Below are 115,343 nucleotides of genomic sequence, written 5' to 3'. Positions count from 1 at the left end.
GACGAGGTCGTCGCGCCAATGCGACATCAGGTCGGTCGGCTCCTCCACCATCTCGCCGTCGCGCCAGACGCGGTAGCGCGGCACGTCGGTGCGGATGTCGAGATCGGCCCCGAGTGCCGGAATATGAGGATTGCCCGGATCGGACATGCCGATGATCGGGCACGGCTTCGGATTGAGCTGGCAGAACCGGTGGAAGGCGCCGGCGTACTGCTCGGGCAGGATCGCCAGATTGCCCTGCACGAAGCCATTGGCGACGCCGGCGGTGCTCCAGCCCTTGCCGGTGCGATAGTCCAGGCGGGCCTGATGGCTCGGGAGAAGGTCTGTCTCGCCCGCTGATTGCTGCAATGCCGCAGAAACAGTCATTTGTGCCACTTGCCTAATATCTCGACAAACTCACTGAACATCAGCCATGCTATAAAGTCTAATCTTCGTTTTTAATCAGGATCGATAAAACAAATTGATCCGAGCGGGGCGCGATGTTGGATTTCCGTTCCATCGAGACCTTTCTCTGGGTGGTGAAGCTCGGCAGCTTCCGCGGCGCGGCGCAGCGCCTGAACACCACCCAGCCGGCCATCTCCCAGCGCATCGCCCAGCTCGAGCGCGAGCTCGGCGTCAAGCTGCTCAACCGCGATCATCGCGTGGCGTCGCCGACGGCCAGCGGACGGCAGATGCTGGTCTATGCCGAGAAGCTGATCGGCCTGCGCGCGGAAATGCTGGCCGAGGTCGGCGACCGCTCGGCGATGCGCGGCGTGCTCCGGCTCGGCGTGGCCGAGACCATCGTGCACGACTGGCTGCCGCGGCTGATCAAGAGCGTCAACGAGAGCTATCCGAACCTGTCGCTGGAGATCGAGGTCGACGTCACGCCGAACCTGCACGCGCGCCTGCTCGCGCAGGAGATCGAGCTCGCCTTTGCGCTGGGCGCGCCGTCCGAGTCCGGCATCCGCAGCCGCGTGCTGTGCGACTATCCGATCAGCTTCCTGGCGAGCCCTGCCCTCGGCTTCGGCACGGGCGTGGTCACCGCCGAGCAGATGGCACGCTTTCCGATCATCACCTTCCCGCGCAACACCCAGCCCTATGACAATGTGCGCTCGCTGTTCAATCGCCCGCATCTGCCGCCGATGCGGCTGCACGCCAGCGCGTCGCTGGCGACGGTGATCCACATGGCGGTCGAGGGTCTCGGCGTCGCCGTCATTCCCGCGGCGATCGTGGCGCATGAGATCGAGCGCGGCCGGCTGCAGGAGCTGAAGACGGACTTGCGGATTCCGCCGCTGACCTTCACCGCGAGCTGGCTGTCATCTCCCGAGATGGTCGCGATCGAGCGCGTCGCAGAGCTCGCAGCCCGGACGGCGCAGACGGCCAGCCATCCCTCCGCATCGGTTGACGCGCTCGCCGCGGCGGGCGATGGACAGGATGCCGGAGTACAGGGAATTCAAGCATGAGCCGCGCCGTCACCAATCTGCAGATCGATTCCGCCCGCCTCTGGGACAGCATCCACGAGACCGCCAGGTTCGGCGCGACGCCGAAGGGCGGCGTGCGCCGGCTGACCCTGAGCCAGGAGGACAAGCAGGTCCGCGACTGGTTCCGCAAGGCCTGCGAGGACGCCGGGCTCGAGGTGCATGTCGACACGCTCGGCTCGATGTTCGCCCTTCGCAAGGGGCGCGACATGTCGAAGGCCCCGATCGGGCTCGGCTCGCATCTCGACACCCAGCCGACCGGCGGCAAGTTCGACGGCATTCTGGGCACGCTTGGCGCGCTGGAAGTGATCCGCACGCTCAACGATGCCGGCATCGAGACCGACGCGCCGCTGTGCATCGTCAACTGGACCAACGAGGAGGGATCGCGGTTCGCGCCAGCGATGATGGCATCCGCTGCCTATGTCGGCGACTTCACCGTCGAGGACATCCTGTCGCGCAGGGATGCCGAGGGCACGACGGTCGGCGCGGCGCTGGACGGCATCGGCTATCGCGGTGAGACCAAGGTCGGTACGCAGAAATTCTCCGGGTTCGTCGAGCTGCATATCGAGCAGGGCCCGATTCTCGAAGCCGAGAACAAGACCATCGGCGTGGTCGATCACGGCCAGGGCGTGTTCTGGTACGACGGCAAGGTCACGGGCTTCGAGAGCCACGCCGGCTCGACCCCGATGCCGCTGCGCCGCGACGCACTGCTGGCGCTGTCGGAGTTCGCGCTGACCCTGGAGCAGATCGCGATCAGGCTCGGGCCGAACGCGGTCGCCACCATCGGCGAGGCCGTCATCGCCAATCCCTCGCGCAACGTCATCCCCGGCGAGATCGCCTTCACCATCGATTGCCGCAGCGCCAATGCCGACACCTTGGAGGCACTCGATGCCAGCCTGCGCGCGGCTGCGGGCGAGATTTCGAAGAAGCGCAAGGTCGAGATCGCGATCGACCAGGTCTGGCGCAAGCCGCCGACCCATTTCGATCCCAAGCTGGTCGACGCCGTCGAGCGCGCCGCCGGCACGCTCGGCTACGCGCACCGCCGCATCACCTCCGGCGCCGGCCACGACGCCTGCAACCTCAACACCATCATGCCGGCCGCCATGGTGTTCGTCCCCTGCAAGGACGGCATCAGCCACAACGAGCTCGAGGACGCCACCCAATCCGACTGCGCCGCTGGCGCGAATGTGCTGCTGCACACGGTGCTGTCGCTGGCCGGCGTGGCGTCGTGACGGGCTGACGCTCGCGGGCTTGTCTAGGGCCTCATCCTTCGAGACGCCGCTGCGCGGCTCCTCAGGATGAGGGGAGAGTCTTCGATGTCGCTGCTTCCCCTCATGGTGAGGAGCGCCGAAGGCGCGTCTCGAACCATGAGGCCCGAGATGCTTCAAGTTGAACCACATTGAGTTGCCCTGCCCCATCTTGTCTCATCGGGGCTCGTCAGGAGGTATCCGTGCGCGGAGTTTTCATCGACGCCAACGACTCGCTTGCCGAGATCTTCGAGCGGCAGCGCCAGCCAGGCGATCCCGGGATGCGCGTGCATCTCGACCCCGACATCAAGCCGGAGGACTGGCCGGCGATCCTCGACGGCGCCGAGATCGGCGTGGTCGATCACACCGCGCTCCCGACCGCCGTCGCGAGGCAATGCAAGGGGCTCAAGCACGTCGTCTTCCTGGGCACCGGCGCACGTAGCTACATGAACCCGGAGGAGCTCGCCGAGCTCGGCATCACCGTGCATCTGATCAAGGGCTACGGCGACACCGCGGTTGCCGAAGCCGCCATCGCGCTGATGTGGGCCTCTGCCCGCGGCATCGCACAGATGGACCGCGAGATGCGCGCCGGCAACTGGCTGCGTGACGACGGCATGCAGCTCACCGGCAAGACGCTCGGCCTGATCGGCTTCGGCGGCATCGCCGCGGAAGTCGCGCGCATCGCTTCGGGCAGCGGCATGAAGGTGATCGCCTGGAACCGCTCGCCGAAGAGCCATCCCGGTGTGGAGTTCGTCGAACTCGAGACGCTGCTCCAGAACAGCCACGTCGTCTCGCTACATCTCCTGCTCAACGACGAGACCCGCGGCTTCCTGTCGCGCGAGCGCATCGCGCAGATGCGCCCCGGCGTGATCTTCGTCAACACCGCCCGCGCGGCAATCGTCGACGAGACCGCGATGATCGACGCCCTCCGCTCCGGCCACATCCGCCACGCCGGCCTCGACGTCTTCAACACCGAGCCGCTGCCCGCCGGTCACGTGCTGACCACGATCCCCAACGTGACGCTGTCCGCGCACTCGGCGTTCCGCACGCCGGAAGCGAGCGAGAATCTGATCCACGCCGCGTGGGAGCACTGCCGCCGCGTGGCGAAGTCGTAGTTGTGAACGCATAGGGTAGGCAAAGCAGCAGCCGCCAGGCGGCAGCGTGCCCACCGTCGATCAGCGCGGCCGCGGCAAGACGGTGGGCACGGCGCCACCGCGACTTCGTATGGAGATGCAGGCCGCGCCTTTGCCCACCCTACGGCTCTCTCCGTCATTGCGCGCGAAGCGACGCAATCCAGAGTCCCGCGACGGCCCTGGATTGCTTCGTCGCTGCGCTCCTCGCAATGGCGGCTTGTTGCACGAGCTATCACTCCAACCACCGCTGTCGTCCCGGCGAAAGCCGGGACCCATACCGCGTGATCTATCAGTAGCGAACGGTGGCAGACGCCTTGCTCAATAACAACGGCCGGTGGTTATGGGCCCCGGCCTTCGCCGGGGCGACAATAATCAGCGGCGCCTAACTAATCCACCATCTCCGCAACGGCCTTGCCGCACGCCTCGGTATCAGCATTCCCGCCCAGATCCCGCGTGCGCAACGTCCGTTCCGCCAGCGTCCGCTCGATGGCGCCGACGATCGCCTGTGCGGCCTGCTTCTCGCCGAGATGCTCCAGCATCATCGCGCCCGACCAGATCATGCCGATCGGGTTGGCGATCCCCTGCCCCGCGATATCAGGCGCCGAGCCGTGCACCGGCTCGAACACCGACGGGAAGTTGCGCTCCGGATTGATGTTGCCCGACGGCGCGATGCCGATGGTGCCGGTGCAGGCAGGTCCCAGATCGGACAGGATGTCGCCGAACAGATTGGAGCCGACGACGACGTCGAACCAGTCCGGATGCAGCACGAAATTCGCGGTGAGGATGTCGATGTGGTACTTGTCCCACTTCACGCCCGGATAGTTCCTGGCCATCGCCTCGACGCGCTCGTCCCAATACGGCATCGTGATCGAGATGCCGTTCGACTTGGTGGCCGAGGTCAGGTGCTTCTTCGGCCGCGACTGCGCCAGCTCGAAAGCGAATTTGAGGATGCGGTCGACGCCGGTGCGGGTCATCACCGTCTGCTGCGTGACGAACTCGCGGTCGGTGTCAGGAAACATGCGGCCGCCGACCGACGAATACTCGCCCTCGGTGTTCTCGCGGACCACCCAGAAATCGATGTCGCCCGGCTTGCGGTTCGCCAGCGGGCACGGCACGCCGGGCATCAAGCGCACGGGGCGCAGGTTGACGTACTGATCGAACTCACGGCGGAACTTGATCAGCGAACCCCACAGCGAGACGTGGTCGGCGATCTTGGCCGGCCAGCCGACGGCACCGAAATAGATCGCGTCATGGCTGCCGATCTGCGTCTTCCAGTCGTCCGGCATCATCTGGCCGTGCTTCTCGTAATAGTCGTAGCTCGAGAAGTCGAAATGATCGAACTGCACCGCGACGCCGTGCTTCTTGGCGGCCGCCTCGATCACGCGAATGCCCTCGGGCATGACCTCCTTGCCGATGCCGTCGCCGGGAATGACTGCGATGCGATAGGGCTTCTTGCTCATCGAGCGGATCCTTGCGTGTTGCGCCGTGTTCCGGCTGAAATCGTCGATCGCCTGAATGGACCAAACGACCGGGAAGCGCAACGCTGCGGTGCGGGATTGACCGCATGGCTGACGCGCAAGACAATCGCACAAGACAATCCGGTCTCCTCCCCTTCAGCGAGAGTGTCCATGGATCTTCACCTGCGCGGCAAGCGCGTTCTCATCACCGGCGCCTCCAAGGGCATCGGCGCCGCGGCGGCCGAAGCGTTCGCCGAGGAAGGCTGCCACGTCCGGCTCGCGGCGCGCAGCGCCGACCGGCTGTCGGCGCTGGCCGAGCAGCTCCGCTCGAAGCACCAGATCGATGCGGCCGCGCATGTGGTCGACCTGCGCAAATCCGAGGATGTCACGCGGCTCGCTCAGGAGGCCGCGGACATCGACATCCTCGTCAACAATGCCGGCGACATTCCGGGCGGGCCGATCGACAAGCTCGACGAGGCGACGTGGCGGCACGCCTGGGACCTCAAGGTGTTCGGCTTCATCAACCTGACGCGCCTTGTCTATGCTGACATGAAGGCGCGCGGCGCGGGCGTCATCATCAACGACATCGGCGCGGCCGGCGAGAAGTTCGACTTCAACTACATCTGCGGCAGCGCCGGCAACGCCGCGCTGATGGCCTTCACCCGCGCGCTCGGCTCCAAGAGCCTCGCCGACAATATCCGCGTGGTCGGCATCAATCCGGGCCCGGTCGGCACCGACCGCCACGTCACTTTGCTGAAGACCCGCGCCAAGCAGCAGTTCGGCGACGAGAGCCGCTACACGGAATTCCAGAAAGGCCTGCCGCTCGGGCGTCCCGCGCATCCACGAGAGATCGCCGACCTGATGGCGTTCCTGGCCTCCGACCGCGCCGGCTATACGTCGGGCGTGATCTATACCGTCGATGGCGGCATCAGTGCAGGGTGGGGTTGATCGCGGCGACCTTTCCACGTCCGGCGAAACATGGTCTACGACACAGCGCCGGGATGCTTCCAATCAGGAGAACCAAGCTTTGGCCGACCAGGGATTGATCCGCGAGACCGCCTGCGCCGTCGTCGACAAGTTGAAGGCCGGCGAGGTCACCCCGCTCGATTGCCTCGATGCATTGGAAGCGCGCATCACGGCCGTCGACGGCAAGGTGAATGCGCTGCCGACGCTGTGCTTCGATCGCGCGCGCGATCACGCCAAGGCGCTGATGCAGAAGAAGGCCTCTGAACGCGGCCTGCTCGCCGGCATGCCCGTGCCGATCAAGGATCTCACCGACGTCCAGGGCGTACTGACCACGCAGGGCTCGCCGATCTTCAAGGACCGGATTCCGGAACACTCCGATCTCCTGGTCGAGCATCTCGAAGCCAATGGCGGCGTGATCTACGCCAAGTCGAACACGCCGGAGTTCGGCGCCGGCGCCAACACCTTCAACGAGGTGTTCGGTGCGACGCGCAATCCCTGGGATACGTCGCGCTCGGCCGCCGGCTCGTCGGGCGGCGCAGCGGTTGCGCTTGCGACCGGCATGGCGTGGCTGGCGCACGGCTCGGACATGGGCGGCTCGCTGCGCAACCCCGCGAGCTTCTGCGGCATCGTCGGCCTGCGCCCGAGCTTCGGCCGCGTCGCGCATACGCCGGCCGTCGCCATCGACCGCAATCTCGGCGTCCAGGGCCCGATGGCCCGCAATGTCGAGGACCTCGCGCTGCTGCTCGACGCGATGAGCGGCGAGCACGCCGCCGACCCGATCTCGCTGCCCTCGCCTGCGACCTCCTTCCTCACCGCGGCCCGCTCCGGCAAGAAGCCGATCCGCGTCGCCTATTCGCCCGATCTCGGCATCACGCCAGTCGACCCCGAAGTGATCGCGGTCACCCGCAAGGCGGCGCAGCGTTTCTCCGAGCTCGGCGTCATCGTCGAGGAGGCGCATCCGGATTTCAGCGAGGCGCATGAATGCTTCCATGTGCTGCGCGCGCTCGACTTCGCGATGAGCAAGCAGGAGCTGCTGCGCACCAAGCGCGACCTGCTCAAGCCCGAAGTGATCTGGAACATCGAGGAAGGGCTGAAGCTCACCGTCGCGCAGATCACCCGCGCCGAAGCGCAGCGCGTGGCGATGACCGCTCGCGCCGTCAAGTTCTTCGAGACCTATGACCTGCTGCTGGCGCCGGCGACCATCGTGCCGCCCTTCCCTGTCGAGAACCGCTACGTCGCCGAATGCGCCGGACAGAAGTTCGACAACTACGTGCAGTGGCTCGGCATCGTCTACGCGATCACGCTCGCCTGCTGCCCGGCGCTGTCGCTGCCATGCGGCTTCACCGCGTCGGGCCTGCCGGTGGGGTTGCAGGTGATCGCGCGGCCGCGCAACGACGCCGGTTTGCTGGCGAGTGCCAAGCTGCTCGAGGACGTGCTGGGAGTCGCCAGCTCCACGCCGATCGATCCGCGCGCGCCGAGGTGAAATGCTCCCCCTCGCCCTGAGGAGCCGCGCAGCGGCGTCTCGAAGGGTGAGGCCCGGGCGCTGGCCTCATGGTTCGAGACGCCCGCCTTCGGCGGGCTCCTCACCATGAGGGTTGAGATTCTCGCTGGCCTGCACAGTTCGCTCTTCCCGGCATGACCTTCCCCCTCACCCTGAGGAGCTCGCCGAAGGCGAGCGTCTCGAAGGGCGAGGCCCCGAACCTTGGCCTGATGGTTCTCCCAGCGAGGCGGAGCAGCGCCCCTCACCATGAGGGCGGCAGTTCTGCTTTGATCGGCCCAGAGTTCCATGCGCTGAACATGGGACCCATGTCCGTTATCGTCTGTTGGCAATCCCTGCGGCTGCCGTAGAAGGGCCGCAAATCACGCTTGCCGGAGACCGGATATGACAGACCAGGCGATCGAGCCTGCCACCGAGACCACGTCGCTCGCCGACGTCGAGCGCCGCATCAAGGCGATCCTGATCGGCTCGGCCGGCAACCTGGTCGAATGGTACGATTTCTATGCCTATACGGCGTTCGCATTGTATTTCGCGCCGGCCTTCTTTCCATCGAAGGACCCGGTGGTCGAGCAGCTCAACGCCGCTGTCGTGTTCGCCGCGACCTTCCTGATGCGCCCGCTCGGCGGCTGGCTGTTCGGCTATCTCGCCGATCACCACGGCCGGCGGCTGTCGCTGACGGTCTCGGTGCTCTGCATGTGCTTCGGCTCGCTGATCATCGCGGTGACGCCGACCTATGCCACCATCGGCATCGCCGCGCCGATCATCCTGGCGCTCGCCCGCGTCATCGAGGGCCTCAGCCTCGGCGGCGAATATGGTGCCAGCGCCACCTATCTGTCCGAGGTCGCCGACGCCAGGCATCGCGGCTTCTATTCGAGCTTCCAATACGTCACGCTGATCGGCGGCCAGCTCACCGCGATCATCGTGCTCCTGCTGTTGCAGAAGGTGTTCCTGACCCCGGACGAATTGCGGGCCTGGGGCTGGCGCATTCCGTTCGCAATCGGTGCCGGCCTCGCGATCTTCGTGGCGGTGATGCGGCGGAACCTGCACGAGACCGAGGCCTTCGTCGAGGCCAAGAAGTCCGTCGGCCCTTCCGGCTCGATCACCGCGCTGTTCAAATATCCGCGGGAGCTCCTGCTGGTGGTCGGCCTGACCGCGGGCGGCACCGCCGCATTCTACACCTTCACCACCTACATGCAGACCTTCGTGAAACTCTCGGTCGGCCTGACAGCGGACCAGACCACGATGGTGATCTTCGGCTCGCTGCTGTTCGCCTGCGTGCTGCAGCCCCTCTATGGGGCGATCTCCGATCGCATCGGCCGCAAGCCGCTGCTGATCTTCTTCGGCGTCGCCGGCACGCTGGCGACGATCCCGATTCTGACCGTGCTGAAGGGCACCAAGGAGCCGTTCACGGCCTTCCTGCTGATCTGCGGCGCCTGGATCTTCACGGCGGGCTACACCTCGATCAACGCGGTGGTGAAGGCCGAGCTGTTTCCGACCAATGTCCGTGCGCTCGGTGTCGGCCTGCCCTACGCGATCACCGTCTCGCTGTTCGGTGGCACCGCGCCGGCGATCGCGCTCTACTTCAAGAGCATTGGGCACGAGACCTGGTTCTATTATTATCTCACCAGCGTGATCTTCCTGTCGCTGCTCATCTATGCGACCATGCGTGACACCAAGCATGCGTCGGCGATGCATCGGCACGAATGAGCAGGACGAACTGACGAGGGGTGCCGATGGCTGACGAGTCCGGGTTGCCGCCAGAGAGCAAGCTGAGCCGAGCCAAGGAGCGCTGGGCGCGCGAAGGCAAGTTCCTGACCGGCCGCATCGTGCGGCCCGACGACCAGCGCCTGCCGCCGGGCCAGCACCTGACCCGCGACTGGCCGGTGCTCGATCTCGGCCTGACGCCGTCGGTCACATCAGAGCGCTGGCGGCTCGACGTCTACGGCGCGGTGGAAAATCCCCTGTTCTGGGACTGGACTGCCTTCCGCGCCCAGGAGCAGCGCCAGTTCACATCCGACATTCACTGCGTGACGACCTGGTCGCGTTACGACAATCGATGGGAAGGGCTTGCGACGCGCGACCTGCTTGCCGCCTGCCGGCCGCGCGACGGCGCTGATTTCGTCGTGCTGCATTCCTACGACGGCTACACGACCAATCTCACGCTGGAGGATTTCGCCGCCGAGGATACGCTGCTCGCGCACAGCTGGTCCGGCGCGCCGCTCACCAGGGAGCACGGCGGCCCGGTGCGGGTCGTGGTGCCGCATCTGTATTTCTGGAAGAGCGCAAAGTGGCTGAAGGCGATCGAGTTTCTCGACTCCGACAAACCCGGCTATTGGGAGGTGCGCGGCTATCACAACCGCGGTGATCCCTGGGCCGAGCAGCGCTATTCGGAGTGATCGGGCTCCGCTCAAGCCAGGCCAAGGGAGCCGTAGGGTGGGCAAAGACGCGAAGCGTCGTGCCCACCCTCGCCCCGCAAAAAAGAAAAGAATGGTGGGCATGCTTCACCATGCGCGACCGAGTTCGTTGCAAATATCCGGGCGCGGCTGCGCGATACAGCGCCCTCTCCCCTTGCGGGAGAGGGCATCTCCGGCCTATCCAATCACTCGATTGGGTGAGGGGTCTCTCTCCGTCGATGCCGTGCTCGCGGACACATACCCCTCGCCCAACCAAGCCTGCCGCTCTTTCCTGCATGCCCTCTCCCACGAGGCGAGAGGACGCGGTCACGACCAGCGGGCTGATGATGTGATCGTCATATCCGAACGTGCCAGAGACACAACATGGAGTTCACCTCAGAAACCGGCAAGATCCCCAAGGGCTATGGCTACCTTCTCAAGCCGAGCGTCATCCTGGCCGCGCTGACCGCAAGAGATCTCGGCGGCATCCGTATCCACCTCGTTCGCAGCCACGGCCGGCGTCTGTTCGACGCGCGATATCGGCCGCCGGACGGCGACATTCCTTATGAGCGTCTCAACATCAAGGTCGGCACCGCGCACGAGCGCGACCTGCCCCCGCTTCGCCGTCGCGCCAAGGACGAGGGCCTTCCCACCCTGGTCCAATGGATTTCCGATCTCGTCGCCCAGGACCTGCCGACGGCAATCCGGCGCGGCGAACAGGAGATCGAGCTGATACCTCAGCGGGAGTGACTGCGGCCTGGCTGGTGAGATCGACCGCGGCCGTTTTCCAATCGCGAACAGACCACCGTCGCAACGAGCCAGCTTGCCAATTAGTTACTCCGTCGTACCCGGGCTTGCCCCGGCCATGACGATGAGGAGACAGGTGAGCGCAAAACTCCGCTCGCGGATAGCCTTGGCACCCGGGCGGTATTGCCGCTATTGCCAAAGCTCGCATCCCAAAACATTCCCCTTGCCAATTTCTGAAAATCGTGATTTACTCCCACCGTCCCGCCTCGTTGCAGAGGGGCGTATCGCGATCGTCACGGACGTGGAGCGCGGGATGCGGTGGGCGCAACGGGTCGCAGCATGGTTGTCCATGCGGACGAACGATCCGGTGCGCACGGCGAAATCGTGTGGTCTCGGCGCCGCGGTGCTGGCGTCAAGTCGTGGTGCGGTTGACGCGCATCGCGATGACGGGGGCAAGACAGCCGTTCCCCGGAGAGAGCGCGTATAAGCCGTTCCAACCATTGCGCAGGGAAGGCCGGGATGTCCTCAGCCGAACCTGTGGTTCTGCCGCCTGCATTTTTTCCGCAGGCGGGCCATGGGGGCGGCAGGCTCCCGACCTTCCCTGCGCCCTCTCGTTCAAGAGGGCGAATAGCCGCAAAGCTCGGGCCATGCAGGTCGCGAGAATGCGCCATCATGTCTGCACGTGTGGCCGTATCTGTTGTATGACGATGTGAGACGATGCGGTGTCGTCGCCTCGAGCGGCCGTGAAGACGCAACGAATGGGACCCACATATGCCGACCGAACGTTTCCAGTTTGAAGGCGCAGGCGGCGAGCAGCTTGCCGCTGCGCTCGACCTGCCCGGCGGCGCGCCGCGCGCTTATGCGCTGTTCGCGCATTGCTTCTCCTGCGGCAAGGACACCCACGCCGCGCGGCGCATCGCCATGGCGCTGACGGCGCATGGCATCGCCGTGCTGCGGTTCGACTTCACCGGCCTCGGCTCCAGCGAAGGCGACTTCGCCAACACGACGTTCTCCTCCAACGTCGCCGACCTCGTCCGCGCCGCCAATCATCTGCGTGAAACGCGGCAGGCGCCGGCCATCCTGATCGGCCACAGCCTCGGCGGCGCCGCCGTGCTGGCCGCGGCCGGCGACATCCCCGATGCGAAGGCGGTGGTGACGATCGCGGCGCCGTCGGATCCGGCCCATGTGACGGCGCTGTTCAAGGACCGACTCGAGGCGATCCGCCGCGACGGCTCGGCCGAGGTCTCGCTCGCGGGGCGCCCGTTCCGGATCAGCAGCTCCTTCCTCGACGACATCGCCGAGCAGCGCCTGCTCGACAAGATCAAGCATCTGCACAAGGCGCTGCTGGTGATGCACTCGCCCCTCGACGACACCGTCGGCATCGACAACGCAACGAAGATCTTCGTCGCCGCCAGGCATCCCAAGAGCTTCATCTCGCTCGATCACGCCGATCATCTCATCAGCGGGAAGGAGGACGCCGCCTACATCGCCGAGGTGATCGCGAGCTGGGCCGGCCGCTACGTCGCGCCGGAGGCCGCCGAGCCGGCGCCCGCGGATGGCCCGCGCGACGTGGTCGTGCGCGAGACCAGGTCGAGCAAGCTGCAGCAGAGCATCTTGCTCGGCCCGCATCATCTCACCGCTGACGAGCCGCTCTCCGTCGGCGGCCAGGATACCGGCCCGGGCCCCTACGACCTGCTGCTCGCGGCGCTCGGCGCCTGCACCTCGATGACGATGCGGCTCTATGCCGACCGCAAATCCCTGCCGCTCGACCGCATCACGGTCACCCTGCGCCACAGCAAGATCCATGCGGAAGATTGCGCGGAATGCGAGACCAAGGTCGGGCTGATCGATCAGCTCGACCGCGAGATCCACCTCGACGGCGCGCTCGATGAGGAGCAGCGCAGGAAGCTGATGGAGATCGCCGACAAATGCCCGGTGCACCGGACGCTGACGTCGGAGATCCGCATCGTCACGCGCGCGGCGGAGTGATCAACGCGCCGCCTGCGGCTCGATCTTCAGCGGCCTGACGCGCAACGCTCCGCGCAGGCCGGCCGCCGTGCCGATGAAGATGCCGGCGATGGCGACGAACGAGGGCAGCGCCAGGGTCGACAGTCCCGTGAGCCCCTGCCCGACCGAGCAGCCCAGCGCCATCACGCCGCCGATGCCCATCAGCGCGGCGCCGCCCGCCGAGCGCAGCATATGCTGCGGCGAATGAAAGCCCTCGAGCTTGAAGCGGCGCGTCGCCACGGCGGTAACGAGGCTGCCGGCGAGCACCCCGGCCACGGTGGCGATGCCGAAATTCGCGGTCGAGCCGGTCGACAGCATGATGTATTGCAGGGCATCGGCGATCGGAGCCACGAACGTCAGCGACGCCACCGGCACGGGGTTGAAATCGTCCGCGCCGAGATAGCCGGTCGCGAACCAGCCGGCTGCGATCAGCAGGCCGACGATGAGGCCCGCGAGCATCTGGCCGGGCGCGCGCCGGAAGGGCGCATGCGCAAAGGCGAAGACGATCAGCGCGCCGCCGAGCGCGAGCGCCGACAGCAGCCGCGCCGCTGCACCATGCAGGCCACCGACCGAGAGCACGGCCGGCAGCGACGTCGCGGTCGCCGTGGTCTGCGAGCCCTGCATCAGCGCGATGCGCAGCGGCGCGATCAGGCCCTTCAAGGTCATCTCGGCGGCGATCGCCAGCACCGTCACGACAACGAAGGAGCGCAGATTGCCGCGGCCGAGCAGCACCAGCGCGCGCGAGCCGCAGCCATTGGCGAGCACCATGCCGTAGCCGAACAGGACACCGCCGGCGAACATCAGCGGCACCGAGAAGGTCGGCTGCAGATAGATCGACTTGCCGAGATCGACGGCGCCGTTGGCCGCGAGCAGCTGTGTGGCGATGATGGCGATGCCCATCGCCAGGGCGTAGGTTCGCACCAGCCGACCGTCGCCGTCGGCCCACCAGCCGCGCAGGCTGCTCATCATGCAGAAGCCGCTGAGCAGCCCCACCACGCCATAGACCAGGCCGATCCCGAGACCGGTCACGACGGCGACATCAGCAGCTTCCGGCACGCGCAGGAGTCCTTCTGGTTGCGGAAAAGAGGCGGCGGCACGCGGGCTGCGCAAGCATCGCTTTCGCTTGACGCGCGCGGATTATTCGCCACGATATCGAGCTTAACTAGTTCAGAATGCTTGTTCCAACAAGCATCAACGGGAGAGAATGCCGTGGTGTCAGCAGCGCATCCTCATGCGCCGATCTTGGCCTGTTCGCCGCCGGGGGTTTGCCGGTGAGTGGCGCGGCCCCGCTCTCCCCCGATGCGCTCGCCCGCGCTTGCGCCGACGCCATGTGGCAGGACGATCGCGCCAGCCAGGGCCTGGGCATGCAGATCATCGAAATCGGCCCGGGCCGCGCGACGCTGCGCATGACCATCCAGCCGCACATGGTCAACGGCCACGGCATCGCCCATGGCGGCTTCATCTTCACGCTGGCCGATTCCGCGTTCGCGTTCGCCTGCAACTCCCACAACGACCGCACCGTGGCGGCCCAGGGCAGCATCAGCTTCATCCGGCCGGGCAAGCTCGGGGATGTGCTGACCGCCCGCGCCAGCGAGGTGTCGCGCAGCGGCCGCTCCGGCATCTACGACGTTCGCGTCAGCGCTGAAGACACCGTGATCGCGGAGTTTCGCGGCCATTCCCGCAGCATCGGCGGCACGCTGGTGCCGACCCCCACGGCTCCGCCGGAGGACTGACACGATGACATCGAGCAAACCTCAACCGGCCGGCAGCTACGTACCCGAGATGGACGACACCGAGCGCGCCTCGCGCGACCAAATCATGGCGCTGCAGACCAAGCGCCTCGCCTGGTCGCTGACGCACGCCTATGACAACGTCGCCCATTACCGTCGCGCCTTCGACAAGGCTGGCGTGCATCCCTCCGACTTCCGCGAGCTCGCCGACCTCGCCAAGTTTCCGTTCACGGTCAAGACGGACCTGCGCGACAATTACCCGTTCAACATGTTCGCCGTGCCGCGCGAGCAACTGGTGCGGGTGCATGCCTCGTCGGGCACGACGGGCAAGCCGATCGTGGTCGGCTATACCCGCAACGATATCGCGACCTGGTCCACCGTCATGGCGCGCTCGATCCGCGCTGCCGGCGGCCGCAGCGGCATGATCATCCACAATGCCTATGGTTACGGCCTGTTCACCGGCGGTCTCGGCGTCCATTACGGCGCCGAGCAGCTCGGCTGCACGGTGGTGCCGATCTCCGGCGGCATGACCGAGCGGCAGGTGCAGTTGATCAATGATTTCAGGCCCGACATCATCACGGTGACGCCGAGCTACATGCTGGCCATCCTCGACGAGTTCAAGCGCCAGGGGCTCGACCCGCGGCAGAGCTCGCTCAAGATCGGCATCTTCGGCGCCGAGCCATGGACCAATGCGATGCGCGCCGAGATCGAGGATGCGTTCGCGATGGACGCCACCGACATCTACGGCCTGTCCGAGGTGATCGGTCCGGGTGTGGCGCAGGAATGCCTGGAGACCAAGGACGGGCTGCACATCTGGGAGGATCATTTCTATCCGGAGATCGTCGATCCCGACACCGGCAAGGTGCTGCCCGACGGCGAGATCGGCGAGTTGGTGTTCACCTCGTTGACCAAGGAGGCCTTTCCCGTCATCCGCTATCGCACCCGCGATCTGACGCGGCTGCTGCCGGGCACCGCGCGGCCGGGCATGCGCCGCATGGAGAAGGTCACGGGCCGTTCCGACGACATGATCATCCTGCGCGGCGTGAATCTGTTTCCGTCGCAGATCGAGGAGATCCTGCTGTCGACCGAATGGTGCGGCGGCCATTTCATGCTGGAGCTGACCCGCGAAGGCCGCATGGACGAGCTGACGATCTACGCGGAGTCGCGCCCGGAGCACTGGGACGAGACCGGCCTCGGCGCGCACGCCGAGCGGATCTCGATCCACATCAAGAACACCATCGGCCTGACCGCCAAGGTGAAGGTGGTGGCACCAGACACGCTGGAGCGCTCGGCCGGCAAGGCGAAACGGATCAAGGACAAGCGGCCGGTGGGGTAGTTGGGGAGTGCGCCGCGCTGTCACCCCTCATGGTGAGGAGCGCCGAAGGCGCATCTCGAACGACGAGTCCCGCTCCATACATCGCCATCTCACATATGATCGTAATCCACCACCACCCGCTCCGTCACCGGCTTGGCCTGGCACGTCAGCACGAATCCGGCCTTGAGCTCCCACGGCTCCAGCGAGTAGTTCAGCTCCATCTCGGCCTTGCCTTCGACCAGCTTGGCGCGGCAGGTGGAGCACATGCCGCCCTTGCAGGCGAATGGCAGGTCGACGCCGGCGCGGAGTGCGGCGTCGAGGATGGCCTCGCCGTCGGCGACCGGGACCTCGCGGCGCTTGCCGTCGATGATCAGGGCGGCGACCGCCTTGGGCGGCGCCGTATCGGGCACGACAGCTCTCGGCCGCGGCTTGCCGCCCGCACCGGAGACGAAGCGCTCGACATGGATGCGCTCGTCGGCAATGCCGAGGATGTGGCAGGCAGCCTCGATGTCCTCGCTCATCCCGGTCGGACCGCAGATGAAAACGTGGTCGACCGTCTCCGCCGGCACCAGCGAGCGCAAGAGCATACGCACCTTTTCGCCGTCGAGACGACCGTGCAGGATCGGAAGATCCTGCTCCTCGCCGGAGATGACGTGGAACACCGAGAAGCGGTCGAGGAAGCGATCCTTCAGCTCCTCCAGTTGCTCGCGGAACAGCATGCCGGCGGTCGTGCGGTTGCCGTAGAACAGGAAGAAGCGGCTGTCCGGCTCGCGCGCCAGCACGGCCTTCACGATCGACAGGATCGGCGTGATGCCCGAGCCAGCGGCAAATCCGACATGGGTGCGCGCCGCCGCAGGATCCAGCGCCACGCCAAAACGTCCGGTCGGCGTCATCACGTCGATCTCGTCGCCGCGCCTCAATTCGTCGGTGACGAAGCTCGAGAACGCGCCGCCATCGACGCGCTTCACGGCGATGCGGATCTCGTTGTCATCGGGGCCGGAGCAGATCGAATAAGAGCGCCGTACTTCCTCGCCGCCGAGCGTCGTCTTCAGCGTGAGATACTGTCCGGGCGCGAAGCGATAGTCGTCCGCGAGTTCGTTTGGAATGGCAAACGTCAGCGACACCGCATCCGGTGCCTCCCGGCGCAGGTCACGGATGGCGAGACGGTGAAAGCGCGGCGTTGTCGACATCGAACCCATCCTCACGTCATTGCGAGGAGCGAAGCGACGAAGCAATCCAGGGCTCCGGGCGTGGCCCTGGATCGCGTCGCTGCGCTCGCGATGACGGCTTTAGCATCAGTGACACTTGAAGTAATCGAACGGCTCGCGGCACGATCTGCAGCGCCACAACGCCTTGCACGAGGTCGAGCCGAACTCGGCGAGTTGCTCGGTGTCATCAGACCCGCATTGCGGACACGCCACCTCGGCCACACCAAACAGCGCGCGCCGGCCACTCGACGGCGGCGGCGGCGCGATGCCGTACTCCCGCAGCTTGCGTCGCCCTTCCTCGCTCATCCAGTCCGTGGTCCAGGCCGGCGACAGCACAATGCGCACGCTGGCCTCGCGGAAGCCGGCGCGCTCCAGCGCCAGCTCGATCTCCAGCGCGATCATGTTCATCGCCGGGCAGCCGGAATAGGTCGGCGTGATCGCGACCTCCACCCGTTCCCCGACCACCTCGACCTCGCGCAGCACGCCGAGATCGTCGATCGTCAGCACCGGGATCTCCGGATCGGCCACCGACGCCGCCGCCTCCCAGGCGCGCTGGCGGAGTTCGGCAGGACTGGTGTCGGCGACTACCACGTCGCACCGGGGAAGCTGCGCTGCATGTATTGCAGCTCGCTCAGGAGATGGCCGAGATGCTCGCTGTGGCGGCCGTCGCGGCCGCCCTGCTGCATCCAGTCGTTCTCAGGCAGCACGAGGGTCGCCTCGCGCGCGACATGCGAGACGATCGACAGCCATTCCGGCAGCAGCATCGTCGGGTCGATCGCGATGCCGGCATCGATCAGTCCGCGCTCGGAGTCGTCGACGCTGAACATCTCGCCGGTGTACGCCCAGAGATCGTCGATCGCGGCCTGCGCGCGGGCGTGGCTCTCGTCGGTGCCGTCCCCGAGCCGGATCACCCACTCGCTGGCATGGCGCAGATGATAGGCGGATTCCTTCTCCGACTTGGCCGCGATGGCGGCGAGCGTCGCATCGGTCGAGCCCATCATGCCGCGCCAATACAGATCGGCGAAAGCCGCGTAGAACAGCTGCCGCACCATCGTGTGCGCGAAATCGCCATTCGGACGCTCGACCAGCAGCAGGTTGCGGTACTGCCTGACGTCCCGGAGATAAGCGAGCTTATCCTCGTCATTGTCGCGGCCCTCGACCTTTGCCGCGTAGCCATAGAGCTCGCGCGCCTGGCCGATCAGGTCGAGCGCCATGTTGGACAGCGCCATGTCCTCTTCGAGCATGGGCGCGTGGCCGCACCATTCGGAGAGGCGATGACCGAGGATCAGCGCATCATCGGCGCGGCGCAAGGTGTAGAGCACCAGCGGCGTTTCGGAGACAGTGATCGAGGGGGCGGTCATGACGTTTCGCCTCTGAAGCCACGCATTTGACCTCCTCCAGGAGCCCGCCGCAGGCGGGCGTCTCGAGGATGGGCCAGGAGCCGTATCGGGCCTCATGGTTCGAGACGGCGCTGCGCGCCTCCTCACCATGAGGAGTTGCACCTACATATGTCCGACTTCCTCGGGCACTTCATAAAAGGTCGGATGCCGATAGATCTTCGTTTCCGCCGGCTCGAACATCATGCCCTTGTCGGCGGGATCGGACGCGGTGATGGCGCTCGACGGCACCACCCAGATCGACAGGCCCTCGCCGCGCCGGGTGTAGAGGTCGCGCGCGGCCTGCAGCGCCATGGTCGCGTCCGGCGCATGCAGCGAGCCGCAATGCTTGTGCGCGAGCCCGTTGCGGCTGCGGATGAAGACCTCCCACAACGGCGTGTTCGGCGTCGCCATCTCGCTCTCCCTTGTCTATTCGGCGGCCTGCGCCATCCGGCGCTGCGCGCGCTTCTCGGCGTAGGCGGCCGCGGCTTCGCGCACCCACGCGCCGTCGGCATGCGCCTTGCGGCGCGCCGCCATACGGTCGCGGTTGCACGGGCCGTTGCCGGCCAGCACCTGCTTGAACTCGTTCCAGTCGATCGGACCGTGCTGCCAGTGGCCCTGCTCGTCCTGCGTCATCGCTGGATCGGGAATCGTCAGGCCGAGATATTGCGCCTGCGGCACGGTGGCATCGATGAACTTCTGGCGCAGCTCGTCATTGGAGAAGCGCTTGATCTTCCACTTCGTCGAGGCGTCGCTGTGCTGGCTGGCCTGATCCGGCGGGCCGAACATCATCAGCACCGGCCACCACCATCTGTTCAACGCATCCTGCGCCATCGCCTTCTGCTCGGGCGTGCCGCGGCAGAGCGTCAGCATGATCTCGTAGCCCTGGCGCTGGTGGAACGATTCCTCCTTGCAGACGCGGATCATCGCGCGCGCATAGGGACCGTAGGAGCAGCGGCACAGCGGGATCTGGTTCATGATCGCGGCGCCATCGACCAGCCAGCCGATCACGCCGATATCCGCCCAGGTCAAGGTCGGGTAGTTGAAGATCGAGGAGTACTTGGCCTTGCCGGCCAGCATCGCGTCAACCAGTTCCTCGCGCGAGGCGCCAAGCGTCTCGGCCGCGGCGTAGAGATACAGCCCATGGCCGCATTCGTCCTGGACCTTGGCGAGCAACGCCGCCTTGCGGCGCAGGCTCGGCGCGCGCGTGATCCAGTTGCCCTCGGGCAGCATGCCGACGATCTCGGAATGGGCGTGCTGGGAAATCTGCCGGACCAGCGTCTTGCGATAGGCCGACGGCATCCAGTCGTTCGGCTCGATGCGCTCCTCGGCATCGATGCGCGCCTGAAAGCGCGAGGCGCGTCCGGCGTCCTCGGCGAAGCTGCCCTCCTCGGGCGAATTGAGCGCCTGCGTGTACATGCGGCGGCGTCCTCCCAGGACTTGGTTGCCGCCAATATATAACGAGATTTTATCCGTGCAATCGAATTCTGTAATATATCAGCCCACCTCATGAGCATCGGCGAACCGCCGCAGCAGCGTCGCGCCGGCCGCAGGCAAAGGCCCCTCTTCATTGGTCGCGTGAGCGTCGAGCCATCGCTCGGAACCCGGCAGCAGCAGCCGGTAGATGTCGCCGCAGAGCACACGCGCTTGTCGTCCCGGCCAGTTCCCAGGCAGCAGCTCGGCCGGCAGCAAGGGATCGCGCAGCACGATGCGGCGGTAGTGATGGATCAGCAGGATCCGGGCGGTGAAGGCCTGGCCGTCGGACAGCGGCTCGCCGCGTTCGATGCTGGCCTTGAGCGGCGCAAAGGAGGCGCTGAACTTGCGATAGGCTTCCGCAGTCCGCTCCAGCGCCCAGCTCTCGGCGACCAGCCGCCGCGCCATATCCGAGCCTGCGGAGGCCTGCAGGCGGACCGCCCCCTCCACCGCGTCCGGCACGGCGATGCTCGAGGGCGCCACGAACACGCCGGGCAGCGGGCTGCCGAAGCCGGCGTCGCGCAGCGCGATCCGCGCCTGCTCGCGGTCATCAGCGCTGCCGATGAGCAGCAGTTCGAAGCTGCCGTTCCATTCCGCCGGCGGCGAATCGTAGATGTGGCGGGTGGCGCCGGCAAAGGTCTGCTCGCCGCGCCGGGTCAGGCGATAGAAGCTGTTGCGGCCGCTCTTCGTCCGCTCGAACCAGCCTTCCGCCGTCAGCCGCGACATCGCGGTGCGCACCACGCTGCCGTCGATCGCGAGCCCTTCGAAGAAGGCCAGCAGACTGCCGAGCCAGACGCTGCCGCCGCGCGGCACGATGGCGTCGCCGAACACGGTGATGATCAGCGAGCCCGTGCGCGACGGCTCGCTCTTGAGCTCATGGACGATGCGGGACAGCGGCTGCGGCATGGTGCAGGCTTTAGCCGGTTTCGCCCGATCGCAAAAGAAAAGGCCCGCATGGAGCGGGCCTTGCAGATGGATCGACTGACGCGCGAGGCGATCAGGCGGTCTTGTTGTAGGCCTTGGCCATGTTCTCCTGGGCGAGCTTGGCACCCTCGGTGACGAGCTTGCCGACATACTCGCTGGTCGACTTGGCGCGGGCGACGAGCGCCTCGCCACGGGCGCGGGCCAGCTCACCCTGGATCTGAACGGCTTCGCTGATCGACTTCGCGGACGCCAGCTTGTCCAGGCCGTCGAAGAACGCTTCGGTGTCCTGATACAGCGCCTGCTGGATGTTGCGGCTGATCTTGCCGGCCTCGGTCACGCCGTCGAACACGGCGGTTTCGATCGCCGACGTCACCTTCTCGGAGCCAGCGAGGGCCTCCGCAGCGCGCTCCTTGGCGGTCGACGCGGTCTTCTTGACGAACTCCCGCGCGGACTCCGGCACTTCCATCGTCTGCAGGTTCTTGAACGCGTCGGTCACCGGCGCAAAGGCATCCTTGACGGTGTCGAACACGGTATTGGTCTCGGTGGTCATGGCTGTCTCCATCCTCAATGCTTCTGAGCTATGGCTCGCTCCGTCCCTTATGAAACCGGAGTGACTCAGCTATACCAGCACACATAGTGCATCGCAACAAAAATGTTGCAATGCACCATCTCGGGAGGATGGGGGAAAGGCCGTCCCCGCTCAAGTGCCCGACGGCGCATCATTGCCTTGGCGCGAGCCCCGATCAGGGCCGCCCCCATGCTTCTTGTTGCGAGACTTTCCGGGCCGGACCGGCTCGGCCGTTCCCGGCGCGGTCTCGACCGCCCCGGGTTCTGGTTCCGCCGGCGGCGACGGTTTCATCACCCTGTCGAGCACCTCCCGGATCTCGCGCAGCTGCGCCTCGATGGACGCCATCGGGGCAGGACCGGACGGCTGCGCCGCCTTCAGAATCCGGTCGAGCAGCGCCTTGATCTCGCTCAACTGGGGCGTGACATCGATGGCAGGCTTCGTTCCGGGGGGCGGCGCTTTGGATGTGGCAACAAGCTCGTTGAGCAAGGCCTTGATCTCGTTGAGCTCAGGCGTGACGTCGACCGGTGCCGGCGCAACCGGCTGCGCCTTGGATGCGGCGAGAAGCGCGTCGAGCAAGCTCTTGATCTCATTCAACTGGGGAGCGAGATCCACCGGCGGTTTCGATGCCGGCAGCGGCACCTTCGCGGCGCCCAGCAGCTCCTTCAACAGCGCCCGCGTCTCCGCCAGTTCGCCTTCGATCGACGCCAGCCGCTCGTTGAGCGCAGTCAGTTGACCGCGGCTCGGCACGTTCATGCCGGCGAAGTAGTTTTCCATCAGATCGGCCATGGGCTTCTGTCCGTTTCCAGAACCAGTTGCAGGATCGTCGGAGGATGAGCGGGCCGCGCCCAGCGGGCGCAATCGCGTGAAGGCCGTGAAGCTCTTCTGCATCTCACCGACCATCTGCTGCCAGAATGCGATCGGATCGCCGGACTTGTTCACCATCGGCACGCTCCTTCAGGCCACGCGGAGACTCAACACAACCTATCATAGCACGTCATCGCTGCGATGCGGGAGGATCATGGGGCCGCTTCTCTCTGTCGGCGGAACCATGCCATAGATGGCCTGTTGGCCTTGAACGAGGGATCACCGTGACCGCAACTGCTCATCAGCCGCCGCAGACCGCGCGCGCCAACGGTATCGACATCTGCTACGAGACCTTCGGCGACCCGGCGGCCCCTCCCCTCCTGCTGATCATGGGCCTCGGCGGGCAGATGATCATCTGGTACGACGAGTTCTGCGAACAGCTCGCAAGCCGCGGCTTCCGCGTGATCCGCTTCGACAACCGCGACATCGGCCAATCGAGCAAGCTCCACGGAGGCCGCCGGCTGACGCCGTTCGAGCTGATCAAGCTGCGCTTCTTCAACATTCCCGTCGCCGCGCCGTACAAGCTGCTCGACATGGCCAAGGACACGGTCGGCCTGATGGACGCGCTCGACATCAAGTCGGCGCATCTGGTCGGCGCTTCCATGGGCGGGATGATCGCGCAGGAGATCGCGATCTCCTTCCCGCACCGGGTGCGCTCGCTGACCTCGATCATGTCGACCACCGGCAACCCGCGCCTGCCTCCGCCATCGCGCGAGGTCGCGATGCTGCTGATGGCGCCGCCGCCGAAAACCAAGGACGAGTACATCAAGCGCTTCCAGAGGACCTGGAAGGCGCTGCGCGTCGGCTCCTTCCCCGAGGACGAGGCGAGTGACGTGGCGCTCGCCGAACGCTGCTTCGCGCGCGGCATCAATCCCGCCGGCGTCGGACGTCAGTTGCGCGCGATCCTGGCCTCCGGCAGCCGCAAGCCGCGGCTGCATCTGGTGACGGCGCCGACCCTCGTGATCCACGGCAAGGTCGACCCGCTGGTTCATCCCGCCGCCGGCAAGGACACCGCGGAGTCGATTCCGAATGCCAAGCTCCTGATGATCGACGGCATGGGTCACGCCACCCCGCGGCCGATGTGGCCGCAGATCATCGACGCCATCGCCGAGCACGCGCACGGCGCGAATGCGCAGGCGGCGTAGAATGGCAGTCGGTGGTCACCGCCGCCGCCCGGAAACGAGCTGTCGTCCCGGCGAACGCCGGGACCCATAACCACCGGCTTTGGTGATGGCGACGGGCTGTGGCTCCAGCCCGCTTCAGCCATCCGGGCCTGTGGTTATGGGTCCCGGATCGGCGCCTGCCGACGCGTTGCGTCGACAGGCTTGTCCGGGACGACACATGTTGCTGAGGGTCGCTATTGCCTCACGCGACGCGAGTCTGTGTCTCAGCCGTTCTTCAAACGAACCGCCGGAAGCCCCTAACCGAACCTTCTTCGCCGCCATTCGATCAGCTTGGCGCTCACCTCCTCCGGCTGCTCCTGCTGCGTCCAGTGGCCGCTGTCGCGGACGAGATATTTCTCCAGGTCCGGGACAAGCTTCTCCATGCCGTCCGTGGCCGAGGGCGGCAGCACGGCGTCGTTCTCCGCCATGATCATCAGCGACGGCACGCGCACCGTATGGTCGAGCCCTTCGGCGCGCTGCCAGTTGCGCGTCATGTTGCGATACCAGTTGATGCCGCCGGTGAAGCCGGTGCGCGTGAAGGTGTCGACGAACACCTGCTTCTCGGCCTCCGACAGGATCGGCTGCCGCGTGTCCTTGGCGGCGTCATAGGCCGCGATCATCTGCGGGAACGCCAGATTGAGCGACGGCGACGCTGCGATCCCGCCGGCCGGCGGCTCCGTCGGCGGCGCATCGCTGCGCGGCAGCGGCTTGCGCATGAACGCATCGAAGGTCTCCGCGACACGGCTGCCGAAGATGCGGTCCGGCTCGCGTGCGGGATCCTGGAACTGCACGATGTACATCATATCGCCGAACCGCTTGCGCATGATGGCGATGGGATCGGCAGGCGCGCGCGGCAGATGCGGCGTGTTGATGCCGACCACGCCCGCGACTCGATCGGGGTATCGCAGCGGCATCTGCCAGACGACGAAGCCGCCCCAATCGTGTCCGACGAAGATCGCCTTGTCGATGTTGAGATGATCGAGCAGGCCGACGAGGTCGGCGGTGAGATGCTCGAGGTCATAGGCCTCGACCGGCTCCGGCCGGTCGGTCGCGCCATAGCCGCGCTGGTCGGGTGCGATGACGCGGATGCCAGCCTCGGCCAGCGCCTTGATCTGGTGCCGCCAGGAGAAGGCCAGCTCCGGCCAGCCGTGACAGAGGATCATCGGCGGCCTGTCGCTGACGGGGCCCGCTTCGTAATAGCCCATGCGAATGCCGTTGGTCGTCGCGAACTGCAGCGCCGGCATCCAAGACGGATCGGTCATGCATCCTCCCCTGAAGCTGTTCAGCCGGCCTTTTTCGACCGGTCTTCGGCTCCGGCGTGGAGCCTGCTCCATGCCGTGACGTCACGCCGCTTCTCCTCGGAGTTCCGCGCGAGCGAAATCCGAGCAGCCGTTTGCCGCGTCAGGCCGACTTCTTGTCGCTCGAACGGCTGCCGCCGAGGCCTGTCATGGTCAGCATCAGGTCCTGAAACCGTTCGGCCAGGCGAGGATCGAACGTGAACCAGCTCTGCATGATGGCTTCGGGCGTGAGCTTGTCGATGTTGCTCGTCATCTGGTTCTGCAGACGGTCCATGACCGCGGCCTGCATCGGACCGACATCGGGAAGTCCGAAAAACTGCCGCGCTTCGAGCGGTGTGCAATCGATCTCGATATTGACTTTCATGTCCGCTCCGCTGTTCGAACCATCCCGACGCCAGCCCCGGGCCGGGCCCCCTTCACAAGGAACGCCCATCCCGGACTCTCGGCAGGGATGTCCAGTATCACCGCGCCGGCCCCCCTCTAGCAAGCGGCGCGTTGCTGCAGGTGCGCAATTCCCGGGACATGGTCAATCCGGCGGGCCCTCAGCCCGATCCCGGACGGCGCCGCGCGCGTGCGCTGCACAGCGGCCGCGGGGATAACCATATCGTTTAGGCTTAAACAAACTGCACTTGTGTGCCGCCGCTGAACTCTGGCAACATATTCGGATCGATCTGCCGCGGGTCGTACGGCGCACCGCCAGGCCAGAGCCAACGGGATCAGTTCATTCCGGCGCGGCATCAGACTTGCAAGCATATCGCCCGGCGTCTTGTTGCTTCTTGAAGTTCGTGCAAGAGGCGCTGCAGACAACACGAACTTCGAAGCAAAGCAGGCCGGACATAATCGCGCCTGCCGAAAAACCAAGCGTCAAACGCGGAGAATTTGGACATATGTCGGGACGCAAATCCCTGCTCATCGCGGCAGCGGTCGCATTCGGCCTCGCCGTCATGCCGGCCTCGGCCCAGACCCTGCGCTATGCCAACCAGGGCACCCTGAAATCGCTCGATCCCTACACCTTCAAGGAATCGACCACGATTGCGCACCATGCTCACGTCTATGAGGGGCTGACCGCGCGCGACAAGGATCTGAAGATCATCCCCGCGCTGGCCGAGAGCTGGGAAACGCCCGAGCCGACCCGCTGGCGCTTCCATCTGCGCAAGGGCGTCAAGTTCCACAATGGCGAACCCTTCACCGCCGACGACGTGATCTTCTCCGCCGATCGCGTCCGCGCCACCGGCTCCAACTTCCTCTCCAACGTTCCGCCGGACGCAAAATTCATCAAGGTCGACGACTACACCGTCGACGTGAAGCTCGATGCTCCCAATCCCATCCTGATCTCGCAATGGGATACGTGGTACATCATGAGCAAGAAGTGGTGCGAGGACAACAACTCGGTCGCGCCGACGCCGGTGTCGGCAACCACGCCGAGCTACGCCGCGCTGCATGAGAACGGCACCGGCCCCTTCATCATCGAGAGCCATCAGCCCGGTGTGAAGACCGTGTTCAAGGTCAATCCGAACTGGTGGGGCAAGCCCGAGCACAATCTGAAGGAGATCGTGTTCACCACCATCGCCTCCGACGCCACGCGCGTCGCCGCGCTGCTGTCGGGCGAGGTCGACATCATCGAGCCGGTCCCGGTGCAGGATATCGGCCGCGTCGATTCCAGCCCGAACGCCCAGGTCCTGAAGGGACCGGAGCTGCGCACGATCTTCCTCGGCATGGACGAGACGCGCGACGAGCTGTTGTACTCGAACGTCAAGGGCAAGAACCCGTTCAAGGACATCCGCGTGCGCGAGGCCTTCTACAAGGCGATCGACGTCGAGCTGATCAAGACCCGCGTCATGCGCGGCCTGTCGACGCCGTCGGCGCTGATGATCGCGCCGCAGCTCTATGCGCTCTCGAAGGACTTCACCCGGCCGAAATACGATCCGGACGCGGCCAAGAAGCTCCTGACCGAAGCCGGCTATCCCGACGGCTTCGAGGTCGGCATGGACTGCCCGAACGACCGCTACGTCAACGACGCCGCGATCTGCCAGGCCGTGGTCGGCATGCTCGCCCGCATCGGGGTCAAGGTGAACCTGAACGCGCAGCCCAAGGCGCAGTACTTCGCCAAGGTGCTGAAGCCCGGCGGCTACAACACCTCGTTCTTCCTGCTCGGCTGGACGCCCTCCTCGATGGACGCGCACAACGTGATGCACGACATCATGGGCTGCCGTGACGATGCCAAGGACCCGACCCGGGGCGAGGCCAATCTCGGCGATTACTGCAACAAGGAGTTCGACGCCCTGACCGACAAGGTCCTGGTCGAGACCGATACCGCCAAGCGCAATCAACTGATCAAGCAGGCGTTCGAGATCGGCATCAAGGATTACGGCTACATCCCGCTGCATCAGCAGGCGGTGGCCTGGGGCGTCTCGAAGAAGGTGAAGATTCCGCTGCGCGCCGACAACGCCGTGCTGCTGTTCCTCGCCACCAAGACCGAGTAGTCCTCACGCGACGACAAGTCCCGGAAAGCAGAACTGCTTTTCGGGACTTTTCATTTCCTGCGGCAGGTGCTACGCGCCGCCGCATCTCGAGGGACCTGAAAGGATCAGATGCTCGCCTTCGCGCTTCGCCGAGCAATTCAGGCCATCGGCGTCATGATCGCCGTCGGAATCATCGCGTTCGCCATGTTCCGATTCGCCGGAGATCCGGTGAGCCAGATCGTGCCGATCGATGCGTCGGCCGCGGAACGGGCCAGCATCCGCCAGTCGCTCGGGCTCGACGATCCCTTCATCGTGCAGTTCGGACGCTATCTGTTCGACGCGGCGCAGTTCAAGTTCGGCGTCTCCTATCAGTTCCGGCAGCCGGTCTCCGATCTGCTCAAGGAGCGCATGCCCGCCACACTGGAACTGGCGGTCTGCGCGACGATCCTGGCGCTGGTCTTCGGCATCCTGATGGGCGTGTTCTCGGCGCTGCACCGCGACTCCCTGCTCGCCAAGCTGTTCCAGATGCTGTCGCTGATCGGCATCTCCCTGCCGACCTTCCTGATCGGCATCCTGCTGATCTACCTGTTCTCGGTCACGCTGGGATGGCTGCCGTCGTTCGGCCGCGGCGATACCGTCAGGCTGGGCTGGTGGACATCGGGCCTGTTCACCGTCTCCGGCTGGAAGGCATTGATCATGCCCTCGATCACGCTCGGCCTGTTCCAGATGACCCTGATCATGCGGCTGGTCCGCGCCGAGATGCTCGAGGTGCTGCGCACCGACTACATCCGCTTCGCCCGCGCCCGCGGGCTGACCACGCGCGCGATCCATTTCGGCCACGCGCTGCGCAACACCCTGGTGCCGGTGATCACCGTGGTCGGTCTGCAATTCGGCTCGGTGATCGCGTTCTCGATCATCACCGAGCAGGTGTTCCAGTGGCCGGGCATGGGCCTGCTGTTCGTGCAGGCGGTGCAGAACGTCGATATCCCGATCATGGCGGCCTACCTGATGATGGTGTCGCTGATCTTCGTCACCATCAATCTCGTGGTTGATATCCTCTACACCGTGGTCGATCCGCGCCTGCGCGCGACCATCAGCCGTCCGGCCTGATCATGAGCGACGCAGCCCTTCCCCACCCCACGCCTGTCGAGACGCCGCGCGCTGCCGACCGCTGGCTGAAGCGTGCGCTTGCGAGCGACCTGTTCTATTCGTTCCGCCGCTCCAAGCTGACGGTCGCCGCGGCGGTGATCACGCTGCTGTTCTTCCTGCTTGCGATCTTCGCGCCGCTGCTGTCGCCGCAGAACCCGTTCGACCCGGCCCAGTTGCAGCTCCTGAACTCGCGCATCTCGCCGCTGTGGACCGCCGACGGGCAGAGCCCGTTCCTGCTCGGCACCGACGAGCAGGGCCGTGACGTGCTCTCCGCCATCCTCTACGGCCTGCGCATCTCGCTCCTGGTCGGCATTCTCGGCGTCGCCTTTTCCGGCGCGCTCGGCATCGGCCTCGGGCTGATCGCGGGCTATTTCGGCGGCCGGGTCGACACCGTGATCATGCGCATCGCCGACGTCCAGCTCACCTTTCCGCCGATCCTGATTGCGCTGCTGGTCAACGGCATCGCCAAGTCGGTGTCCGGCAACCGGCTGGACTGGCTCAGCATGCTGGTCGTGCTCGTGCTGGCGATCGGCCTCTCCTTCTGGGTGCAGTATGCGCGCACGGTGCGCAGCTCGGTCCTCGTCGAGAAGAACAAGGACTACGTCGCGGCGGCACAACTGATCGGCCTGCCCGCGCCCGTCATCATGCTGCGCCACGTGCTCCCCAACACCACCGGTCCCGTGCTGGTGATCGCCACCATCAACCTGGCGCTGGCGATCATCACCGAGGCGACCCTGTCGTTCCTCGGCTCGGGCATGCCGGAGACGATGCCCTCGCTCGGCACCCTGATCCGGATCGGCAACAACTATCTGTTCGCCGGCGAATGGTGGATCGTCGCCTTCCCTGGCATCGCGCTCGCCGGGCTGATCCTCGCCATCAACCTGCTCGGCGACTGGCTGCGCGACGCCCTCAACCCGAAACTGCGATGATCCGCGTGATTGCGTCCTTCCGAGGCTCGAGCTCATGACCGCCCCCGTTCTGTCCGTGCGCAACCTGCAGGTCGAGTTCGCCACGAGACGCGGCATCCTGCGCGCGATCGATGGCGTCTCCTACGACATCGCCAAGGGCGAGGTGCTCGGCGTCGTCGGCGAATCCGGCGCCGGCAAATCCGTCACCGGCCTTGCCGTGATCGGCCTGATCGATCCTCCGGGCCGCATCTCCGGCGGCGAGATTCAGCTCTCCGGGCTGCGCATCGACAACCTGCCGCCGGAGGAGATGCGCAAGGTGCGCGGCAAGCGCATCGGCATGATCTTCCAGGATCCGCTGACCTCGCTCAACCCGCTGTATCGTGTCGGCGACCAGATCATCGAGACCATCAAGACCCACACCAACCTCACCGACCAGCAGGCGCGCAAGCGCGCCATCGACCTGCTCGCCGAGGTGGGCATTCCCGCGCCCGAGAAGCGCATCGACGGCTATCCGCACGAATTCTCCGGCGGCATGCGCCAGCGCGTCGTGATCGCACTCGCGCTGTGCGCCGAGCCCGAGCTGATCATCGCCGACGAGCCGACCACCGCGCTCGACGTCTCCGTGCAGGCGCAGATCATCTCGCTGATCAAGCGGCTCGGCCGCGACCACGGCACCGCCGTGATGCTGGTGACCCACGACATGGGCGTCATCGCCGAGACCTGCGACCGCGTCGCGGTGATGTATGCCGGCCGCGTCGCCGAGATCGGCCCGGTGCAGGAGGTGATCCAGAACCCGCTGCACCCCTACGCCAAGGGCCTGATGGGCGCGATCCCCACGCTCGCAGGCGAGGAGAAGCGGCTGGTGCAGATCCCAGGCTCCATGCCGCGGCTGTCGGCGATCCCGCCAGGCTGCTCGTTCAATCCGCGCTGTAGCTTCGCTTTCGACCGCTGTCGCATCGATCGGCCCGAACCGCTGCGCCAGGGCACGCAGGCGGTCGCCTGCCATCTGTATGATCGCGCGACGGAGACTGCGGCATGAGCGACTTCGTCGAGGTCAGGGATCTGCGCCGGGTGTTCGACGTCTCGAAACCCTGGCTCAACCGCATGATCGAGCGCCAGCCGCAGGAGTTTCTCAAGGCGGTCGACGGCGTCAGCTTCGGCATCAGGAAGGGCGAGACCTTCGCGCTGGTGGGCGAATCCGGCTCGGGCAAGACCACGGTCGCGCGCATGGTGGTCGGGCTGCTGGCGCCGACGTCGGGCGAGGTCATCATCGACGGCGTGTCGATGAGCGAAGCGCGCCAGGCGCAGGTGCGGCGCAAGCTGCGCCGGCGCATCCAGATGGTGTTCCAGGATCCCTACGCCAGCCTCAACCCGCGCTTCCGGGTCGACAGCATCATCGCCGAGCCGATCCGCGCCTTCGACATCATCGAGGGCGAACGCCAGATCAGGGACCGTGTCGGCGAGCTCCTGACCCTGGTCGGCCTGCATCCCGACGACGGCCAGAAATTCCCGCACGAATTCTCCGGCGGCCAGCGCCAGCGCATCGCGATCGCGCGCGCGCTCGCCTCCGAGGCCGAGTTCATCGTCTGCGACGAGCCGACCTCGGCGCTCGACGTCTCCGTACAGGCGCAGATCCTCAACCTGATGCGCGACCTGCAGGACAAGTTCGGCCTGACCTATCTGTTCATCAGCCACAATCTCGCGGTCGTGCGCCACATGGCGAGCCGCATCGGCGTGATGTATCTCGGCCGCATCGTCGAGATCGCCGACGGCCGCACCCTCTTCAACGATCCGCGCATGCCCTACACCAAGATGCTGCTCGGCGCCGTCCCAGACCTGTCGATGTCCGGCCGCCAGCGCATTCCGGTCAAGGGCGAGATCCCGAACCCGATCAACCCGCCTGCGGGATGCACCTTCAACCCCCGCTGTCCCCTGGCGTTCGATCTCTGTCGGCAGCAGTCGCCCGAACTCATCGGCGGCGTGGCCTGCCATGCGGTGAACCAGCCGGCTGACAGGACCGTTGTGACGGCATCGGTTGCATGAAGCGGAATCTGAATGAAGTCGTCATTGCGAGGAGCGAAGCGACGAAGCGATCCAGAGTCACATCGGAACCCTGGATTGCTTCGCGGAGCCTGTCATCCGGCCGCGCTTCGCGCGGACCGGGTGGCTCGCAATGACGGCGAGTACTTAGGATAGGCAAAGCCGGCGATGAGCTTCATCAACCCCGATCCCTTCACGACCCGCCCCGAGATCGACGGCACCTTCGGCGTCGTCACCTCCACGCATTGGCTCGCCACCGCGGTGGGCATGGCGATGCTGGAGCGCGGCGGCAACGCCTTCGACGCCGGCGTCGCGGCGGCCTTCACCCTGCAGGTGGTCGAGCCGCATCTGAACGGCCCGGGCGGCGATGTGCCGATCATCCTGCACGACATCAGGCGCGGCCGCACCGAGGTGATCTGCGGCCAGGGCCCCGCGCCGGCAGGCGCCACCATCGCGCACTACAAGCGCGAGGGCCTGGACATGGTGCCCGGCACCGGACTCCTCGCGGCCTGCGTTCCCGGCACGTTCGAATCCTGGATGCTGCTCTTGCGCGACTACGGCACGATGCGGCTGCGCGACGTGCTCGAGCCAGCGATCTCCTACGCGCGCGACGGCTATCCGCTGGTCGAGCGCGTCTCGGCGACCATCCAGACCGTCGAGCAACTGTTCAAGACACATTGGCCGACCTCGGCCGCGCTCTATCTGCCCAATGGCGAGGTGCCGAGGCCGGGCACGCTGTTCACCAATCCACAGCTCGCGGAAACCTACGCGCGCATCCTGAGTGAGGGCGAAAGCGCTGGTGCTGATCGCGATGCCCAGATCGAGCGCGCGCGCAAGGCCTGGTCGCAGGGCTTCGTGGCCGAGGCGATCGACCGTTTCTGCCGGACGCAGGAGGTCATGGACGTCTCGGGCTCGCGCCACAAGGGCGTGCTGACGGCCGACGACATGGCGCGCTGGCAGCCGACGATCGAGGCGCCGCTGACCTATGAGTACGGCCGCTACACCGTCTGCAAGGCCGGCGTCTGGAGCCAGGGTCCGGTGCTGCTGCAGCAGCTTGCGCTGCTCAAGGGCTTTGCGCTCGACGGCCTCGATCCGACCGGACCGGACTTCATCCATTGGCAGATCGAAGCCGCCAAGCTGGCGTTCGCCGATCGCGAGGCGTTCTACGGCGATCCGAACTTCGCCGACATTCCGATCCAGACGCTGCTGTCCGATGCCTACAACGACGCGCGGCGCAAGCTGATCACCGACAAGGCCTCGCTCGAGCTGCGGCCCGGCACGCTCGACGGCTACGGCGCCAAGGTGACGCTGCGCGAGGCGCAAGGCCACCGCGAGGCCGTCGGCGCGATGGGCTCGGGCGAGCCGACCGTCGGCCGCTTCGGCGAGGTGCGCGGCGACACCGTACATTTCGACATCATCGACCGGGACGGCAACATGATCTCGGCCACGCCGTCCGGCGGCTGGCTGCAATCCTCGCCCGTCATTCCCGAACTCGGCTTCTGCCTGGGGACGCGCGCGCAGATGTTCTGGCTCGAGGAGGATCATCCGGCCGCGCTGGTGCCGGGCAAGCGGCCGCGCACGACGCTATCGCCGACCATGGCGCTGCGCGACGGCGAGCCTTACGTGGCCTGGGGTTCGCCCGGCGGCGACCAGCAGGACCAGTGGAACACACAGTTCTTCCTGCGCCACGTCCATGCCGGCATGAACCTGCAAGAGTCGATCGACGCCCCGGCGTGGCACTCCGAGCACTTCCCGATCTCGTTCTGGCCGCGCACCGCACGCCCCGGCGTGCTCGTGGTCGAAAACCGCGTGCCCAAGGCGACCGTCGAGGAGCTGCGCCGCCGCGGCCATGTCGTCGAGGTCGGCCCCGACTGGTCGGAGGGCCGGCTCACGGCCGCATCACGTGTCGGCCGCCGCCGCCGCGCCGCCGCCAATCCGCGGGGCATGCAGGGTTACGCCGCCGGACGATAAGAGAGCAACGCGACGATGACCTGGTCGATCATTGCCAAGGACGATCTCACCGGCCGGATCGGCATCGCCGTCGCCACCCGCTTCTTCGCCGTCGGCGCGCGCGTGCCCTTCATCGTCGCCGGCCACGGCGGCATCGCGACACAGGCGCTGGTCAATCCCTATTACGGCATCGACGGCGTGACGCTGCTCCGCGATGGCCGCCATCCGCGCGAGATCGTGCAACTGCTGACGTCGGCCGATCCCGGCCGCGAGAGCCGCCAGCTCCACATCCTCGATCACAACGGCCAGATTGCCGCCCACACCGGCCGCGACTGCATCGACTGGTGCGGCCATCTCGAAGGCCGAGGCTTTTCGATTGCCGGCAACATGCTGGCCGGCCCGCAGGTGCTGAACGAAACCGCGAACGCGTTTCTCGCTCATGGCGCCCTGCCCTTCGCGCAGCGTCTGATCGCGGCCATGAAGGCCGGCGAGGCGGCCGGCGGTGACAAGCGCGGGAAGCAGTCCGCCGCCCTCCTCATCCACGGCAAGGAGGAATGGTCCGAGCTCGATCTGCGGGTCGACGATCACGCCGATCCGCTCGCCGAGCTCGCACGCCTGGAAGGCGTCAGCCGCAGGCATTGGGCGGTGTTCCGGCAGTTCATGCCGACGCGCGACAATCCGGCGGGGATTACGGATCGCGCCACCATTGATGCCGGCATCGCCGCGGCGCACGCGAACCAGACATGACCGAGCCGGAAGGACGGCGCGTGACCGGGGTTGGTATGGATAGTGCAACAACGCAGGCTGCATTTTCGTAGGGGACATCGGATGATGAGGAACTGGTGCTTGGCCGCCGTCGCGGCCGTTGTCGTGGCCTCCTGGGGGCCGGCCGCGCAGGCGCAGACCACCTTGCGCATCGGCCTTGCCGAGGACCCCGACGTTCTCGATCCGACCATGGCCCGCACCTATGTCGGGCGCATCGTGTTCGCCGCCACCTGCGACAAGCTGTTCGACATCGACGAGAAGCTCAACATCGTGCCGCAGCTCGCGCTGTCGCAGCAGACATCCGCCGACGGCAAGGAGGTCACCATCAAGCTGCGGCCCGGCGTGAAGTTTCACGACGGCGAGCCGTTCGACGCCGAGGCCGCCAAATTCTCGCTCGACCGCCACCTGACCTTTCCCGGCTCGTTCCGCAAGCCTGAGCTGGCCTCGCTCGATCATGTCGACGTCGTCGATCCCCTGACGATCAAGCTGGTGTTGAAAGCGCCGTTCTCGCCGCTGATCGCCCAGCTCACCGACCGCGCCGGCATGATGGTGTCGCCGAAGGCCGCCAGGGAGGCCGGCGACAAGTTCGGCCTGCATCCGGTGTGCGCCGGTCCGTACAAGTTCGTCGAGCGCGTCCAGCAGGACAAGATCGTGTTCGAGAAGTTCGCCGACTACTGGAACAAGGACAACGTCTTCATCGACAGGATCGTCTACCAGCCCATCGTCGATGCCACGGTGCGGCTGGCGAACCTGAAGTCGGGTGCCCTCGACCTGATCGAGCGCGTGCTCGCGACCGATATCAAGGGTGTCCGCGCCGATTCCAGGCTTGCGCTGTCGACTGCGATCGAGCTCGGCTACCAGGGCATCACGCTCAACATCGGCAAGGACAAGGCCAAGGGCCCACTCAGCCAGTCAGCCAAGGTGCGCCAGGCGCTCGATCTCGCGATCGACCGCGAGGCGCTCAACCAGGTGGTCTTCAACGGCGAATTCATGCCGGGCAACCAATGGGTCAATCCCTCGCATCCGTATTATCAGAAGGCCTTCCCGGTGCGTGCCCGCGATGTCGAGAAGGCAAAGGCGCTGCTGAAAGAGGCCGGCGTGACGACGCCTGTCGCGGTCGACTTCATGGTACCGAAGGGTGCCGAGACCGAGGCGGCCGCCCAGGTGGTACAGTCGATGGCCGCCGAGGCCGGCTTCGACATGAAGATCCGTGTGACGGAGTTCGCGACCTCGCTGAAGCAGGCCGAGGCCGGCGACTATCAGGCGTTCATGCTGTCATGGAGCGGCCGGATCGATCCTGACGGCAACAGCTACGTGTTCTTGCACAGCAACGCGCCGCAGAACTACAGCGTCTGGGCCAATGCCGAGGCCGACAAGGCGCTCAGCGACGCGCGGCTGGTGACCGACATGGCCCAGCGCAAGGCGCTCTACGAGAAGCTGACCAAGCTCGAGATCGAGGACGAGCCGATCCTCTACCTCTATCACCGCCGCATCCTGATCGCGCACACCAAGAAGCTCGAGGGCTACAAGCAGATGCCGGACGGCCTGGTGAGGGTGGTCGGGCTGAAGCTGAAGTGAGCGGTCAGGTGGCACCTGGTCGTTGGGACGCGCAGCCGGCGCCCCGCACTCACTCCGCTCCCTCCCCCCTTGTGGGGGAGGGTTGGGGAGGGGGGTGCCACGCACTCCGATCTCGCTTGGGGCACCCCCCTCCCTGTCCCTCCCCCACAAGGGGGGAGGGAACGCAAGCGGCACGACCGGAGTCTGATTGCAAGCATCAGCGTCGGGAGAGGCACTGATCATGCTGACCTTCCTCGCCCGCCGCATCGCCCAGATCATTCCGACCTTGATCTTCGTCTCCATCCTCATCTTCTCGCTGCAACAGCTCCTGCCCGGCGATCCCGCGCTGGTGATGGCCGGCGAGGAGCGCGATCCCGCCGTGATCGAGCAGATCCGCAAGCAGTATCGCCTCGACCAGCCCCTGCCCGTTCAGTACGGCTACTGGATCAAGGGCGTGCTCTCGGGCGATTTCGGCGAGTCGCTGCGCATCAAGATGCCGGTGCGCGATCTCATCCTGCAGAAGCTGCCCGTGACCCTGCAGCTCGCCTCGATGGCGATCGTGATCGCGTTCCTGATCGGCATTCCCGCCGGCATCGTTTCCGCCGTGAAGCGCGGGACGGCCTGGGACTATGCCGCCAACCTGTTTGCACTGTGGGGCATCTCGACGCCGAACTTCTGGCTCGGCATCATGCTGATCTTCCTGTTCTCGATCCAGCTCGGCTGGCTCCCCGCCTCCGGCTACGTCTCGCCCGCCGAGGACTGGCGCGCCAGCCTCGCCGCCACCATCATGCCGGCCTTCGTGCTCGGCAACGCCATCGCCGCGATCCTGATGCGCCACACCCGCAGCGCGATGCTGCAGGTCCTGGGCAGCGACTACATCCGCACCGCGCGCGCCAAGGGCATCTCCGAGCGCCAGGTCATCCTGCGCCACGCGCTGCGCAACGCCCTGACGCCGGTCATCACGCTCGGCGCGCTCGAGCTCGGGACGCTGTTGTCCGGCGCCGTGCTGACCGAGCAGATCTTCTCGATCCCCGGCTTCGGCAAGCTGATCGTCGACGCCGTGTTCAACCGCGACTACGCCGTCGTGCAGGGCGTCGTGCTGGTCACCGCCACCGTCTACATCATGCTGAACCTGATCGCCGATCTCGCTTATGTCCTCGTCAATCCCAGGCTGAGGAGCTGAGATGGCCGAGACGACGCTGTCGGCTCCATCAGGAGCACGCGCCCTCGCTCCGCTCGAACGGCCGATGCAGCGCACCTGGCGCCGGCTGGTAAAGCGCAAAGGCGCAATGGTCGGGCTCGGCCTGATCACGGCCTTCATCCTGCTCGCCGTATCAGCGCCGCTGGTGGCGCCCTACGATCCCGTCAAGACGAGCTGGGCGCTCGTGCGCAAGGCGCCGTCCGCGGCGCATTGGTTCGGCACCGACGATCTCGGCCGCGACGTGCTGGCCCGCGTGATCTATGGCGCGCGCGCCTCGCTGCTGGCCGGCGCGATCTCGGTCGCCATCGCGCTGGCGATCGGCGTCCCCATCGGCATGACCGCAGGCTTTCGCGGCGGCTTCATCGATGCCCTGATCAGCCGCATCACCGACGCGATGCTGGCCTGCCCGTTCCTGATCCTGGCGATCGCGCTGGCGGCGTTTCTGGGCCCGAGCCTCGGCAATGCGATGATCGCGATCGGCATCTCGGCGACGCCGATCTTCGTCCGGCTGACCCGCGGCGAGGTGCTGAGCGTCAAGGTCGAGGAATATGTCGAGGCCGCCCGCAGCGTCGGCGATACCGACCTGCAGATCGCGGTCAGGCACATCCTGCCCAACATCATGCCGGCGCTGCTGGTGCAGGCGACGCTGTCGGTCGCCGCCGCCATCATCGCCGAAGCCGCGCTGTCATTCTTAGGTCTGGGCCAGCAGCCGCCGGCCCCGTCCTGGGGCAGCATGCTCAACGCCGCCCAGCGCTTCCTCACCAATGCCCCCTGGATGGCGATCTGGCCGGGGCTCGCGATCTTCCTGGTGGTGCTGTCCCTCAACCTCCTCGGCGACGGCCTGCGCGACGCGCTCGATCCGCAGCAGGAGGAGTAGGCCCTCGCTAGCGCAACACCCTCCAGTGTCGTCCCGGCGAACGCCGGGACCCATAGCCACCGTCGGTCGTTGTTGCGCGAGAAGGTCACTCCGCGCCTGCCTCAAACCACTGCCTGGGGTTATGGGTCCCGGCGTTCGCCGGGACGACAGCGAGGGGCGTCGAGAGACCGGTCAAAACAAAACGGCGGCTGCCAGGGCAGCCGCCGTCGATGTCGTGAGACCAGGCGCCCTCGTCACGTCGCCTTCAGCGCATGATCGGTCTCGGCGTCGAACTGGGCGATCTGACGGGCGCGCAGCGACTTGGCGGCGGCCTGGTGGTTGGTGGCGATGACGGTGTAGACGGCCGGCAGCACGAACAGCGTGAACAAGGTGCCGATCGACATGCCGGCGACGACGACGAGGCCGATCGAGAAGCGGCTGGCGGCTCCGGCGCCGGTCGCGGTCAACAGCGGGATCAGGCCGGTGACCATCGCCGCAGTGGTCATCAGGATCGGCCGCAGGCGGATGCGCGCGGACGTCTCGATGGCGGTGCGGCGGTCCATCCCCTCGTTGAGCTGCAGCTCGTTGGCGAACTCCACCATCAGGATGCCGTGCTTGGTGATCAGGCCGACCAGCGTCAGCAGGCCGACCTGGGTGTAGATGTTCATGGTCGCGAGGCCGAAGAACAGCGGAATCAGCGCGCCGACGATCGCCATGGGCACGCTGATCATGATGACCAGCGGATCCCTGAGGCTCTCGAACTGCGCCGCCAGCACCAGGAAGATGATGATCAGCGCGAAGCCGAAGGTGATGGCGAGCTGATTGCCCTCCTGGACGTATTGACGGGCGTCGGCGAGATAGTCGTGGCTGAAGCCGGACGGCAGGTTCTTGGCCTGCTTCTCCAGGAAGTCGACCGCCTGCCCCACGGTGACGCCCGGCATCGGCACGGCGGAGAAGGTCGCCGAGTTGAGCTGGTTGAAATGCGTCAGCGAGTTCGGGTCGGTCGCGGTCTCGATGTTGACGACGGTCGACAGCGGCACCTGCTGCCCGGCCGAGGTCGCGACATAGTAGCCGGACAGAGATTCGGGCGAGATCCGCTTGTCGCGCGGCACCTGCGGAATCACCTGATAGGATCGGCCCTCGAGGTTGAAGCGGTTGATGTAGTTGCCGCCGAGCAGCACGGCCAGGGTGTTGCCGATCGACTGCATGGTGATGCCGAGATCGCTCGCCTTGCTGCGATCGATCCAGACCTTGACCACCGGCTGGTTGAACTCGAGGTCGCTGTCGGAGACGATGAACATGCCGCTCTTGCGCGCGGCGTCCTTCAGCTTGGCCATCTGCTCATAGACCGCCTGGAAGCCGCTGGTCGAGCTGATCACCATCTGCACCGGCAGGCCGCCGGGGCCACCCGGCAGCGCCGGCAGGTTGAAGGCGAAGGCGTTGATGCCCTCGATCTTCGACAGCTCCGCCTGCACCAGCGGCTTCAGCTTGATCGAGGAGCGCGTGCGCTCGTCCCACGGCTTGAGCAGCATGCCGGCGAAGCCGCCCTGCGGGCCTTGGATGCCGTTCAGAACGAAGCGAAGATCGGTCTCGGGGAACTTCTGGAACGCCTTGTCGACCTTGTCGGTGTAGAAGTTGATGTAGTCGATATTGGCGTATTTCGGCGCCTTGGTGATCGAGAACACGATGCCCTGATCCTCCTCCGGCGCCAGCTCCTTGGCGGTGTGCATGTAGAGGAAGCCGACGAGGCCGAGGATCGTCAGCGCGAACAGCGCCGTCACCGGCCGGTAGTCGAGTGAGCGGTCGAGCTGGCGGCCGTACCAGCGCGTCATCGCGCCGAACACCCGGTTGACGAGCCGCGCGAAGCGGCCCTCCTCGGCGCTGCGCAGCAGCACCGAGCACATCATCGGCGACAGGGTCAGGGCGATCACGCCGGAGACGATGACCGAGCCGGCGAGCGTGAAGGCGAATTCGCGGAACAGCGAGCCGGTGAGACCGCCGAGGAAGCCGATCGGGGCATACACCGCAGCCAGGGTGATCGTCATCGAGATGACGGGGCCGACGATCTCGCGGGCGCCCTGCAGCGCAGCCTGCACGGGTGCCTTGCCCTCCTCCAGATGGCGATGGATGTTCTCCACCACGACGATGGCGTCGTCCACGACCAGTCCGATCGCCAGAACCATCGCCAGCAGGGTCAGCAGGTTGATGCTGAAGCCGAGCGCCAGCATCATCGTGCAGACGCCGATCAGGGACAGCGGGATCGTCACGACGGGGATGATGACCGAGCGCAGCGAGGCCAGGAACAGGAAGATGACCACGATGACGATCAGCACGGCCTCGCCGAGCGTGTGCTCGACCTCGTCGATCGAGGACTGGATGAACTTGGTGGAATCGTAGGCCACCTTCATCTTCATCGACGGCGGCAGGTTGCGCTCGAGGTCCGGGAACAGCGCGCGCACACCCCTGACGATGTTGAGCGGGTTGCCCTGTGGCGTCGCATCGACGCCGATGAAGATGGCGCGCTCGCCGTTGAAGGCGACGCTGGCGTCGGTGCTCTGCGCCGCGAGCTCGACGGTCGCGATATCCTCCATGCGAACGAAGCCGCCGTCCTTGGCCTTGACGATCATCCGCTTGAACTGGTTGACGTCGGTCAGGCCGGTATTGGTCGTGACGTTGGAGACGATGAAGTAGCCCTTGGCCTGTCCGGCCGCGGACTGGAAGTTGTTGGCCGCGATCGCTGCCGCGACGTCGGTCGGCGACACGTTGCGGCCGGCCATCTTCTCGGGGTTGAGCCAGATCCGCATCGCAAAGGTCTGGCCGCCGAGAATGTTCGCCGCGGCGACGCCGTCGACCGTCGACAGCACCGGCTGCACCACGCGCGTCAGGTAGTCGGAAATCGCCGATCCCGACAGCTCCTCGCTGGAGAAGCCGAGATACATCACCGAGGTCGTCTGGCCCGTCGTCTTGGTGACGATCGGGTCGTTGGATTCCTTCGGGATCAGGTAGCGGACCGAATTGACCTTGGCGAGCACCTCGGTGAGCGCCTGGTTCGGATCGAAATTCAGCTTGATGAACACCTGGATCGTGCTGGTGCCCTGCACCGAGGACGAGGTGATGTAGTCGACGCCCTCGGCGGAGGCGACCGCCTGCTCCAGCGGGGTGGTGATGAAGCCCTGCATCAGGTCGGCGGACGCGCCGGGATAGACCGTCGTGACGTTGACGACCGTGTTCGACAGCTTCGGATATTGCCGGATCGGCAGCACGAAGGCGGCGCGCAGGCCGAGCAGCAGAATGAGCAGGCTGACCACGACCGACAGCACCGGGCGCTTGATGAAGATATCGGTGAAACGCATCGCGGCAATCCCGTCAGCAGAGGTCAGATGAGGTCCGGACGGGCCGCCACGATCAGGCGGCCCGGCATTGGCTCAGAGGGCGCTCAGTAGCGCGGCGGCTTCGCCGGGACCGGCGGCAGCGGATCTGTGGAGATCGCGACCGCGGCGCCGGACTGGATCTTGAGCTGGCCGACGGCGACGACGCGATCGCCTTCCTTGAGACCCTTGAGGATCACCGCGCGGCCGTTGATGCGGTCGCCGGTCTGCACATAGATGCGGTCGGCCGTCAGCGCGGTCTTGCCGTCGTCGGTCTTCTTCTCGTTGATGACGAACACCGAGTCGCCATAGAGCGTGTAGTCGACAGCGGTCTCCGGCACCGTCAGCACCGGCGGCTTGTCCGGCAGCACGACCGTGGTGGTCGCGAACATGCCGGGCCTGAGGATGCGCTCCGGATTGGCGATCGTCGCCTGCACCCGGATGTTGCGTGTGTCGGTCGCGATCTGCGGCTCGATCGTGGTGATCTTGCCCTCGAACGTCTTGCCCGGATAGGCATCGACGCCGACGCGCACGGTCTGTCCGACCTTGAGCTGACCGCTGTCCTTTTCGGTCACGGTGAAGTTGACCCAGAGCTGCGACAGATCGGTCAGCGACACGATCTGCGATCCGGCGGACAGATACTGGCCGACTTCGACCTTGCGGACGCCGAGGTCGCCGTCGAACGGCGCGCGCACGAGCTTCTGCGCGATCAGCGCTTCGGTCTTGGCGACGCCGGCCTGGGCCTGGTCGTAGGCGGCCTGGGCCTGGTCGACGGTCGCCTGCGGGCCGAACTGGCGCGAGGCCAATTGCTTGGCTCGGTCGAGCGACAATTGCGCCACGGTGACCTGGGCCTTGTAGTTGGCGAGGTCGCCCTGCTCCGGCGCATCATAGAGCTGCACCAGCGGTGTGCCCTGCTTCACCGTCGTGCCCGGCGTGAACATGATGTCGGTGATGCGGCCAGAGGCGTCGGAGGTGACGTTGACCTGATGCACGGCGGCGAGATCGCCGACTGCGGTCAACAGGTTCGGCACCGTCTCCGAACTCGCCGTCGCGACGCTGACGTTGAGCGGCGGTGGCTTCATGTTGGCGAAGAACTGCGCGATCATCTTGTCGCGGAACATGTTGAACCACACGAAGCCGCCGACCAACGCCGCGAGCAGCGCGCCCACGACGATGAACCACAGCACCGGGCGGGTGCGCTTGCGCGGCTTGTCGTCGACCGGCTTTCCGGAGAGCTTGGGTTCCGTCGCAATGTTCATGTCATGCACTTTCTGCCGTCGCCGGCCGGGCCGGAGGTTGCGACAATTCGTGATCGAGGTGGCACGCAATGGCGGCATCGGTCAGGCCGATGCCGCGGAGAATGAATTCGCTGAGCTGGCGCTCCAGGCTCGCAGCAGTTCCATACGGCACACACGGAACGGATGGAAGCCGCGTCAAGGCCGCCATCAATACGGTGTGGTGCGCGAACCAGAACAGGTCACGGGGCGCAGCCACGAGACGCACGGCATCACCACACGCAATGGCGCTTTCCATGGAGTTAACGAACTTGGCGCCGATCAGATCATCGATCTTCGTATACAGCAGCCTTGCGAATTCGCCATCGTCGAGATGGCTCGACGCCATCAGCCGCAGCCGCTGCTCTTCTTCCTCATTGGGGCCGTCGGCGATCCCGAGGAAATGCCGGACCATCCCGGCCATCATCATGACCAGCGTCGCGGTCGAAGGTTCCTGACTGAGCAGCACCTCGAAATCCGGATCGGTCTCGCACTCCTCGGTGAGGATCTCCGCATAGAGCGCCGCCTTGGAGGGGAAATGTTTGAACAGCAGCGCTTCGGAGATCGCCGCCGCCGCGGCCACGCTCTTGGTCGTGGTGCCGGCATAGCCATGACGCGCGAAGCAGCGCTTGGCTGCACCGAGGATCAGCTGCCTCCGGAGATCGCTTGTCATGCGCAAAGTGGACATCGGCCGTGAGTAAATACTCACTTGATCTATGTCAAGAAAGATGCCGCGGCGCAGCAGGGTCGGCGGCCAAGTCCCTGAAATTACAGGTGGGATTTCACGGGCGCCAAAGGCAACTCTATACCTCTCAAAGCGGCGGATCTGCGGCACCGCTCCATCAATGGATGCAATGCCGCGCGGGGACCACCGCGGCGGGCGCATTTTCTTCCGCCGCGCGCCATGCGACGGTCACCGGGACAAAAACAAGAATCGGCCGGGAGGACCAGACATGACCGACGACGCAGCGCTCGCCAGCCAGTTCGATCTCGAGAGCCTGACGCCGGCGTTCTACGCCGATCCCTACCCGACCTATCGCGCGCTGCGCCGGCACGCCCCGGTCAAGCGCATGCGCAACGGCTCCTATTTCCTCACCCGCTACGACGATCTGGTCACCGCCTACAAGGCAACCAGGACGTTCTCGTCGGACAAGAAGCGCGAGTTCGCGCCGAAATACGGCAACTCGCTGCTGTACGAGCATCACACGACGAGCCTCGTCTTCAACGATCCTCCGGCGCACACACGGGTGCGCCGCCTGATCATGGGCGCGCTGTCGCCGCGCGCGATCGCCGAGATGGAGCCTGCGCTGATCGCGCTGGTCGACGGGCTGCTCGACCGGATCGCGACCAAGGACAGATTCGAGCTGATCGAGGATTTCGCCGCCGCAATTCCGATCGAGGTGATCGGCAACCTGCTCGGCGTGCCGCATGACGAGCGCGCGCCGCTGCGCGACTGGTCTCTCGCCATCCTCGGCGCGCTGGAGCCGGTGCTGACGCCGGAGCAGTTGTCACGCGGCAACCAGGCCGTCGGCGACATGCTGACCTATCTCGAAACCCTGGTCGCGCGCCGGCGCGCCGCCCCCGGCAATCCCGAGCGCGACGTGCTGACGCGGCTGATCCAGGGCGAGGCCGACGGCGAGCGGCTGAGCGAGACGGAGCTGCTGCACAACTGCATCTTCCTGCTCAATGCCGGCCACGAGACCACGACCAATCTGATCGGCAACGGCCTGGTGCTGCTGTGCCAGCATCCGGCCGAGCGGCAGAGGCTGATCGAGGCGCCCGGCCTGATACGCACCGCGGTCGAGGAGATCCTGCGCTACGAGAGCTCCAACCAGCTCGGCAACCGGATGACGACCGAGGCGGTCGAGCTCGGCGGCGTCGCCTTGGCGCCCGGAACATCGGTCACGTTGTGCATCGGCGCCGCCAACCGCGACCCCGCCCAGTTCGACGACCCCGAACGCTTCGACATCACCCGCCTCGCCAACCGCCACCTCGCCTTCGGCACCGGCGCCCACCAATGCGCCGGGATGGCGCTGGCAAGACTGGAGGGCGCCGTGGCGATCTCGCGGTTTCTGGCACGGTTTCCGAACTATCAGCTCGACGGCGAGCCGGTGCGCGGCGGGCGGGTGCGGTTTCGCGGCTTTGCGAGCGTGCCGTGTGTGGTCGAGGGCTGACGCGATCGTCGCTCTCGCGATAGCTCCTCCGTCTTGACTTCAGACGGCCCAGCCATGACGGCCTGGGTGGCAGTTCGTAGGGCGGATTAGCGAAGCGTAATCCGCCGCTGACACGGCCAACTGCTGTTGAAGGACACGCTCTGCTGCTGGCGCGGCGGATTACGCTTCGCTAATCCGCCCGACCGACTTTACGTAGCGCTCCTCACTTTGTTTTCGAATTGCAAGATTTTTGTTTCGCTTCATCAGAAATCATGTTATACGCGCGCCGTCCCGTCTCACAAGAGGGGCGCTTCGCGGTCGTCACGAACGTTGAGGCGGGATGCGGTGGGCGTGTTGGTGTCGCAGCGTGGTTTTCCGCGCCGACGAACGGCATCGATGCGCACGGTCAAGTCGCGTGGTCCTGACACCCCGACGCTGGTGTCACGCTTGCGTTGGCGCTCACGCGCGGCGCGGGCAACGGTGGCCAGAAAGCCCGGAGCACCGGGGAGAACGCGAAGCAGCCGTCAAAACCATCGCGCGGGGAATGCCGGGATGTCTCGGCTGAACCTGTGGTTCCTGCCGCCTGCATTTTTTTCCGCAGGCGGGCCATGGGTGCGGCCAGCGCCCGGCATTCCCCGTGCCCTCTTTTCGGAGAGGGCAGGACGAAGCGCAAAGCTCGGACGCGAACCGCGCCGCGAGGGGGTGACCGCATGTCTCACCGCCTTCAGCACAAGTCTCATCGTCCCAAACACAGCTCTCACCATCGTCATTGCGAGCGATGCGACGTGTCCGCCAAAGCCCGAAGGGCGACGGCGGAAGCAATCCAGGGCTGGGCATGCGACTCTGGATTGCTTCGTCGCTTGCGCTCCTCGCAATGACGCCGCGCATAAGGAGACCGCCGAGGGGCGAGCTATCGAGTTACTCGTCATGCCCGGGCTTGACGATGGAGAGGGTGGAATGCTCAACAGCGCGCTGGGGATTTCAGAACACCGCGTGGTCGCCGCGCTCGGCCGTGGCCTCGCCGCGGATCAGCCTGGCGTAGTAGTCGAACAGCGTCTCCGAACCCGTCGACGGCGTGGCGTCGGCGTCGTAGCGGCCGGTGGCGGGGTCGAGCACCAGCATGGATTCGGTGGCGTAGTAGCGGCCGATGCGGGCGAGCTCCGCCTTGTCGGCGAGCGACGGCACGACCCGACCGGCAAGATCGAGCCCGCGGATGACGACGTCGAGCAGCGCCACCGGGACGTGGCGGATGTGCGGCTTGCGTCCGAGCAGCGCGAACAGATGCTCGCCCTGCTCCAGCGGCGTGATGGCCGGTCCGGGGCCGCCGATTGGCAGCACGCGATTCCAGCAGCTCTCGTCATCGAGGCAGCCGGCCAAGTAGTCGCCGAGATCGGCGTCGCTGATCGGCTTGCACGCGGTGAGACGGCCATCGCCGAACACGAGATATGGCCGGCCCTGTCTGACACGCTCGACCTGCCCGGACAGCGACTTGAAGAACGCGGTGGGACGAACGATCGAATGGATCAGGCCCTGCTCCATCAGATGCGCTTCGAACGCCAGCTTGGCCTGCTGAAACGCCAGCAGCGGCTTCTGCACGCAGATGGCAGACAGCATCACGAAGTGCGTCACGCCTGCATTGCGGCCGGCCTTCAGCACGTTCACATGAGCCTGGTGGTCGACCGCCCAGGCATCGCGCGGCACGCCGGTGCGCGAGGCCATGCAGGACACCACGGCGTCGAAATGCTCACCGCGAAAGCCGTCCCGCGCCAGCGAGACGGGATCGGTGACGTCGCCCGTTCTGACGGTGGCACCCTGGACCCGCACGGCGTCCTGGCGCGGACGGACGAAGCAGACCACCTCATGCCCCCGCGCGACCAGCGCACGCACGGTGGCGCGGCCGATCGTTCCCGTCGCGCCGAGCATGAAGACACGGCGCGGACCAGACGAAGGGACGACGATAGGAGAGGTCATCGGCTGAGGCGAAACTCTGGAAACCGTCCCAATCTATATCACCGCCTGCCCTTGCGCGGCGTCGAGACTGCCACGGGAATTCTCGTCATGCCCGGGCCCGTCCCGGCCATCCACGTCGTCCGGCGTGTGCGGTGCTACGTGGATGGCCGGGACGAGCCCGGCCATGACGGGTCGAAAGAGCTGAGCGCATCCCGACGCACTAGCGTTGCTCGCGACCTGCCGTGCCGTTGTCCGAACGCCTCTCCACGCTCCGCGAATCCCTCACTCCGCCACGCGCGGGGTCTTCTCCAGGATCAGCGTGTGGATACCGCAGGTGCCGCTGTAGAGGCTCATCACCCGGGTGCCCGGCTTGCGGCCGGCCCGTGGCTCGGAGACCTGCAGGCCGGCGTCGAGCAGCCGCGCGCGCGTGGCCTCGATGTCGGCGACGCGCCAGCTCAGGCCCCACAGCTTGTCATGGGCCTTGTCGTTGCCGGCGACCGGCCGCTTCACCACCTCGACGATCAGGTCGCCGCAGCGGAAGAACATCAACTGGCCCCATTCCTGATGGCTGCGGTCGAGCGCCATGTCGAGGCCGAGCCGCGCGCCGTAGAGCGCGGCGGCGCGTTCGGGGTCCTCGGTCGAGATCACGATATGGTCGAGGCCGAGCACGGCCGAGCCGGCGGTCTTGGCGGACGGCGGGCGGGGCTCGGCAAGCTCGAGGAAGAACATGCGCACGCCACGCGTGAGATCGGTCATGGCGCGGGTGCGCTTCCAATGCAGCGTCTGGCCCGAGATGCGATCGGTGTTGTCGACCTCGGCGATCGGGTCCGGCTTCAGCGCGACCCGCTCCAGCCGCCGGTGCATCTTGCCGATATCGCCGGTGGCAAAGCAGATGCTGGCGAGCCCCTCTCCCCAGATCTTGATCACGTTGCGGATGCGGTCGGCGGCCACGCCCTGGCCTGCCGGCGCCATCAGCTCCAGGCTCATATTGTCGAGTGTGAACAGGACGCGGTCGGCGCCCTCGCCCGAATTCTGCCAGGACGGCTTGCGCGCCAGCAGCGTCTCGAACGCGGCGCTGCCCGCCTGGATGTCGTCGAGAAGGACGACGACGTGGTCGAGCCCGGTGATCACGGAAACAGCCCCCGCGAGTTCTTGGCGTTGCGCACCTTCTCGACGCCGATCGCCATCGCGGCTGTCCGGTGCGAGATGTCGTCGGCCTTGGCGCGCGCCAGCATGCGCTCGAAGGCGCGGTCGAGGATCTGGTACTCCCTGCGCATCACCTCCTCCTCCTCCCAGAACAGCTGCTGCAGATCCTGCACCCATTCGAAGTAGCTGACGATGACGCCACCGGAATTGCAGAGGATGTCGGGAATGACGAAGATCTCCTTGCGGCGCTGCTCCAGCACCAGATCAGCATCCGGCGTGGTCGGACCGTTGGCGGCCTCCGCGATCACCCGGCATTTCAGATGAGCCGCCACCTTGGCGTCGATCACGCGCTCGACGGCCGCCGGCACGAGGATGTCGCAGGCCAGGGTCAGGATCTGGTGTGGATCGAAGGCGAGTTCGGTCGAGAACCCGGCGATGCTGCCATGCTTCGCGGCGTGCGCCATCAAGGCCGGGACGTCGAGGCCGCGCGGATCATGGAGGGCGCCGGTGTGATCGCTGACCGCAATCACCTTCATACCCATCCGGTGGAAGCCGAGCGCGGCATAGGAGCCGACATTGCCGAAGCCCTGCACCACGGCCGTGGACGTGGTCGGGTCGATGCCCAGCTCATCCATCACCCGCCTCGACACATGGGCGACGCCGCGGCCGGTCGCCTCCCGGCGGCCGAGCGTGCCGCCGGAAAACACCGGCTTGCCGGTGACGATCTCGGTCACGGTCTGGCCCTGGTACATCGAATACGTGTCCATGAACCAGGCCATCACCTGCTCATTGGTGCCCATGTCGGGCGCCATCACGTCGGTATGCGGGCCAACGAAAGGGATCATCTCCTGCATGTAGCGGCGGGACAGCGATTCGAGCTCGCGCCGGGACAGTTTGGACAGATCGACGGTGATGCCGCCCTTGGCGCCGCCGTACGGCAACCCGACCAGCGCGCATTTCCAGCTCATCCAGATCGCGAGCGCGGCGACCTCGCCAATGTCGACCGTCGGGGCGAATCGCGTGCCGCCCTTCGTCGGCCCCATCGTCAGCAGATGCTGGACCCGGTAGCCTTCATAGACCGCGATCGTGCCGTCATCCTTGTGGATCGGACACGAGACGGTGATCGCCCGCTTCGGCAAAAGCAGCCGGTCCCGCTCGTCGGCTGGGATGCCAAGATGGTCGGCGATCACGTTGAACTGATTGGTGGCCATCTCGAAGACCGGACCCGCATAGACAGTCATATTCCACTCCCGAATCTGCGTTTCTGCAGGCCGGCAACCATAGCGCGACCCGCGCGCCGGCGGCAGGGGGCCACCGGTAGCAGACGGCCGATCTCAACCACCAAGGTGACGATTTGACGAAGAATTTCAGCGTTGATCCGCTTTGACCGCTTGCTAATCTGCGGCGCCGGGGCCGCGACCACCCCTTGAGTGAGACAAAAATGGCAATGCAGGCCCTCTTCATCGGACAGACCTACATCGACGTTACGTTCATTACCGACCACATGCCGACGGGGGACGAGAAGCACGTGGCGTCCGACTATGCCGTCTCGTTCGGCGGCAATGCGGTGACTGCGGCATTTTGCTGCGCCAAGCTCGGCATCGTGCCCGACCTGATCGCGACCGTCGCGAATGACTGGCTCGGGCGGATGTTTCAGGACATGACCGCGAAATACGGCATCTCCGTCCATCCCCGGAAGGTCAATGCCTCATCGCTGTCCTTCATCATGCCGAAGGACGGCAAGCGCGCGATCGTGCGCTGTCGCGACGATGCGCACATCCATCCGTTCCCGCTGCTCAATCTCGGCAATTGCCGGGCGCTGCATGTCGACGGCCACCAGCCCGACGCCGCGTTGCATTATGCCAAGCTGTGCCGCGAGGCCGGCATCCTGACCTCGCTCGACGGCGGCGGCCTGCGCACCAACACCCATGAGCTGCTCGAATATATCGACGTCGCGATCGTCGCCGAGCGGCTGTGCGAGCAGATGGATCTCACGCCGGAAAAGATGCTCGACTACCTGAAGAGCCGCGGCTGCCGCATCGGCGGCGTCACCCAGGGCGAGAAGGGCCTGCTCTGGTATGACGAGGTCGGCGCCGTGCATACGCTGCCGGCCTATCCGATCCCGCGCGAGCGCGTGATCGACACCAATGGCGCCGGCGACGTCTTCCACGGCGCGTATGTGTATTCGTACCTCGCCGATCCCGCCAAGGGCTGGAAGGAGCATTTCGAGTTCGCGCGCGCGGCCTCGACGTTCAAGATCCAGAAGCTCGGCAACGAGGCCGGCCTGCCGACGCTCGCCGATATCGAGCTGGTCCGGCAGGAATTCGAGGCGCGCGTCTAGCGGCTGTTTGGGAGAAAAGCGGATGGGACGGGTCGTCGTCGCCGGCAGCATCAACATGGATGTGGTGGCGGCGGCCGAGCGCCATCCGCGCATCGGCGAGACCGTCGCCGGCCGGTCGGTGATGTACTTTCCCGGCGGCAAGGGCGCGAACCAGGCGGTCTCAGCCGCCAAGCTCGGCGCGCCGACGGCGCTGATCGGCCGCCTCGGCCGCGACGCCTTCGGCGAGCAGCTGCGCGCATTTCTCACGGCTCAGGGCATCGACCTCGCCGCGGTCAAGGACAGCGCGGACGCGTCGACGGGCACCGCGATCATCACGCTGGCGAACGCCGACAACACGATCGTGGTGATCCCCGGCGCAAACGCCGAGGTCAGCGCCGATGACGTGGCGCAGATTGCCCTGACGGCGGGTGACGTGGCGGTCAGCCAATTCGAGATCCCGCAAGCGACCATCGCCGCCTTCTTCCAGCGAGCAAAAGCGGCCGGCGCCACCACGATCCTCAACCCCGCCCCCGCCAGCGCCTTTGGCCGCGAGCTGTTCGCGCTGGTCGACGTCCTCGTCCTCAACGAAACCGAGCTGGGTGTTCTGGCCGGCATCGAGGTCGGCGAAGCACCGACGCCGCAGAAGGTGAATGAGGCAGTTCGCGCGCTCAAGCCTCGCGACGATCAGACGGTCTGCGTCACGCTCGGCGCGCGCGGCGCGGTCGCGGTCTCTGGTGCCGAGGCAAGGCTGGTCGAAGGCCGCGCGGTCAAGGCTGTCGACACCACGGGCGCCGGCGACTGCTTCGTCGGCGCGCTGGCGGCGCGACTGTCGCAGGGCGCGGCGATCGCGGATGCGATCGCCTACGCCAACGCTGCGGCGTCGATCTCGGTGCAGCGGATGGGCGCCGGCCCGTCGATGCCCACTGCCGAGGAGGTGCGCGCGCTGCTCTAGGCGAGAGCGCTCTTCAGGTCGAAGCTGGGATCAGCGGCCTTGGCTGCATCCAAGGTGCCGCCCGCAGCAAGCAACTTGCGGCCGAACATATGGTCGCCGGCGCGGTTGACCGACTCGATGCCGACCAGCCGGCCCTCTTTGTAACAGAATGCGGAGAACGCCTTTTGCGCCGGATCCCCGCGCAGCACGACCTGGTCATAGCCCGTGGTGAGCCCCGCGATCTGCAGCTTGTCGTTGGCCTGATCGCTCCAGAACCACGGCTGCCCGTCATAGGGCTTGACGTCGCCCGTCAGCCGCGCCGCGACGCAGCGGGCATGATCGGTGGCGTTCTGCACCGACTCCAGCCGCAGCGTGCCGCCAAAGCGTTGGCTGGCAAACAGCGCGCAGTCGCCGATGGCCGAGATGTGCGGGTCGCTGGTGAGCAGATATTCGTCGACCACGATCCCCGAGGCGACCCGCAGTCCCGCCTCGGCCGCAAGCTCGACATTCGGCAGCACGCCGACGCCGACCACGACGAGATCGGCGGGGATGTGCCGACCATCGCTGAGGCTGACGCCGGTGACCTTGTTGCCGTCGGCCTCGATGCTGGTGGCCTGCACGCCGAGATGGATGCGCACGCCGGCTTCCGCATGCTGCTTCTGGAAGTAGTCCGAGATTTCGGCGGTCACGGCCCGCGCCATCACCCGCGCGCCGAGCTCGAGCACGTCGACCTCGAGGCCCTTGATCCGCGCGGTCGCCGCGAATTCGAGACCGATGAAGCCGGCGCCGATCACCACGGCCCGCTTGGCATCGGCGAGCAAGCCTCGCAGCGTTTCGCTGTCGTCGAGAATGCGCAGATAGCGCACGGCCGGGAGATTGGCGTTGGGAATGTCGAGCAGCCGGTTGCGCGCACCGGTCGCGAACACGAGGTGCCCATAGTCGAGCGTCCGACCGGAGGCGAGCTGCACCTTGCGCTGATCGCGCTGAACCGCGACGGCACGATCGTAGACGAGATCGATGGTCTGGTCCGCGTAGAACTTCTGCGGCCGAAACATCAGGGTCTCGGGACCGCCGGTGCCCTTGAGATAGGCCTTCGACAGCGGCGGGCGCTGATACGGCAGATGCGGTTCGTCGTTGATCAGGTGAATCGGATCGGCAAAGCCTGCCTGACGCAGCGAGGTCGCGAGCTGGAATCCCGCATGCCCCGCACCCACGATCACCACCGGTCCCTTCGTCACTGCGCCCTGCCCCATTCTGTCATTGTCCATGCCGACGGAACCGGGTTTTGGCAGACTTGCCCGGCATTGTCACCGGTTCCGCCGTGCGGTTTAAATGCGGCAACAAGAACCACGCCCGGGAGGTATGAATGTCGGACGCCGTAGCGGAACCTGCCCGCCTGAGCATCGAGGGTCCGATCGCGACCATCACGCTCGACCGCCCGGCGGCGTTCAACGCCATCAACCTTGCGATTGCGAAGCGCTTGGAGCTGCTTGCAGCCCAAGTAGAGGCCGACGAGACCATCCGCGTGCTGATCCTGAAAGGCGAAGGCCGCGCCTTCTGCGCCGGCGGCGATCTGCAGACGATCGGCGCTGCCGCTGAGGCCAACGCTATCACGCCTGTCGTCAGCGAACTGCTGCATCACTACCATGCTTTCATCGCGAGCCTGCGGCGCATGCCCAAGATCGTGCTGGCGAGCGTGCACGGCTCCGCCGCCGGCGCAGGGATGTCGCTCGCCTTCGCCGCCGACCTCTGCATCGCCGCCGAGGACGCGCGCTTCACGCCGGCCTATGCCAAGCTCGGCGTGTCGCCCGACGGCGGCGGTACAGTTGGCATGGTCGCCACTGTGGGCATCAGGCGGGCGTTGCAGATCTTCCTGGCGGAGGACAGCTTCACGGCCGCGCAGGCCCATGAATGGGGCTTGGTCGCGAAAGTCGTCCCCGCCCCCGGGCTCGCTGCAGCCACCGAAGCGCTGGCGCAGCGACTGGCGCAGAACATGCCGGCGGGGATCGCTGCGACCAAGGCGCTGATCCATCGCGCACTGACCAGCTCGGTCGAAGACCAGCTGGCGGCCGAGCGGGATGCGATCATCAATTGCATGCACACCGACGAATTCCGCGCCGCCGTGAAGCGGTTCACCAGCAAGGGAAAGTAGGACTGCGCTCAACTCTTCCCTTTCCGGCGCATGAAATCGAAATCGCAGCCGTCGTCGGCCTGCAGGATCGTTGCATGGAAGAGATGCGCATAGCCGCGCTCGGCCCATTCGGGCGTTGCGGCTTGCTTCAGCGCAGCGCGACGCCGGTCCAACTCGGCGTCGTCGACCAGCAGGTCGATGCTGCGCTTTTCGACATCGAGCCGGATCATGTCGCCGCTCCGCACCAGCGCCAGCGGACCGCCGACGGCGGACTCCGGCGTGATGTGAAGGACGATGGTGCCGAACGCGGTGCCGCTCATGCGCGCATCGGAGATGCGCACCATGTCCTTGGTGCCGCCGCGCCCGAGCTTCTTCGGAATCGGCAGGTACCCCGCCTCCGGCATGCCTGGCGCGCCCTTGGGTCCGGCATTGCGCAACACCAGGACGTCGTCGGCCGAAACATCGAGAGCGGGATCATCGACCCGCAGGGTCATGTCCTCCACCGACTCGAACACGACGGCGCGCCCGGTATGTTGCAGCAGCTTCGGGCTCGCCGCCGAATGCTTGATGACTGCGCCGCGCGGCGCCAGATTGCCGCGCAGCACGGCAAGGCCGCCTTCCGGCTTGATCGCGTCATCGCGCGCGCGGATCACGTCCTGCCCGGGAACATCCTCCGCCGCAGCGACGATGTCGCGCAGCGACTGGCCGGTGATCGAGCGGCAATCGAGGTCGATGAGATCGCCAAGCTGCTTCATCAGCTTCGGCACGCCACCGGCGTGGTGGAAATGCTCCATGTAGTGATCGCCGGACGGCTTGAGGTCGACCAGCACCGGCACCTCGCGCCCGATGCAGTCGAACGCATCGAGGTCGATCCTGTGCGGCGTCCGGCCGGCGATGGCGGTGAGATGCACGAGCCCGTTGGTCGAGCCGCCGATCGCCTGCAGCACCACCTGCGCATTCCGGAACGCCGCAGGGGTCAGCAGTTCGCTCGGCTTCGGTCCCTTCACCTTGGCCATCTCAGCCGCGACCCGGCCGCTGGCCTCGGCCGAGCGGAAGCGCTCGGCGTGGGGCGCCGGGATGGTCGCGCTCATCGGCAGGGACAGGCCGAGCGCCTCGGTGATGCAGGCCATGGTCGAGGCCGTGCCCATCACCATGCAGGTGCCGACCGAAGGCGCGAGCCGGCCGTTGACCGCATCGATCTCGCTGCCGTCCATCTCACCGGCGCGATACTTCGCCCAGAGACGTCGGCAATCGGTGCAGGCGCCGAGCACCTCGCCCTTGTGATGCCCGACCACCATCGGTCCGACCGGAATGACCACGGTCGGCAGATCGGCGGACACCGCGGCCATGATCTGCGCCGGCAAGGTCTTGTCGCAACCGCCGATGACGACAACGGCGTCCATCGGCTGCGCGCGGATCATCTCCTCGGTTTCCATCGCCATCAGGTTGCGCAGATACATCGAGGTCGGATGCGCAAAACTCTCGGCGATCGAGATGGTCGGAAACACGAACGGCATCGCGCCGGACAGCATGACGCCGCGCTTCACCGCTTCCAAAATCTGCGGCACGTTGCCATGGCAGGGATTGTAGTCGCTGTAGGTGTTGGTGATGCCGACGATCGGACGATCGAGCGCGTCATCGGAATAGCCGGCCGCCTTGATGAAGGCCTTGCGCAGGAACAGCGAGAATCCGGCATCGCCGTAAGCGGTCAGTCCCTTGCGCAGGCCGTCGGTCATGGTCTTCTTTTCTTTCGTTGCTCTGTCTCGTTATTCCGGGGCGCGCGAAGCGCGAACCCGGAATCCAGAAGTGGTTTAAACTCTCATGTCGAGATTCCGGGTTCGCGTCCTGCGGACGCGCCCCGGAATGCCGACCTTGGATCACCCCCAATCGATGATCCGGCTGGTGTCGCCATCGAACTCCGTGGTGCAGAACGCGCCGCCCTGGAAATAGTCCCCAATCGGATCGGCCGGCAGCTTGGCCTGCTCGGCCATGGCGTGCTCGCGGAAATCCTCGGCGCGGCCGGTCGGGCGGTAGCCGAGATCATAGGCGCGCTGGTTGTCCCACCAGGCGCGTTCATTGAGCGAGGCGCCGTACAGCACCTCGAAGTGGATGTCCGGATGCTCCAGGCCGATGCGGCAGAGCTGCACGAGATCCTCCGGCTTCAGCCAGATCGACAGACGGCGCTTGTCGAGCGGCTTGTCGCCGAAATTGCCGATGCGAAGGCACGTGACCTTCAGCCCGTGCTTGTCGGCATACAGAGACCCGAGCGCCTCGCCGAACACCTTGCTGACGCCGTAGCGGCCGTCGGGGCGCGGCTGCACGTCGTTGTCGATCTTGCGATGGCGCGGATAGAAGCCGACCGCGTGGTTCGACGACGCGAACACCACGCGCTTCACACCCTTGCGGCGGGCGGCCTCGAACAGATTGTAGCCGCCGATGATGTTGGCCTGCAGGATGTCGCTCCACGGTCCTTCGACCGAGTAGCCGCCGAAATGGATGATGCCGTCGACGCCCTCGCACAGCGCCTCGACCTGGGACAGGTCGGCAAGATCGGCCGCCTTGAACGTCTCCTGGCTGGACAGATCCGCCGGCGGTCTGAGGTCGCTGAGCAGAAGGTCCGGATAGATCGGCGGCAGCAGCTTCCGCAAGGAAGTGCCGATTCCACCGCTCGCTCCGGTCATCAAGATACGTGGCATTTCATCCCTCTTGTTCGGCCCGCAGGTTTGCGGTCATTGCTTGGCGATGATAGCAGAGATCGTAACGGCGCAATAACAGGACCGGCCAAATGTCCGACGGAAACGCTCACGCGCAGGGCTTTCGCCCTGCCACCTTCTATCCCGATCCGGCGATCCAGGCGCTGGATCCGCGCTTCGAGAAATACTGGCTCAAGCTCTCCGCGGTCGAGCGGCTCGCCACCGGGCTGCGCTGGGCAGAGGGGCCGGTGTGGTTTGGCGACGGGCGCTATCTCCTCTGCAGCGATATTCCCAACCAGCGCATCCTCAAATGGGAGGAGGAGACCGGCGCGGTCTCGATCTTCCGCAAGCCCTCCAATTTCGCCAACGGCAACACCCGTGACCGGCAGGGACGGCTCGTCACCTGCGAGCATGGCGGCCGCCGCGTCACGCGCACCGAATACGACGGCTCGATCACCGTGCTGATGGATTCCTTCAACGGCAAGCGGCTGAACTCGCCGAACGACGTCGTGGTGAAGTCCGACGGCTCGATCTGGTTCACCGATCCGACCTTCGGCCTGCTCGGCAATTACGAGGGCTACAAGGCCGAGCCGGAGATCGACACCCACGTGTACCGGATCGACGCTGCCACCGGCCAAGCGACCATCGTCGCCGAAGGCGTGCTGGGGCCGAACGGGCTGTGCTTCTCGCCCGACGAATCCATCCTCTACATCGTCGAATCCCGCGGCGTGCCGACGCGCAAGATCCTCGCCTGTGACGTCTCCGCCGACGGCACGACGCTCACCAACAAGCGCGTCCACATCGATGCCGGCCCAGGCACGCCGGACGGCATGCGCTGCGACGTCGACGGCAATCTCTGGTGCGGCTGGGGCATGGGCTCGCCCGAGCTCGATGGCGTCATGGTGTTCGCGCCGGATGGCGCGCCGATCGGCCGCATCGCTTTGCCCGAGCGCTGCGCCAACGTCTGCTTCGGCGGCCTCAAGCGCAACCGCCTGTTCATGGCTGCCAGCCAGTCGATCTACGCACTCTACGTGAACACGCAGGGCGCGCTGGGGGGCTGACATCCGGTCCCGTACGGTGGGCAAAGGCGCGGAGCGCCGTGCCCACCTGCTTCGTTGTCGGCGCGAACGGTGGGCACGCTGCGCTTTGCCCACCCTACGCATCCTCACCGATCAGGCCGCGTTGTAGCCCGCGACCGCCTTGACCTCGAGATACTCCTCGAGACCGAACTTGCCCCATTCGCGGCCGTTGCCGGACTGCTTGTAGCCGCCGAACGGCGCCGTGCGGTCGTTCGGCACGCCCTGCAAATTGACGTTGCCGGCGCGGATCTTGCGGCCGACCTCGCGGGCCTTCTCGATCGTCGGAGCCGAGACGTAGCCGGCAAGACCATAGGGCGTGTCGTTGGCAATCTTCACCGCCTCGGACTCGTCCTGCGCACCGATGATGACGAGCACCGGCCCGAAAATCTCCTCGCGCGAGATCGTCATGTCAGGCTTGACGTCGGCGAAGATGGTCGGACGGACGTAGAAGCCCTTGTTGACGCCCTCGGGCAGGCCCGGACCGCCAGCCACGAGCGTCGCGCCCTCCTCGATACCCTTGTTGATGAGGGCCTGGATCTTGTCCCACTGGCCGCGATTGACGACCGGGCCGATCGTGGTGCCCTCGCCGCGGGGATCGCCGGCCTTGGTCTTGTCGGCGACGCCCTTGGCGATCGCGGCCACTTCCTTCATCCGCGCGGCCGGCACGATCATGCGCGACGGCGCGTTGCAGGACTGGCCCGAGTTGTTGAACATGTGCATGACGCCGCCGGTCACCGCCTTGGTGAGGTCCGCCCCCTCCAGGATCACGTTCGGCGACTTGCCGCCGAGCTCCTGGCTGACGCGCTTCACCGTCGGCGCTGCGCGCTTGGCGACGTCGATGCCGGCGCGGGTTGAGCCGGTGAACGAGATCATGTCGATGTCCGGATGTTCGCTCATGGCGGCGCCGACCTCCGGCCCGAGGCCGTTGATGAGGTTGAACACGCCCTTCGGCACGCCGGCTTCATGCAGGATCTCGGCGAAGATCAGCGCCGAGGTCGGAGTGAATTCCGACGGCTTCAGGATCATGGTGCAGCCCGCGGCCAGCGCCGGCGCGACCTTGCAGGCGATCTGATTGAGCGGCCAGTTCCAGGGCGTGATCATGCCCACCACGCCCACCGGCTCGCGCACGACCACGGACGCCGGAAGCGTCTCCTCGAACTCGTATTTCTTAAGCACGTCGAGCGTCGACATCAGATGGCCGAGGCCGGCGCCGGCCTGCAGCTTCTCCGCCATCGGCAGCGGCGCGCCCATCTCGTCGGAGACGGCGGCGCCGATCTCCTTCATGCGGCCCTTGTAGATCGCGATGATCTTCTCGAGCAGGGCGACGCGCTCATCGCGCGAGGTCTGCGAAAAGGTCTCGAAGGCGCGCTTGGCGGCGGCGACGGCCTTGTCGACATCGGCCTTGGAGCCCAGCGCAACCTCATACATCGCCTCCTCGGTCGCCGGATTGATGACCGGGGTGGACTTCTTGACGACCGGATCGACCCAGGCGCCGTCGATGTAGAATTGCAGGCGATTGACCATCGGAAAACCTCTTCACGTGGAAGCATATGGGGGAGCGGCTGCGCGCGGACCGGCATCCTGGCACGCGCGATCCGCGGGATGAACCCGCCACATGCGGGGACCGGGGTTGCGTCCCGCGGATATAGGAGCAAGCCCGCGACCGGCGCAAGCCGACGCGCCTGCGTTTCGTCGCCGCTCCATTTTGCATCGCAACAAGCGTGGCTCCCTCTTTCGCCGCTAACCGGCCATCATTCCGGATGGCAGAATTCCCGTCGCCGAAGATTCATTTCCAAGATGTGAACTGCTTCACATCGCCGTTGGATCGCCGTGGCTAATCTCCCCGTCATAGACATCCCGGCATCTCGAAAGGACGCCGGACACGATTTCAGAACCGATATTTTCGCCTGTTCTTATTGCTTGGCCTTTTAGCACGTAGACATTTGATCCAAGTTGCGACGCCGTCTCCTTCACCCCAGGTGAGCGAGGCGGCGTCCTTGTTTCCGCCCCCTCTCACACCGCCATCTTGCGATGCCTCACCGGGGCGCCGGTGAGGCTCTCGGCGGCGTCGATGATCGCGTTCGCGTCCATGCCGTTGTGGCGATAAAGGTCGTCGATCGTGCCGGTCTGGCCGAATTTCTCCACACCCAGCGCCTCGACGCGATGGCCGCGCACCGAGCCGAGCCAGCCGAGCGTCGCCGGATGGCCGTCGATCACGGTGACGATGCCGCAATCGCGCGGCAGCGGCGCCAGCAACTGCTCGATGTGGCTGAGATGCTGCCCGCCGCGGCGATGCCGGCGCAGGCTGCGCGCCGCCGTCCATCCGGCATGCAGCCGGTCGGCCGAGGTGATCGCGAGCAGGCCGACGTCGCGGCGGGACTCGCCGATCAGCCCGGTCGCCTCGATCGCCTCCGGCGCGACCGCGCCGGTATAGGCGACGATCACCTCCGCATTCGGGCCCGGCTTGCGCAGCCAATAGGCGCCCGCGGCGATGTCGGACTCCAGCTCGGGCGTCATGATCCGCTGCGGCTGATCGATGGTGCGCGTCGACAGCCGCAGATAGAGCGAGCCGCCCTCGCCTGCCGCGGCTTGCATGTGGGCAAAGCCCCATTTCATGATCACGGCGAGCTCGTCGACGAAGGCCGGCTCGAACGACGACAGCCCGTCCTGCGCCATGCCGATCAACGGCGTCGCGATCGACTGATGCGCACCGCCTTCCGGCGCCAAGGTCACGCCGGACGGCGTCGCCGCCACCATGAAGCGCGCATCCTGGTAGCAGGCGTAGTTCAGCGCATCGAGGCCACGCTCGATGAAGGGATCGTACAAGGTCACGACGGGCAGCAGCCGCGCGCCATTGATGGCGTGCGACAGGCCGAGCGCCGAGGCCATGATGAACAGGTTCATCTCGGCGATGCCGAGCTCGATATGCTGTCCCTTCGGCGAGGCCGCCCAGTTGAAGGTCGAGGGGATCTTCTCACTGCGGAACAAATCGGCCTTCTCGGCGCGCGCGAACAGGCCACGGCGGTTGACCCAGGCGCCGAGATTGGTCGAGACGGTCACGTCCGGCGACGACGTCACGATGCGCGAGGCCATCGCGCTGTCGCTGCGCGCGAGATCGTTGAGGATCAGGCCAAAGCCCTGCTGCGTCGACATCTGGGCCGCGGCGGTGAAGGTCAGCCTGGGCACGTCGAACACGGCGTCATCGAGCCGGCGGCCGTCGCGGTTGAACGGCACCGAGGCGAGGAACGACTCCAGCGTCGAAGCATCCTGCGTCAGTCCCTCGAACTTGTCCCATTCATGGCCCGGGCGGATGTTCTGCTGCGCGCGCCATTTCTCCATCTGCGCGACTGTCATCAGCCCGGCGTGGTTGTCCTTGTGGCCCTGGAACGGCAGGCCGACGCCCTTGATGGTGTAGGCGATGAAGCAGACGGGGCGATCGTGGTCGATGGACTCGAACGCCTCCAGCATGCTCGCCATGTCGTGGCCGCCGAGGTTCGACATCAACGCCAGCAGTTCGTCGTCGCTGCGCTTGTCGAGCAGCCGCGTCACGTCGCCCTGGTCACCGATCTCGTCCTGGATGTGCTTGCGGAAGGCAGCCCCACCCTGGAAGCACAAAGCCGCGTAGAGCGCGTTCGGGCAATTGTCGATCCAGCGCCTGAGCGCCTCGCCGCCGGGCTCGGCGAACGCCTCGCGCATCAGCCGGCCGTATTTGACGATCACCACATCCCAGCCGAAATTGCGGAACATGGTCTCGAACTTCTCCCACAGGCCCTCGCGCACGACAGCGTCCAGGCTCTGGCGGTTGTAGTCGACGATCCACCAGGTGTTGCGCAGGCCGTGCTTCCAGCCCTCGGCCAGCGCCTCGAAGATGTTGCCCTCGTCCATCTCGGCGTCGCCGACCAGCGCGATCATGCGGCCTTCGCGGCGATCCTTCATCCAGCCATGCGCCTGCACGTAGTCCTGCACCAGCGACGAGAACAGCGTCTGCGCGACGCCGAGCCCGACCGAGCCGGTCGAGAAGTCGACGTCGTCGACATCCTTGGTGCGCGACGGATAGGATTGCGCGCCCTTGAAGCCGCGGAAATTCTCCAGCTTCTCGCGCGTCTGCCGGCCGAACAGATACTGGATCGCGTGGAACACCGGGCTCGCATGCGGCTTCACCGCGACGCGATCCTCCGGACGCAGCACCGAAAAGTACAGCGCCGACATGATGGTCGCGAGCGAGGCGGATGACGCCTGGTGGCCGCCGACCTTGAGGCCATCGGTGTTGGGCCGGATGTGGTTGGCGTGATGGATGGTCCAGGACGACAGCCACAACGCCTTGCGGGTCAGCGCATTCAGGATATCGAGACGGTCTGACGATGCGGATGGCGTGGCCATGGCGCTGCTCCCCGGGTATTGCTGGATTCGTGGACTTTAATCCTCTTGCCACGGCCAGAATTCTCAATTTTTCGCGCACAGAGCGGCTCTATTGGGATATTTTATCAACCTGAACTCATTTTCAGCGACTTGATTCCAATGCCAGAACTCGACGCCATCGACCGCAAGATTCTCGGCCACCTCCAGGCCGACGGCCGCATCACCATGCAGGAGCTGGCCGACAAGGTGGGCCTCTCGGTCTCGCCCTGCCATCGCCGCGTGAAATTGCTGGAGGAGCGCGGCGTCATCACCCGCTACATCGCGAGCGTCGACCAGAAGGCGCTCGGGCTGCACGTCTCGGTGTTCATCTCCATCAAGCTGGCGCGTCAGAAGGAGGAGGACCTGAAGCGGTTCGAAAAGGCGATCTCCGCCTGGCCCGAGGTGCTGGAATGCTATCTGATGACGGGCAATCGCGACTACCTGCTGCGCGTGGTGGCGGCCGATCTGTCGTCTTATGAGGCGTTTTTGAAGACGAAGCTGACCCGGCTCGACGGCATCGCCTCGATCGAGAGCAGCTTTGCCCTGAGTCAGGTCAAGTACTCGATTGCACTGCCGGTGTGAGCCAAGCAATCGCCACGACCTCCGCTGTCGTCCCGGCGAACGCCGGGACCCATACTCCGCGGCGGCCGTGGTGAAACAAGCCTGGTCCAACATCTCGCGCAACAACATCTTCCTGGGGTTATGGGTCCCGGCGTTCGCCGGGACGACACCGTGTTTGTTGAAACGAGACGCCCACCAAGATTTCCGTCATTGCGAGGAGCGCAGCGACGAAGCAATCCAGAGCGCATCCGCGGCAAGATCCTGGATTGCTTCGCTGCGCTCGCAATGACGCCCGTACTGTCTGCCGTGCTCAGGTTGTCCGACAGCACTTTCTGATGCATGAGAATATAGTTTCGCGACCTCGCGACACGTTTTGCGCCCGAGCTTTGATTTTTCGCCCTCTCATCAAAGAGGGCGCAGGGAAGGCCGGGCGCTGGCCGCGCCCGTGGCCCGCCTGCTCAAAAAAATGCAGGCGGCAGGTACCACAGGTCTGGCCGAATACGCCCGGCCCTCCCTGCGCGATGGTTTTGACGGCTGCTTCGCGTTCTCCCCGGCGCACCGGCTTTTGGCCACCGTTGCCTGCGCGGCGCGTGAGCGCCGGCGCAAGCGTGACACCAGCATCGGGGTGTCAGGACCGCGCGACTTGACCGTGCGTGCATCGCCGTTCGTCCGCGCGAATGATCACGCTGCAACGACACACGCCCATCGCATTCCGCTGCCGACGTCCATGACGACCGCGATACGTCCCCTCCGACGCAACGGAACGGGCCGGACTCTAATGCTGATTTTGCGAAATCGGCAAGTGGATTATTTTTCAGCGGAGGGCTGGACAGGATTTTCACGCGCGATCTGATTTGCCCGTCGGGCAGCCATAGCGCCGTCGCACTCCGCGACGCCGACCGGCCGGGTGCCGCGCCGGTTTCGGAGCTTAACCCTCATGGTGAGGAGCGCCGAAGGCGCGTCTGCGGACGATGCTGCGCATCGCCGGGCGAGCCACGAGGTCCGAGCAGGGACCTCGCCCTTCGAGACGCCCGCCTTCGGCGGGCTCCTCAGGGTGAGGAGAGGAGGCTTGCCGCGGGACTAAGTAGTCAGTGGCCAACACGGCGATCGTGGGCTCTCGTGAGGTTGGAGATGATGACCCATGTTCAACTCCGGCTTCGAAGCTAACCCTCATGGTGAGGAGGCGCGAAGCGCCGTCTCGAACCATGAGGCCCACGATGAGACCGCATACTCACCGCCTTGATCGCGCCTGCGATGCGTCACAGCGAAGGCCGTCATTGATCCAGATCAAACGCCCTCAAAAACACACCCCAGATCCGGATCAAATCCTTGATGTTCCTCGATTTGATCCAGATCAAACGGCCGCACGCCTACCGCAGCATGGCCCAGACACGTCCATATTGGCCGTCAAAAAGCGCCACATCTCGCCGTCAGATTCCGCGGCACAGCATGCGCTGATGACGCGAACTAACAGGCACGGCGGACCAACACGTCCGGCCCGAAATCGTCACACCAGCGCGCCCGTACAGAGAAACCAGCGTCCTGGAAAGCAATGCGAAACAACAGCGCTCAACGTTCGGCTCAACACGATTATGCTTCCCACCAACGACAGACCCGGCCACTCGCCCACGTGGCCGTGAACGTGGCACCGGCCCGGTATCAGCCGGCCGCACAGCCCGGCAGCCGCAGCACCGGACGCGGCGAGCGGCGGTTCTGGCTGACGATGCAGACGGTGATGCTGGCCGTCGGCGTGCTGCTGGTGAACCTGCTGCTGTTCTTTCCTGCGCTCGGCATCGCGCTGATGTGGAATCTGCTGATTCCCGTCGCGCCCGCCTTGGTGACGATCTCGCCCGGCCTGTGGCGCAACATCTGTCCGATGGCGACATTCCATCTGCTGCCGAACAAGATGGGCATCTCGCAGAACATCAGGATGCCGGAATGGGGCGCGGCGACGCTGGCGGTGATCAGCGTGACGCTTCTCTTCATCGTGGTACCGATGCGGCGCATCGGGCTCAATGTCGATGGCCCGCTGACGGCGGTCATGCTGCTGTCGGCCGCGGTCATGGCGTTCGCGATGGGCTCGGTGTTCGAGATGCGCTCGGGCTGGTGCACCTCGCTGTGCCCGATCCATCCGGTCGAGCGGCTCTACGGCACCAACCCGGCGCTGACCTTCAAGAACGCCCGCTGCAACATCTGCGAGGCCTGCAGCAATCCGTGCCCCGACTCCACGCCGGAGCTGACGCCGACCGCCGGCGTGCCCACCAAAGTCCAGCAGTTCCTCGGCAACTTCCTGATCGGCAGCTTCCCCGGCTTCGTCTGGGGCTGGTATCAAGTGCCGGACTATCCGCCGCAGCAGGTCGACCAGGCCGCGATCATCACCGCCTATGTGTGGCCGCTGGGCGCCGCGCTCATCAGCTACGTCGTGTTCAGGGTCGGCGAGCACATCCTGCGCTACAGGCCCGCCGCACGCACCCGGATGCATCGCATCTTCGCGGCGGCCGCGATCAGCACCTACTATTGGTATCGCCTGCCAGGCCCGGCGTCGTTGCTGCCGGACTGGTTTCCGCTGGTCTCGCATCTCATCACGACGCCGTTCTTCTTCTGGTTCCTGGTGCTGCGCTCGCCGAAGGTGAGCTGGCTGAAGCGGCCGGTGATGGCGTCGAACTACTGGTCGAGCCGATTCGAGAGCACGGCCAACAAGAATCTCATCCGCGTGTCGCCCGGCAAGGCGTGAAGCCCCGCGGTCTCGTCCCACCATCGTCACAGCGTATCCGATCGAGGAGTAAACCATGTCGAACTTCAGGACCGTCACCGTCAAGGGCCGCCAGTTCCGCGTCCGCGCGGGTGACGTGCTGCTCGATGGCGCGCTCGCCAACGGCGTCGAGATTCCGTTCGACTGCCGCGCCGGCACCTGCGGCACCTGCATGGTTCACGTCTCGAAGGGGCAGACGGTGTGCGGCGAGACGCATACGCAGGGCATGATCTATGCATGCCAGGCGCGCGTCGTCTCCGACCTCGACGTCGACGTGGAGGACGTGCCGGAGATCGATATCAGCAAGGCACGGCTGGTCGGCCTGCGCGAGGTCGCGCCAGATATCATGGAGCTGATGATCGCGCCCGAGAAGAGCATCAGCTATCTGCCGGGCCAGTACTTCAAGTTCATCTTCGCCGGCTATCCGGCGCGCGCCTACAGCCCGACCGCCTCGTTCGACGGCCGCATCGGCGGCCGCGTCATCCATCTCAACATCAAGAAGGTCCGTGGCGGCCGCGTCACGCAAGCGCTCGGCAGCGGCATCCGGCCCGGCCATCGGCTGCGCATCCAGGGGCCCTATGGTCACGCGTTCCTGCGTCCGGGCGGCACCGGCCGTCTCGTCCTCGCCGGCAGCGGCACCGGCTTCGCGCCGATCTGGGCGATCGCGGCGATGGCGCTGCGCGAGAACCGCAGCCGTCCCATGGTGATCATCGCCGGCGCCAAGAAGCTGCCGCAGCTCTACATGACGCCGATCCTGGCGCAGCTCGCGCGGCTGCCGAATGTCACGATCATTCCGACCGTGGAGGAGGGCCCGATCAACCATCCGTCGATCCGCACCGGGCGGATCGAGCCGCACATGCCGACGCTGACGTCCTCCGACGTGGTCTATGCCTGCGGCTCGCCGCGCATGGTGACCGCGCTCGCCGGGATGGTCGAGAAGGCCGGCGCGACGTTCTATGCCGACCCGTTCGATTCAGCGCCGCCGGAAGCGCCATCCGGCCTGATCGGACGCATCAAGACGCTCGTGGCGCGACGTCCGCCCGAGCCTGAACCGGGCCGTGACGGCGGCAGGGGACGTGACGCGTCGCTCGATCCGTTCGAGCGGGCGTTGTCGCTGGTGCCGAAGGATCCGATCGACGACGATCTCGGCCTGCGCCGGTCGGAGCCACGGCGCAGCCCGGCCGCCGAACGCGACCACGCGCTCTCGCTGGTCCGCGAGCGCGCCGCGCGCGGCGATCCCGCCCAGCTGCAGGAGCGCCCGCGCCGCGTCGCCGGCGAAATGGCGTCGGGGCATGTGTGAGGCGAGTGAGGCGGCCGCTCCAATTCCCAACATCGCGCTCGCAAGCATGAAGGGGCGTAGAGCCGGCAGAGCCGTACAGCCGTCCTTCGAGACGCCCGCCTCCGGCGGGCTCCTCAGGACGAGGGCTGAGTGTGCGGCGCGATCCTCAAGAGCTTCAAACCCTCTCCATGAACACGCTAACAGCGTGTTCATGGTCCCGTATGCAGCGGCTGCTCCGCCACTTGCCCCTCATGGTGAGGAGCGCCGCATCGCGGCGCGTCTCAAACCACCAGGCCCCAAATGCCTCGATGCACACCGGTCGTCACTCCGGGGCGCTCGCGCAAGCGAGCGAGCCCGGAGTCCATAGCCACGAATAGACGTGGTGGAGCACGATCACTGAGAGCCGTCTGACTCACGACGGCTGCGGCGTATGGATTCCGGGCTCGCGCTGCGCGCGCCCCGGAATGACGGCGAGGATGGAGAGGCAGCCCGTCGTCAAATCAGCTTCCGCCGCGCCAGGCTGCGCATCAGGGCGCCGACGCCGAACGTCCACGGCTCGCATTCGTCGCTGTTGCGCATGCGGTTGACGAGGCGGCCGAGCTGCGGGGCTGAAATCGTGACGATGTCGTCGCGCTTGTGCGTAAAGCCCTGACCGGCTGCGTCGCGGTCCTTGACCGGTGCGAACATCGTGCCGAGGAACAGCGCGAAGCCGTCGGGGTATTGATGCACGGCGCCGATGGTCTGGGCGACGAGATCGGTCGGATCGCGACTGATCTTGCTGATGGAGGAATGGCCGTCGAGCACGAAGCCGTCGCTGCCGGTCACGTTCAGCGCGACGTCCATCTTCCTGACGTCGTCGAGCGAAAAGCTCCTGTCGAACAGGCGCAGCAGCGGTCCGATGGCGCAGGAGGCGTTGTTGTCCTTGGCCTTGGACAGCAACAGCGCCGAGCGGCCCTCGAAGTCGCGCAGGTTGACGTCGTTGCCGAGCATCGCGCCGACGATCTTGCCGCGGCTCGACACCGCCAGCACCACCTCCGGCTCCGGGTTGTTCCAGGTCGATTTCGGATGCAGCCCGGCATCCATGCCGGTGCCGACCGACGACATGGTCGGCGCCTTGGTGAAGACCTCGGCGTCGGGGCCGATGCCGACCTCGAGATACTGGCTCCAGGCGTTCTGCTCGATCAGCACCTGCTTGAGGTGCATGGCCTGGTCGGAGCCGGGCTTCAGCTTGGAGAAATCGTCGCCGACGAGACGCACCACCTCTGTCCGGATCGCTTCGGCGGAGGCCGGATTGCCGCGCGCGCGCTCCTCGATGACGCGCTCCAGCATCGAGATCGCGAAGGTGACGCCGGCCGCTTTGAGCACCTGGAGATCAACCGGCGCCAGCAGCCACGGCTTGGCGGGATCACGGCGATCGGGGGGCGTGTTGGCGAGGATGGCGGCGAGGTCGCCGATGCGCTGCCCGCCCATGCCGCGCAGTGCAGCCGCGGGATCGTCGTGCTCGCACAGCGCGCTGACGGTCGGGAAGGCCGAGGTGACATCGTAGACGCCGTCATCGCGCACCGCCACAACGGCCGGACCATCGACGTCGGGTCGCCAGACCCGGCCGACCAGCGTTCCCTGGGTGCCGTCGTCGGGCAGCATGGTCTCGGGCGTCAGATTGATCATGGCGTTCTCCCTGGTGTCTCGTTGAGGCAGCCGTAGCATTGCTGCGAGAACGATCCAAGATGGGAGCGCGCGATCACCAGCTGTAGCGCACCGCGCCCTTGCCCGCGTAGGAGCGGCTGATGGTCGAGAACTCGCCTTCGAAGGTCGCGGCCGCCGACCAGCCGTTGCGCCAGGCGATTTCGGCCGAGGCCGTGGTGAGCGCGAGGTCGCGCGACTGCGCGGCGCCGTTGACGATGAAACTCGTGCCCGGCAACGCCTGGAAGCCGGCGGTCATGGTGCGATCCGGGTTGAAATTGTGCGCCCAGGCGGCGCGGCCACGCAGCGACAGCACGCCGTCGGCGAGCGCAAACGACCGGTCGACGCGCGCGCCAAGCTCGGCGCGCGCATCCGTCACGGTCTTGCCGGCATAGCTCAGCGCGAAGGTGCCCGCGCCGGAGAGCACCTGCTCGGCATAGGACGGCAACACGTAAGCCGTCGCCTGCCCGCCGAGATAGGGCGTGACCCCGCCCCATCGCGTGGCGTAGCGGCGGCCAGCCTCGAGGCGGGCGGAATAGGCCGATGCATTGAAGCGGGCGCGGAGCTGGTCGACGCCCGCGACGGCCACGGTGCGGTCGGTGGTCACGTCGTGCCAGCCATAGGCGAGCGCGGCGGAGAGATAGTCCGGGCCGTTGCGATAGCGGGCGAAGGCGCCGGCCTGGAACAGGTCGGAGCGGCCGCTGCCGCCGCCATTGACGCTGAAGCTGGTGCCGCCGCCCGACAGCGCGAAGCCGGCCAGCCAGTTCGGCGACACGATGTAGTCGGCGCCGGCGGCGAAGCCGACCTCGCGGATGGTGGTGTCGTTCGAGCCGAGCGCGGCATTGCCGTCGGTGAACGAACCGCCACCAAACGGCGCCGCCCAGGTGCTCCAGCGCTCGTCGAAGCGCCGGGCCAAAGCGGCCTTGACCGGCATGCGCGCGAAGGCATCGCGCGGTGCGGCGCCCTGCCCTGCGTCGGCGAACGCCGCCGGAGCCGATGGGTTCGCACTGCGCCCGGCGACGAAGGGATCGGTCATCAGGCCAAGGAATATCTTCATCGAGTCGAACATCGCCTGCTGCGAGGCGGTGGCGATCTCGCCGGACGCCTGCGTCAGGCCGGCCGGGGTCAGCGCGCCGAAAGCGAGCGGGATGCCGCCGGTGCGGTTGAAATAGCCGGTCGTGGTGTCCGTGACGTTCTGCTGGTTGGTGTTGGTCCCGGCCGTGCCGAGCGTCAGGTTCAGATAGACGTTGTTGGCGTCGTAGCTCAGGCTCGAGGAGAAGTTGGCCGGCAGGTTGGTGTTGACCAGCGTATTGAAGGTGCCGCCGACGCCGCCGGCGGCGTTGACGATCGTGTACCGCTTGTTGACGTAGCTCCCGGGGGCGAACGCCGCCTGCACCGTGGCGCCACCCAGCGTCGCGGTGCCCGTCACGTTGACCCGGTCGGCATTGGCCGGCGACACCTCGACCATGTAGCTCGCGGCAGCCGTGAACACGAGATTGCCCTGCACCGTCAGCAGCCCGATCGAATTGCCGGGCGCGAGCGCGCCGCCATTGACCAGGGTGCTGCCGACGACGCCGTTGCCGCCGAGCGTGCCGCCGGCATTCACGGTCACGCTGCTGCCGGCGATCGAACCGTCGACGGCGAGGATGCCGCCATCGACCATGGTCGCGCCAGTGTAGGTGTTGATGCCGGACAGCGTCAGCTTGCCGCTGCCGACCTTGGTCAGCGCGCCCGGTCCGACCGTGCCGCACTCGCACGGGTCGTAGTCGCTGATCACGCCGGAGACCTCGGTCGAGAGATTGTTGCCGCCAACCACCAGCGTGTTGAAGGCGCCGATGTAATAGTTGCCGGATCCCGCCAGGGAGCCGGCGGTGATGCGGCCGTCGCCATTGGCCCCCGTGCTGCCGGAGAAGTCGACCACGCCGGTGCCGTTGGTCACGAACTGCGCGGCGCCGCCGGTCGTATTGTCGAGGAAACGGGTGCGACCACCGGCATTGGTGATGATCGTGGCGGAGCCTGCGGTCGCATGGTCGAAGAACAGGGTGGAAGCGCCGTCGTTGGTGGTGATGGTCGCATTCGCCGCGGTGGAATGGGCGTTGAACTGGATATGCCCGTCCATGTTGTTGGTGATCTCTGCGTTGCCCGCGGACGGCGTGTCGCTGCCGAAGCCCATCCCGAACATCAGGTAGGAATTGCCGCCATTGGTGATGACCGCGTTGGCGGCCGTCGCGGCATTGACGAACGCGACCAGGCTGAACGTATCATTCGTGATCGTCGCATTGCCGGCGCTGGTGTTGGCGTTGAACAGCGTGCGGCCCTGATGGTTGGTGATCACGGCGTTCCCCGCCGTCGCCGTATCGGTGCCTCCGGCGACGCCGAACGCCGTCGTGGCGATCGACTGGTTCACGATCGTCATCGTGCCGGCGGAGCTCGCGCCGAGGAAGTTGGTGGTGCCGCCATCATTGGTGAGCGAGACGATCCCGGACGTATCGGCCCTGACGACGTTGAAGATGCCGAAATTCGACACGTCGCCGATGATGCGGGCGGTGTGGGTGGCGTCGCCGAGCTGCAAGGTCGCGCCGTTGCCGATGAAGGTGCCGCCCGAATAGGAGTTGTTGCCGAGCAGGATGGTGGTGCTGTTGCCGAGCAGCTCGGCGCGCACGCCGGCAACGGTCTCGCCGAGGTTGTTGCCGATGGTAATGGTCTGGCCGGAATTGGCGTCGTTGATGAAGCCCCAGCCGGAGCCGGCGACGCCGAAATTCACGTCGGCGCCGCCGATCGCATAGGACTGGGCGTTGCCGAGGACAATCCAGGCATCCGGATTGAGCGGCGCGGTGACCGTGATGGTCGATGCGCCGGTGGCGCCGAACAGCGCCTCCTGGCCGCTCGATGCCGGCGGCGCGCCGGCCGGCGGGGTCTCCCAGTTGGTCGCGAGGTTGTAGTCGGAGGTCGCAGTCGAAGAGCCGGTGCCGCCCCAGGTGTAGTCGGTCTGGGCCTGCGCCGACGTCGTCGGCCCGAGCCCGAAGAGCCCGAGCATGAGCCCCAGCGCGCCGCACACGCCTCGCGCCGTCGGACGCCCCGCCGTTTCGACCCGCCTCTGCACGCAATCCCCCGATCTTGCTCTGCACCCCCGTGATGCAATCCAAGACCTAGCAGGCGCGCGGCGCCCGCCGAGATCGACGGCGCCCCTGTTTCTTGTTTGAAATCAGCGCGTTACGCGTTTGATCGCGGTTGTAGCGGGCGCGCAACGCATCCACCCAAAAAGTCGCCCCCCGCAATGGCCTGGGGACGTGCGACCGATGGCTCACGGATTCGGCGAGCTCTCGCCGGCGACCTGCAGCAGTTGCGAGCGACGGACGCGCTCGCGATGGGCAGTGTAGAGGCCGCTGGAAACGATGAAGGCGGCGCCGACGATGGTCCAGACATCTGGCACCTCGCCGAACACCAGGAAGCCGAGGATGCTGACCCACAGCAACTGGGTGTAGGAGAACGGCGCCAGCACCGAGGCGTCGGCATAGCGGAATGCCAGCACGACGATCCACTGCCCCATGGTCGAAGCGACGCCGACCAGCACGCCGAAGGCGATGTCCTGCCAGGACGGCGTGGTCCAGACGAACGGCACGATCGCGGTGAGCACGCAGACGCCGGCGATCGACGAATAGGTCATGATCGTGATCGCGTGCTCGCGCCCGCTCATCATCCGCGTCATGATCAGGGTGCAGGCCCAGGCGAAGGCCGAGACGATCGGAAACAGCGCGGCAAGATGGAACGCGCCGGTGCCGGGGCGAAGAATCACCAGCACGCCAAACAGGCCAACCGCGGTGGCGACCCAGCGGCGCAGGCCGACCTTCTCGCTGAGGAAGATGATCGACAGCGCGGTGACGAACAGCGGCGCGACGAAGCCGGTGGCGGAGGCCTCGGCGATCGGCAGGTAGCGTAAACCAGTGATGAACATCAGCGACGAGCCGAGCAGCGCGACGCCGCGCAGCAACTGAAACTTGAGCTGCGCGGTGCGCATCGCGAACAGCGGCGAGCCCGGGATCATCGCCGGCACCATGATGAGCGCGAATACGACGAAGCGGATCCAGGTGATCTCGATCGAGGGCAGCGTCTTCGACAGATATTTCGCCGTCACGTCCGAGGTGCCGAGGAACACGGTCGACAGCAGGATCAGCGCAATGCCGCGGAACGGCCGGTCGGCGCGGGCGGGCGCGCGCTTGCGCCGGGCCTGCGGCTTGTCCTGCACGGACGTCGGCACGTCGTCGAGGCGCGCGGCGGCGGCCGCACTCGGGGGCGGGGTCACGGTCGAACTCAAAGGTTGGCAGAAGCGACGATTCGGTGAGTGGCGACAAAACGCCAATCGCGGCCGCGGGACAACCCATGGAAAGCGGGCAGCCGATATGCGCTGGCTACGCGCCGAGGTAGCAAACATCCGTAATTTTCCGTGATGCTGCGCTACAGCATGGGCAGCCCACGCGGCTTCGGCCCGCGCGGAAAGGCGCGATCGATCGCGGCGATCTCGGCCGCGGTGAGCTCGATGTCGCCAGCCGCCGCATTCTGCTCGGCATGCTCGGGCCGTGACGCCTTGGGGATCGCGAACAGCGATGATGCCCGCGTCAGGAAGGCGAGCGCGACCTGGCGCGGCGTCGCGCCGTGCTGCTCCGCGATCCGCTGCAGCACCTCGCCGCCGGCGCTGCGGCGTTCCGGAAAGTCGTCATGGCCGAACGGCGAATAGGCGACGACGGCGACGCCGCGCTGGCCGCACCACGGGATGACGGCATGCTCGATGGCGCGCTCCTGCAGGTGATAGAGCACCTGGTTGCAGGCGATCCTGCCGTCGCCGGCGACCTCCAGCAGCTCGTCGAGATCGTCGACGTCGAAATTGCTGACGCCCCAGGCCGCGATCTTGCCGGCCGCCTTGAGCTCCTCGAACGCTGCCACCGTCTCCGCGAGCGGATAGGAGCCGGGCCAGTGCAACAGATAGCAGTCGAGCCGGTCGGTCTTGAGCCGCTTCAGCGAGCGCTCGCAGGCGGTGATGGTGCCACGGCGGGAGGCGTTGCTCGGCAGCACCTTCGACACCAGGAACACGTCGTCGCGCCGGCCGGCGATGGCTTCGGCGATGACGAGCTCGGCATCGCCATACATCTCCGCGGTGTCGATGTGGCTCATGCCGAGATCCAGGCCGCGCCGCAACGTGGCGATGGCGCGGCTGCGGTCGGCGTGGTCGAGATACCAGGTGCCCTGCCCGATCACGGACACGCCGGCGCTGCCGGTTCCGAATGTCTTGTGCTTCATGGGCGGGAGCATAGAGGACGCGCAGCGCGGCGTCGATTGGCGCTCCCCAGGAACGTCATTCCGGGGCGACGCGTCAGCGTCGAACCCGGAATCTCGAACTTGGTTTGCACCGGCTCGTTTCCGCCATGTCGAGATTCCGGGTTCGGGGCCTTGCGGCCTCGCCCCGGAATGACGGCGGGCTTTGCTAGCTCGCCACCTTCACCGACGCCTCGGCCTGCGCCGGCGTCTGCGCGATCAGCCGCTTCATCTCCGGAATGCACGAGCCGCAATTCGTTCCCGCCTTGAGCTGCGCGCCGATCGCGGCGGGCGTGCGCGCGCCGGCGGCGATCGCATCGCAGATGGTGTCGCGGCCGACGCCGAAGCAGGCGCAGACGATCGGGCCGCCGCCGACGCCGTCGGGCGCGCGGCCGGACAGCAGCATGCGGCGCTGATCGTCGTCGAGACGATCGGCTGAAAACATCGTCTTCACGACGTTCCAGTCGCCGGCATCATGGCCCGGTCCGACGAAGACGCAGGTCTCGATGCGGTCGCCGCCGAAGGACGCGGCGCGATAGACGCCGCCGCCGACATCCATGTAGTCCGTGACATCGTCGGTGGCGCGCGCCTTGAACCACGCCGGCCAGCGCATGAGGTCGCCGTTGTCGGCGAACAGATAGCCGAAGCCGCCCTGCACCGTCGCCCGCGCCCACCACAGATGGGACGGCAGCGCGAGCTCGGTGCGCGACAGGATGAAGCCGCGGAAGACGTACTCATAGGGACTGATCGCGGCCGGCGTCGCCTTGGCCTCGGGCTGGCCGGAGAACGGATCGGTGTGCGAGGCGACGAGCGCGCCGACGCGGCCATGCGAGGAGTTCGTCGCGTTCCAATGGATCGGCGCGAACAGCATGCCGCGCTGCTGGCGCTCGCTGACGACGACCTTGAGGATGCACCGGCCGTGCTCGGTCGTCACCTTGGCGAAGCCGTCATGCATCAGGCCGTAGCGCAGCGCGTCGTCCGGATGCACCTCGACGAACGGCTCCGGCAGATGCGCTCCGAGACGCGGGCTCAACCCGGTGCGCGTCATGGTGTGCCACTGGTCGCGGATGCGCCCGGTGTTCAGCCGCAGGGGCCGCGCGGCATTGGTCTCGCTGCGCAGCGCCGGCACCTCCGGCGCGACGAAGCGGGCCTTGCGGTCGCCGGTGAAGAAGGCGCCGTCGGCGAAGAAGCGCGGCGCGGGCGGCTTGCCCGCGCGCACCGGCCATTGCACCGGGGCCATTGTGTCGTATTCGTCGTCGCTGAGGCTCGCCAGCGCGCCGATGTCGAAGTCGCGGCTGCCGTCGTTCTCGAACCCCGACAGCGCGGCGTGCTCGCGGAAGATGTCCGCGGCGGAGCCGTAGTCGAAGGCGGAAGCGAAGCCGAGCCGCTTGCCGACCTCGCTGAGGATCCACCAGTCCGGCATGGCCTCGCCGGCCGGCGCCATGAAGGCGCGCTGGCGCGAGATGCGCCGCTCGGAGTTGGTGACCGTGCCCGACTTCTCGCCCCAGGCCTGCGCCGGCAGCAGCACGTGCACGCCAGCATCCACGGTGTCGTTGGAGCGCACGTTCTCGGAGACGACGAGCAGCTCGAGCTTCTTCAGGGCCGACAGCACGAGATCGGCGTCCGGCAGCGACACCGCCGGATTGGTGCCGATCACCCACAGCGCCTTGATCTCGCCGCGCGCGATCGCCTCGAACATCGCGACCGCCTTCAATCCCTCATGGGTGGCGATATCGGGCGCCTTCCAGAAGCGCCGGATACGATCGATGTCCGGCGGCGTGAAGCCCATATGCGCGGCGAGCTGGTTGGCGAGCCCGCCGACCTCGCGGCCGCCCATCGCGTTGGGCTGGCCGGTCAGCGAAAACGGCCCCATACCCGGCTTGCCGATGCGCGCGGTGGCAAGATGGCAGTTGAGGATCGCATTGACCTTGTCGGTGCCCTGAGCCGACTGGTTGACACCCTGCGAGTACAAGGTGACGACCTCCGGCGTGTCGCGGAACAGCTTGAAGAAGGCGGCAACATCGGGCTCGGACAGGCCGGTGGCGAGCGCGGTCGCCGCGGTGCTGCCGGCGAGATTGCGCGCCCGCGCCAGGGTCTCGTCGAAGCCAGACGTATGGCGCGCGATGTAGTCGCCGTCGAGCGCGCCGCTGTCGGCGAGATGCACCAGCAGGCCGGAGAACAGCGCCGCATCCGTGCCGGGCTTCAATCCCAGGAACAGATCGGCTTCTTCAGCCGTGTCGGTGCGGCGTGGATCGATGACCACGAACCTGGCACCGCGCGTTTGCTTGTTGGCCAGCATGCGCTGGTACAGCACCGGGTGGCACCAGGCGGCGTTGCTGCCGACGAAGACCAGCAGATCGGCCCGATCGAGATCCTCATAGGTGCCGGGGACGGTGTCGGCGCCAAAGGCGCGGCGATGGCCGGCGACCGACGAGGCCATGCACAGCCGCGAATTGGTGTCGACATTGGCCGAGCCGAGGAAGCCCTTCATCAGCTTGTTGGCGACGTAGTAGTCCTCGGTCAGCATCTGGCCCGAGAGATAGAACGCCACGGCGTCTTCGCCGTCGCGGGCGACGATGTGCTTGAGGCGGGTCGCGACATGATCGAGCGCATCGCTCCACGCCACCCGCTGCATGCCGCCCTTGCAGCGGATCATCGGATAGAGCAGCCGGCTCTCGAGCCCGAGCGTCTCGCCGAGCGCCGAGCCCTTGGAGCAGAGCCGGCCGAGATTGGCCGGATGCAACGGATCGCCGGAGATCGCCGCGCCGCCGCTGCCGTCGGGCGTGGCGAGCACGCCGCAGCCGACGCCGCAATACGGACAGGCGGTGCGCACAGTGCGCAACTTGGGATCAACAGTCGTCATCGTGCGAGGTCCCCTCTCTCACGCTGCCCGTGGCCGCGCCGCGGCGCGGCCGAACATCATCTCGGTCCGGATCGCCGCGACCGGCTCGCGGCTGCGGATCAGGTCGCGATACCACAGAGCATCCCTGGTCTCCCCGATCAGCACGGCGCCGGTGAGGCGCCCGTCGGCGATGACGAGCTTCTTGTAGATGCCGCGCCTGGCATCGTTGAGCACGATCGTCTCGCTGCCCTCGACACCAACGAAATCGCCGGCCGAGAACACCGACACCCCCGACACTTTCAGATTGGTCGAGACGACGCTGCCGCCATAGGCCGCCTTGCGTCCGGCCAGATGCTGCGCCAGCACCCGCGCCTGCTCGTAGGCCGGTTCGACCAGCCCGTAACAGGTGCCGCGGTGCTCGGCGCATTCGCCGAGCGCGAAGATGCCGGGCGCCGAGGTCTGCATCGCATCGTCGACGACGATGCCGCGGTTGACGGCGAGCCCCGCTTCCTTTGCCAAGGTCACATTCGGCCGGATGCCGGCGGCGAAGATCACCGCGTCCGCGGCGAGGCGGCGCCCGTCGGCCAGCTCGACGCCTTCGACCCGGCCGTTGCCGTGGATGGAAGCGGTGCTGGCATTGAGCAGAACCTCGATGCCCTTGCGCGCCACCAGCGACTTGAGCAGCGCGGCCGCCGGCGCATCGAGCTGCCGCTCCATCAGCCGGTCCATCAGATGCAGCAGCGTCACCTTGGCGCCGGCGCGCGCCAGGCCGTAGGCCGCTTCCAGCCCGAGCAGCCCGCCGCCGACGACCACCACGCGGCCCTTCTTGGCCGCCAGCGCCAGAAGCACGTCGGTGTCGCGGCTGTCGCGGAACGTGTGCACGCCCGGCAGATCGGCGCCCGGCACCGGAAGCCGCAGCGGCAGCGAGCCGGTAGCGAGGACCAGGCGCGAGAACGTCACGTTCTCGTCGTTCTCGATCTGCAGCTCGCGGCGGCCGACATCGATGCCGGTCACGCGCGCACCGTATTTCAACGTCACGCCGCGCTCGCGCCACCAGGATGCCGGCTTGAGCTCGATCTCGTGGGACGCGGCCTCGCCGGCCAGCACCGACGACAGCAGCACGCGGTTGTAGGCCAGCCGCGGCTCCTCGCCGATGACGGCGATCGCGTAGCGGCCGAGCACGGTCTGCGACAATTCCTCCGCCAGCTTCGCAGCAGCCATGCCGTTGCCGACGATGACGAGCGGTTCACTCAAGGCGCCTACTCCGCCGCCTGCGCCTTGCCATAGGCTTCGGCGATCATGTAGCCGGACAGCGTGCCATAGGCCGCGGTCCAGGCGGCGGCGACCTCGGGCGTCCAGCCGTCGCCGAGTCCCTTCTCCAGCGTCCACAGCAGCGCGGCGCCGACCACCGGATAGTGCTCCGGCCTGGCGCCGTAATCGACGTGGCGCTTGGCGAGCGCGCTTGCCGCCGGCAGGATCGCAGGCAGGTTGGTCAATCCATTCACCACGACCGCCAAGGTCGCCATCAGCTTCTTGCGCTGCTCGGTGAGGTCGTCCGGAAACATCGCACGCACCTGCGGCGCGACCTCGAACAGGCGATCGTAGAAGATGGTCGCGGCCTGATCGGAGATCGGCGCGACCTTGGCAAAACTGTCCTGAACCAATGCGATCTGAGACGGCGTCATGGGAAATCCTTCGATGCAGCTATCGGGCCTCGTTGGTCGTCTGAAGGCGGACGGCGGTTCGATCCGGCGTCCGGCAGTCATGCAGCCTGGGTGCCTGAATGCGACGGGACCGCGGGGCCCGGCTCAGGTTTCGAACCGTGTTCATAGGCCTCGAGGAAATCGAGCACCTCGCGCCGGTAGCGGTAATAGTCCGGATGCTCCAGCAAGGCCTTGCGCGTGCGCGGTCGCGGAATGTCGACCTGGAGAATGTGACCTATGCGGGCGTTGGGACCGTTGGTCATCATCACCACGCGATCGGCCAGCAGAATTGCTTCATCGACGTCGTGGGTCACGCACAGAGCCGTCACCTGCGTGCGCTGCCAGACTTCCATCAGGACCTCTTGGAGGTCCCAACGGGTGAGACTGTCGAGCATTCCGAACGGCTCGTCGAGCAACAGCAGCTTCGGAGACAAAGCGAAGGCGCGCGCGATGCCGACGCGCTGTCGCATGCCGTTGGACATCGACGCAGCCGGCGTGTCGAGCGAGTCGCCGAGGCCGACGCGCTCGAGGTAGTAGTCGACGACGTCGTTGCGCTCCTTGGGCGTCGCATGCGGATAGACCCTGTCGACGCCGAGCGCCACGTTCTCACGCGCGGTCAACCACGGAAACAGCGACGGCGACTGAAAGACGACGGCTCGGTCGGGACCGGCCGACGAGACTTCGCGACCATCCAGAATGATGCCGCCGAGCGTGACATCGTTGAGCCCGGCGGTCATCGAGAGCACGGTCGACTTGCCGCATCCCGAATGACCGATCACGGAGATGAATTCTCCCTTGCGCACCTTCAGGTCGAAATTGTCGACCACGGTGAGCGGACCGCTCGGGGTCGGATAGACCTTCGACAGCTGTGAGTATTCCAGGTAGCGGTCGGATTGGTAGGGCGCCGAGCTGATCGCGCGCTGGTAGGCCGGGGGCGGCTTCTCCATCTGGGTGATCGGCACCACATTGGGCAGAGAGCGGCCAGCGGCCTTGTCCGGCGTCCGGCCGGCGGCCGCGTCCATGAGATAACTCGTCACCGCTTGCCTCAGCTGCTTGAAGCGCACGTCCTCGTTAATCGACGAGCGCTGGCGCGGGCGTGGAATGTCGACCTTGAAATTCTGTCCGAGCGTGGACTTCGGCCCCGGCAGCAACGGAATGATGCGGTCGGCAAGCAGAATGGCCTCGTCGACATCATTGGTGATCAGCACGACGGTGCGCTTGTCACGCGACCAGATCTCGACGATCTCGTCCTGAAGTCGCGCCCGAGTCAGCGCATCGAGCGCAGACAGCGGCTCGTCGAGGAGCAGAATTTCCGGTCCGGTGGCGAGCGCGCGGGCGACGGCTACCCGCTGCCGCATGCCCCCTGACAGCTCGGACGGCAGGCGCTGCGCCGCATGCGACAGCCCGACCATTGCGATATACCGGTCAACCCTTGCCGACCGCGCCGCCCTGGTCTCTCCGGCGAACACCTGATCGACGGCGAGCGCGACGTTGCCGCGCACCGTGAGCCATGGCATCAGCGAGTAGGACTGGAATACGACGCCGCGGTCGGGCCCTGGCCCGGAGATCGGCTTGCCTTTGAGTGTGATCTCGCCGGCATCGGGCTGAACCAGCCCCGCAATCGCCGAGATCAGCGTCGATTTTCCGCTGCCGGAAAATCCGACGATGGCAACGAACTCGCCTTCCTCGACCTCGAGATCGAGATTGGACAACACGTCGAGCTTGCGATCGCCGCTGCCGTAGCTCTTGCTGACGCCCTTCAACGACAGGAATGACATGACGGCCACCTCAGCGCTGACTCGAGAAGGTGAAGGCGGATTGCAGCGCGTACATCACCCGATCGAGCAGGAAGCCGATGATACCGATGGTCAGCACCGCCACGATGATCCGCGCCAGCGACTGTGACGAGCCGTTCTGGAATTCATCCCATACGAACTTTCCGAGACCCGGGTTCTGCGCCAGCATTTCGGCGGCGATCAGGACCATCCAGCCCACCCCCAGCGAAAGACGCAGCCCGGTGAAGATCAGCGGCAGCGAGCTCGGCAACACCAGTTTCGTGATCGTGCGATGGGTCGGGAGCTGGAGCACACGGCCGACGTTCAGCAGGTCCTTGTCGATCGACGCGACCCCGAGCGCCGTATTGATCAGCGTCGGCCACAGCGAGCAGAGCGTCACGGTGATGGCCGAGATCAACAGCGACTTCGGCAGGTATTCGGTCGGATTGGTGTAGAGAGCGGATACGACCATCGTCACGATCGGTAGCCAGGCCAGCGGGGACACCGGCTTGAAGATCTGGATCAGTGGATTGAGCGCACCGTTCACGGTCTTCGAAAGTCCGCAAAAGATGCCGAGCGGAACCGCGATCACCGTAGCGACGACGAAGCCGACGGCAACAGTCAGCAGACTGGTGAGGATCTGATCGAAATAGGTCGGGTTTCCGGCGTAGCTTCGCTGCTTGACCTCATCAGCCCGTCCGTCCGCGATCAGCTTGGCATTGCGTGCCTCCTGCCGTTCGTAGAAGGCGGCCTGCTTGGCGCGCTCGGCCACATGATCGGCGTAGAGATTCTTGGCCTGACCCCAGACTTCGGCTGGCCCCGGAATGGCGCCGAGCGACGTCTTCACGTGGGGCGCGACCCAACCCCACGCAGCAAGGAAGAGGCCGATGCCGAGCAACGGAACGAGCAGCGTCTGCCGGAGCTCCTTCAATTGCGGCTTGATACTGTCGCCGGCCGCCATCCGCGCCAATGGAGCGAGCCAGCCTAGACCGACGATATTCAGATAGCTCGCGGCGGCGTTGATCCGCGCGAAAATTCGCTCCTTGCGCGCGCGCTGCTCCGCGGCGGCGTCGACATCGACGTAGTCTCCGACAATTGCCATTGCTCATCTTTCAGAATGCGAGACAGGGACCGGGTGTGGACCGCCAGGACTTGTGGCCCTGCCACCGTTCATCCGCCGATGATCTTGTTGCCTTCGATCTTCTGCTTGCCCTTCAGCCCGACCTTGAGACTGTCGATATAGGCGTTCGGCTGGCGACCATCGTAGGTCACGCCATCGATGAATTCGGCAGTCGGCGCGCGGAAGCCGTCGGTCTGCCAGGGAAAATCCTCCTTCTTCGCCTTGCCGTCCGCGACGAGTTGCTGGGCGGCCGCAAGATAGATGTCGGGCCGATAAACGCTCTTGGCCGTCGCGTGGTACCAGGCATCGTCCTTGGCCTCCGCGATCTGTCCCCAGCGCCGCATCTGGGTGAGATACCAGACGGCGTCGGAGTAATAGGGATAGGTCGCAAAGTAGCGGAAGAAGACGTTGAAATCCGGAATCTGCCGCTTGTCGCCTTTCTCGTACTCGAATGTGCCGGTCATCGAGTTCGCGATCACCGCCTTGTCGGCGCCGACATATTCAGGCTTGGAGAGCATCTCGACGGCTTTGGCGCGGTTGGCGTTGTTGTTCTCGTCCAGCCACATCGCGGCACGGATCAAGGCCTTGGTGAGCGCGAGCGTCGTATTGGGATTCTTCTCGGCGAACGCCGCCGTGATGCCGAACACCTTCTCGGGATTGTCCTTCCAGATCTCGTAGTCCGTGATCACCGGCACGCCGATGCCCTTGAAGACGGCGGCCTGATTCCACGGCTCACCGACGCAGTAGCCGTTGATGGTGCCGGCTTCGAGCGTGGCGGGCATCTGCGGCGGCGGCGTGACCGACAGCAGGGCTTCGGCCGCGATGGTGCCGCTCGTATCATCGGCGGAATAATATCCAGGATTGATGCCGCCGGAGGCGAGCCAGTAGCGAAGCTCGTAGTTGTGGGTCGAGACCGGGAACACCATGCCCATCTTGAAGGACTTGCCGGAAGCCTTGAGCTTCTCGATGGCCGGACGCAGCGTCTCCGCCTTGATGGGATGCACCGGCTTGCCGCTCGCATCCTTCGCCACCTGTGGCTTCATCAGCTCCCAGATCTCGTTGGAGACCGTGATGGCGTTGCCGTTGAGATCCATCGAGAACGGCGTGATGATATGGGCCTTGGTCCCGAAGCCGATCGTCGCCGCGAGCGGCTGGCCGGCAAGCATGTGCGCGCCATCGAGCTCGCCGGTGATGACCCGATCGAGCAGCACCTTCCAATTGGCCTGTGCCTCCAGCGTGACAATCAGCCCCTCGTCCTCGAAGTAGCCGTTCTCCTTGGCGACCGCGAGCGGGGCCATGTCGGTGAGCTTGATGAATCCGAACTTGAGCTCGTCCTTTTCAAGCTTGGCCGCACGCGCACGGCTGGAAGTGAGCGCCAGCGCGGCGGCAGTGCCTGCCGCAAGAAACGCACGACGATCCAGCATGGCGCCGCGCTTGGAAGCGAACGCCTGTTCCGGATCAGGACGTCGGGTGAGGTCGGATGAATTCGGCATGAAAGGATGATCCTTTGCGTCTCCGTGACGCCTTGCCGGCCTGCGGACGCAAGCCGACTCCCGGAGAAGGCTCCGGTGAGCTGTCACGCTGCTGATGAATGAGTTTTCGGGAGACGGCGTCGATGGCGTCAGGAGTACTTATTCAATCTTTGTGCCAAGCGCGTTCTGAGCCGGAGCGCAGCAATTTCAGCGGGTTAGGAACAAGCCGTCCGCGCCTGCCTTCGCCAGAAACGCACGTATCTTTTGCGATTCGCTTGCTATATGTGCAATGCACACCGAATGAGCACATGCGATACGGCCGTAAGCAGCCGCCGTCTCAACGCCCGGCACATTCGCTCATGGTCGCGCCGCGCAATCGGCTAAGGCGTTGGATAAATTGACGAACCCGCATTGTGGCCAGAATTGGCACGTGGCTTGCTAACAACTCATTAGTCAACGATGACTGCGGTTCGACGGATTGTTGAGGCTGTTAGCGCCTGACATTCGGGACGGATCTCAATGAACTGCTCCGATCCCAGCAGTCGTCGTGATGCGCCCGCAATTCAGCCTTGCACCGACATTCGACGCCGCTCGCTTCATGTGGTGCCCACCGGGAAACGTGTTCCCGGCGGGCAACGCGAAACCGGCAGTTGTTAAGCACAATCAGAAGGAAGCCTGAATGTCGTATCTCGCGCCCTCGGAATTCGTCACCAAGATGGTGGACGCAGGGGAGTCCAAGATCTTCATGTCGACACGGGATACGGTCATCCGCGCCTACATGGCCGGCGCCATTCTCGCGCTCGCGGCGTGGTTCGCCGTGACAATCAATGTGAACACCGGCCAGCCGATCATCGGCGCGCTGCTGTTTCCCGTCGGCTTCTCGATGCTCTATCTGCTGGGCTTCGACCTTCTGACCGGCGTGTTCGTGCTGTCGCCGCTGGCCTTGATCGACAAGCGTCCGGGCGTGACCATCGCAGGCGTGCTGCGCAACTGGGGACTCGTCTTCATCGGCAATTTCGCCGGCGCGCTGACGGTGGCCTTCATGATGGCGTTCGTGACGACCTTCGGCTTCACGCAGGAGCCGGACAAGGTCGGCGCCGTCATCGGCAATATCGGTGAAGGCCGGACGCTCGGCTACGCGGCGCATGGCGCGGCCGGCATGGCGACGCTGTTCATCCGCGGCATGCTGTGCAACTGGATGGTCTCCACCGGCGTGGTCGGCGCGATGATCTCGACCACCGTGCCAGGCAAGGTGCTGGCGATGTGGATGCCGATCCTGGTCTTCTTCTACATGGTGTTCGAGCATTCGGTGGTGAACATGTTCCTGTTCCCGTCGGGGCTGATGCTCCATGCGAAGTTCTCGATCATGGACTATCTGATCTGGAACGAGATCCCGACCGTGCTCGGCAATCTCGTCGGCGGCCTCTCCTTTACCGGCCTCACGCTCTATGCCACCCATATCAGGACGCAGCCGAAGCGCGATGCCAAGGTCTCCGTTCGCGCAGCCGCCTGATTTCATTTTCCCTTGGGAGCCCGCCCGCGCTAAGGTCGGGCTCCCTCGCCTTCGCCCCACAGCCAAATGCCATTGCGGATCACAATCGGAGCGCATTCCGACAAAGGGCAGAAGCCGGGCAACCAGGACTTCCACGGCGCCCTGATCCCCGATGAGCCTGCGCTCAGCCTGAAAGGCATCGCGGTCGCCATCGCCGATGGCATCAGCAGCAGCGAGGTCAGCCACATCGCGAGCGAGTCCGCGGTCAAGAGCTTCCTGACCGATTATTACTGCACGCCGGATGCCTGGTCGGTGAAGACGTCGGCGCGACGCGTGATCACGGCCGCCAACTCCTGGCTTCATGCCCAGACCAGAGCCAGCCAATACGCCTATGACCGCGACAAGGGTTACGTCTGCACGCTCAGCGCGATCGTGATCAAGGCGGCCACCGCGCATCTCTTCCATGTCGGCGACTGCCGCATCTCACGCCTCGCCGGCCATTCGCTCGAGCAGCTCACCGACGATCATCGCGTCATGATCTCGTCGCAGCAGAGCTATCTGGGGCGCGCGCTCGGGGTCAACCCTCAGGTCGAAATCGACTATCAGGCTGTCAGGATCGAGCGCGGCGACATCTTCGTGCTCGCGACCGACGGCGTTCACGAGCATGTCGGCAAGCGTTTTGTCGCCAACGTGTTGAAAGAGAATTCCCTCGACCTCGACCAGGCGGCCCGCATCATCGTCGCCGAGGCGCTGGCGCAGGGCAGCGCGGACAATCTCACCATCCAGATCGTGCGGATCGACGAGCTCGGTGTCGGCGACGCCGCCGAGATTCCGGTCCAGGCCGAGCAGCTGCCGCCGGCGCCGCTGCTGGACGCGCGGATGATCTTCGAGGGCTACCGGATCGTGCGCGAGATCCATTCCAGCAGCCGCAGCCACATCTATCTGGCGGTCGACGTCGAGACGGAGCTCCCCGTCGCCATCAAGGTGCCTTCGATCGACCTGCGCGGCGACCCGGCCTATTTGAAGCGCTTCCTGATGGAAGAGTGGATCGCGCGACGGATCGACAATCCGCACGTGCTGAAGGCCTTCCCATCGACGCGCCGCCGCGATCATCTCTACGTCGTCACCGAATTCGTCGAAGGCCAGACCCTGGCGCAATGGATGATCGACCATCCGAAAGCCGATCTCGATACTGTCAGAGACATCATCGAGCAGATCGCCAACGGACTGCAGGCGCTGCATCGCAAGGAAATGCTGCACCAGGATCTGCGGCCTGCAAACATCATGATCGACCGGACCCGGACGGTGAAGATCATCGATTTCGGATCGGTGCGCGTCAGCGGCGTGGTCGAGGCCGACCCGGCCGCCGATCACGACAGCATCCTCGGCACCCAGCAATATACGGCGCCGGAATATTTTCTCGGCGAGGGCGGCTCCGAATGGTCCGATCAGTTCTCGCTCGGCGTGATCGCCTACCAGATGCTGACAGGCCGGCTGCCCTATGGCGCGCAGATGGCGCGCGCGAGAACCCCGGCACAGTTTCGCAAGGTGCGCTATCAGCCGGCCTCGGGCGATGACCAGACCGTCCCGCTGTGGATCGACGGGGCACTTCGCCGCGCCGTCCATCCGGTCGCTGCCAAACGTTACGAGAGCCTCTCGGAATTCGTCTTCGACCTGCGGCACCCCAATCCGGCCTATGTCGGCGGCGACCGGACGCCGCTGATCGAGCGCAATCCGCTGCTGTTCTGGAAGGCAACGACGGCACTGCTCGCGATCGCCGTCGTCATCCTGCTCGCGGCTCGCCACGGCGGCTGGTAGGCGGGACTGGCGCTCGCCGCAGGATCAGGCGGGTTCAGGCGCGATCGCGCCGAGCGGCCTCGGCGCCACGCCTGCTCCCGGCTTCATGCGGAAATCATAGCTCATCAAGTGCCACGGCCCGGCCGCCAGCTTGCCGTCCGGCATCACCGCATCGGTGCGCCGCTCCACCTGGGCAATGAGGTCGTCCTTGACGCCGAAGACGACGTCGCTGTCGAGATATTCGTCGCCGCCGACGAAGACGTGGGTGATCAGCGGCTCGTAATCCTTGGCGTCCACCAGGAAATGCACATGGGCCGGGCGCATCGGATGACGCTTCGTCTCGAGGATCATCCGTCCCACCGGACCGTCGGTCGGGATCGGATAGCTGCAGGGCAGGATGGTGCGGAAGAAAAAGCGACCATCCGCATCCGTGATGAAGCGCGCCCGCGACGACGGACCATCGCTTTCATAGGACGGCCGCTGCGAATCGTAGAAGCCCTCGTCGTCGGCATGCCAGACATCGACCGTGGCGCCCGCCAGCGGGGCACCCGACAGATCGGTCACCCGTCCCTGGACGAACATCTTCTCGCCCTTGAGATCCGCCGAGATGTCGGTGCCGTGGGGCGTCACCTTGTGCTCGCCGACGTAGAACGGACCGAGCACGGTCGTCTCCGTCGCCCCTCCCCGCTCCCGGTGGTTGACGGCATCGACCAGCATCGATACGCCGAGCACGTCGGACAGCAGGATGAATTCCTGCCGGCTCGCGGTACAGGTCTGGCCGGTGCGGGTCAGAAAGTCGATGGCGGCGGCCCACTCGTCGAAAGTGAGCTCCGTCCGGCGCACATAATCGTGCAGCGACTTCACCAATTCCTGCAGCAGGAATTTCGCGCGCGGATCGGGTGTGCGCTCGAAGCTCGCGACGACGGCCTCCGTGAGCTCGACCTCGTTGAATTGTGTCATTGCCAATTCCTCCCGGCGCAAAGGGTACACGACGCATCCCCGGCCCGCCATTGGACGCGGCGCGTTTTTCGGCTATCACCCGAAACAAACGGGATGCGCGGCCGATCCTCGCGCAGGCCGCCGGAAACCGATCATAGCGGAGACGCCGATGCTCGCCCCCACTCCTGCCTCGCCCGAAACCGTCGGGATGTCGAAAGCCGCGCTCGACCGCATCGATGCCCATCTGCGGCAGCGCTATGTCGAGGCAGGCCGTTTTCCTGGCACGCAGTTGATGGTCTATCGCCGCGGCAAGGTCGTGCACACGAGCTCGCTCGGCTTTGCCGATGTCGAGCGCAAGGTCCCGGTCAGGGACGACACGATCTACCGCATCTATTCGATGACCAAGCCGATCACCTCGGTCGCCTTCATGATGCTGGTCGAGGAAGGCAAGGTCGCGCTCGACGAGCCCGTCGCCAAATACATTCCGGAGTGGAAGAATCTCGGCGTGTTCGTCGCCGGCACGGCACCGGCCTTCGTCAGCCGGCCCCCGGCGCGGCCGATGCTGATCGTCGACCTGCTGCGCCACACCTCGGGCCTCACTTATGGCTTCCAGCAGCGCTCGAACGTCGATGCCGCCTATCGCGACGCCAAGATCGGCGCGGTCGAAAAGGCCGGCACCCTGCAGTCGATGATCGATGACCTCGCGCGGATTCCGCTCGAGTTCTCGCCGGGCGAGGCCTGGAACTACTCGGTGTCCACCGACGTGGTCGGCTATCTCGTCGGCAAGATCGCCGACCAGCCGTTCGAGCAATTCCTGAAACAGCGCATCTTCGATCCGCTCGGCATGAGCGACACCGACTTCCACGTTCCCGCGGCGAAGGCGCACCGCCTTGCGGCGTGCTACTCGGCCGACGCCGGCGGCGCCTTGTCGTTTCACGCCGCCGATCGCAAGGGCGGCCTGACCTTGCAGGACGACCCGGCGACCAGCACCTTCCTCAACCCGCCCGACTTCATCTCCGGCGGCGGCGGCCTGTGCTCGACCACGGCCGACTATCTGACGTTCTGCCGCGCATTGCTCAATGGCGGCGAGCTCGGCGGCGTCAGGCTGCTCGGGCCGAAGACGCTGAAGCTGATGACCTCGAACCATCTGCCTGGCGGCGTCGACCTGCCGGCGCTGTCGCGCTCGATGTTCGCGGAAGCGGCCTATAACGGCATCGGCTTCGGTCTCGGCTTCTCGGTGACGATGGACCCGGCCAAGACGCTGATCCCCGGCAGCGCCGGCGAATATGCCTGGGGCGGCGCGGCCTCCACCGCGTTCTGGATCGACCCGGCCGAAGAGCTGATCACGATCTTCATGACCCAGGTGCTGCCCTCGAGCGCCTACCCGATCCGCCGCGAGCTGCGCACGATGGTGTACGCGGCCATCACCGAGAGCAACGTTTAGGAGAGGCGCTGTGGCGGCAAAGCCGCTCAGGGAACCGACGATCCCCGCGCATTGCGCTTGGCGCGCTTGCACCGCTCTCCTATGCTGACAACGATGTGAACGGCTGCAACCGCCGGGACCTTGCGGACGCAGCCGCTCCAGCCTGATATGCGCTCGCTGCATACATTCGCCTGCGCCCGACGCATCTCCCCAGCCGACGTCAGTCCCAACGGCAATCAGCAGCGCCAGCTCAAACGGGGCATCCGTGCCAAAACTCTCCCTGCCGATCCGGCTTGCTCTTCTGGTCGCAGGGACCACGCTGCCGCTCATCCTGTTCGCAGGCGGGATCGTCTTGCACAACTACATGCAGGACCGCAGCGACGCCCGCCAGCGCGTGCTGGAGACGGTGCGCAGCATCCGCCTGACGCTCGATGCCGAAATGCAGCGCATGACCGGCGGCGTCCAGGTGCTGGCGCTGACCGATGCGCTGACCACCGGCGATTTCGAACGCTTCCGGCCGATCGCGATGGGCTTCCTCGAGCAGTACGGCAAGAACGGCACGATCGTGGTCGCCGACCGCGAGGGACGCCAATTGTTCTCGTCGGCGACGCCGGATACGGCTCACCTGCCGCCGCGCAACAACCGCGAGATCACCCGCCGCGTGTTCGAGACCAGGCAGCCGCAATATTCCGACCTGTTCTACGGCGTCGTGAAGAAGAGCCTGATCGTCACCGTCGAGGTTCCCGTCTTTCGCGACGGCGAGGTCGTCTATGACATCTCGTTCAGCCCGCCGATCGAGATGTTCCAGACCATCCTGGAAAAGCAGCGGCCGAACCCGGACTGGACCCTGTCGCTGCTCGACCGCCAGGCGACCGTCTTCGCACGCGTGCCGAATCCGACGAAGACGATCGGCAAGCAGGCCTCGCCCTCGGTCTTCGATCGCATGCGCAGCGAGCAGGAGGCGACGCTGTCGAGCGTATCGCTCGAGGGTGTGCCGCTGCTGTCGAGCTTCACCCATTCCACCCTGACCGGATGGACCATCGGCGCCGGCATCGCCGAGGATTCGCTGGTGGCGCCGCTGTGGCGCAACCTCGCCGTTACCAGCCTGCTCGGCGGCATCATGCTGGCGATCGGCCTGGCCTTCGCGGTGCGGATGGCGACGACGATCGCGCGCGCAGAGATGCTGCACGATCTGCTGATCGAGGAGCTCAATCACCGGGTCAAGAACACGCTGGCGATCCTGCAGGCGATCGCGGTGCAGACCTTCCGCAGCGCCAGCCGCCATGAGCGCGAGAAGTTCGAGGGCCGGCTCGGCGCGCTCGCGGAGGCGCATAATCTGCTCAGCAAGGAGAAATGGCAGGGCTCCGAGCTGCAGGACGTGATCGAGCGCGTGCTCAAGCCCTACCGCCTCAACACGCCCGACCGCATCAGGATCTCCGGCCCGAAGGTGGCGCTGTCGCCGCGGCTCGCGGTCGTGCTGTCGATGATCGTGCACGAGATCGCAACCAACGCCGCCAAATATGGCGCGCTCTCGAACGACACCGGCACGGTCGATCTGTCCTGGGAGCTGACGAGCGCGGCCGACGCCGCGAAGAAGCTGCCGGCACGGCTGCGGCTGGTGTGGCAGGAGACCGGCGGCCCGGTGGTCTCGGCGCCGATCCAGCGCGGCTTCGGCTCCCGCCTGATCGAGCGCAGCGCGCGCGATCAGCTCGGCGGCGAGGCCACGGTCGACTTCCTGCCGCCGGGCGTGGTCTACACCATCACCTGCAAGCTCGACGATTGAGCCGCGTCAGCCGAACCTCTGCAGCGCCGGGAACGTCTCGAGCAGCCAGATGCTGAAGGTCGAGACCGCGCCGGTGAGAAAGCCGATGCCGGTGGCGATCATCAGCACGCCCATCGCGCGCTCGATGTTCACGAGATGGCCACGCATGCGCATGAACAGCGCCGAGAACTGCTCGATCATGAACGCCGCGACCAGGAACGGAATGCCGAGGCCGGCGGAATAGACGGCAAGGAGCCCGGCGCCCTTGGCGACCGTCGTCTCCGCGGCTGCGATCGAGAGGATCGCAGCCAGGATCGGCCCGATGCACGGCGTCCAGCCGAAGGCGAAGGCGAGCCCCATGACATAGGCGCCCCACAGGCCGACCGGCTTGGGGATCGGCAGCCGCCCTTCGCGCATCAGGAACGCGATCCGGGTCAGGCCGAGGAAGTGCAGGCCCATCACGATGATGACGATGCCGGCGAGAATGGACAACTGCTCCGACCAGGCCCGGATCAGGCCGCCGATCAGCGAGGCGCTCGCCCCCAGCATGACGAACACGGTGGAGAAGCCCAGCACGAACAGTGCGGCCGAGATCATCACCGCGCGGCGCGACGCGGCCGGAGGCTCCTCGCTCTCGATGTGCTCGATCGTGGCGCCGGTGAGATAGACCAGATACGGAGGAACCAGCGGCAGCACGCAGGGCGAAAGAAAACTGACCAGGCCAGCAATGAACGCGGCCGGAATCGATACGTTCTGGATCATGCGAGTCCCGCGATACGCCCCTCCAGGCGCAAGCCGGGGCACGACGCTTCTTGCCGCCGATACGGGGAATACGCAACAGACGTGCCGAAGTTACGGCGCTCAACGATGATCACCGCCTGCAGGCCTTCGCTAGGATTGAGCCCGACGTCCCCGGATCAGAGCCTCGTCGGCAAAGTCCCGCCCGGATGCGGCACGTCCACCCGTTCCAACCGGCTCGTCCGCGAGCCGCGCGCGCATCACCGCGGGATCACGACATATCACAAATGCGCTAAATGCACCTTTGTGCACACATCGAACTGTGCTATTTCACCACTCGAAGCAAAGGCTGCCTGCGCTGACCCGGCTGCAGCTTCGGATCGCGCAGCTTGTCGGGATTGTCAGCTTGAACCATCTCATCGCAGAGCGATCTCAGATCGTCCTCGCTCAGACGGTTCAGCTTCATACGCAGGTCGAGGATGGCAACCGAGACCAAATGTGCCGATTCGCGATTGCCCGTCGCCGCGAGCGTGGCGCGGCACTGCTCCAGGGATGCAAGCACTGCAAGCATTTGTTCGTCTGAATTGGCCACAGGCGTCGTTTCCGTTCTAGCGTGCGACGAGATGGAGCCGAGCAACTCCCGACTCGCGGATGGCTTCCAAATACGTCATGTCGTAGCTCCCCTGCGCTTTGCCCATGCGGCTCATCCGAGCCGCGCGCCCACCCCCTGGGACGGCACGACGACGTCCTGGCATGGCGCATGGTGAAGACACATCACCGCTCCCCGGCATTCGATGAGTTAGCGCCACGATCCGTTCATCAAGATAGCATGACAACGGACCATCTTCGAATACCATTTCATTGCAGTCGAGGCAAAAACCGTCGATCTTAGGTTCGACTCGCGCTAAGCGTGTCTCTGTCCTACATGATGTGTCAGACCGCGCGTCTGCTGGCGGTAAGACCATGCTGCAGAGAACTGAACGTGGCAGACTCATCGACCCTCGATCGCTCAACCAAATCATGGCACGAACGTGCCCTGCCCGTAATTTATCGGAATCACTCTAGCAGGCGGAGAGAGCTTGTATGCGCGTTGCGGCGGAACGGGGCGTTCCTCAGAAGGAACGCCAGGACCTAGCCGAGACCCCTGCGACGCTGGCGCCAGGGGAGCACGGCGACTCGTCTGCTGCGGCAGGATCGAGCATTGAACTGAGCCGAGAGAGTGGCGGCGCCAAGGGCGCAACGGCGAGCAAGCCGGCAAAAACTGCGACGGGCCGGGCCGCCCCGGCCAAGTCGACCGTGAGCAAATCGGCGCTGGCAAGCCTCACCGACTGGGATGCAGCGCGGATCTTCCTCGAGGTTGTCAGGGCCGGCAGCTTCCGCTCCGCGGCAGAGCGGCTGACGCTCTCGATCAATGCCGTACGGCGACGCATCGATGATTTCGAGCGGCAGATCGGCGCGACGCTGTTCACACGCGACGTCCACGGCGCTCGGCTGACCGACGAAGGCGCACTGGTGGTCTCTGCCGTCGAACGCATGGAGGCCGCGTCATTCGAGCTGCTGCGCGCGGGCGATGGTCTCGCCGGCGCTGCGTCGGGCGAGGTCCGGGTCGCGGTGACCGAGGGGCTCGGCACGTTCTGGCTGGCGCCGCGGCTGGTCGAATTTCAGCAGAGCTTTCCCAACGTCATGGTCGACCTCTATTGCGCGATGCGCTCGGCCGACGTGTCACGCCACGAGGCCGACGTGGCCATCCATCTCTCCCGGCCGGCGGCGCTCGACGTCAAGCTGGTCCGGCTCGGCCGCATGCACCTGATGTGCTTTGCGAGCGAGAAATATTTGGAGATATTTGGCATCCCAAAGACGATTGACGATCTCGTCAAACATCGCTTGGTTCTGCAGGTGGCGGACGAAGCCGCCGCCAACGCCGCCTTCGCCACCATCTTTCCCGGTTTCGAGCAGCGGGACCTGATCGCGATGACCACCAATGTCTCGAGCGCCAATTACTGGGCCGTGGCGCACGGCGCCGGCATCGGGGTCTTCCCAACCTATGCGAGTGCCCTGGGCGGGAAGATCATACCACTTGAGGTTGACCTCAAGTGGTCCTACGACATCTGGCTGTCCTACCATGCCACCACCGGACGCATCCCTAGGGTGCGTCACATGATCGACTGGCTGGTCGAGGCCTTTAACCCTGGCAAATACCCGTGGTTTAAAGACGAATTCATTCATCCACAGCAACTTAAAACAGTATATATGGGTGAACCCCTGACCCATCTATTCGGGGGCTTTCCGATGGAAGGACGGTAAAATCAGTATGAACAAATCAGCGGCAAAGAAAATGAAGCAGCGCAGTGCGGGCAAGCCCGACATCGAGCTCGGCAAGCGGATTCGCCTCCGGCGTGTAGAGCAGAAGATCTCGCAGGCTGAACTCGGCGAGAAGCTCGGCGTGAGCTTCCAGCAGGTCCAGAAGTACGAGAAGGGCGTCAACCGGGTCGGCGCTGCGCGTCTGCAGCAGATCGCCACCGCGCTCGACGTGCCCGTGACGTTCTTCTACGACGGCGACAGCAAGGCGCGCGAGGTCGAGAGCCTCCTGTTCCTGGACTCAGCCTTCAGCCTGCGGTTGCTGCGCGCCTACAGCAAGATCAAGGACCAGACCGTACAACGTCAGCTGGTATCCTTGATGGAATCGATCGCAGCGAACGAAGAATAGGCAAGGCTGTCTGATCCGTCAGACAGATCTGCCCGTGATGGATATGGACCATCTTCGCTCGAGGGCGCAACTTGGGGGCGCCAGGCTTTGCCAGCTCGGGCGAGTTCACTGCCTCGGCTCGAGGCCGAGTGATCGGCGCGGCCGGCACACCGGCCCTTCTCGTCCGCCCAGCGATCGCTGCGCGGTCTGAGGCTCCGTCGCCCTTGTATTCTCGTGCTCTCTGCCGTCATAGGAAGTGGCGGCATGGCGGCGTTTCGGTCCCGTCGGCCGACGCTGATCATGAACGCTGCGCGTCCTCTCCTGGGCCACCCGTGCACAGTCGAGAGCATCGGCTCCGACGTCCTCTTGCCTGCCCATCGTGGCCTGAACTCACATTGACGCCGTCACCGGCGCGGTGAACGATGCCGGCCGCCTTGCCCTCCCTGCCGACGGACCCTCATGCCGACCATCTCCGAGCTCCCCACCACCTTCGCCGAGGGCAAGATCCTCATGACCAGAGCGAGCGACGGCGTCGGCATCATCACCTTCAACAACCCGGATAAGCGCAATGCGATGTCGCTGGAGATGTGGGAGGGGCTCGGCCAGGCCCTGGTCGCGCTGCGCGACGATGACGCGATCCGGGTCGTGGTGCTGACCGGCGCCGGCGGCAAGGCCTTCGTGTCCGGTGCCGACATCAGCCAGTTCGAGCAGAGCCGCCACAACGCCGCGGCCTCGGAGGCCTATGCCGAGCGCAGCGCCGCCCAGCGGGCGCTGCTCGCCGGCTACCTGAAGCCGACGATCGCCTGCGTCAGCGGCTTCTGCCTCGGCGGCGGCCTGCAGATCGCGATGCTGACCGACATGCGCTTCGCCGCCGCGGACAGCCAGTTCGGCATCCCCGCCGCCAGGCTCGGCATCGCCTATGGCTATGACGGCCTGCGCAACCTGGTGTCACTGGTCGGCCCGTCGCAGGCGCGGCTGCTGCTCTATACGGGCCTGCGGATCGATGCCGCGGAGGCGCTGCGCATCGGCCTCATCGATCGGATGATCCCCAACGACGAGCTGCTGCCGGCGACGCTGGAGATCGCCCGCACCATCGCCGGCAATGCGCCGCTGGCGGTCAAGGCCGCCAAGATCACCATCGCCGAAGTGCTGAAGGACGAAAGCCGGCGCGACATGGAAGCCATCAAGCGGATCGGCGACGCCTGCATGGATTCGGAGGATTTCCGCGAGGGCCGCCGCGCCTTCATGGAGAAGCGCAAGCCGGCCTTCAAGGGACGCTAGAGCGCCTCCAGCACCGCCTTGGTCACGTCGATCGTGCCGGCCTTGCCGCCGAACTCGAACGGCTTGAGGCCGGAAGCATAGACCCGGTCGACGGCCAGCTCGATCCGCTGCGCCGCTTCGGCTGCGCCCTCGATGCCATGCGTGTCCGCCAGCCAGTCCAGCATCATCGCGGCCGAGAGGATCATCGCGGTCGGATTGGCCTTGCCCTGCCCCATGATGTCGGGCGCGGTGCCGTGGCAGGGCTGGAACACGGCGTGGCGGTCGCCGATGTCGGCCGACGGCGCCATGCCCATGCCGCCGACGAGACCGGCGGCGAGATCGGACAGGATGTCGCCGAACATGTTCTCGGTGACCAGGACGTCGAAATCCCACGGGCGCTTCACCAGCATGAGCGCGCAGGCATCGATGTAGAGGCGGTCCGTCTTCACGTCCGGATGAAGTTGAGCGACCTCGTCGAAGATCTTGCGAAAGTAGGCGAAGGCCTTGAAGACGTTGGCCTTGTCGACGCAGGCCAAAGTTCCCGAGCGGCCGCGCGCGCGGCGCCGGGCGGCGAGCTTGAAGGAGAAGTTGAACAGCCGCTCGGATGTCTTGCGGGTAATGACGAGGGTCTCGCGCGCCTCCTCATGTGTCACCACACCTTTGCCCATCGAGGCGAACAGGCCTTCGGTGGACTCGCGGATGACGACGAAGTCGATGCCGCGCTCGGCGGCGCCGACGATCGGGCTCGGCACGCCCGGGATCAGCCGCGCCGGCCGCACGCCGGCATAAAGGTCGAAATGGAAGCGCAGCTCGATCTGCGGCGCGATCTCGGTGTTGTCGGGATAGCGCACCGAGGGCAGCCCGCAGGCGCCGAGCAGGATCGCGTCCGCCTCTTCGCACAGCCGGATCGTGCTGTCGGCGATCGAGACGCCGGTTGCGAGATAGTTGTTGGCGCCGGCCTGGGCCTCGGTGAAGCGGAACGACAGGCCGGCCTTGGCCTCGACCTTGCGCAGCACCTCAAGCGCGGGCGCCATGACTTCAGGACCGATGCCGTCGCCGGGGAGGACTGCGATGTGGAGTGAATTGGTCGAGGGCATGGGCGACGCTTTCGAGGACGACATCAATGAGCCGTCATGCCCGGGCTTGACCCGGGCATCCACGACTTTCTAACGCCGCGGCGCCAAAGACGTGGATGGCCGGGTCAAGCCCGGCCATGACGAGCGGACGGAGTTGCGATTTACGGCGTCAGCACCGCACGGCCGACCAGCTGACCCTTTTGCAGATCGTGCAAGGCATCGTTGGCCTTGGACAACGGCATCGGCGTCACCGGGATCGGGGCGATGTGCTTGGCGCGGACGAGATCGAGCAGCTCCTTGGTCTCGCGGAGATTACCGACATAGCTGCCCTGGATGGTGACCGCCTTGATCGGAATCAGCGGCAGCGCCCACGGCGCGCCGCCGCCGAACAGGCCGACGATGACGAGCTTGCCGCCCTTGGTCAGGCAGTCGAAGCCGAGCTGGGCGGTGGCCGGATTGCCGACCAGGTCGATGACGGCCCGGATCGGCTCGCCTGCCGCCTTGTTCAGCTGCTCCAGCGCATCCGGCGCCTTGCCGTCGACCGCCGCCAGCGCGCCGGCCGCCAACGCCGCCTCGCGCTTGCGCGCGTCGATATCGACCACGATCGCGCCCTTGCCGCCCATGGCCTTCAACAGCGACAGCGCCATCAGCCCGAGGCCGCCGGCGCCGAAGATCACGATCGGCGTGTCGAAGTCCTTCTCGACCTTCTTGAGCGCGCTGTAGGTCGTCACGCCCGAGCAGGCGTAAGGCGCCGTCGTCACCGGATCGAGGCCCTTGAGATCGATCAGGTGGCGCGGATGCGGCACGGTCATGTGGTCCGCATAGCCGCCGTCGCAATAGACGCCGAGCGAGGCCGGCTTCAGGCACATGTTCTCGTCGCCGGCGAGACAGGTGGCGCACTTGCCGCAGCCGATCCAGGGATAGACCAGCGCGACGTCGCCGACCTTCAATCCGCCCTTCTCCGCCTCGGTGACCTCGGGACCGAACGCCACGATCTCACCGGCGCTCTCATGGCCCATGGTCCGCGGCAGCGACACGCCGCGGTCCTTCAGGGACAGCGGCTTGCGGCCGTGGCCGAGATCATAGCCGCCTTCCCAGATGTGCAGATCGCTGTGGCAGACGCCGGCGGCCTTCACCTTGATCAGCACCTGCTTGCCGAACGGCTGCGGCGTCGGCTCGTCGACCTCGGTCAGCGGTGCATTGAAATCAGTGACCTTGAAGCTCTTCATGCTTTCACTCCCGTCGTCCGGTGCGGGCAGGGCCGGACGGCGCATCGACGGGACGAGCGGCGAGGCTGCGCGCGGCAACGTCGCGTCGGACCTCCTCCCGGCATGAGCGCGTCCGGCTGGTCCGGACTGTTCTTGCGATGTCGCGACATTGGCTGGAAACGCGTGGGGCGGCAAGGCTGCGCGCAGCATGCGCAGTCATGGCAGCCCTGCAGCGTTTTGCCTCAGCGCATTCACGGTTTTGCGGCGTCGCTCACGCCGGCCTCGCGGAGAATGTCCGCGGTGTGCTCTCCGAGGCTTGCGGCCCGCGGGCCGGCCGCGACCTTCGCCTCCGACATCCGGAACGGCAGGTTGACGACCTGGAAGCTGCCGGCGGCATCCTCCACATCGGCCAGCGCGCCGCGATGTGCGATCTGCGGATCGGCCAGCGCATCGGCAACGCTGCGATAGGCCGAGCTCGGCACGCCGCCCGCGTTCAAGGCCTCCAGGCATTGGGCGACGTCGAGCCGGCGCGACCAGGCCTCGACGCCATCCATCAGCGCCCCCCAGTTTGCCCGCCGGTCGGAATATTTTGCAAACCTGGGATCATCGACCCAGTCCGGGTGGCCGATCACAATCATCAGGTTCTGGAACGTCTTCTCGCTGGCGATGGCGATCATGACATAGCCGTCGCGACACTCCGCCGGGCCGAAGGTCGGCCGCGACGGCTGCGCGACGGGAAATTGCGACCATTGGATCTCGTTCAGCGTCAGGCTCAGCATCGATTCCAGCATCGAGCAGTCGATGTGCTGGCCGCGCCCGCTGCGCTCGCGCTGATACAGAGCGGAGGCGATGGCGCCGAACGCGTAGGTCCCGGTGACGACGTCGGCATGATAGATGCCGCAATAATCGGGCCGGCTGCGCCCCGGCTGGTAGGCGAGATGCGCCATGTCGTAGCCCGAAGCCGCATGGATCACCGGGGCATAGGCCGGGAGTTCCGCCGATGGGCCGGTCTGGCCGTAACCCGAGATCGAGCAGTAGATCAGCCGCGGGTTCAGCGCGCTCAAGGCCGCGTAGTCGAGCCCGAGCCGCTGCATCACGCCCGGGCGGAAGTTCTCGACCAGGATATCGGCCTCGGCGACCAGCCGACACACCGCGGCGACACCGTCGCGCGACTTGAGGTCGAGCACGACGCTCTTCTTGCCGACGTTGAGCTGACCGAAAGCGGTAGAGCAGCCATGACGCATCGGAGGCCGGGTGCGCATGGTTTCACCTTCGACTGACTCGATCTTGATCACCTCCGCTCCCATATCGGCAAGCATGCGGGCACAGTGCGGGCCGGCGATGGTGGTCGAGAAGTCGAGGACGCGCAGTCCCTCGAAACATCCTGTCAAACGGCTCTCATCGTTTCCCACTAGACTCACCCTGACAGCTCCCTGGTTTGAACTCTTCTCGCTCGGCACCGAGGCCGAAGCTCCGCTTTGCCGTCGCCGATTCACAAAGCGTAAGCCATCGATCGTCGTGCAGGTCGTTTCTAGATCGAACCATTCGATGTCGAAAGCGTTTGGCCTTTCGCCGCAATGCGGCAACGCTTTTCTTCATGACTGAATTTGGACCTTTTCTTGCATAGGACGAACATGGGGCTTGATCGAGGACATCTCTTGCGGGTTCTGTTCGTTACGACCGAAATGGACGATTTCGTCCGGGTGGGCGGACTGGCTGCCGTTTCGGCGGCACTTCCCCGGGCACTGCGCTCACATACCGACGTCAGGATCATGCTGCCCGGCTACCGGGACGTGGTCGAGCAACTCACCCACATCGAGATCGTCGGCCACTGCGCGCCTCTGGCAGAGATGCCGGCCTGCGCACTGGGACGGTCGTCGACCCGCGACGGCCTGCCGGTCTACGTCCTGCTCTGCGACGAGCTTTATGACCGGCCGGGCAACCCCTACGGCGACGAGAACGGAGATGACTGGGCGGACAACGACATCCGCTTCGGCCGGCTCGCGGCCGCCGCCGCCGAGCTCGCGGCGGGTACGCTGGACAAGAACTGGGCAGCCGATCTGGTCCACGCCAATGATTGGCAGGCGGCATTGGTGCCGGCCTATCTGGCGTGGCGCGGGGTCGACGTGCCGTCGATCCTGACCATCCACAACCTCGCCTATCAGGGCCTGTTCCCGCGGGAGTCGCTGCGCCGGATCGGCGCTCCGGAATCCTCGTTCCACATCGACGGGCTGGAGTTCTACGACAAGCTGTCCTTTCTCAAGGGCGGACTGGTCTATGCGTCGCATCTCACCACGGTCAGCTCGACCTATGCCCAGGAGATCACGACGCCCGAGCTCGGCTGCGGGCTGGAGGGCCTGCTCCGGCAGCGTTCCAATGCCCATGAGCTGACCGGCATTCTCAACGGCATCGACGAGAGCTGGGATCCCCGCTACTGCCAGCAGCTGGCGCAGCCCTTCGCCGCGGGCGACTGGAAGGGCAAGAAGGCCAACGCCGACTACGTCCGCAAGCAGTTCGGCCTCGCCGTGTCGCGTGGTCCGATGTTCGGCATCGTCGCGCGCCTCGTGCATCAGAAGGGCATCGACCTGGTGCTGGAAGCCGCCGATGAGATCGTCGGCGCCGGGGGCCAGATCGTGGTCACCGGCACCGGCGAGCCGGCCATCGAGCGCGCGCTGATGGAGGCCCACCGCCGCCGGCCGGACGCGATCGGGGTCGCCATCGGATTCAACGATGCGCAGGCGCGGCGCATCTTCGCCGGCAGCGACTTCACCCTGATGCCGTCGCGCTTCGAGCCCTGCGGCCTGAGCCAGATGTATGCCCAGCGCTTCGGCTCGCTGCCGATCGGGCACCAGACCGGCGGCCTCGCCGAGACCATCACAGATGGCGAGACCGGATTCCTGTTCGAGAAGCCGTCGGCGGAATCCTTCCTCGGCGGGGTGAAGCGCGCGTTTTCGGCGTTCACCAGCACCGAACGGCTGAACGAGATGCGGCTTTCGGCGATGGCCCGCTCGTTCAGTTGGGACCTGTCGGCAGCCTGCTACAATGCGCTGTACCGGAAGATGCTGGCGTCTTAAGCCGAGACCGGCTGTCGTAGCCCGCATGAGCGGAGCGACATGCGGGATGATTTCAACGTTCGGAGCAGACCCCGGATATCGCTGCGCTCATCCGGGCTACGGCCAAATAACAAAAGCCCGGACATCGTCCGGGCTTTTTCTTGGGCGCTTGAAAGGTTGGCTTCTTACGCCGCGCGGACCGCTTCCAGGAAGCTGCCGACCTCTCGCTTGAGGCGGTTGGAATCTCCAGCCAGTGACTTGGCCGACGACAGCACCTCGGCGGAGGCCGAGCCGGTCTGCGAGGCGCCACGCTGCACGTCCGTGATGTTGGACGAGACCTGCTGGGTGCCGTGGGCGGCCTGCTGCACGTTGCGCGAGATTTCCTGCGTTGCCGCGCCCTGCTCTTCGACCGCCGCCGCGATCGCGGCACCGATCTCGGCGAGCCGCTCGATCGTCGAGCTGATCGCCTGGATCGAAGTCACCGATTCCTGCGTCGCGGCCTGCACGCCTGAGATCTGCTGTGAGATCTCCTCGGTCGCCTTCGCCGTCTGTTCGGCGAGCGCCTTCACCTCGGTCGCAACCACCGCGAAACCGCGGCCGGCATCGCCGGCCCGCGCCGCCTCGATGGTGGCGTTGAGTGCAAGGAGATTGGTCTGTCCGGCAATGCTGTTGATGAGCTCGACGACGTCGCCGATGCGGGCTGCGGCCTGCGACAAATCGGCGACGCGCCCATTGGTCTGGCGCACCTGCTGCACGGCGTCGCCGGCCATGCGCGCCGACGCCTGGACCTGACGGCTGATCTCGGTCACCGACGAGGACAGCTCCTCGGTGGCGGAGGCGACCGACTGGACGTTGGCGGACGCTTCCTCCGACGCAGCCGCCACCACCGTGCTGAGCTCCTGCGATCGGTTCGCCGTGTTGGTCAGCGTATCCGCCGAGGTTTCGAGCCCCGAGGCCGCCGACGACACGGTGTTGACGATGTCGGCAATCGTCGACTCGAAGTTGCGCGTCAGCGCATCCAGCCGCCGGGCCCGATCGATCTGCGCCTGCGCGTCGCGCTGCGCGGCCTCGTCCGAATCCTTCTTGGCGATCAGCGCGTCCTTGAAGATCTTGAGCGCGCGCGCCATCGCACCGATCTCGTCCTTGCGGGACTCGTTCGGAATGTCGGCGCTCAGCTCGCCATTGGCGAGGCGCAGGGTCACGCCGGTCAGCCCGACCAGCGGGCCGATGACGCCACGGACGACGCCGAGCACCACCGCCACCGACACCAGCGCGACAACGAGCAGGATTCCGAGAGCGGTGAACAGGCGCAGCCGCGCGGCCTCGATCGACTGATCGATGGCCTGGTGCGCCGACGTCAGCGCCGCATCGCGCAGCACGATCACATTGTTCAGCATCGGCGTGGTCCAGCGGCCCCACTCCTCGGGGGTGACCGGCGAAGGTTGACCGTCGCGCGCCGCGGTGACGATCTGACGATAACGGCGCTCGCCGTCGCCCATCAGCGTCGAGCGGACATGTTCGAGCGCAGAGCTGACGTCCGGATTGTCGCGCACGCTACGGGCCGCGAGCTCCATCTGCTGCCACAACAGGGTCACCTGCCCGCTCTGTTCGGTGACCTCGGCGAGGCGTGCCGGCGTCCAGTTCAGGCTCTGGATGAAGAAGCGAAGAACCGCGGAGCGCGCACCATTCACCGTCCGCATCGATTGCGACAATTGTGCGAGTTGTCCCGACGGCAGCAGGTTCTCGACGTCGCCACCGACGCGCGACAGCTCGATTGCGGTCGCGTCGATCGCGGCATTCAATGACTCGGCGGCGCGGCCGAGGCCGTCGATCGTTGCCGCCTGGATGTTGGCCGGACGCTGCGCTACCGGCAGCCCCACGGCGCCGCGAGCCGCGGACCGGATGCCGCGAAGGGTCTGCTCGGCGGCGTCGAGGTTGCTTGTCGCCAGCCCTGCCGCCTTGGCGGATGACTTGGCCTGGTTGAGCAGATCGTCGGTGCTTGCGATGGTCTTGTCGAGCTTGACGGCATCGTCGGCCGAAGCGGGCGCCGGAGCAGCCAGCAGATTCCAGATATTCCGTTCGAGCGGGATCTGGGCGTTCACCTTCATCGCCAGCTCGAAAGCGTCAAGGACGCGTCGCGCCTGCTCGCGCTTGACCAGATCTCCCCACCCGCTCCACGCGAGCACGAACGCAAAGGCCATGGCGAAGAAACCGGTCAGCAGATTGCCGGCGAGAATTTTCCATTTCAGGCTGACCGCGCCGGTCTCCGGCTTGACCGTCTCATTGTGCAGCACCGCGCGCGAGGACATTGGTTATTCCCAATCAATTACCGTTGCCCGGCCGGTCGCGCGCGTATCGGCTGATACGCGCCTGCGCAGCTGCCCTTCGGCGACGTTCCCGCACGGTCGGCAAACAAGATCGCGGCGACGCTGCCGCGCCATGATGATTAATAACGAATGACGACTAATCCCTTAAACCAAGTTGCTCCATGCGGTATCGGAATGCCGAAATGCTGCACTATTGGGATCGGGTCAGCGCATCGGCCTACTACTCGGCAGCCGCTGCAAGCTCGATCGAGGGATCGTGCAACACCACGCCGGCGAGCGGATCGTGCTCGCCCGACCAGGGCCTGCGCTGCAGGACCGATCGCGTGTGCTGATAGCCCGCAGTCCAGCGCGCGATGATGCCCCGCTCGGTGAAATCGATATCCTTGGTATGGCTCTCGCGAGCGAGTTGCGGGGCCAGCAGCCGGACGACATGCATCCGCGTCTGGCAGCCGTGACTGATGAGATCGCGGATCGCCGGATCGTTGCGGGCCGACTCCGGCAAATGAACCGCAAGCTGATTGATGATATGCCGCAGCCGATGCGTCTGCTGCTGGCGCGCGATATGGCTCGATATCCGGCTCGAATACTGCACGTCCTTGTGCCGGTTGAACACCTCCGCCATGGTCGTCGGCTCGGCTCCTTCGGGATTCCACAGATGCACGGCGAAGATCAGCGAGTCCTTTCGCGGATTGTCGTCGAACACGACTTCGGTCGGCGTGTTCGACAGGATGCCGCCGTCCCAATACAGTTCGCCGTCGATGCGGACGGCCGGAAACGCCGGCGGCAGCGCGCCGGATGCCAGGACGTGGCGGACATCCAGCGCGTCGTCGCGGCTGTCGAAATAACGCATCCGGCTCGTCCTGACGTGCGCCGCCCCGACGGTGAGCCGCACATCGCCATTGTTGAGACGATCGAAGTCGACCAGCTCCTGCAGCGTTTCGCGCAGCGGGGCGGTCGAGTAGTAGCCGGCCTGCTCGGCCCCGAGCGGATAGGCCTCCCCGGCATGCGCCAGGGCGTTGGGACGGAAGAAGCCCGGAATTCCATGCGTCACGGTCGTCCAATAGGACAGCCGCTCGTTGAAATCCGGAAAGGCCGTGCGTACCGTCCAGGCTGGCCGCCGGTGCATTTGCTTCCAGAACTCGCGCAGCCGCGTGATGCGCTCCTGCACGGGACTGCCGGCGATCAGGGCGGCATTGATGGCGCCGATCGAGGTCCCGATCACCCAGTCCGGCTCCAGGCCGGCCTCGTGCAGCGCCTGATAGACGCCGGCCTGATAAGAGCCGAGGGCGCCACCGCCCTGCAGCACGAGAACCACCTGCCCGGGCAGCTTGCCGCGGTCGATCATCGCGCGCATTGTATCTTCGATCTCTGCCATGCTTCCCTCCCGGTGCATTGTCCTGTTCGCAGTCTTCAGGTCGTTGTTACATCGCCCGACCGTCAATGTGCGGTCCAACCACCATCGACCGGCAGGGCAACACCGGTGATCGATGCGGCGGCATCGCTGGCGAGAAAGACGGCGAGCGCACCGATCTCCTCCACCGTTGCGAAGCGCTTGTTCGGCTGTTGCGCCAGCAGGACATCGCGGATGACCTGATCGCGGGAGATGCCGTGCGCCCTCGCCTGCCCGTCGATCTGCGCCTCGACCAGCGGCGTGTAGACGTAGCCCGGACAGATCGCATTGCAGGTGATGCCGATCTCGGCCGCCTCCAGCGCCGCGACCTTGGTGAGGCCGATGATGCCGTGCTTGGCAGCAACATAGGCCGATTTGAACGGAGACGCGACGAGGCCGTGCGCCGAAGCGATGTTGATGATGCGGCCGAAGCCATTCCGCCGCATCGACGGGAGCGCCAGCCGCATCGTGTGGAACGCCGACGAGAGGTTGATCGCGACGATGGCATTCCACTTGTCGACCGGAAACTCCTCCAATAGCGCGACATGCTGAATGCCGGCATTATTGACCAGTACGTCGATACGGTCGAACTCATGCAAGGTGTCGTTGATCATTTGCTCGATTGCCGCGGGCTGCATCATGTCGGCGGCGGCATAGCCGGTCCGCACACCGAACTCGGCTGCGATGTCCGACCGCATCCGTTCGATGTCCTGCGGCGCGCCAAAGCCGTTCAGCACCACATGTGCCCCCGCGCCGGCGAGCGCCCGCGCGATGCCGAGGCCGATACCGCTGGTCGAGCCCGTGATCACCGCCACCTTGCCGGACAACGGACGTAACGAGCGCGGGGTCGTCATCGTATCTGCAGCCATGGCTGTTCCTTCATCCGTTTCGAAGATTGCTCGAGGCGAGAACAAACTGCCGGGCTGCCGCGACGAATGGAAATGCCGTTTGGCTCGCCCCACGATACGGTTTCGCTATCGCGATCGTTGATGCGATGCGCGGTCTGCTAGGATATTGCATCCGGGACGTCGGCCCGGTCGAACGGAGCTCTCCCATGGAAATGCATCAGGTTCGGTATTTTCTTGCCGTTGCCCGGCTGCTGCACTTCACGCGCGCGGCCGAGGAATGCAACGTGACGCAGCCGTCGCTGACCCGTGCGATCAAGCAGCTCGAAGCCGAGCTCGGCGGCGATTTGTTCCGGCGTGAGCGGCCGGCCGCACAACTCACCGAGCTCGGCCAGCGCATGCATCCACTGCTGAAGCAATGCTACGAGGCTGCCGTCGGCGCGCGAACGCTCGCCTCGTCCTTCAAGAGCGGAGAGCTCGGCACGCTCCGGATCGCGCTCGCCGACTCGGTCGACCTTGCGCTGCTGATCCCGCTGCTCGATCAGCTGCAGCGCCAGTTCAACCAGCTCGAGCTAAGGTTTCTGCGCGGCAGCAGCCGCATGATCGCAGAGCATCTGAAGAACGGCGAAGCAGAGCTCGGCATCGCCTCGGAGATCGACGAGACCTGGGATCGGCTGGATGTCTGGCCTCTCTTCACGGAGGACTTCGCGCTCGCCGTGAGCAGCCGGCACCGGCTGGCGGGGCAGGACGCGATCACGATCGATGATCTCAGTGGCGACGCGCTGCTCTGCCGCAACTACTGCGAACATGCGGACAGGTTGCGCACGCTGCTCCGCGAGCGCGGCGTCGACCTCGGACGAACTCATGACGTCCACTCCGAACGCGACCTGATCGCGCTGATGGAAGCCGGAGTCGGCATCGGTGTGGTGCCGCAAACGACCGCGCTGCCGGAGACCCTGCATCGGGCCACCGTCGACGGACTCGACGTGCGGCGCACCGTGCATCTCTACGGCGTTGCCGGACGTGAACGCACGGCGGTTGCCTCGACCGTGATGCGCATGCTGCGCGGCAGGAACTGGCAGGAATGGCTCGGTCAGCTGTCCTGAGCTGCGGCCTGGCGAAGCGCTTCGACCAGATCGTCGATCTCCATCCGCTTGCGGAAATCAGGATCGACGAAGCGCGCCTTCACGAGGCCGTCACGCCCGACCACGAAGGCAGCCGGGATGGGCAACACCCAGCCGTCATTGCCGTGGAAGCTCGCCAGGTCCTGGTGCGCCAGCAGTTGCTGGATCTCACGACCGAGCCAGATCGCGAGGTTGAGCGACAAAGCATAGCCGTTGTCGAGATCCGTCAACACAGGGAAGGTCGCGCCGGCGTCCGATTTGAACTGCTGGGTGAACGCCTGCAGCTCCGGCATGATCGCGACGATCGCGCCGCCCGCGGCGTCGATGCGCGCCTGCGCCTTGATCACCGCGCGAACGTTGAGCCGGCAATAGGGACACCAATGGCCGCGGAAGAACATCACGGCGACCGGCCCCCGGACGAGGCAGGATTGCAGGCTCACCAGGCGGCCAGCCTCATCGGGCAGGACGAAGGGCGGCATCGTCTCACCGGGCCGCGGCGCAGTCTCGCCGCCACCGTTTTCTCCGAGCCGCGCCACCAGGCGGTCGACGGCGGACGCATAGGCCGGAAAGATCTCGCGACCCGCAGCGGCATAGGCCTCGAGTTGCTGTCGCAGGGTGCCCTGTATCTCCCTGCATTGCAGGAAGGCCTGTCTGAGCCGCTCGGCATCCGCGGGTGAAAGCACTGTCATGAGCTGCTCCGGCACGTTCAGGACCCCAACCATGATAGTTTCCCGGGCAAGCCGACCACAAGGGCGGCCTGCCCGGCTGCCGCGCTCAGGGCCGGTAGAAATTGCCGGTGGGATCGAGCATGCCGGACGTCGAATAGAGCTGCCCGTCGCTCATGAAGAAGACGGTGTTGTTCGGCACCTTCCTGGCGTGGCGCATCATGGCCCGATGATTGGCGTCGCCGGTGGCCATCGTCATCATGCTGGTCTTGCCGGCGCTGTAGACATAGGCCATGCCGGGCGCGAGATCGAGGCCGCCTTGCGCGATGGCTGCGGTGGCAGAGACCGCGACCACGGCCGCGGCAATCAAGGTCTTGGACAGGCGGGTCATGGATATCTCCTCCTCATGAATGCTGTCGCCCGTCATCGGGCGCTCGCATTACAAGCGTGAGCTGCCCTGCTTGAGAAATGCCGTTGTCCAATCGCGAGGATAGCGCCCGCCTATCGATAGCGGCGGTCTATCGGCTCCAGAGAAAGGATGCATTTCCATCACGTGCTCTGCTCCCCGATGCTGCGCCCTGCGATGCCCGCTCGGCGCGGGCCGCTGTTCCATCAGAGGAGACAATGACATGTTGATGCAGATCGCAGCTACACGCGCGCGCCGCCTGAGCGCCGCTTTCGTCCTGGCCCTTGCTACGACGGTGATCGCGGCGTCCGGCGCCCGCGCCGGCGAGTGTCCGGCCGACAAGATCAAGGCCGGCGTGCGTGAGAAAGCCGACGTCAAGGCGGTCGGCGTGACCGACGTCACCCTTGGCGCGATCGATCTCGCCAAGCAGCCCGCCAATCTCAAGGACCGCGAGCTGCGCTTCCGCAAGCTGACCATCGCGCCGGGCGGCATCGTGCCGTGGCACAGCCATGACGATCGCCCGGCGCTGATCTTCGTTCAGCAGGGCGAGATCGTCGAATATGCCAGCAACTGCGCCGAGCCGATCCTGCACAAGGCCGGAGATCTGAGAGCCGAGGTGTTCGGCACGTCGCATTGGTGGAAGAACGACGGCAAGGAGACGGTCATCCTCTATGTCGGCGACGTTCGCAAGGATCCGCACGACCATAACATGTAGATCGCGTACCTCCGCCAGCCGCCTTCGGATCGCCCCTTCGGGCAGGCGATCCGGATACGGCCGCGTTGCGCTGTCGAGCCGAGGAGATTGCCATGACGGATATGTCCGCGCGGTTGCCGATTGGAGCCGGCCATGTGAATGCACGAACGGCGGCGCGGCGCGCGGTCCTGGTCGGCCTGCTCGCCTTTTTCAGCCTCGTCGATCTGTTCGCGGCGCAGGCAATGCTGCCGGTCCTCACACGCTACTATCAGGTCAGCGCGGCCGAGATGGGGCTCGCCGTCAACGCCTGCACGCTGGGAATGGCGATCGCGAGCCTGGTCATCGGCCTGCTCAGCCCGCTGATCGATCGCCGGATCGGCATCGTTGCCAGCCTTGCCCTCCTCGCCGGCTTCACCGCCCTGCTCGGCAGCGCGCCGGACCTCTCCATCTTCGCAGGCTTGCGCATCCTGCAGGGCCTGTGCATGGCCTCGGCGTTCGCCCTCACCCTGGCCTATCTCGGCGAGCAGTGCAGCGCCGGCGAAGCCGGCAGCGCCTTCGCGGCCTATATCACCGGCAACGTCGCCAGCAATCTGGTGGGGCGGCTGCTCTCGGCCGGTCTGACCGGGGCCCTCGGCCTCAAGCCGACCTTCTACGTCTTCGCCGCGCTCAATGTCTGCGGCGCCCTGCTCGCCGCATTCGCGGTCGGAGGCACGGCCATGCGTGCGGAGGGAGCGATGCGGCTGCGCGGCGGGGCCATCGCCGATCACCTGCGCGACCGCCGCCTGCGCGCGGCCTTCGGCGTCGGCTTCTGCGTCCTGTTCGCCTTCATCGGCGCCTTCACCTTCGTGAACTTCGTGCTGGTGCGGCCGCCGCTGTCGCTCGGCATGATGGAGGTCGGACTGGTGTATTTCGTCTTCCTGCCGTCGATCGCCACCACGCTGCTGGCGGGCCGGATGGTCGCAAGGATTGGCACACAGGGCGCGATCTGGGGCGCACTCGCGACCGCAGGCCTCGGCCTCGTCCTGATGCTGTCGTCACGGCTCGGGGCGGTGCTGGCCGGCATGGTGCTGGTCGGCGCCGGCACGTTCTTCGCCCAGGCGGTGACCACAGGCTTCGTCGGAAAGGCCGCCACACACGATCAGGGTGTCGCCAGCGGACTCTACCTCGCCAGCTATTTCGCCGGCGGCATCGTCGGCACGGCCGTGCTCGGGCAGTTGTTCGACCGGTTCGGCTGGACGGCCTGCGTCGCAGGCATCGCCGCCGCGCTGGGGATCGCGGGATACCTGGCGCGCTGGTTGACGCCGCCGGACGCTCAGGACCGGCTCGGCGCCGGCTCGGGCTGAGACGGCGGGGCCTGCTCATCGTCGTCGGCGATGGCGCGCCAGGCCGCCCCTTCGAGATCCTCATACTGGCCGCTCTTCAGCGACCAGAGAAAGCCGACCAGGCCGGCCAGGCCGAGCGCCAGAGCGAGCGGGACGAGAATGATCATCACTTCCATGACGCGGCCTCCCCGGCCACCTTGCGGGCACGTAGCGCATTCAGCATGACGATGATCGAGGAGCCGGACATCGCGGCTGCCGCGATCAGCGGGGTGACGACGCCGCTGATCGCAAGCGGCACCGCCAGGACGTTGTAGCCGACTGCGAGCCACAGATTCTGCCGCATCAGATGCAGCGCCTTGCGCGCGTAGTCGATCGCGGCCAGCACCGGCGCCAGGGGACGACCGAGGAAGACGAGATCGGCGGTGGCCTGGCTCAGATGCGCGGCCGAGATCGGCGACATCGAGACGTGCGCGGCGGCGAGCGACGGCGCGTCGTTCATGCCGTCGCCGACCATCATGACCTTGACGCCCGCGCGCTTCAGCTCCTCGATAACAGCGATCTTGTCGGCCGGCGTGACGCCCGCGCGCCACGCGCCGATGCCGAGCGCCTTGGCGGCCGCGGCCACCGCCGCCTCGCGATCGCCCGAGAGGATCTCGACCTTGATGCCACGCCGCTGCAGGCCGGCGACGATCTTGGCGGCGTCAGGGCGCAGGCCCTGGCGCACCGAGAACAGGTACCTGCTATCGCCACGGCTGAAGGCCACCACCGAGGCCTCGGGATCGACGCCCTTGGTCTGCGCAACCAGCGCCTCGGCGCCACAGAAGGCCGGACGTCCCAGCCTGATCTCGACGCCGTCGACGACGGCGCGGACACCCTGGCCCGGCTCCTCGACCGCGCCCATCAGCGGCGACCGCGCATTGGCGGCCTGGGCCACCGCCGCGGCCACCGGATGATGGCTCGACAGCGCGAGCTGGCCGGCCAGCGCGAACACATCTGCAGGAATGTCGGCGGCGTTGACGACCTCGAGCTCCGGCAGCGTCAAGGTGCCGGTCTTGTCGAAGATGACGTGATCGGCCTCGGCGAGGCGCTCGATCGCATCGCCCGCATTGAGCAGCACGCCGGACTTGAACATCGCGCCCGACGCCACCGTCTGCACGGTGGGAATCGCAAGCCCGAGGGCGCAGGGACAGGTGATGATCAGCACCGCGATGCCGGTGACGATGGCATCGTGCCAGCTCGCGCCCATCAGCACCCAGCCGAGCACGGTGAGCGCCGCCGTCGCGTGCACGACCGGCGCATAGAGCCGCGAGGCGCGGTCGGCGAGGCGCATGTAGCGCGAGCGCGCCTGCAGCGCGTTGTCGAGCAGGCGCGTGATCTCGGCGAGCAAGGTGCCCTCGGCGGCGGCGGAAACCCGGACACGCAGCGTGCCGGAAATGTTGAGCGAACCGGCATAGACGGCGGTCCCCTGCTCGGCCGGTACGTACAGCGTCTCGCCGGTGATCAGGCTCTGGTCGATCTCGGAGCGGCCCTCGACCACGACACCGTCGACGGCGCAGCGCTCGCCGGGCCGCAGCAGCACCAGATCGCCGGCGCGGACGGCGGCGACCGGCACCTCCGAAATCTCGTCGGGACCGATGAACTTGGTCGCGGTCTCCGCCTTCAGCGCGGCGAGATTGCCAGCGACCGCGCGGGTCCTCCGCCGCATGTTCTGGTCGAGATAGCGGCCGACCAGCAGGAAGGTCAGCAGCATGATCGCGGCGTCGAAATAGGCGTGCTCGGCGTGATGAAACGTCTCGACGATCGACATGCCCAAGGCCAGGATCACGCCGATGCAGATCGGCACATCCATGTTGACGTTGCCGGTCTTCAAGGCGCGCCACGCCGAGCGGAAAAACGGCTGGCCGGCATAGGCCGCGGCCGGCAGCGCGATCACGGCCGACAGCCAGTGGAAGAAGTCGCGCTGCTCGGGCAGCATGTCGCTGCCGTTGCCCGACCACACCGGGATCGACAGCATCATCACGTTCATGGTCGCGAACGCGGCGACGCCGAGACAGCGCAGCAGGAAGCGCGATTCCTCCGCCTCGGTGGCCTCGGCGCTCGCCTTCTCGAACGGATAGGCCTTGTAGCCGAGCTCGGCGAGGCGGTCGATGAACCTGGCTGGATCGAGGGTGCCCTGCTTCCATTCCAGCGCGACGCGGCGGTCGGTGAGATTGACGCGCGCAAGCGTCACGTCGGGCAGCGCGGAGAGGCCGCGCTCGATCTTGGCCATGCAGCCGGCGCAGCTGACACCCTCGACCGCGAGGTCGATGTGCTTCAGGCCGGCGCCGAGATCCTTGACGTAATGGGAGAAGTCACGCGTCACATGCATGATCGGACGTCCTTCAGTTCAGCAGCACGCGGTTCTTCGACAGGAACAGGCGGCGGCCGCTGGAATCGCCTTCGAGCACGAGGTCCCACTGGCCCGGCGCGATCGCCTCCGCGGTGCCTCGATAGATGCCGCCGCCGATCTCGGCCAGCGCGACCTCCTGGTCGGCGCGCTTGTCGGCCGGACGCTCGAGCCGGCCCTGGAAGGTCAGGCCAGACAGCGGATTGCCGCTCGCATCGCGTGCGTTGACCTGCACCACCGCCGCGCCGCCTGCGCCGCGCTCGATATGCGCCTCGACCTGCCAGCGCCGCGCCTCCTGGGCGCGCGCCGCCGCGATCTCGTTCTCGTAGCCGAGGCTGGCGCTGTAGGCGCTGTCGACCTCGGTGCCTGGCAGGGTCGAGATCGCCACCGTCATCATGTAGACGTTGACGCCGATCACCGTCCCGAAGAAGGCGAGAAGCATCGCGAGCACCATGCCTCCGGTCAGCTGGAAGGAAGGATTGGAACGGCTGGCCATTGACGGGCTCCCTTGCTCTACGGGCTGACGAAATTGTCGGTGGCGGAGGCGACGACGCCGAGACCAATATCCGTCACATGGAACTTCACCGGAATCGACTTCTCGGGATTGCTCTCTTCGGGCGCGGTCACCAGCAGGCGCAGCTCCTCGGTCTGGTCGCGTCCGATCACGATCATCGGCCGGTCCGGGGTCACGGAATCGGCGCCGACGACGTGGACGGCGGCGTTGGCCGGCCCTTCGATGTCGATGGCGATGACGCGATCGAAGCCGTGCTTGTTGAGGACGCGCACCGTATAGGCATTGCGGATCGAGCCGTCGGACAGCTTGATCGCGATCGGGTTGCGATCGTGAAGCACGTTCACCTCGAGCAGCGACCGGGTCGCGAGCTTGTAGACCATGGCACCGCCGACCACGGCGATGATCGCGGCATAGACAATGGTCCGCGGGCGCACGAGCTTGTAGATCGGCGGCTTGCCTTCCTGTCGGCGATGAATGTTGATGTCGTTGTCATAGCCGATCAGCCGCGTCGGGCGGCCGATCTTGGTCATGACGGTATCGCAGGCGTCGATGCAGAGGCCGCATTGGATGCAGTCCATCTGGGCGCCGTCGCGGATGTCGATGCCGGTCGGGCACACCGCCACGCATTGCTTGCAATCGATGCAGTCGCCGGCAGGCTGGCCGAGCGCGCGCAATTCGGCGGCCTTCTTGACCGACATGCGGCTCTCGCCGCGGTCATAGCGGTAGGTGACGTTGAGCGCCCATTCGTCGGTCAGCGCCGCCTGGATGCGCGGCCACGGGCACATATAAACGCAGACCTGCTCGCGCATGAAGCCGGCGAGCGTGTAGGTCGTCGCGGTCAGGATCGCGATCCAGACATAGGCGAGCATCGGCCCCTGGAAGGTGACGAGATCCTTCACGAGCGTTGGCGCATCGCTGAAATACAGCACCCAGGCGCCGCCGGTCCACCACGCGATCATCAGCCAGATCGAATGCTTGAGCACGAGCTCCGAAATCCGCTCCAGCTTCATCGGGTCGCCGGAGGCATCCTTCTTCATGCGCTCCCGGCGGTCGCCCTCGATCAGGCGCTCGACGGCATAGAACAGGTCGGTCCACACTGTCTGCGGGCACAGATAGCCGCACCAGATGCGGCCGCCGATCGCGTTCATCAGGAACAGGCCGATGGCGGCGATGATCAGGAGGCCGGTGAAGTAGTACACCTCCTGCGGCCACAGCTCGATGAAGAAGAAATAGAAGCGGTGGTTCGGGAAGTCGATCAGCACCGCCTGGTCGGGCGCGCCGAGGCCGCGATTCCAGCGCACGAACGGCAGGAAATAATAGACGCCGAGACAGAAGCCCATCAGGCCCCATTTGATCCGGCGGAAAGTGCCCGAGACGCTCTGCGGATAGACCTTCTTGTGCGCAGCATAGAGCGGACCGTAATCGTCCACCCGTTGCAGATCTTGGGGCTGCAGGTCGTCCGGTTTTACCGTCTGGTTCATGGCTGGCGGATCATGGCTGGGGTCTTCTCGCAGTTGCGGCCGAAGGTATATCCACCTCCGGCCGCTCAGTTGATCCAGCTCAATTGAAGGGAAAGTTCCGTTGGATTTCCGTTACTTTCCGCCGCCCAGCGAGTGGACATAGACCGCCATCGCCTTGATCGTGGTCGGGTCGAGACGGCCCTCCCAGGCCGGCATGACACCGGCGCGACCGTTGGTGATGGTCTCGATCAAGGTCGCCTCGTCGGAGCCGTACAGCCAGATCTTGTCCGTGAGGTTCGGCGCGCCGAGCTCCGGATTGCCCTTGGCGTTGTCGCCATGGCAGGCCGCGCAGTTCTCGGCGAAGATCTTGGCGCCGGCCTTGGCGTCATAGCCCGGCCGGGTCGGCAGGCCCGCCAGCTCGCGGACGTAGTTGGCGACCGTGATGATTTCCGCCGGCTTCAGGACACCGTCCTTGCCGAAGGCGAGCATCTGGCCCTCGCGGGTCTTCGGGTGCCCCGAGCGCACGCCGTACAGCAGGGTCTGCTGGATCTGCTCCAGCGAGCCGCCCCACAGCCAGTCGTCGTCGTTCAGGTTCGGGAAGCCCTTCGCACCGGCCGCGCCGGTACCGTGGCAGGCGGCGCAGTTGTCGCCGAACACGGTCTTGCCCTTGGCACGCGCCAGGGCAAGCATCGCCGGATCCTTCTCGATGTCGGCGAGCGAGGCCGTCGCGAGCGCGGCCATCTTGGCGCCGCGGATCTTCTCGAGATTGGCAAGCTCGACCGCCACGTCCGCACGGGACGAGTAGCCGAACATGCCTTGCGTGTTGCTGGAGATCAGCGGCCAGGCCGGATACACGATCCAGTAGCCGATCGCCCAGACGATGGTGATGTAGAAGGTGATCACCCACCACCGCGGCAGCGGGGTGTTGAGCTCCTTGATGCCGTCCCAGACGTGGCCGGTCGTGGCCGTGCCCGTGACGCTGTCAACTTCGTTGTGGTCAGCCATGATGAATTACTCCTCCCGCAACGGCATGCTCGCCGCCTCGTCGAAAGCGGCCTTGTTGCGAGGCCAGAGGGCATAGGTCACGATCGCGAGGAAAATCGCGACGAAGATCGGGGTCCACAGCGTCGTCACGAGTGACGACGCGATGTTTTCCACTGCAATGATGGGCTTCATGATGCTCGCCTCTCGATCTCAGCGCAGATTGGCTTTTTCGTTGTAGATCTTGAAGTCCACCAGCGTGCCGAGCATCTGCAAGTAGGCCACCAGCGCATCCATTTCAGTCGGCGCACCCGCCTTGCCGTCGAAGTTGCGCACCACCGCCTTCGGATAGCGCTTGACCAGCGCCTCCGCGCCGGCACCGTCCGGATCGACCTGCGCCTTGAGGTCGGCGGCGGCGTTGGCGATCTGGTCGTCGGTGTAGGGCACCCCCACCATCCGCAGCGTCTTCAGATGGTCGGCGATGTTGTCCGCGTCGAGCTCGGTCTCCTTCAGGAAGGGATAGCCGGGCATGATCGACTGCGGAACGATGGCGCGCGGGTTGGTCAGATGGGTGACATGCCAGTCGTCGGAGTACTTGTTGCCGACGCGGGCGAGGTCAGGCCCCGTGCGCTTGGAACCCCACTGGAACGGGTGGTCGTACATGCTCTCCGCAGCGAGCGAGAAGTGGCCGTAACGCTCCACTTCGTCGCGCAGCGGACGGATCATCTGCGAGTGGCAGAGATAGCACCCCTCGCGGACATAGATGTTGCGGCCGGCCAGCTCGAGCGGCGTGTAGGGCCTGATGCCGTCGACCGCCTCGATCGTGCTCTTCAGGTAGAAGAGCGGAGTGATCTCGACGAGGCCGCCGATCGCGACCACCAGCAGGATGCCGATGACCAGGATGATCGAGTTCTTCTCGAAGACTTGGTGTCGTTGCCAGAAAGACATGATTGGTTACCTCACTCCGCCGGCTGAAGGGCGACGGGCGACTGAACTTCTTCCTCACCGACACGGACCGTCATCCAGAGATTGTAGGCCATGATCAGCGAGCCGATGACGAACAGTGCACCGCCGGCTGCGCGGATGATGTAGAAGGGATGCATCGCCTCGACAGTCTCGATGAACGAGTACTCGAGGAAGCCGAGCGCCGTGTAGGACCGCCACATCAGACCCTGCAGGATGCCCGAGACCCACATCGCGGAGATGTAGAGCACGATGCCGAGCGTGGCCGTCCAGAAGTGCCAGTTCACGAGCTTGAGGCTGTAGAGACCCTTGCGGTTCCAGATCCACGGCACCATGCAGTACAATGCGCCGAAGGACACGAAGCCGACCCAGCCGAGCGCACCGGAGTGCACGTGACCGATGGTCCAGTCGGTGTAGTGGCTGAGCGAGTTGACAACCTTGATCGACATCATCGGACCTTCGAAGGTCGACATGCCGTAGAAGGCGACCGACACGACCAGCATGCGCAGCACGGGGTCAGTCCGCAGCTTGTCCCACGCGCCCGACAGCGTCATCAGGCCGTTGATCATGCCGCCCCAGGAGGGCATCCACAGCATGATCGAGAAGGTCATGCCGAGGGTCTGCGTCCAGTCCGGCAGCGCCGTGTAGTGCAGGTGGTGCGGGCCGGCCCAGATATAGAGGAAGATCAGCGCCCAGAAGTGGATGATCGACAGCCGGTAGGAATAGACCGGACGCTCCGCCCGCTTCGGGATGAAGTAGTACATGATGGCGAGGAAGCCGGCGGTCAGGAAGAAGCCGACCGCGTTGTGGCCGTACCACCACTGGAACATCGCATCCTGTATGCCGCCCCAGGCGATGTAGGACTTGGAGCCGAACAGCGAAACCGGCAGCGACGGATTGTTGCCGAGATGCAGCATCGCGATCGTGACGATGAAGGCAAGGTAAAACCAGTTCGCCACGTAGATGTGCGGCTCCTTGCGCTTGATGACCGTCACCAGGAACACCAGAAGATAGACCACCCAGACGATGGTGAGCCACAGGTCGGAGTACCACTCCGGCTCGGCATATTCCTTCGACTGCGTAACGCCGAGCAGATAGCCCGTGCCGGCGATCACGATGAAGAAGTTGTAGCCCAGCACCACGAACCACGGCGCGAGGTCGCCGGCCAGACGGGTCCGGCAGG

General features: G+C 65.9%; 95 protein-coding genes (2 of these 95 only partly in view). 42 read left to right on the top strand and 53 right to left on the bottom strand.

Annotated elements, in window-relative coordinates:
• Window positions 1-363, bottom strand: partial view of a putative hydro-lyase gene (locus ACQR1X_RS03845; protein WP_434898362.1) — the beginning only. Its footprint begins 456 nt before the window's first position; 363 of the gene's 819 nt are visible here — the first part of the coding sequence; the start codon lies at window positions 361-363; the stop codon falls past the left edge of the window.
• Window positions 364-476: 113 nt separating this feature from the next.
• Between ACQR1X_RS03845 and ACQR1X_RS03840 the strand changes: the two genes are divergently transcribed.
• The 3 genes from ACQR1X_RS03840 to ACQR1X_RS03830 all read left to right on the top strand — a co-directional run bounded on the left by ACQR1X_RS03840 (window position 477) and on the right by ACQR1X_RS03830 (window position 3,816).
• Window positions 477-1,439 (top strand): LysR family transcriptional regulator, encoded by a 963-nt coding sequence (locus ACQR1X_RS03840; protein WP_434882619.1) that lies wholly within the window; start codon window positions 477-479, stop codon window positions 1,437-1,439.
• Window positions 1,436-2,686, top strand: a complete 1,251-nt coding sequence (locus ACQR1X_RS03835) for a Zn-dependent hydrolase (RefSeq protein ID WP_434898361.1) — start codon at window positions 1,436-1,438, stop codon at window positions 2,684-2,686. The genes ACQR1X_RS03840 and ACQR1X_RS03835 overlap by 4 nt, the downstream gene beginning before the upstream one ends.
• A gap of 218 nt (window positions 2,687-2,904) precedes the next feature.
• Window positions 2,905-3,816 (top strand): NAD(P)-dependent oxidoreductase, encoded by a 912-nt coding sequence (locus ACQR1X_RS03830; protein WP_434898360.1) that lies wholly within the window; start codon window positions 2,905-2,907, stop codon window positions 3,814-3,816.
• A gap of 404 nt (window positions 3,817-4,220) precedes the next feature.
• Here ACQR1X_RS03830 and ACQR1X_RS03825 read toward each other — a convergent pair whose 3' ends face one another.
• Window positions 4,221-5,294 (bottom strand): tartrate dehydrogenase, encoded by a 1,074-nt coding sequence (locus tag ACQR1X_RS03825; protein WP_316183460.1) that lies wholly within the window; start codon window positions 5,292-5,294, stop codon window positions 4,221-4,223.
• A 168-nt stretch (window positions 5,295-5,462) separates the two neighbouring features.
• Between ACQR1X_RS03825 and ACQR1X_RS03820 the strand changes: the two genes are divergently transcribed.
• The 6 genes from ACQR1X_RS03820 to ACQR1X_RS03795 all read left to right on the top strand — a co-directional run bounded on the left by ACQR1X_RS03820 (window position 5,463) and on the right by ACQR1X_RS03795 (window position 12,884).
• Window positions 5,463-6,239 carry an SDR family oxidoreductase gene (locus ACQR1X_RS03820; RefSeq protein ID WP_316183461.1) on the top strand — a complete coding sequence of 259 codons (777 nt, stop codon included), beginning with the start codon at window positions 5,463-5,465 and terminating at the stop codon, window positions 6,237-6,239.
• A 79-nt stretch (window positions 6,240-6,318) separates the two neighbouring features.
• A complete protein-coding gene (locus ACQR1X_RS03815) occupies window positions 6,319-7,740 on the top strand; it encodes an amidase (protein ID WP_316183462.1) in 1,422 nt (473 codons plus the stop codon).
• Window positions 7,741-8,139: 399 nt separating this feature from the next.
• A complete protein-coding gene (locus ACQR1X_RS03810) occupies window positions 8,140-9,462 on the top strand; it encodes an MFS transporter (protein WP_434898359.1) in 1,323 nt (440 codons plus the stop codon).
• Window positions 9,463-9,488: 26 nt separating this feature from the next.
• Window positions 9,489-10,151, top strand: coding sequence for a sulfite oxidase-like oxidoreductase (locus tag ACQR1X_RS03805; RefSeq protein ID WP_434898358.1), 663 nt, complete (start codon window positions 9,489-9,491; stop codon window positions 10,149-10,151).
• A 381-nt stretch (window positions 10,152-10,532) separates the two neighbouring features.
• The gene (locus tag ACQR1X_RS03800; protein WP_434898357.1) at window positions 10,533-10,898 is read left to right on the top strand and encodes a hypothetical protein; all 366 of its coding nucleotides are present in this window, start codon (window positions 10,533-10,535) and stop codon (window positions 10,896-10,898) included.
• A gap of 768 nt (window positions 10,899-11,666) precedes the next feature.
• Window positions 11,667-12,884, top strand: a complete 1,218-nt coding sequence (locus tag ACQR1X_RS03795) for a bifunctional alpha/beta hydrolase/OsmC family protein (protein ID WP_434898356.1) — start codon at window positions 11,667-11,669, stop codon at window positions 12,882-12,884.
• Here ACQR1X_RS03795 and ACQR1X_RS03790 read toward each other — a convergent pair whose 3' ends face one another.
• The gene (locus ACQR1X_RS03790) at window positions 12,885-13,931 is read right to left on the bottom strand and encodes a YeeE/YedE family protein (protein ID WP_434898386.1); all 1,047 of its coding nucleotides are present in this window, start codon (window positions 13,929-13,931) and stop codon (window positions 12,885-12,887) included.
• Between the two features lie 242 nt (window positions 13,932-14,173).
• Between ACQR1X_RS03790 and paaI the strand changes: the two genes are divergently transcribed.
• Both paaI and paaK read left to right on the top strand, forming a co-directional pair.
• A complete protein-coding gene (gene paaI / locus ACQR1X_RS03785; protein ID WP_434898355.1) occupies window positions 14,174-14,635 on the top strand; it encodes a hydroxyphenylacetyl-CoA thioesterase PaaI in 462 nt (153 codons plus the stop codon).
• Window positions 14,636-14,639: 4 nt separating this feature from the next.
• On the top strand, window positions 14,640-15,968 hold the full coding sequence (gene paaK / locus ACQR1X_RS03780) for a phenylacetate--CoA ligase PaaK (RefSeq protein WP_434873707.1): 1,329 nt from the start codon (window positions 14,640-14,642) through the stop codon (window positions 15,966-15,968).
• A gap of 89 nt (window positions 15,969-16,057) precedes the next feature.
• Here the strand turns inward: paaK and paaE are convergent, their stop codons facing one another.
• The 8 genes from paaE to ACQR1X_RS03740 all read right to left on the bottom strand — a co-directional run bounded on the left by paaE (window position 16,058) and on the right by ACQR1X_RS03740 (window position 22,438).
• Window positions 16,058-17,137 (bottom strand): 1,2-phenylacetyl-CoA epoxidase subunit PaaE, encoded by a 1,080-nt coding sequence (gene paaE / locus ACQR1X_RS03775; protein ID WP_434847530.1) that lies wholly within the window; start codon window positions 17,135-17,137, stop codon window positions 16,058-16,060.
• Window positions 17,138-17,242: 105 nt separating this feature from the next.
• The gene (paaD, locus tag ACQR1X_RS03770; protein WP_315801351.1) at window positions 17,243-17,746 is read right to left on the bottom strand and encodes a 1,2-phenylacetyl-CoA epoxidase subunit PaaD; all 504 of its coding nucleotides are present in this window, start codon (window positions 17,744-17,746) and stop codon (window positions 17,243-17,245) included.
• Window positions 17,740-18,516 carry a 1,2-phenylacetyl-CoA epoxidase subunit PaaC gene (gene paaC / locus ACQR1X_RS03765; protein ID WP_434898354.1) on the bottom strand — a complete coding sequence of 259 codons (777 nt, stop codon included), beginning with the start codon at window positions 18,514-18,516 and terminating at the stop codon, window positions 17,740-17,742. Before paaC ends, paaD begins: the two co-directional genes overlap by 7 nt.
• Window positions 18,517-18,657: 141 nt before the next feature.
• A complete protein-coding gene (gene paaB, locus ACQR1X_RS03760; RefSeq protein ID WP_006613353.1) occupies window positions 18,658-18,945 on the bottom strand; it encodes a 1,2-phenylacetyl-CoA epoxidase subunit PaaB in 288 nt (95 codons plus the stop codon).
• Between the two features lie 15 nt (window positions 18,946-18,960).
• Window positions 18,961-19,950 carry a 1,2-phenylacetyl-CoA epoxidase subunit PaaA gene (paaA, locus tag ACQR1X_RS03755; protein ID WP_316183426.1) on the bottom strand — a complete coding sequence of 330 codons (990 nt, stop codon included), beginning with the start codon at window positions 19,948-19,950 and terminating at the stop codon, window positions 18,961-18,963.
• 78 nt (window positions 19,951-20,028) lie between these two features.
• Entirely contained in the window at window positions 20,029-20,910 is an 882-nt protein-coding gene (gene paaX / locus ACQR1X_RS03750; protein WP_315801354.1) for a phenylacetic acid degradation operon negative regulatory protein PaaX, read from the bottom strand.
• Window positions 20,911-21,001: 91 nt separating this feature from the next.
• Window positions 21,002-21,478, bottom strand: coding sequence for a phasin (locus ACQR1X_RS03745; RefSeq protein ID WP_315801355.1), 477 nt, complete (start codon window positions 21,476-21,478; stop codon window positions 21,002-21,004).
• 150 nt (window positions 21,479-21,628) lie between these two features.
• Window positions 21,629-22,438, bottom strand: a complete 810-nt coding sequence (locus ACQR1X_RS03740) for a hypothetical protein (protein WP_434886505.1) — start codon at window positions 22,436-22,438, stop codon at window positions 21,629-21,631.
• A 146-nt stretch (window positions 22,439-22,584) separates the two neighbouring features.
• Between ACQR1X_RS03740 and ACQR1X_RS03735 the strand changes: the two genes are divergently transcribed.
• Window positions 22,585-23,505: an alpha/beta fold hydrolase gene (locus tag ACQR1X_RS03735; protein ID WP_434886504.1), complete on the top strand. Its 921-nt coding sequence runs from the start codon at window positions 22,585-22,587 to the stop codon at window positions 23,503-23,505.
• 275 nt (window positions 23,506-23,780) lie between these two features.
• On the opposite strand, the gene ACQR1X_RS03730 is transcribed toward ACQR1X_RS03735, so the two are convergent.
• Together ACQR1X_RS03730 and ACQR1X_RS03725 are read right to left on the bottom strand one after the other, a co-directional pair.
• Window positions 23,781-24,785, bottom strand: a complete 1,005-nt coding sequence (locus ACQR1X_RS03730) for an alpha/beta fold hydrolase (protein ID WP_434898353.1) — start codon at window positions 24,783-24,785, stop codon at window positions 23,781-23,783.
• 139 nt (window positions 24,786-24,924) lie between these two features.
• The gene (locus tag ACQR1X_RS03725) at window positions 24,925-25,185 is read right to left on the bottom strand and encodes a DUF6489 family protein (RefSeq protein WP_315801359.1); all 261 of its coding nucleotides are present in this window, start codon (window positions 25,183-25,185) and stop codon (window positions 24,925-24,927) included.
• Between the two features lie 523 nt (window positions 25,186-25,708).
• Between ACQR1X_RS03725 and ACQR1X_RS03720 the strand changes: the two genes are divergently transcribed.
• From ACQR1X_RS03720 to ACQR1X_RS03675, 10 genes are all read left to right on the top strand, one after another.
• Entirely contained in the window at window positions 25,709-27,304 is a 1,596-nt protein-coding gene (locus tag ACQR1X_RS03720; protein WP_434840528.1) for an ABC transporter substrate-binding protein, read from the top strand.
• Between the two features lie 108 nt (window positions 27,305-27,412).
• Window positions 27,413-28,393, top strand: a complete 981-nt coding sequence (locus ACQR1X_RS03715) for an ABC transporter permease (protein WP_434898352.1) — start codon at window positions 27,413-27,415, stop codon at window positions 28,391-28,393.
• Between the two features lie 2 nt (window positions 28,394-28,395).
• Window positions 28,396-29,361, top strand: coding sequence for an ABC transporter permease (locus tag ACQR1X_RS03710; RefSeq protein WP_434898351.1), 966 nt, complete (start codon window positions 28,396-28,398; stop codon window positions 29,359-29,361).
• A gap of 34 nt (window positions 29,362-29,395) precedes the next feature.
• On the top strand, window positions 29,396-30,379 hold the full coding sequence (locus ACQR1X_RS03705) for an ABC transporter ATP-binding protein (protein ID WP_434898350.1): 984 nt from the start codon (window positions 29,396-29,398) through the stop codon (window positions 30,377-30,379).
• Window positions 30,376-31,383 carry an ABC transporter ATP-binding protein gene (locus ACQR1X_RS03700; RefSeq protein WP_434898349.1) on the top strand — a complete coding sequence of 336 codons (1,008 nt, stop codon included), beginning with the start codon at window positions 30,376-30,378 and terminating at the stop codon, window positions 31,381-31,383. Before ACQR1X_RS03705 ends, ACQR1X_RS03700 begins: the two co-directional genes overlap by 4 nt.
• 165 nt (window positions 31,384-31,548) lie before the next feature.
• Window positions 31,549-33,351, top strand: coding sequence for a gamma-glutamyltransferase family protein (locus ACQR1X_RS03695; protein WP_434898348.1), 1,803 nt, complete (start codon window positions 31,549-31,551; stop codon window positions 33,349-33,351).
• A 15-nt stretch (window positions 33,352-33,366) separates the two neighbouring features.
• On the top strand, window positions 33,367-34,077 hold the full coding sequence (locus tag ACQR1X_RS03690; protein ID WP_434898347.1) for a DUF1028 domain-containing protein: 711 nt from the start codon (window positions 33,367-33,369) through the stop codon (window positions 34,075-34,077).
• Between the two features lie 84 nt (window positions 34,078-34,161).
• On the top strand, window positions 34,162-35,673 hold the full coding sequence (locus ACQR1X_RS03685; RefSeq protein WP_434898346.1) for an ABC transporter substrate-binding protein: 1,512 nt from the start codon (window positions 34,162-34,164) through the stop codon (window positions 35,671-35,673).
• A 220-nt stretch (window positions 35,674-35,893) separates the two neighbouring features.
• Window positions 35,894-36,835, top strand: a complete 942-nt coding sequence (locus tag ACQR1X_RS03680; protein WP_315715755.1) for an ABC transporter permease — start codon at window positions 35,894-35,896, stop codon at window positions 36,833-36,835.
• 64 nt (window positions 36,836-36,899) lie between these two features.
• The gene (locus tag ACQR1X_RS03675) at window positions 36,900-37,730 is read left to right on the top strand and encodes an ABC transporter permease (protein ID WP_315801390.1); all 831 of its coding nucleotides are present in this window, start codon (window positions 36,900-36,902) and stop codon (window positions 37,728-37,730) included.
• Window positions 37,731-37,963: 233 nt separating this feature from the next.
• On the opposite strand, the gene ACQR1X_RS03670 is transcribed toward ACQR1X_RS03675, so the two are convergent.
• The 3 genes from ACQR1X_RS03670 to ACQR1X_RS03660 all read right to left on the bottom strand — a co-directional run bounded on the left by ACQR1X_RS03670 (window position 37,964) and on the right by ACQR1X_RS03660 (window position 43,024).
• Window positions 37,964-41,062, bottom strand: coding sequence for a MexW/MexI family multidrug efflux RND transporter permease subunit (locus ACQR1X_RS03670; protein ID WP_434898345.1), 3,099 nt, complete (start codon window positions 41,060-41,062; stop codon window positions 37,964-37,966).
• 83 nt (window positions 41,063-41,145) lie between these two features.
• A complete protein-coding gene (locus ACQR1X_RS03665; protein ID WP_315801367.1) occupies window positions 41,146-42,336 on the bottom strand; it encodes an efflux RND transporter periplasmic adaptor subunit in 1,191 nt (396 codons plus the stop codon).
• A 1-nt stretch (window position 42,337) separates the two neighbouring features.
• On the bottom strand, window positions 42,338-43,024 hold the full coding sequence (locus tag ACQR1X_RS03660) for a TetR/AcrR family transcriptional regulator (protein ID WP_434882885.1): 687 nt from the start codon (window positions 43,022-43,024) through the stop codon (window positions 42,338-42,340).
• A 280-nt stretch (window positions 43,025-43,304) separates the two neighbouring features.
• On the opposite strand from ACQR1X_RS03660, the gene ACQR1X_RS03655 reads away from it, so the two are divergent.
• Window positions 43,305-44,525 (top strand): cytochrome P450, encoded by a 1,221-nt coding sequence (locus ACQR1X_RS03655; RefSeq protein ID WP_434882881.1) that lies wholly within the window; start codon window positions 43,305-43,307, stop codon window positions 44,523-44,525.
• 960 nt (window positions 44,526-45,485) lie between these two features.
• Here the strand turns inward: ACQR1X_RS03655 and ACQR1X_RS03650 are convergent.
• The 3 genes from ACQR1X_RS03650 to ACQR1X_RS03640 form a co-directional block, all read right to left on the bottom strand.
• Window positions 45,486-46,427, bottom strand: a complete 942-nt coding sequence (locus ACQR1X_RS03650) for an NAD(P)H-binding protein (protein WP_434894279.1) — start codon at window positions 46,425-46,427, stop codon at window positions 45,486-45,488.
• 309 nt (window positions 46,428-46,736) lie between these two features.
• A complete protein-coding gene (locus ACQR1X_RS03645; RefSeq protein WP_434898344.1) occupies window positions 46,737-47,585 on the bottom strand; it encodes a VOC family protein in 849 nt (282 codons plus the stop codon).
• The gene (locus ACQR1X_RS03640) at window positions 47,582-48,841 is read right to left on the bottom strand and encodes a Glu/Leu/Phe/Val family dehydrogenase (RefSeq protein WP_434898343.1); all 1,260 of its coding nucleotides are present in this window, start codon (window positions 48,839-48,841) and stop codon (window positions 47,582-47,584) included. The genes ACQR1X_RS03645 and ACQR1X_RS03640 overlap by 4 nt, the downstream gene beginning before the upstream one ends.
• A gap of 206 nt (window positions 48,842-49,047) precedes the next feature.
• Between ACQR1X_RS03640 and ACQR1X_RS03635 the strand changes: the two genes are divergently transcribed.
• Together ACQR1X_RS03635 and rbsK are read left to right on the top strand one after the other, a co-directional pair.
• Entirely contained in the window at window positions 49,048-49,941 is an 894-nt protein-coding gene (locus tag ACQR1X_RS03635; protein WP_315805870.1) for a sugar kinase, read from the top strand.
• 22 nt (window positions 49,942-49,963) lie between these two features.
• Window positions 49,964-50,872 carry a ribokinase gene (gene rbsK / locus ACQR1X_RS03630; protein WP_434898342.1) on the top strand — a complete coding sequence of 303 codons (909 nt, stop codon included), beginning with the start codon at window positions 49,964-49,966 and terminating at the stop codon, window positions 50,870-50,872.
• On the opposite strand, the gene ACQR1X_RS03625 is transcribed toward rbsK, so the two are convergent.
• Window positions 50,869-52,104: an NAD(P)/FAD-dependent oxidoreductase gene (locus ACQR1X_RS03625; protein WP_434898385.1), complete on the bottom strand. Its 1,236-nt coding sequence runs from the start codon at window positions 52,102-52,104 to the stop codon at window positions 50,869-50,871. The genes rbsK and ACQR1X_RS03625 overlap by 4 nt on opposite strands.
• A 113-nt stretch (window positions 52,105-52,217) precedes the next feature.
• Between ACQR1X_RS03625 and ACQR1X_RS03620 the strand changes: the two genes are divergently transcribed.
• The gene (locus ACQR1X_RS03620; RefSeq protein ID WP_434898341.1) at window positions 52,218-53,003 is read left to right on the top strand and encodes an enoyl-CoA hydratase/isomerase family protein; all 786 of its coding nucleotides are present in this window, start codon (window positions 52,218-52,220) and stop codon (window positions 53,001-53,003) included.
• An 8-nt stretch (window positions 53,004-53,011) separates the two neighbouring features.
• Here the strand turns inward: ACQR1X_RS03620 and ACQR1X_RS03615 are convergent, their stop codons facing one another.
• Complete coding sequence (locus ACQR1X_RS03615) at window positions 53,012-54,718, bottom strand: IlvD/Edd family dehydratase (protein ID WP_434898340.1); 1,707 nt, start codon at window positions 54,716-54,718, stop codon at window positions 53,012-53,014.
• A gap of 141 nt (window positions 54,719-54,859) precedes the next feature.
• Window positions 54,860-55,678, bottom strand: coding sequence for an NAD-dependent epimerase/dehydratase family protein (locus ACQR1X_RS03610; RefSeq protein ID WP_315805865.1), 819 nt, complete (start codon window positions 55,676-55,678; stop codon window positions 54,860-54,862).
• A gap of 89 nt (window positions 55,679-55,767) precedes the next feature.
• Here ACQR1X_RS03610 and ACQR1X_RS03605 point away from each other — a divergent pair, with 89 nt between their 5' ends.
• Window positions 55,768-56,736 carry an SMP-30/gluconolactonase/LRE family protein gene (locus ACQR1X_RS03605; RefSeq protein ID WP_434898339.1) on the top strand — a complete coding sequence of 323 codons (969 nt, stop codon included), beginning with the start codon at window positions 55,768-55,770 and terminating at the stop codon, window positions 56,734-56,736.
• A gap of 111 nt (window positions 56,737-56,847) precedes the next feature.
• Here the strand turns inward: ACQR1X_RS03605 and ACQR1X_RS03600 are convergent, their stop codons facing one another.
• Together ACQR1X_RS03600 and ACQR1X_RS03595 are read right to left on the bottom strand one after the other, a co-directional pair.
• On the bottom strand, window positions 56,848-58,278 hold the full coding sequence (locus tag ACQR1X_RS03600; RefSeq protein WP_434873690.1) for an aldehyde dehydrogenase family protein: 1,431 nt from the start codon (window positions 58,276-58,278) through the stop codon (window positions 56,848-56,850).
• Between the two features lie 489 nt (window positions 58,279-58,767).
• Complete coding sequence (locus tag ACQR1X_RS03595; RefSeq protein ID WP_434873689.1) at window positions 58,768-61,134, bottom strand: transketolase; 2,367 nt, start codon at window positions 61,132-61,134, stop codon at window positions 58,768-58,770.
• Window positions 61,135-61,272: 138 nt separating this feature from the next.
• Here ACQR1X_RS03595 and ACQR1X_RS03590 point away from each other — a divergent pair, with 138 nt between their 5' ends.
• From ACQR1X_RS03590 to ACQR1X_RS03575, 4 genes are all read left to right on the top strand, one after another.
• A complete protein-coding gene (locus tag ACQR1X_RS03590; protein WP_434882235.1) occupies window positions 61,273-61,734 on the top strand; it encodes an Lrp/AsnC family transcriptional regulator in 462 nt (153 codons plus the stop codon).
• A gap of 424 nt (window positions 61,735-62,158) precedes the next feature.
• On the top strand, window positions 62,159-62,566 hold the full coding sequence (locus tag ACQR1X_RS03585; RefSeq protein WP_315802531.1) for a hypothetical protein: 408 nt from the start codon (window positions 62,159-62,161) through the stop codon (window positions 62,564-62,566).
• Window positions 62,567-63,343: 777 nt separating this feature from the next.
• Entirely contained in the window at window positions 63,344-64,447 is a 1,104-nt protein-coding gene (locus ACQR1X_RS03580) for a ferredoxin (protein WP_434898338.1), read from the top strand.
• 55 nt (window positions 64,448-64,502) lie between these two features.
• Window positions 64,503-65,765 carry a 2Fe-2S iron-sulfur cluster-binding protein gene (locus ACQR1X_RS03575; RefSeq protein WP_434898337.1) on the top strand — a complete coding sequence of 421 codons (1,263 nt, stop codon included), beginning with the start codon at window positions 64,503-64,505 and terminating at the stop codon, window positions 65,763-65,765.
• A gap of 474 nt (window positions 65,766-66,239) precedes the next feature.
• On the opposite strand, the gene ACQR1X_RS03570 is transcribed toward ACQR1X_RS03575, so the two are convergent.
• From ACQR1X_RS03570 to ACQR1X_RS03525, 10 genes are all read right to left on the bottom strand, one after another.
• Window positions 66,240-67,412, bottom strand: a complete 1,173-nt coding sequence (locus ACQR1X_RS03570; RefSeq protein WP_316183515.1) for a fumarylacetoacetate hydrolase family protein — start codon at window positions 67,410-67,412, stop codon at window positions 66,240-66,242.
• Between the two features lie 73 nt (window positions 67,413-67,485).
• Complete coding sequence (locus ACQR1X_RS03565; RefSeq protein WP_434898336.1) at window positions 67,486-70,464, bottom strand: autotransporter outer membrane beta-barrel domain-containing protein; 2,979 nt, start codon at window positions 70,462-70,464, stop codon at window positions 67,486-67,488.
• A 267-nt stretch (window positions 70,465-70,731) separates the two neighbouring features.
• A complete protein-coding gene (locus tag ACQR1X_RS03560; RefSeq protein ID WP_315802556.1) occupies window positions 70,732-71,685 on the bottom strand; it encodes a DMT family transporter in 954 nt (317 codons plus the stop codon).
• 197 nt (window positions 71,686-71,882) lie between these two features.
• Complete coding sequence (locus ACQR1X_RS03555) at window positions 71,883-72,722, bottom strand: aldo/keto reductase (protein WP_434898335.1); 840 nt, start codon at window positions 72,720-72,722, stop codon at window positions 71,883-71,885.
• Between the two features lie 184 nt (window positions 72,723-72,906).
• A complete protein-coding gene (locus ACQR1X_RS03550) occupies window positions 72,907-75,600 on the bottom strand; it encodes a nitrate reductase (RefSeq protein ID WP_434898334.1) in 2,694 nt (897 codons plus the stop codon).
• Between the two features lie 18 nt (window positions 75,601-75,618).
• The gene (locus ACQR1X_RS03545) at window positions 75,619-76,833 is read right to left on the bottom strand and encodes an NAD(P)/FAD-dependent oxidoreductase (RefSeq protein ID WP_434898333.1); all 1,215 of its coding nucleotides are present in this window, start codon (window positions 76,831-76,833) and stop codon (window positions 75,619-75,621) included.
• Window positions 76,834-76,838: 5 nt separating this feature from the next.
• Window positions 76,839-77,264, bottom strand: a complete 426-nt coding sequence (locus ACQR1X_RS03540; protein WP_316239042.1) for a globin family protein — start codon at window positions 77,262-77,264, stop codon at window positions 76,839-76,841.
• Between the two features lie 77 nt (window positions 77,265-77,341).
• The gene (locus ACQR1X_RS03535; RefSeq protein ID WP_434873682.1) at window positions 77,342-79,060 is read right to left on the bottom strand and encodes an ABC transporter ATP-binding protein; all 1,719 of its coding nucleotides are present in this window, start codon (window positions 79,058-79,060) and stop codon (window positions 77,342-77,344) included.
• A gap of 10 nt (window positions 79,061-79,070) precedes the next feature.
• Entirely contained in the window at window positions 79,071-80,159 is a 1,089-nt protein-coding gene (locus ACQR1X_RS03530) for an ABC transporter permease (RefSeq protein ID WP_316239040.1), read from the bottom strand.
• Window positions 80,160-80,227: 68 nt separating this feature from the next.
• Window positions 80,228-81,601, bottom strand: coding sequence for a CmpA/NrtA family ABC transporter substrate-binding protein (locus ACQR1X_RS03525; protein ID WP_434898384.1), 1,374 nt, complete (start codon window positions 81,599-81,601; stop codon window positions 80,228-80,230).
• Window positions 81,602-82,328: 727 nt separating this feature from the next.
• Here ACQR1X_RS03525 and ACQR1X_RS03520 point away from each other — a divergent pair.
• Window positions 82,329-83,162 (top strand): formate/nitrite transporter family protein, encoded by an 834-nt coding sequence (locus ACQR1X_RS03520; RefSeq protein WP_316239039.1) that lies wholly within the window; start codon window positions 82,329-82,331, stop codon window positions 83,160-83,162.
• Between the two features lie 66 nt (window positions 83,163-83,228).
• Window positions 83,229-84,959: a protein kinase domain-containing protein gene (locus ACQR1X_RS03515; protein WP_434898332.1), complete on the top strand. Its 1,731-nt coding sequence runs from the start codon at window positions 83,229-83,231 to the stop codon at window positions 84,957-84,959.
• Between the two features lie 24 nt (window positions 84,960-84,983).
• Here the strand turns inward: ACQR1X_RS03515 and ACQR1X_RS03510 are convergent, their stop codons facing one another.
• A complete protein-coding gene (locus tag ACQR1X_RS03510) occupies window positions 84,984-85,898 on the bottom strand; it encodes an intradiol ring-cleavage dioxygenase (protein ID WP_434898331.1) in 915 nt (304 codons plus the stop codon).
• 148 nt (window positions 85,899-86,046) lie between these two features.
• Between ACQR1X_RS03510 and ACQR1X_RS03505 the strand changes: the two genes are divergently transcribed.
• Both ACQR1X_RS03505 and ACQR1X_RS03500 read left to right on the top strand, forming a co-directional pair.
• The gene (locus ACQR1X_RS03505; RefSeq protein WP_434898330.1) at window positions 86,047-87,321 is read left to right on the top strand and encodes a serine hydrolase domain-containing protein; all 1,275 of its coding nucleotides are present in this window, start codon (window positions 86,047-86,049) and stop codon (window positions 87,319-87,321) included.
• A gap of 244 nt (window positions 87,322-87,565) precedes the next feature.
• Window positions 87,566-89,083 (top strand): HWE histidine kinase domain-containing protein, encoded by a 1,518-nt coding sequence (locus ACQR1X_RS03500; RefSeq protein ID WP_315802517.1) that lies wholly within the window; start codon window positions 87,566-87,568, stop codon window positions 89,081-89,083.
• Between the two features lie 6 nt (window positions 89,084-89,089).
• Here the strand turns inward: ACQR1X_RS03500 and ACQR1X_RS03495 are convergent, their stop codons facing one another.
• Together ACQR1X_RS03495 and ACQR1X_RS03490 are read right to left on the bottom strand one after the other, a co-directional pair.
• Window positions 89,090-89,824 (bottom strand): cytochrome c biogenesis CcdA family protein, encoded by a 735-nt coding sequence (locus ACQR1X_RS03495; protein ID WP_315802516.1) that lies wholly within the window; start codon window positions 89,822-89,824, stop codon window positions 89,090-89,092.
• Window positions 89,825-90,125: 301 nt separating this feature from the next.
• Complete coding sequence (locus ACQR1X_RS03490; RefSeq protein WP_315802553.1) at window positions 90,126-90,371, bottom strand: hypothetical protein; 246 nt, start codon at window positions 90,369-90,371, stop codon at window positions 90,126-90,128.
• Window positions 90,372-90,883: 512 nt separating this feature from the next.
• Here ACQR1X_RS03490 and ACQR1X_RS03485 point away from each other — a divergent pair.
• The 3 genes from ACQR1X_RS03485 (at window position 90,884) to ACQR1X_RS03475 (ending at window position 93,767) form a co-directional block, all read left to right on the top strand.
• The gene (locus tag ACQR1X_RS03485) at window positions 90,884-92,104 is read left to right on the top strand and encodes a LysR family transcriptional regulator (RefSeq protein WP_315802515.1); all 1,221 of its coding nucleotides are present in this window, start codon (window positions 90,884-90,886) and stop codon (window positions 92,102-92,104) included.
• Window positions 92,105-92,111: 7 nt separating this feature from the next.
• The gene (locus ACQR1X_RS03480; RefSeq protein WP_015668220.1) at window positions 92,112-92,507 is read left to right on the top strand and encodes a helix-turn-helix domain-containing protein; all 396 of its coding nucleotides are present in this window, start codon (window positions 92,112-92,114) and stop codon (window positions 92,505-92,507) included.
• A 438-nt stretch (window positions 92,508-92,945) separates the two neighbouring features.
• Window positions 92,946-93,767 carry an enoyl-CoA hydratase gene (locus tag ACQR1X_RS03475; RefSeq protein ID WP_315802514.1) on the top strand — a complete coding sequence of 274 codons (822 nt, stop codon included), beginning with the start codon at window positions 92,946-92,948 and terminating at the stop codon, window positions 93,765-93,767.
• On the opposite strand, the gene ACQR1X_RS03470 is transcribed toward ACQR1X_RS03475, so the two are convergent.
• The 3 genes from ACQR1X_RS03470 to ACQR1X_RS03460 form a co-directional block, all read right to left on the bottom strand.
• Window positions 93,764-94,843, bottom strand: a complete 1,080-nt coding sequence (locus ACQR1X_RS03470; protein ID WP_315802513.1) for an isocitrate/isopropylmalate dehydrogenase family protein — start codon at window positions 94,841-94,843, stop codon at window positions 93,764-93,766. The two genes, ACQR1X_RS03475 and ACQR1X_RS03470, sit on opposite strands and share 4 nt — an antisense overlap.
• Before the next feature lie 140 nt (window positions 94,844-94,983).
• Window positions 94,984-96,051, bottom strand: coding sequence for an alcohol dehydrogenase (locus ACQR1X_RS03465; protein ID WP_434898329.1), 1,068 nt, complete (start codon window positions 96,049-96,051; stop codon window positions 94,984-94,986).
• A gap of 230 nt (window positions 96,052-96,281) precedes the next feature.
• On the bottom strand, window positions 96,282-97,349 hold the full coding sequence (locus tag ACQR1X_RS03460; RefSeq protein ID WP_434898383.1) for a CaiB/BaiF CoA transferase family protein: 1,068 nt from the start codon (window positions 97,347-97,349) through the stop codon (window positions 96,282-96,284).
• A gap of 339 nt (window positions 97,350-97,688) precedes the next feature.
• On the opposite strand from ACQR1X_RS03460, the gene glgA reads away from it, so the two are divergent.
• Window positions 97,689-99,104, top strand: a complete 1,416-nt coding sequence (gene glgA / locus ACQR1X_RS03455) for a glycogen synthase GlgA (protein WP_434898328.1) — start codon at window positions 97,689-97,691, stop codon at window positions 99,102-99,104.
• A gap of 164 nt (window positions 99,105-99,268) precedes the next feature.
• On the opposite strand, the gene ACQR1X_RS03450 is transcribed toward glgA, so the two are convergent.
• From ACQR1X_RS03450 to ACQR1X_RS03440, 3 genes are all read right to left on the bottom strand, one after another.
• Window positions 99,269-101,392: a methyl-accepting chemotaxis protein gene (locus tag ACQR1X_RS03450; RefSeq protein ID WP_434898327.1), complete on the bottom strand. Its 2,124-nt coding sequence runs from the start codon at window positions 101,390-101,392 to the stop codon at window positions 99,269-99,271.
• Window positions 101,393-101,630: 238 nt separating this feature from the next.
• Window positions 101,631-102,785 (bottom strand): patatin-like phospholipase family protein, encoded by a 1,155-nt coding sequence (locus ACQR1X_RS03445; RefSeq protein ID WP_434898326.1) that lies wholly within the window; start codon window positions 102,783-102,785, stop codon window positions 101,631-101,633.
• A gap of 62 nt (window positions 102,786-102,847) precedes the next feature.
• Entirely contained in the window at window positions 102,848-103,669 is an 822-nt protein-coding gene (locus ACQR1X_RS03440; RefSeq protein WP_434898325.1) for a 3-hydroxybutyrate dehydrogenase, read from the bottom strand.
• Window positions 103,670-103,854: 185 nt separating this feature from the next.
• On the opposite strand from ACQR1X_RS03440, the gene ACQR1X_RS03435 reads away from it, so the two are divergent.
• Entirely contained in the window at window positions 103,855-104,751 is an 897-nt protein-coding gene (locus tag ACQR1X_RS03435) for a LysR family transcriptional regulator (RefSeq protein ID WP_315802507.1), read from the top strand.
• On the opposite strand, the gene ACQR1X_RS03430 is transcribed toward ACQR1X_RS03435, so the two are convergent.
• Window positions 104,739-105,458 carry a peroxiredoxin-like family protein gene (locus tag ACQR1X_RS03430; protein WP_434884487.1) on the bottom strand — a complete coding sequence of 240 codons (720 nt, stop codon included), beginning with the start codon at window positions 105,456-105,458 and terminating at the stop codon, window positions 104,739-104,741. The two genes, ACQR1X_RS03435 and ACQR1X_RS03430, sit on opposite strands and share 13 nt — an antisense overlap.
• An 85-nt stretch (window positions 105,459-105,543) precedes the next feature.
• On the bottom strand, window positions 105,544-105,825 hold the full coding sequence (locus tag ACQR1X_RS03425; RefSeq protein WP_434873666.1) for a hypothetical protein: 282 nt from the start codon (window positions 105,823-105,825) through the stop codon (window positions 105,544-105,546).
• A 238-nt stretch (window positions 105,826-106,063) separates the two neighbouring features.
• Here ACQR1X_RS03425 and ACQR1X_RS03420 point away from each other — a divergent pair, with 238 nt between their 5' ends.
• A complete protein-coding gene (locus tag ACQR1X_RS03420) occupies window positions 106,064-106,555 on the top strand; it encodes a cupin domain-containing protein (protein WP_434886999.1) in 492 nt (163 codons plus the stop codon).
• Window positions 106,556-106,647: 92 nt separating this feature from the next.
• The gene (locus ACQR1X_RS03415; protein ID WP_434839714.1) at window positions 106,648-107,877 is read left to right on the top strand and encodes an MFS transporter; all 1,230 of its coding nucleotides are present in this window, start codon (window positions 106,648-106,650) and stop codon (window positions 107,875-107,877) included.
• On the opposite strand, the gene ccoS is transcribed toward ACQR1X_RS03415, so the two are convergent.
• The 8 genes from ccoS to ccoN all read right to left on the bottom strand — a co-directional run.
• Window positions 107,847-108,032, bottom strand: coding sequence for a cbb3-type cytochrome oxidase assembly protein CcoS (gene ccoS, locus ACQR1X_RS03410; protein ID WP_315802502.1), 186 nt, complete (start codon window positions 108,030-108,032; stop codon window positions 107,847-107,849). The genes ACQR1X_RS03415 and ccoS overlap by 31 nt on opposite strands.
• A complete protein-coding gene (locus ACQR1X_RS03405) occupies window positions 108,023-110,224 on the bottom strand; it encodes a cation-translocating P-type ATPase (protein ID WP_434898324.1) in 2,202 nt (733 codons plus the stop codon). Before ACQR1X_RS03405 ends, ccoS begins: the two co-directional genes overlap by 10 nt.
• Window positions 110,225-110,237: 13 nt before the next feature.
• Window positions 110,238-110,738 carry a FixH family protein gene (locus ACQR1X_RS03400; RefSeq protein ID WP_434898323.1) on the bottom strand — a complete coding sequence of 167 codons (501 nt, stop codon included), beginning with the start codon at window positions 110,736-110,738 and terminating at the stop codon, window positions 110,238-110,240.
• A 17-nt stretch (window positions 110,739-110,755) separates the two neighbouring features.
• Entirely contained in the window at window positions 110,756-112,237 is a 1,482-nt protein-coding gene (ccoG, locus tag ACQR1X_RS03395) for a cytochrome c oxidase accessory protein CcoG (protein WP_434898322.1), read from the bottom strand.
• A 111-nt stretch (window positions 112,238-112,348) separates the two neighbouring features.
• A complete protein-coding gene (gene ccoP / locus ACQR1X_RS03390) occupies window positions 112,349-113,221 on the bottom strand; it encodes a cytochrome-c oxidase, cbb3-type subunit III (protein ID WP_315802498.1) in 873 nt (290 codons plus the stop codon).
• Window positions 113,222-113,227: 6 nt separating this feature from the next.
• On the bottom strand, window positions 113,228-113,392 hold the full coding sequence (locus ACQR1X_RS03385; RefSeq protein ID WP_315802497.1) for a cbb3-type cytochrome oxidase subunit 3: 165 nt from the start codon (window positions 113,390-113,392) through the stop codon (window positions 113,228-113,230).
• Window positions 113,393-113,410: 18 nt separating this feature from the next.
• The gene (gene ccoO, locus ACQR1X_RS03380) at window positions 113,411-114,145 is read right to left on the bottom strand and encodes a cytochrome-c oxidase, cbb3-type subunit II (RefSeq protein ID WP_316218365.1); all 735 of its coding nucleotides are present in this window, start codon (window positions 114,143-114,145) and stop codon (window positions 113,411-113,413) included.
• Between the two features lie 11 nt (window positions 114,146-114,156).
• Window positions 114,157-115,343, bottom strand: partial view of a cytochrome-c oxidase, cbb3-type subunit I gene (gene ccoN, locus ACQR1X_RS03375; protein ID WP_434896006.1) — the 3' portion only. The gene runs 460 nt beyond the window's last position; only the last 1,187 of its 1,647 coding nucleotides appear in the window; the start codon falls outside the window, past its right edge — the gene reads right to left on this strand; the stop codon is at window positions 114,157-114,159.

Source organism: Bradyrhizobium sp. HKCCYLRH3073 (genome assembly GCF_051167995.1).
In the GTDB taxonomy this organism is placed as follows: Bacteria; Pseudomonadota; Alphaproteobacteria; order Rhizobiales; family Xanthobacteraceae; genus Bradyrhizobium.
The sequence above is the reverse complement of the archived record's forward strand: the minus strand, read 5'-3'. Positions and strand labels throughout refer to the sequence as shown.

Bases quoted from the DNA above. Each gene is read 5' to 3' on its own strand.
- ACQR1X_RS03840 (WP_434882619.1), top strand. From the start codon at position 477: ATGTTGGATTTCCGTTCCATCGAGACCTTTCTCTGGGTGGTGAAGCTC.
- ACQR1X_RS03835 (WP_434898361.1), top strand. From the start codon at position 1,436: ATGAGCCGCGCCGTCACCAATCTGCAGATCGATTCCGCCCGCCTCTGG.
- ACQR1X_RS03825 (WP_316183460.1), bottom strand. From the start codon at position 5,294: ATGAGCAAGAAGCCCTATCGCATCGCAGTCATTCCCGGCGACGGCATC.
- ACQR1X_RS03820 (WP_316183461.1), top strand. From the start codon at position 5,463: ATGGATCTTCACCTGCGCGGCAAGCGCGTTCTCATCACCGGCGCCTCC.
- ACQR1X_RS03810 (WP_434898359.1), top strand. From the start codon at position 8,140: ATGACAGACCAGGCGATCGAGCCTGCCACCGAGACCACGTCGCTCGCC.
- ACQR1X_RS03805 (WP_434898358.1), top strand. From the start codon at position 9,489: ATGGCTGACGAGTCCGGGTTGCCGCCAGAGAGCAAGCTGAGCCGAGCC.
- ACQR1X_RS03800 (WP_434898357.1), top strand. From the start codon at position 10,533: ATGGAGTTCACCTCAGAAACCGGCAAGATCCCCAAGGGCTATGGCTAC.
- ACQR1X_RS03795 (WP_434898356.1), top strand. From the start codon at position 11,667: ATGCCGACCGAACGTTTCCAGTTTGAAGGCGCAGGCGGCGAGCAGCTT.
- paaK (WP_434873707.1), top strand. From the start codon at position 14,640: ATGACATCGAGCAAACCTCAACCGGCCGGCAGCTACGTACCCGAGATG.
- paaE (WP_434847530.1), bottom strand. From the start codon at position 17,137: ATGTCGACAACGCCGCGCTTTCACCGTCTCGCCATCCGTGACCTGCGC.
- paaC (WP_434898354.1), bottom strand. From the start codon at position 18,516: ATGACCGCCCCCTCGATCACTGTCTCCGAAACGCCGCTGGTGCTCTAC.
- paaB (WP_006613353.1), bottom strand. From the start codon at position 18,945: ATGGCGACGCCGAACACGCCGTTGTGGGAGGTCTTCATCCGCAGCCGC.
- paaA (WP_316183426.1), bottom strand. From the start codon at position 19,950: ATGTACACGCAGGCGCTCAATTCGCCCGAGGAGGGCAGCTTCGCCGAG.
- paaX (WP_315801354.1), bottom strand. From the start codon at position 20,910: ATGCCGCAGCCGCTGTCCCGCATCGTCCATGAGCTCAAGAGCGAGCCG.
- ACQR1X_RS03745 (WP_315801355.1), bottom strand. From the start codon at position 21,478: ATGACCACCGAGACCAATACCGTGTTCGACACCGTCAAGGATGCCTTT.
- ACQR1X_RS03740 (WP_434886505.1), bottom strand. From the start codon at position 22,438: ATGGTGAACAAGTCCGGCGATCCGATCGCATTCTGGCAGCAGATGGTC.
- ACQR1X_RS03730 (WP_434898353.1), bottom strand. From the start codon at position 24,785: ATGACCGATCCGTCTTGGATGCCGGCGCTGCAGTTCGCGACGACCAAC.
- ACQR1X_RS03725 (WP_315801359.1), bottom strand. From the start codon at position 25,185: ATGAAAGTCAATATCGAGATCGATTGCACACCGCTCGAAGCGCGGCAG.
- ACQR1X_RS03720 (WP_434840528.1), top strand. From the start codon at position 25,709: ATGTCGGGACGCAAATCCCTGCTCATCGCGGCAGCGGTCGCATTCGGC.
- ACQR1X_RS03715 (WP_434898352.1), top strand. From the start codon at position 27,413: ATGCTCGCCTTCGCGCTTCGCCGAGCAATTCAGGCCATCGGCGTCATG.
- ACQR1X_RS03710 (WP_434898351.1), top strand. From the start codon at position 28,396: ATGAGCGACGCAGCCCTTCCCCACCCCACGCCTGTCGAGACGCCGCGC.
- ACQR1X_RS03705 (WP_434898350.1), top strand. From the start codon at position 29,396: ATGACCGCCCCCGTTCTGTCCGTGCGCAACCTGCAGGTCGAGTTCGCC.
- ACQR1X_RS03700 (WP_434898349.1), top strand. From the start codon at position 30,376: ATGAGCGACTTCGTCGAGGTCAGGGATCTGCGCCGGGTGTTCGACGTC.
- ACQR1X_RS03695 (WP_434898348.1), top strand. From the start codon at position 31,549: ATGAGCTTCATCAACCCCGATCCCTTCACGACCCGCCCCGAGATCGAC.
- ACQR1X_RS03690 (WP_434898347.1), top strand. From the start codon at position 33,367: ATGACCTGGTCGATCATTGCCAAGGACGATCTCACCGGCCGGATCGGC.
- ACQR1X_RS03685 (WP_434898346.1), top strand. From the start codon at position 34,162: ATGAGGAACTGGTGCTTGGCCGCCGTCGCGGCCGTTGTCGTGGCCTCC.
- ACQR1X_RS03680 (WP_315715755.1), top strand. From the start codon at position 35,894: ATGCTGACCTTCCTCGCCCGCCGCATCGCCCAGATCATTCCGACCTTG.
- ACQR1X_RS03675 (WP_315801390.1), top strand. From the start codon at position 36,900: ATGCAGCGCACCTGGCGCCGGCTGGTAAAGCGCAAAGGCGCAATGGTC.
- ACQR1X_RS03670 (WP_434898345.1), bottom strand. From the start codon at position 41,062: ATGCGTTTCACCGATATCTTCATCAAGCGCCCGGTGCTGTCGGTCGTG.
- ACQR1X_RS03665 (WP_315801367.1), bottom strand. From the start codon at position 42,336: ATGAACATTGCGACGGAACCCAAGCTCTCCGGAAAGCCGGTCGACGAC.
- ACQR1X_RS03660 (WP_434882885.1), bottom strand. From the start codon at position 43,024: ATGACAAGCGATCTCCGGAGGCAGCTGATCCTCGGTGCAGCCAAGCGC.
- ACQR1X_RS03655 (WP_434882881.1), top strand. From the start codon at position 43,305: ATGACCGACGACGCAGCGCTCGCCAGCCAGTTCGATCTCGAGAGCCTG.
- ACQR1X_RS03650 (WP_434894279.1), bottom strand. From the start codon at position 46,427: ATGCTCGGCGCGACGGGAACGATCGGCCGCGCCACCGTGCGTGCGCTG.
- ACQR1X_RS03640 (WP_434898343.1), bottom strand. From the start codon at position 48,841: ATGACTGTCTATGCGGGTCCGGTCTTCGAGATGGCCACCAATCAGTTC.
- ACQR1X_RS03635 (WP_315805870.1), top strand. From the start codon at position 49,048: ATGCAGGCCCTCTTCATCGGACAGACCTACATCGACGTTACGTTCATT.
- rbsK (WP_434898342.1), top strand. From the start codon at position 49,964: ATGGGACGGGTCGTCGTCGCCGGCAGCATCAACATGGATGTGGTGGCG.
- ACQR1X_RS03625 (WP_434898385.1), bottom strand. From the start codon at position 52,104: ATGGGGCAGGGCGCAGTGACGAAGGGACCGGTGGTGATCGTGGGTGCG.
- ACQR1X_RS03620 (WP_434898341.1), top strand. From the start codon at position 52,218: ATGTCGGACGCCGTAGCGGAACCTGCCCGCCTGAGCATCGAGGGTCCG.
- ACQR1X_RS03615 (WP_434898340.1), bottom strand. From the start codon at position 54,718: ATGACCGACGGCCTGCGCAAGGGACTGACCGCTTACGGCGATGCCGGA.
- ACQR1X_RS03610 (WP_315805865.1), bottom strand. From the start codon at position 55,678: ATGCCACGTATCTTGATGACCGGAGCGAGCGGTGGAATCGGCACTTCC.
- ACQR1X_RS03605 (WP_434898339.1), top strand. From the start codon at position 55,768: ATGTCCGACGGAAACGCTCACGCGCAGGGCTTTCGCCCTGCCACCTTC.
- ACQR1X_RS03600 (WP_434873690.1), bottom strand. From the start codon at position 58,278: ATGGTCAATCGCCTGCAATTCTACATCGACGGCGCCTGGGTCGATCCG.
- ACQR1X_RS03595 (WP_434873689.1), bottom strand. From the start codon at position 61,134: ATGGCCACGCCATCCGCATCGTCAGACCGTCTCGATATCCTGAATGCG.
- ACQR1X_RS03590 (WP_434882235.1), top strand. From the start codon at position 61,273: ATGCCAGAACTCGACGCCATCGACCGCAAGATTCTCGGCCACCTCCAG.
- ACQR1X_RS03575 (WP_434898337.1), top strand. From the start codon at position 64,503: ATGTCGAACTTCAGGACCGTCACCGTCAAGGGCCGCCAGTTCCGCGTC.
- ACQR1X_RS03570 (WP_316183515.1), bottom strand. From the start codon at position 67,412: ATGATCAATCTGACGCCCGAGACCATGCTGCCCGACGACGGCACCCAG.
- ACQR1X_RS03565 (WP_434898336.1), bottom strand. From the start codon at position 70,464: ATGCTCGGGCTCTTCGGGCTCGGGCCGACGACGTCGGCGCAGGCCCAG.
- ACQR1X_RS03555 (WP_434898335.1), bottom strand. From the start codon at position 72,722: ATGAAGCACAAGACATTCGGAACCGGCAGCGCCGGCGTGTCCGTGATC.
- ACQR1X_RS03550 (WP_434898334.1), bottom strand. From the start codon at position 75,600: ATGACGACTGTTGATCCCAAGTTGCGCACTGTGCGCACCGCCTGTCCG.
- ACQR1X_RS03540 (WP_316239042.1), bottom strand. From the start codon at position 77,264: ATGACGCCGTCTCAGATCGCATTGGTTCAGGACAGTTTTGCCAAGGTC.
- ACQR1X_RS03535 (WP_434873682.1), bottom strand. From the start codon at position 79,060: ATGTCATTCCTGTCGTTGAAGGGCGTCAGCAAGAGCTACGGCAGCGGC.
- ACQR1X_RS03530 (WP_316239040.1), bottom strand. From the start codon at position 80,159: ATGGCAATTGTCGGAGACTACGTCGATGTCGACGCCGCCGCGGAGCAG.
- ACQR1X_RS03525 (WP_434898384.1), bottom strand. From the start codon at position 81,601: ATGCTGGATCGTCGTGCGTTTCTTGCGGCAGGCACTGCCGCCGCGCTG.
- ACQR1X_RS03520 (WP_316239039.1), top strand. From the start codon at position 82,329: ATGTCGTATCTCGCGCCCTCGGAATTCGTCACCAAGATGGTGGACGCA.
- ACQR1X_RS03515 (WP_434898332.1), top strand. From the start codon at position 83,229: ATGCCATTGCGGATCACAATCGGAGCGCATTCCGACAAAGGGCAGAAG.
- ACQR1X_RS03510 (WP_434898331.1), bottom strand. From the start codon at position 85,898: ATGACACAATTCAACGAGGTCGAGCTCACGGAGGCCGTCGTCGCGAGC.
- ACQR1X_RS03505 (WP_434898330.1), top strand. From the start codon at position 86,047: ATGCTCGCCCCCACTCCTGCCTCGCCCGAAACCGTCGGGATGTCGAAA.
- ACQR1X_RS03495 (WP_315802516.1), bottom strand. From the start codon at position 89,824: ATGATCCAGAACGTATCGATTCCGGCCGCGTTCATTGCTGGCCTGGTC.
- ACQR1X_RS03490 (WP_315802553.1), bottom strand. From the start codon at position 90,371: ATGCTTGCAGTGCTTGCATCCCTGGAGCAGTGCCGCGCCACGCTCGCG.
- ACQR1X_RS03485 (WP_315802515.1), top strand. From the start codon at position 90,884: ATGCGCGTTGCGGCGGAACGGGGCGTTCCTCAGAAGGAACGCCAGGAC.
- ACQR1X_RS03480 (WP_015668220.1), top strand. From the start codon at position 92,112: ATGAACAAATCAGCGGCAAAGAAAATGAAGCAGCGCAGTGCGGGCAAG.
- ACQR1X_RS03475 (WP_315802514.1), top strand. From the start codon at position 92,946: ATGCCGACCATCTCCGAGCTCCCCACCACCTTCGCCGAGGGCAAGATC.
- ACQR1X_RS03470 (WP_315802513.1), bottom strand. From the start codon at position 94,843: ATGCCCTCGACCAATTCACTCCACATCGCAGTCCTCCCCGGCGACGGC.
- ACQR1X_RS03465 (WP_434898329.1), bottom strand. From the start codon at position 96,051: ATGAAGAGCTTCAAGGTCACTGATTTCAATGCACCGCTGACCGAGGTC.
- ACQR1X_RS03460 (WP_434898383.1), bottom strand. From the start codon at position 97,349: ATGCTTGCCGATATGGGAGCGGAGGTGATCAAGATCGAGTCAGTCGAA.
- ACQR1X_RS03450 (WP_434898327.1), bottom strand. From the start codon at position 101,392: ATGTCCTCGCGCGCGGTGCTGCACAATGAGACGGTCAAGCCGGAGACC.
- ACQR1X_RS03445 (WP_434898326.1), bottom strand. From the start codon at position 102,785: ATGGCAGAGATCGAAGATACAATGCGCGCGATGATCGACCGCGGCAAG.
- ACQR1X_RS03440 (WP_434898325.1), bottom strand. From the start codon at position 103,669: ATGGCTGCAGATACGATGACGACCCCGCGCTCGTTACGTCCGTTGTCC.
- ACQR1X_RS03435 (WP_315802507.1), top strand. From the start codon at position 103,855: ATGGAAATGCATCAGGTTCGGTATTTTCTTGCCGTTGCCCGGCTGCTG.
- ACQR1X_RS03430 (WP_434884487.1), bottom strand. From the start codon at position 105,458: ATGACAGTGCTTTCACCCGCGGATGCCGAGCGGCTCAGACAGGCCTTC.
- ACQR1X_RS03425 (WP_434873666.1), bottom strand. From the start codon at position 105,825: ATGACCCGCCTGTCCAAGACCTTGATTGCCGCGGCCGTGGTCGCGGTC.
- ACQR1X_RS03420 (WP_434886999.1), top strand. From the start codon at position 106,064: ATGTTGATGCAGATCGCAGCTACACGCGCGCGCCGCCTGAGCGCCGCT.
- ACQR1X_RS03415 (WP_434839714.1), top strand. From the start codon at position 106,648: ATGACGGATATGTCCGCGCGGTTGCCGATTGGAGCCGGCCATGTGAAT.
- ccoS (WP_315802502.1), bottom strand. From the start codon at position 108,032: ATGGAAGTGATGATCATTCTCGTCCCGCTCGCTCTGGCGCTCGGCCTG.
- ACQR1X_RS03405 (WP_434898324.1), bottom strand. From the start codon at position 110,224: ATGCATGTGACGCGTGACTTCTCCCATTACGTCAAGGATCTCGGCGCC.
- ACQR1X_RS03400 (WP_434898323.1), bottom strand. From the start codon at position 110,738: ATGGCCAGCCGTTCCAATCCTTCCTTCCAGCTGACCGGAGGCATGGTG.
- ccoG (WP_434898322.1), bottom strand. From the start codon at position 112,237: ATGAACCAGACGGTAAAACCGGACGACCTGCAGCCCCAAGATCTGCAA.
- ccoP (WP_315802498.1), bottom strand. From the start codon at position 113,221: ATGGCTGACCACAACGAAGTTGACAGCGTCACGGGCACGGCCACGACC.
- ACQR1X_RS03385 (WP_315802497.1), bottom strand. From the start codon at position 113,392: ATGAAGCCCATCATTGCAGTGGAAAACATCGCGTCGTCACTCGTGACG.
- ccoO (WP_316218365.1), bottom strand. From the start codon at position 114,145: ATGTCTTTCTGGCAACGACACCAAGTCTTCGAGAAGAACTCGATCATC.